At 44.8% G+C, this 115,343-nt stretch carries 102 protein-coding genes, 2 tRNA genes and 1 riboswitch (1 of these 105 running past the window's edge); of the genes, 45 read left to right on the top strand and 59 right to left on the bottom strand.

The annotated features are described in order from the left end of the window. The 12 genes from F0231_RS08060 to F0231_RS08005 all read left to right on the top strand — a co-directional run. On the top strand, window positions 1-874 hold the 3' portion of the coding sequence (locus tag F0231_RS08060; RefSeq protein ID WP_171759212.1) for a lipopolysaccharide biosynthesis protein. The gene continues 554 nt to the left of window position 1, outside the view; 874 of the gene's 1,428 nt are visible here — the last part of the coding sequence; the start codon falls outside the window, past its left edge; the stop codon is at window positions 872-874. After that, a complete protein-coding gene (locus tag F0231_RS08055) occupies window positions 871-2,235 on the top strand; it encodes an O-antigen ligase (RefSeq protein WP_171759211.1) in 1,365 nt (454 codons plus the stop codon). Before F0231_RS08060 ends, F0231_RS08055 begins: the two co-directional genes overlap by 4 nt. Before the next feature lie 108 nt (window positions 2,236-2,343). After that, on the top strand, window positions 2,344-3,057 hold the full coding sequence (locus F0231_RS08050; protein WP_171759210.1) for an acyltransferase: 714 nt from the start codon (window positions 2,344-2,346) through the stop codon (window positions 3,055-3,057). Window positions 3,058-3,066: 9 nt separating this feature from the next. Beyond that, window positions 3,067-4,179 (top strand): glycosyltransferase, encoded by a 1,113-nt coding sequence (locus F0231_RS08045; RefSeq protein WP_171759209.1) that lies wholly within the window; start codon window positions 3,067-3,069, stop codon window positions 4,177-4,179. Beyond that, the gene (locus F0231_RS08040; protein ID WP_171759208.1) at window positions 4,176-5,612 is read left to right on the top strand and encodes a chain-length determining protein; all 1,437 of its coding nucleotides are present in this window, start codon (window positions 4,176-4,178) and stop codon (window positions 5,610-5,612) included. Before F0231_RS08045 ends, F0231_RS08040 begins: the two co-directional genes overlap by 4 nt. Window positions 5,613-5,906: 294 nt before the next feature. Then, window positions 5,907-6,995 carry a glycosyltransferase gene (locus F0231_RS08035; RefSeq protein ID WP_171759207.1) on the top strand — a complete coding sequence of 363 codons (1,089 nt, stop codon included), beginning with the start codon at window positions 5,907-5,909 and terminating at the stop codon, window positions 6,993-6,995. After that, complete coding sequence (locus tag F0231_RS08030) at window positions 6,992-8,179, top strand: glycosyltransferase family 2 protein (protein ID WP_171759206.1); 1,188 nt, start codon at window positions 6,992-6,994, stop codon at window positions 8,177-8,179. Before F0231_RS08035 ends, F0231_RS08030 begins: the two co-directional genes overlap by 4 nt. A gap of 9 nt (window positions 8,180-8,188) precedes the next feature. After that, the gene (locus F0231_RS08025) at window positions 8,189-8,827 is read left to right on the top strand and encodes a sugar transferase (RefSeq protein ID WP_171759205.1); all 639 of its coding nucleotides are present in this window, start codon (window positions 8,189-8,191) and stop codon (window positions 8,825-8,827) included. A 164-nt stretch (window positions 8,828-8,991) separates the two neighbouring features. Further along, window positions 8,992-9,068, top strand: a tRNA-Val gene (locus F0231_RS08020). Window positions 9,069-9,113: 45 nt separating this feature from the next. Then, window positions 9,114-9,190, top strand: a tRNA-Val gene (locus tag F0231_RS08015). 262 nt (window positions 9,191-9,452) lie between these two features. Beyond that, entirely contained in the window at window positions 9,453-11,027 is a 1,575-nt protein-coding gene (locus F0231_RS08010) for a response regulator (protein WP_171759204.1), read from the top strand. A 12-nt stretch (window positions 11,028-11,039) separates the two neighbouring features. Then, window positions 11,040-11,375, top strand: coding sequence for an Hpt domain-containing protein (locus tag F0231_RS08005; protein ID WP_171759203.1), 336 nt, complete (start codon window positions 11,040-11,042; stop codon window positions 11,373-11,375). Between the two features lie 48 nt (window positions 11,376-11,423). Here the strand turns inward: F0231_RS08005 and F0231_RS08000 are convergent, their stop codons facing one another. From F0231_RS08000 to F0231_RS07950, 11 genes are all read right to left on the bottom strand, one after another. Beyond that, window positions 11,424-12,707, bottom strand: a complete 1,284-nt coding sequence (locus tag F0231_RS08000; RefSeq protein ID WP_171759202.1) for a glycosyltransferase — start codon at window positions 12,705-12,707, stop codon at window positions 11,424-11,426. Window positions 12,708-12,793: 86 nt separating this feature from the next. Continuing rightward, complete coding sequence (locus F0231_RS07995; protein WP_253825756.1) at window positions 12,794-13,585, bottom strand: family 16 glycosylhydrolase; 792 nt, start codon at window positions 13,583-13,585, stop codon at window positions 12,794-12,796. A 75-nt stretch (window positions 13,586-13,660) separates the two neighbouring features. Beyond that, the gene (locus F0231_RS07990) at window positions 13,661-14,563 is read right to left on the bottom strand and encodes a hypothetical protein (protein ID WP_171759201.1); all 903 of its coding nucleotides are present in this window, start codon (window positions 14,561-14,563) and stop codon (window positions 13,661-13,663) included. Beyond that, window positions 14,560-15,942, bottom strand: coding sequence for a DUF3131 domain-containing protein (locus F0231_RS07985; protein ID WP_171759200.1), 1,383 nt, complete (start codon window positions 15,940-15,942; stop codon window positions 14,560-14,562). Before F0231_RS07985 ends, F0231_RS07990 begins: the two co-directional genes overlap by 4 nt. Before the next feature lie 8 nt (window positions 15,943-15,950). Then, on the bottom strand, window positions 15,951-17,351 hold the full coding sequence (locus F0231_RS07980; protein ID WP_171759199.1) for a DUF3131 domain-containing protein: 1,401 nt from the start codon (window positions 17,349-17,351) through the stop codon (window positions 15,951-15,953). A gap of 18 nt (window positions 17,352-17,369) precedes the next feature. Continuing rightward, window positions 17,370-18,695: a DUF3131 domain-containing protein gene (locus F0231_RS07975; RefSeq protein WP_171759198.1), complete on the bottom strand. Its 1,326-nt coding sequence runs from the start codon at window positions 18,693-18,695 to the stop codon at window positions 17,370-17,372. Further along, window positions 18,685-20,544 carry a glycosyltransferase gene (locus F0231_RS07970; protein ID WP_171759197.1) on the bottom strand — a complete coding sequence of 620 codons (1,860 nt, stop codon included), beginning with the start codon at window positions 20,542-20,544 and terminating at the stop codon, window positions 18,685-18,687. The genes F0231_RS07975 and F0231_RS07970 overlap by 11 nt, the downstream gene beginning before the upstream one ends. Window positions 20,545-20,594: 50 nt before the next feature. Beyond that, complete coding sequence (locus F0231_RS07965) at window positions 20,595-21,089, bottom strand: ATP-binding protein (protein WP_171759196.1); 495 nt, start codon at window positions 21,087-21,089, stop codon at window positions 20,595-20,597. 19 nt (window positions 21,090-21,108) lie between these two features. Continuing rightward, window positions 21,109-22,233, bottom strand: a complete 1,125-nt coding sequence (locus tag F0231_RS07960) for a sugar phosphate nucleotidyltransferase (protein ID WP_171759195.1) — start codon at window positions 22,231-22,233, stop codon at window positions 21,109-21,111. A gap of 9 nt (window positions 22,234-22,242) precedes the next feature. Further along, window positions 22,243-22,575, bottom strand: a complete 333-nt coding sequence (locus F0231_RS07955) for an STAS domain-containing protein (RefSeq protein ID WP_171759194.1) — start codon at window positions 22,573-22,575, stop codon at window positions 22,243-22,245. Then, window positions 22,527-23,780: a SpoIIE family protein phosphatase gene (locus F0231_RS07950; protein WP_171759193.1), complete on the bottom strand. Its 1,254-nt coding sequence runs from the start codon at window positions 23,778-23,780 to the stop codon at window positions 22,527-22,529. Before F0231_RS07950 ends, F0231_RS07955 begins: the two co-directional genes overlap by 49 nt. Before the next feature lie 238 nt (window positions 23,781-24,018). On the opposite strand from F0231_RS07950, the gene F0231_RS07945 reads away from it, so the two are divergent. Beyond that, window positions 24,019-24,975 carry a hypothetical protein gene (locus tag F0231_RS07945; RefSeq protein ID WP_253825755.1) on the top strand — a complete coding sequence of 319 codons (957 nt, stop codon included), beginning with the start codon at window positions 24,019-24,021 and terminating at the stop codon, window positions 24,973-24,975. Between the two features lie 151 nt (window positions 24,976-25,126). Then, window positions 25,127-29,989 carry a calcium-binding protein gene (locus F0231_RS07940; protein WP_171759191.1) on the top strand — a complete coding sequence of 1,621 codons (4,863 nt, stop codon included), beginning with the start codon at window positions 25,127-25,129 and terminating at the stop codon, window positions 29,987-29,989. A gap of 96 nt (window positions 29,990-30,085) precedes the next feature. On the opposite strand, the gene F0231_RS07935 is transcribed toward F0231_RS07940, so the two are convergent. The 4 genes from F0231_RS07935 to F0231_RS07920 all read right to left on the bottom strand — a co-directional run bounded on the left by F0231_RS07935 (window position 30,086) and on the right by F0231_RS07920 (window position 34,126). Further along, window positions 30,086-30,340, bottom strand: coding sequence for a hypothetical protein (locus tag F0231_RS07935; RefSeq protein WP_171759190.1), 255 nt, complete (start codon window positions 30,338-30,340; stop codon window positions 30,086-30,088). Next, window positions 30,340-31,653, bottom strand: a complete 1,314-nt coding sequence (locus tag F0231_RS07930; protein WP_171759189.1) for an HlyD family type I secretion periplasmic adaptor subunit — start codon at window positions 31,651-31,653, stop codon at window positions 30,340-30,342. The genes F0231_RS07935 and F0231_RS07930 overlap by 1 nt, the downstream gene beginning before the upstream one ends. A gap of 11 nt (window positions 31,654-31,664) precedes the next feature. Beyond that, window positions 31,665-33,371 carry a type I secretion system permease/ATPase gene (locus tag F0231_RS07925; protein ID WP_253825754.1) on the bottom strand — a complete coding sequence of 569 codons (1,707 nt, stop codon included), beginning with the start codon at window positions 33,369-33,371 and terminating at the stop codon, window positions 31,665-31,667. A gap of 119 nt (window positions 33,372-33,490) precedes the next feature. Next, window positions 33,491-34,126, bottom strand: a complete 636-nt coding sequence (locus F0231_RS07920; protein WP_253825753.1) for a hypothetical protein — start codon at window positions 34,124-34,126, stop codon at window positions 33,491-33,493. 260 nt (window positions 34,127-34,386) lie between these two features. On the opposite strand from F0231_RS07920, the gene F0231_RS07915 reads away from it, so the two are divergent. Further along, entirely contained in the window at window positions 34,387-35,697 is a 1,311-nt protein-coding gene (locus tag F0231_RS07915) for a DUF3131 domain-containing protein (RefSeq protein WP_253825752.1), read from the top strand. Window positions 35,698-35,749: 52 nt separating this feature from the next. On the opposite strand, the gene F0231_RS07910 is transcribed toward F0231_RS07915, so the two are convergent. Then, window positions 35,750-36,043 (bottom strand): hypothetical protein, encoded by a 294-nt coding sequence (locus F0231_RS07910; protein ID WP_171759187.1) that lies wholly within the window; start codon window positions 36,041-36,043, stop codon window positions 35,750-35,752. Between the two features lie 172 nt (window positions 36,044-36,215). Between F0231_RS07910 and F0231_RS07905 the strand changes: the two genes are divergently transcribed. Further along, complete coding sequence (locus F0231_RS07905; protein WP_171759186.1) at window positions 36,216-36,422, top strand: DUF2986 domain-containing protein; 207 nt, start codon at window positions 36,216-36,218, stop codon at window positions 36,420-36,422. A gap of 101 nt (window positions 36,423-36,523) precedes the next feature. Here F0231_RS07905 and F0231_RS07900 read toward each other — a convergent pair whose 3' ends face one another. The 7 genes from F0231_RS07900 to F0231_RS07870 form a co-directional block, all read right to left on the bottom strand. Beyond that, window positions 36,524-37,003, bottom strand: a complete 480-nt coding sequence (locus F0231_RS07900) for an NYN domain-containing protein (protein ID WP_171759185.1) — start codon at window positions 37,001-37,003, stop codon at window positions 36,524-36,526. A gap of 197 nt (window positions 37,004-37,200) precedes the next feature. Continuing rightward, the gene (gene cobA / locus F0231_RS07895; RefSeq protein WP_171759184.1) at window positions 37,201-37,965 is read right to left on the bottom strand and encodes a uroporphyrinogen-III C-methyltransferase; all 765 of its coding nucleotides are present in this window, start codon (window positions 37,963-37,965) and stop codon (window positions 37,201-37,203) included. A 196-nt stretch (window positions 37,966-38,161) separates the two neighbouring features. Next, on the bottom strand, window positions 38,162-39,013 hold the full coding sequence (locus tag F0231_RS07890) for a formate/nitrite transporter family protein (RefSeq protein ID WP_171759183.1): 852 nt from the start codon (window positions 39,011-39,013) through the stop codon (window positions 38,162-38,164). Window positions 39,014-39,171: 158 nt separating this feature from the next. Then, complete coding sequence (gene nirD / locus F0231_RS07885; protein WP_171759182.1) at window positions 39,172-39,495, bottom strand: nitrite reductase small subunit NirD; 324 nt, start codon at window positions 39,493-39,495, stop codon at window positions 39,172-39,174. A 15-nt stretch (window positions 39,496-39,510) separates the two neighbouring features. Then, on the bottom strand, window positions 39,511-42,069 hold the full coding sequence (gene nirB / locus F0231_RS07880) for a nitrite reductase large subunit NirB (RefSeq protein ID WP_171759181.1): 2,559 nt from the start codon (window positions 42,067-42,069) through the stop codon (window positions 39,511-39,513). 208 nt (window positions 42,070-42,277) lie between these two features. Then, entirely contained in the window at window positions 42,278-42,490 is a 213-nt protein-coding gene (locus F0231_RS07875) for a TIGR02450 family Trp-rich protein (RefSeq protein ID WP_171759180.1), read from the bottom strand. Window positions 42,491-42,574: 84 nt separating this feature from the next. Next, window positions 42,575-42,907, bottom strand: a complete 333-nt coding sequence (locus tag F0231_RS07870) for a nuclear transport factor 2 family protein (protein ID WP_171759316.1) — start codon at window positions 42,905-42,907, stop codon at window positions 42,575-42,577. A 263-nt stretch (window positions 42,908-43,170) separates the two neighbouring features. Between F0231_RS07870 and F0231_RS07865 the strand changes: the two genes are divergently transcribed. Beyond that, complete coding sequence (locus tag F0231_RS07865; protein WP_171759179.1) at window positions 43,171-44,211, top strand: GGDEF domain-containing protein; 1,041 nt, start codon at window positions 43,171-43,173, stop codon at window positions 44,209-44,211. A gap of 65 nt (window positions 44,212-44,276) precedes the next feature. Here the strand turns inward: F0231_RS07865 and F0231_RS07860 are convergent, their stop codons facing one another. The 5 genes from F0231_RS07860 to F0231_RS07840 all read right to left on the bottom strand — a co-directional run bounded on the left by F0231_RS07860 (window position 44,277) and on the right by F0231_RS07840 (window position 48,975). Beyond that, complete coding sequence (locus F0231_RS07860) at window positions 44,277-44,930, bottom strand: DUF2726 domain-containing protein (RefSeq protein ID WP_171759178.1); 654 nt, start codon at window positions 44,928-44,930, stop codon at window positions 44,277-44,279. A 72-nt stretch (window positions 44,931-45,002) separates the two neighbouring features. After that, window positions 45,003-45,809: a hypothetical protein gene (locus F0231_RS07855; protein ID WP_171759177.1), complete on the bottom strand. Its 807-nt coding sequence runs from the start codon at window positions 45,807-45,809 to the stop codon at window positions 45,003-45,005. 9 nt (window positions 45,810-45,818) lie between these two features. Then, window positions 45,819-46,580, bottom strand: coding sequence for an ABC transporter substrate-binding protein (locus F0231_RS07850; protein WP_171759176.1), 762 nt, complete (start codon window positions 46,578-46,580; stop codon window positions 45,819-45,821). 92 nt (window positions 46,581-46,672) lie between these two features. Beyond that, entirely contained in the window at window positions 46,673-47,359 is a 687-nt protein-coding gene (locus F0231_RS07845) for a response regulator (protein WP_171759175.1), read from the bottom strand. Continuing rightward, the gene (locus tag F0231_RS07840; protein ID WP_171759174.1) at window positions 47,356-48,975 is read right to left on the bottom strand and encodes a sensor histidine kinase; all 1,620 of its coding nucleotides are present in this window, start codon (window positions 48,973-48,975) and stop codon (window positions 47,356-47,358) included. Before F0231_RS07840 ends, F0231_RS07845 begins: the two co-directional genes overlap by 4 nt. A 348-nt stretch (window positions 48,976-49,323) precedes the next feature. On the opposite strand from F0231_RS07840, the gene F0231_RS07835 reads away from it, so the two are divergent. Then, the gene (locus tag F0231_RS07835) at window positions 49,324-49,548 is read left to right on the top strand and encodes a hypothetical protein (protein ID WP_171759173.1); all 225 of its coding nucleotides are present in this window, start codon (window positions 49,324-49,326) and stop codon (window positions 49,546-49,548) included. Window positions 49,549-49,592: 44 nt separating this feature from the next. On the opposite strand, the gene F0231_RS07830 is transcribed toward F0231_RS07835, so the two are convergent. From F0231_RS07830 to F0231_RS07785, 10 genes are all read right to left on the bottom strand, one after another. Beyond that, window positions 49,593-50,762: a hypothetical protein gene (locus F0231_RS07830; protein WP_171759172.1), complete on the bottom strand. Its 1,170-nt coding sequence runs from the start codon at window positions 50,760-50,762 to the stop codon at window positions 49,593-49,595. Beyond that, window positions 50,759-51,376, bottom strand: a complete 618-nt coding sequence (locus F0231_RS07825) for a TonB family protein (protein ID WP_171759171.1) — start codon at window positions 51,374-51,376, stop codon at window positions 50,759-50,761. The genes F0231_RS07830 and F0231_RS07825 overlap by 4 nt, the downstream gene beginning before the upstream one ends. After that, window positions 51,376-51,780, bottom strand: a complete 405-nt coding sequence (locus tag F0231_RS07820) for a biopolymer transporter ExbD (RefSeq protein ID WP_171759170.1) — start codon at window positions 51,778-51,780, stop codon at window positions 51,376-51,378. The genes F0231_RS07825 and F0231_RS07820 overlap by 1 nt, the downstream gene beginning before the upstream one ends. Next, the gene (locus tag F0231_RS07815; RefSeq protein ID WP_171759169.1) at window positions 51,777-52,334 is read right to left on the bottom strand and encodes a MotA/TolQ/ExbB proton channel family protein; all 558 of its coding nucleotides are present in this window, start codon (window positions 52,332-52,334) and stop codon (window positions 51,777-51,779) included. The genes F0231_RS07820 and F0231_RS07815 overlap by 4 nt, the downstream gene beginning before the upstream one ends. Then, window positions 52,334-53,689: a MotA/TolQ/ExbB proton channel family protein gene (locus F0231_RS07810; RefSeq protein WP_171759168.1), complete on the bottom strand. Its 1,356-nt coding sequence runs from the start codon at window positions 53,687-53,689 to the stop codon at window positions 52,334-52,336. The genes F0231_RS07815 and F0231_RS07810 overlap by 1 nt, the downstream gene beginning before the upstream one ends. Then, a complete protein-coding gene (locus F0231_RS07805) occupies window positions 53,689-54,453 on the bottom strand; it encodes a DUF3450 domain-containing protein (RefSeq protein WP_171759167.1) in 765 nt (254 codons plus the stop codon). Before F0231_RS07805 ends, F0231_RS07810 begins: the two co-directional genes overlap by 1 nt. A gap of 174 nt (window positions 54,454-54,627) precedes the next feature. Further along, window positions 54,628-56,733 carry a TonB-dependent siderophore receptor gene (locus F0231_RS07800; protein WP_171759166.1) on the bottom strand — a complete coding sequence of 702 codons (2,106 nt, stop codon included), beginning with the start codon at window positions 56,731-56,733 and terminating at the stop codon, window positions 54,628-54,630. A 307-nt stretch (window positions 56,734-57,040) separates the two neighbouring features. Continuing rightward, complete coding sequence (locus F0231_RS07795; RefSeq protein WP_171759165.1) at window positions 57,041-58,444, bottom strand: histidine kinase sensor domain-containing protein; 1,404 nt, start codon at window positions 58,442-58,444, stop codon at window positions 57,041-57,043. A 3-nt stretch (window positions 58,445-58,447) separates the two neighbouring features. Then, window positions 58,448-59,113, bottom strand: coding sequence for a response regulator transcription factor (locus F0231_RS07790; protein ID WP_171759164.1), 666 nt, complete (start codon window positions 59,111-59,113; stop codon window positions 58,448-58,450). Between the two features lie 138 nt (window positions 59,114-59,251). Continuing rightward, window positions 59,252-60,124: a DMT family transporter gene (locus tag F0231_RS07785; RefSeq protein WP_171759163.1), complete on the bottom strand. Its 873-nt coding sequence runs from the start codon at window positions 60,122-60,124 to the stop codon at window positions 59,252-59,254. Between the two features lie 140 nt (window positions 60,125-60,264). Here F0231_RS07785 and F0231_RS07780 point away from each other — a divergent pair, with 140 nt between their 5' ends. The 4 genes from F0231_RS07780 to F0231_RS07765 all read left to right on the top strand — a co-directional run bounded on the left by F0231_RS07780 (window position 60,265) and on the right by F0231_RS07765 (window position 63,712). Continuing rightward, window positions 60,265-60,966: a glycerophosphodiester phosphodiesterase family protein gene (locus tag F0231_RS07780; RefSeq protein WP_171759162.1), complete on the top strand. Its 702-nt coding sequence runs from the start codon at window positions 60,265-60,267 to the stop codon at window positions 60,964-60,966. A gap of 113 nt (window positions 60,967-61,079) precedes the next feature. Continuing rightward, window positions 61,080-61,655: a hypothetical protein gene (locus tag F0231_RS07775; protein WP_171759161.1), complete on the top strand. Its 576-nt coding sequence runs from the start codon at window positions 61,080-61,082 to the stop codon at window positions 61,653-61,655. Window positions 61,656-61,999: 344 nt separating this feature from the next. Continuing rightward, entirely contained in the window at window positions 62,000-62,395 is a 396-nt protein-coding gene (locus tag F0231_RS07770) for a SulA-like leucine-rich domain-containing protein (protein WP_171759160.1), read from the top strand. A gap of 213 nt (window positions 62,396-62,608) precedes the next feature. Next, window positions 62,609-63,712 carry a phosphoribosylaminoimidazolesuccinocarboxamide synthase gene (locus tag F0231_RS07765; protein ID WP_171759159.1) on the top strand — a complete coding sequence of 368 codons (1,104 nt, stop codon included), beginning with the start codon at window positions 62,609-62,611 and terminating at the stop codon, window positions 63,710-63,712. Between the two features lie 79 nt (window positions 63,713-63,791). On the opposite strand, the gene F0231_RS07760 is transcribed toward F0231_RS07765, so the two are convergent. The 3 genes from F0231_RS07760 to F0231_RS07750 are packed head-to-tail and all read right to left on the bottom strand — an operon-like array spanning window position 63,792 to window position 66,085. After that, window positions 63,792-64,217: a TadE/TadG family type IV pilus assembly protein gene (locus F0231_RS07760; protein ID WP_171759158.1), complete on the bottom strand. Its 426-nt coding sequence runs from the start codon at window positions 64,215-64,217 to the stop codon at window positions 63,792-63,794. Then, entirely contained in the window at window positions 64,214-64,690 is a 477-nt protein-coding gene (locus F0231_RS07755) for a TadE family protein (protein ID WP_171759157.1), read from the bottom strand. Before F0231_RS07755 ends, F0231_RS07760 begins: the two co-directional genes overlap by 4 nt. Before the next feature lie 12 nt (window positions 64,691-64,702). Then, the gene (locus F0231_RS07750; protein WP_171759156.1) at window positions 64,703-66,085 is read right to left on the bottom strand and encodes a pilus assembly protein TadG-related protein; all 1,383 of its coding nucleotides are present in this window, start codon (window positions 66,083-66,085) and stop codon (window positions 64,703-64,705) included. A gap of 167 nt (window positions 66,086-66,252) precedes the next feature. On the opposite strand from F0231_RS07750, the gene F0231_RS07745 reads away from it, so the two are divergent. Then, on the top strand, window positions 66,253-67,164 hold the full coding sequence (locus tag F0231_RS07745; RefSeq protein ID WP_171759155.1) for a LysR family transcriptional regulator: 912 nt from the start codon (window positions 66,253-66,255) through the stop codon (window positions 67,162-67,164). A 10-nt stretch (window positions 67,165-67,174) separates the two neighbouring features. Here the strand turns inward: F0231_RS07745 and F0231_RS07740 are convergent, their stop codons facing one another. The 4 genes from F0231_RS07740 to gyrA all read right to left on the bottom strand — a co-directional run bounded on the left by F0231_RS07740 (window position 67,175) and on the right by gyrA (window position 74,602). Then, the gene (locus tag F0231_RS07740; protein WP_171759154.1) at window positions 67,175-68,050 is read right to left on the bottom strand and encodes a YjjW family glycine radical enzyme activase; all 876 of its coding nucleotides are present in this window, start codon (window positions 68,048-68,050) and stop codon (window positions 67,175-67,177) included. 6 nt (window positions 68,051-68,056) lie between these two features. After that, window positions 68,057-69,595 carry a YjjI family glycine radical enzyme gene (locus F0231_RS07735; RefSeq protein WP_171759153.1) on the bottom strand — a complete coding sequence of 513 codons (1,539 nt, stop codon included), beginning with the start codon at window positions 69,593-69,595 and terminating at the stop codon, window positions 68,057-68,059. Window positions 69,596-69,758: 163 nt separating this feature from the next. Further along, on the bottom strand, window positions 69,759-71,642 hold the full coding sequence (locus F0231_RS07730) for a methyl-accepting chemotaxis protein (RefSeq protein ID WP_171759152.1): 1,884 nt from the start codon (window positions 71,640-71,642) through the stop codon (window positions 69,759-69,761). A 332-nt stretch (window positions 71,643-71,974) separates the two neighbouring features. Then, window positions 71,975-74,602, bottom strand: coding sequence for a DNA topoisomerase (ATP-hydrolyzing) subunit A (gene gyrA, locus F0231_RS07725; protein ID WP_171759151.1), 2,628 nt, complete (start codon window positions 74,600-74,602; stop codon window positions 71,975-71,977). Between the two features lie 285 nt (window positions 74,603-74,887). Here gyrA and ubiG point away from each other — a divergent pair, with 285 nt between their 5' ends. The 4 genes from ubiG to yfaE all read left to right on the top strand — a co-directional run bounded on the left by ubiG (window position 74,888) and on the right by yfaE (window position 79,844). After that, the gene (ubiG, locus tag F0231_RS07720; protein WP_171759150.1) at window positions 74,888-75,595 is read left to right on the top strand and encodes a bifunctional 2-polyprenyl-6-hydroxyphenol methylase/3-demethylubiquinol 3-O-methyltransferase UbiG; all 708 of its coding nucleotides are present in this window, start codon (window positions 74,888-74,890) and stop codon (window positions 75,593-75,595) included. Window positions 75,596-76,063: 468 nt separating this feature from the next. Then, window positions 76,064-78,346, top strand: coding sequence for a class 1a ribonucleoside-diphosphate reductase subunit alpha (gene nrdA / locus F0231_RS07715; protein ID WP_171759149.1), 2,283 nt, complete (start codon window positions 76,064-76,066; stop codon window positions 78,344-78,346). Between the two features lie 83 nt (window positions 78,347-78,429). After that, window positions 78,430-79,563: a class Ia ribonucleoside-diphosphate reductase subunit beta gene (nrdB, locus tag F0231_RS07710; protein ID WP_171759148.1), complete on the top strand. Its 1,134-nt coding sequence runs from the start codon at window positions 78,430-78,432 to the stop codon at window positions 79,561-79,563. Window positions 79,564-79,565: 2 nt separating this feature from the next. Continuing rightward, entirely contained in the window at window positions 79,566-79,844 is a 279-nt protein-coding gene (gene yfaE, locus F0231_RS07705) for a class I ribonucleotide reductase maintenance protein YfaE (RefSeq protein WP_171759147.1), read from the top strand. 76 nt (window positions 79,845-79,920) lie between these two features. Here yfaE and F0231_RS07700 read toward each other — a convergent pair whose 3' ends face one another. Then, complete coding sequence (locus tag F0231_RS07700) at window positions 79,921-81,129, bottom strand: HD-GYP domain-containing protein (protein WP_171759146.1); 1,209 nt, start codon at window positions 81,127-81,129, stop codon at window positions 79,921-79,923. Between the two features lie 295 nt (window positions 81,130-81,424). Between F0231_RS07700 and purT the strand changes: the two genes are divergently transcribed. Continuing rightward, the gene (gene purT, locus F0231_RS07695; protein WP_171759145.1) at window positions 81,425-82,600 is read left to right on the top strand and encodes a formate-dependent phosphoribosylglycinamide formyltransferase; all 1,176 of its coding nucleotides are present in this window, start codon (window positions 81,425-81,427) and stop codon (window positions 82,598-82,600) included. Between the two features lie 73 nt (window positions 82,601-82,673). Here purT and F0231_RS07690 read toward each other — a convergent pair whose 3' ends face one another. Then, window positions 82,674-83,324 carry a thiopurine S-methyltransferase gene (locus F0231_RS07690; protein WP_171759144.1) on the bottom strand — a complete coding sequence of 217 codons (651 nt, stop codon included), beginning with the start codon at window positions 83,322-83,324 and terminating at the stop codon, window positions 82,674-82,676. A gap of 336 nt (window positions 83,325-83,660) precedes the next feature. Between F0231_RS07690 and F0231_RS07685 the strand changes: the two genes are divergently transcribed. Both F0231_RS07685 and F0231_RS07680 read left to right on the top strand, forming a co-directional pair. Further along, complete coding sequence (locus tag F0231_RS07685; RefSeq protein ID WP_171759143.1) at window positions 83,661-84,434, top strand: RelA/SpoT domain-containing protein; 774 nt, start codon at window positions 83,661-83,663, stop codon at window positions 84,432-84,434. Between the two features lie 108 nt (window positions 84,435-84,542). Further along, window positions 84,543-85,532, top strand: a complete 990-nt coding sequence (locus tag F0231_RS07680; RefSeq protein WP_171759142.1) for a DUF3187 family protein — start codon at window positions 84,543-84,545, stop codon at window positions 85,530-85,532. Here the strand turns inward: F0231_RS07680 and F0231_RS07675 are convergent. Then, window positions 85,498-86,241 (bottom strand): sporulation protein, encoded by a 744-nt coding sequence (locus F0231_RS07675; RefSeq protein WP_171759141.1) that lies wholly within the window; start codon window positions 86,239-86,241, stop codon window positions 85,498-85,500. The two genes, F0231_RS07680 and F0231_RS07675, sit on opposite strands and share 35 nt — an antisense overlap. Before the next feature lie 190 nt (window positions 86,242-86,431). Between F0231_RS07675 and hutC the strand changes: the two genes are divergently transcribed. The 5 genes from hutC (at window position 86,432) to hutH (ending at window position 92,786) form a co-directional block, all read left to right on the top strand. Continuing rightward, a complete protein-coding gene (hutC, locus tag F0231_RS07670) occupies window positions 86,432-87,145 on the top strand; it encodes a histidine utilization repressor (RefSeq protein WP_171759140.1) in 714 nt (237 codons plus the stop codon). Between the two features lie 104 nt (window positions 87,146-87,249). Then, a complete protein-coding gene (hutI, locus tag F0231_RS07665) occupies window positions 87,250-88,461 on the top strand; it encodes an imidazolonepropionase (RefSeq protein WP_171759139.1) in 1,212 nt (403 codons plus the stop codon). Then, the gene (gene hutG, locus F0231_RS07660; protein ID WP_171759138.1) at window positions 88,454-89,452 is read left to right on the top strand and encodes a formimidoylglutamase; all 999 of its coding nucleotides are present in this window, start codon (window positions 88,454-88,456) and stop codon (window positions 89,450-89,452) included. The genes hutI and hutG overlap by 8 nt, the downstream gene beginning before the upstream one ends. Before the next feature lie 83 nt (window positions 89,453-89,535). After that, window positions 89,536-91,233 (top strand): urocanate hydratase, encoded by a 1,698-nt coding sequence (hutU, locus tag F0231_RS07655; RefSeq protein ID WP_171759137.1) that lies wholly within the window; start codon window positions 89,536-89,538, stop codon window positions 91,231-91,233. Window positions 91,234-91,244: 11 nt separating this feature from the next. Then, window positions 91,245-92,786 (top strand): histidine ammonia-lyase, encoded by a 1,542-nt coding sequence (gene hutH, locus F0231_RS07650; RefSeq protein WP_171759136.1) that lies wholly within the window; start codon window positions 91,245-91,247, stop codon window positions 92,784-92,786. Between the two features lie 56 nt (window positions 92,787-92,842). Here hutH and F0231_RS07645 read toward each other — a convergent pair whose 3' ends face one another. The 3 genes from F0231_RS07645 to F0231_RS07635 all read right to left on the bottom strand — a co-directional run bounded on the left by F0231_RS07645 (window position 92,843) and on the right by F0231_RS07635 (window position 98,163). Continuing rightward, window positions 92,843-94,456: a trypsin-like serine protease gene (locus F0231_RS07645; protein ID WP_171759135.1), complete on the bottom strand. Its 1,614-nt coding sequence runs from the start codon at window positions 94,454-94,456 to the stop codon at window positions 92,843-92,845. Window positions 94,457-94,598: 142 nt separating this feature from the next. After that, window positions 94,599-95,060: an isoprenylcysteine carboxylmethyltransferase family protein gene (locus tag F0231_RS07640; RefSeq protein ID WP_171759134.1), complete on the bottom strand. Its 462-nt coding sequence runs from the start codon at window positions 95,058-95,060 to the stop codon at window positions 94,599-94,601. A 70-nt stretch (window positions 95,061-95,130) separates the two neighbouring features. Continuing rightward, window positions 95,131-98,163, bottom strand: coding sequence for an FAD-binding and (Fe-S)-binding domain-containing protein (locus F0231_RS07635; protein ID WP_171759133.1), 3,033 nt, complete (start codon window positions 98,161-98,163; stop codon window positions 95,131-95,133). Between the two features lie 204 nt (window positions 98,164-98,367). Here F0231_RS07635 and F0231_RS07630 point away from each other — a divergent pair, with 204 nt between their 5' ends. The 6 genes from F0231_RS07630 to F0231_RS07605 all read left to right on the top strand — a co-directional run bounded on the left by F0231_RS07630 (window position 98,368) and on the right by F0231_RS07605 (window position 103,599). Continuing rightward, the gene (locus F0231_RS07630) at window positions 98,368-99,045 is read left to right on the top strand and encodes a DUF3334 family protein (RefSeq protein ID WP_171759132.1); all 678 of its coding nucleotides are present in this window, start codon (window positions 98,368-98,370) and stop codon (window positions 99,043-99,045) included. Between the two features lie 154 nt (window positions 99,046-99,199). Beyond that, window positions 99,200-99,883 (top strand): DUF2786 domain-containing protein, encoded by a 684-nt coding sequence (locus F0231_RS07625; protein WP_171759131.1) that lies wholly within the window; start codon window positions 99,200-99,202, stop codon window positions 99,881-99,883. Window positions 99,884-100,026: 143 nt separating this feature from the next. Continuing rightward, a complete protein-coding gene (locus tag F0231_RS07620) occupies window positions 100,027-100,695 on the top strand; it encodes an OmpA family protein (RefSeq protein WP_171759130.1) in 669 nt (222 codons plus the stop codon). Window positions 100,696-100,851: 156 nt separating this feature from the next. Continuing rightward, window positions 100,852-101,892, top strand: coding sequence for a J domain-containing protein (locus tag F0231_RS07615; protein WP_171759129.1), 1,041 nt, complete (start codon window positions 100,852-100,854; stop codon window positions 101,890-101,892). Window positions 101,893-102,061: 169 nt separating this feature from the next. Beyond that, complete coding sequence (locus F0231_RS07610; protein WP_171759128.1) at window positions 102,062-102,247, top strand: hypothetical protein; 186 nt, start codon at window positions 102,062-102,064, stop codon at window positions 102,245-102,247. A 197-nt stretch (window positions 102,248-102,444) separates the two neighbouring features. Continuing rightward, a complete protein-coding gene (locus F0231_RS07605) occupies window positions 102,445-103,599 on the top strand; it encodes a GGDEF domain-containing protein (RefSeq protein WP_253825751.1) in 1,155 nt (384 codons plus the stop codon). Here the strand turns inward: F0231_RS07605 and maiA are convergent. From maiA to hppD, 4 genes are read right to left on the bottom strand one after another with little or no spacing between them, the layout of a single operon-like run. Further along, on the bottom strand, window positions 103,529-104,188 hold the full coding sequence (gene maiA / locus F0231_RS07600) for a maleylacetoacetate isomerase (RefSeq protein WP_171759126.1): 660 nt from the start codon (window positions 104,186-104,188) through the stop codon (window positions 103,529-103,531). The genes F0231_RS07605 and maiA overlap by 71 nt on opposite strands. Next, the gene (locus F0231_RS07595; protein WP_171759125.1) at window positions 104,181-105,194 is read right to left on the bottom strand and encodes a fumarylacetoacetate hydrolase family protein; all 1,014 of its coding nucleotides are present in this window, start codon (window positions 105,192-105,194) and stop codon (window positions 104,181-104,183) included. The genes maiA and F0231_RS07595 overlap by 8 nt, the downstream gene beginning before the upstream one ends. Window positions 105,195-105,204: 10 nt before the next feature. Then, window positions 105,205-106,338 carry a homogentisate 1,2-dioxygenase gene (locus F0231_RS07590; protein WP_171759124.1) on the bottom strand — a complete coding sequence of 378 codons (1,134 nt, stop codon included), beginning with the start codon at window positions 106,336-106,338 and terminating at the stop codon, window positions 105,205-105,207. After that, the gene (gene hppD, locus F0231_RS07585; RefSeq protein ID WP_171759123.1) at window positions 106,331-107,404 is read right to left on the bottom strand and encodes a 4-hydroxyphenylpyruvate dioxygenase; all 1,074 of its coding nucleotides are present in this window, start codon (window positions 107,402-107,404) and stop codon (window positions 106,331-106,333) included. Before hppD ends, F0231_RS07590 begins: the two co-directional genes overlap by 8 nt. Window positions 107,405-107,739: 335 nt before the next feature. On the opposite strand from hppD, the gene F0231_RS07580 reads away from it, so the two are divergent. Together F0231_RS07580 and F0231_RS07575 are read left to right on the top strand one after the other, a co-directional pair. Further along, window positions 107,740-108,198: a TetR family transcriptional regulator gene (locus tag F0231_RS07580; RefSeq protein ID WP_171759122.1), complete on the top strand. Its 459-nt coding sequence runs from the start codon at window positions 107,740-107,742 to the stop codon at window positions 108,196-108,198. A gap of 133 nt (window positions 108,199-108,331) precedes the next feature. Beyond that, entirely contained in the window at window positions 108,332-109,438 is a 1,107-nt protein-coding gene (locus tag F0231_RS07575) for a M20/M25/M40 family metallo-hydrolase (protein WP_171759121.1), read from the top strand. 85 nt (window positions 109,439-109,523) lie between these two features. Here the strand turns inward: F0231_RS07575 and F0231_RS07570 are convergent, their stop codons facing one another. The 3 genes from F0231_RS07570 to F0231_RS07560 form a co-directional block, all read right to left on the bottom strand. Next, complete coding sequence (locus F0231_RS07570) at window positions 109,524-111,305, bottom strand: bifunctional diguanylate cyclase/phosphodiesterase (RefSeq protein WP_171759315.1); 1,782 nt, start codon at window positions 111,303-111,305, stop codon at window positions 109,524-109,526. Between the two features lie 152 nt (window positions 111,306-111,457). Then, the gene (locus F0231_RS07565; protein WP_171759120.1) at window positions 111,458-112,192 is read right to left on the bottom strand and encodes a chromosome partitioning protein ParA; all 735 of its coding nucleotides are present in this window, start codon (window positions 112,190-112,192) and stop codon (window positions 111,458-111,460) included. A 17-nt stretch (window positions 112,193-112,209) separates the two neighbouring features. Further along, entirely contained in the window at window positions 112,210-112,368 is a 159-nt protein-coding gene (locus F0231_RS07560; RefSeq protein WP_171759119.1) for a hypothetical protein, read from the bottom strand. A 221-nt stretch (window positions 112,369-112,589) separates the two neighbouring features. Between F0231_RS07560 and F0231_RS07555 the strand changes: the two genes are divergently transcribed. After that, entirely contained in the window at window positions 112,590-112,928 is a 339-nt protein-coding gene (locus F0231_RS07555; RefSeq protein WP_171759118.1) for a 50S ribosome-binding protein YggL, read from the top strand. A 50-nt stretch (window positions 112,929-112,978) separates the two neighbouring features. On the opposite strand, the gene F0231_RS20945 is transcribed toward F0231_RS07555, so the two are convergent. Beyond that, entirely contained in the window at window positions 112,979-113,221 is a 243-nt protein-coding gene (locus F0231_RS20945; RefSeq protein ID WP_253825750.1) for a hypothetical protein, read from the bottom strand. A 416-nt stretch (window positions 113,222-113,637) separates the two neighbouring features. Beyond that, window positions 113,638-113,734, top strand: a riboswitch (glycine riboswitch). Between the two features lie 106 nt (window positions 113,735-113,840). On the opposite strand from F0231_RS20945, the gene F0231_RS07550 reads away from it, so the two are divergent. Next, window positions 113,841-115,208, top strand: coding sequence for a sodium:alanine symporter family protein (locus tag F0231_RS07550; protein WP_171759117.1), 1,368 nt, complete (start codon window positions 113,841-113,843; stop codon window positions 115,206-115,208). The last annotated feature ends 135 nt before the right edge of the window (window positions 115,209-115,343 follow it).

The raw sequence follows: 115,343 nt of genomic DNA, 5'->3' as shown, positions 1-115,343 counted from the left end.
CCAATTTATCTATTTGCATTTCAAGATTGGTTTTACACTTTCTTTACCACCTTTTGTGTCGTACAAGCGCTATATCAAATACTCCACACCAATCATGCTTTCCGGTATGGTCGCGTTTGGTTTGAGTGGCGCAGAGCGCTGGCTAATTGCCGGAACCACCGATTTATCGACCTTAGGTATTTACGCGATCGCAGCAAAATTTGCCCTTGCTGTCGGCATCATGCTTCAACCCTTTCATATGTGGTGGATGCCGAAACGCTTCCATGCTTACGAATCACAAGGCCGTCACTACACCACCAAAATTGTGCAATATGGGGTTTTATTACTGTGTGTCATTGCAGTAACAGCCTCCTGGATGAGCCAAATTTTTATTCTGACCGTTCTACCCGACGAGTATGCACTTGCAGCCCAATACGTCGGCTTGGCCATCGCGATGATGCTGTTTAAAGAGCTGGTTGAGTTAACTAACTTCGGGATCCTCTATTCTCAAAAAACGTCCCGCCTTCTTATCATTAACATCGTTTCTACGCTCATCGCACTATGCGTGTTTTATCTCACTATCGGCAGCGGACTTGTTGCCATTCTACTGGCGCTTATTGTTGGGCAAGTTTGTCGATTTATCGCAACGCTTATACAGAGTCAGAGCTTAACTCCGCTCGCCTATCAACATACAGGGTTGCTAGCCCTAATCGTGCTCACAACTTTGTTCTTGATCACCAGTCGTTTTCAATCGCAATTGGAAGTCTCGCTGCTCATGCTTGTTATGCAGCCGTTATTACTTGCTGCCCTCGCCGTTCGCTTTGAATTACTCGAACGTAAACAGATCAAAGCGACCTGGTTGAGCCTGCAAAACCTTGTGAGTAAAACGTCATGAACACTGCCTCTCGCAATCGAACCATCGCATTCATGATGCTAGCATGCACCTCTTTAGCTTTTGTCTGGAGCGCAGTTCCGCACCCTGCGATCGTTGTCGTGCTTTGTTTTGCACCACTTGGAGTCTTGTTTGTTCTCAATCAAACGTTCTGGTTAGTCTCACTCTTTGTGTTGTTCTCATTCTTTCGAATCCACGAAGCGTTCGCACCGCTTTATTCTCTCAAAATTCCACTACTGCTTTCTTTAGGCGCATTAGCAGGCTTACTTTGGCACAGTATCATCAGCCGTAAAATTCAGATGTATTGGCACCCAACTTTTACGTGGTTAACGGTGTTTTGGGTACTGGTTATCATTGGAGCAGTCTTGTCTTCCAACCCTGGATTGGCCATTACCTACTTTAAGAATATTTACTGGAAAATCATTCTGATGACGTTCGCCATCGCTTGGCTTGTCACTTCAGAGAAATCGGTTAAGCAAATTTCATCGTTGATCATTTGGACAGGTATGCTGATTTCATTGGTCGCACTTTATAACTCCGTCAACGGTATTGGGATTGTAGAAGGTTCACGTGTAACGATAGGACGTCAACTTGGCTCCGTCTTAGGCGATCCGAACGACCTTTCATTGGTGCTCATGTTTCCCCTTGCCTTCGCAATCAGCTTTGCAACAACGAAAGGAATCGGTGCCAATCGAGTGTTGGGGATTTTATGCCTTATCTTTGCCATGTCAGCCGTTATCGCCACACAAAGCCGTGGTGGCCTGCTTGGTTCCGTCGCGGTGTTTGGTATTTTTGGCTTGCGCCTAATCCGATCAAAAATGTTACTGATTACGATTGGTGTCATCGCCCTTTTGGTGCTTTTCGCAGTCGCCGGCATCTCAGATCGTCAATCAGGTGGAGCTGCAGAGGCAGGAATTGATGCCTCTGCAATGGGTCGACTCTACGCGTGGGAGGCAGCGTTTAAAATGGCGTTAGATAACCCGCTAACAGGTGTCGGCCTGAACAACTTTTACGCCAACTACTTTTTCTACAGTCCCCATTGGGATGGTCTCAATCACGCCGTTCACAGCACTTGGTTTGGGGTTCTGGCAGAAACAGGGTTCTTAGGTCTAATTGTATTTATTGGCATCATTGTTTCCTTGATGAAAACCAGTCGCCAAAGCTTAAAAAGACTCGAGTCTTCGGTCACCTCTCCGTCGCCTTATCTTCTTGCAACTTCAGTCGCTGTTTATGCCGGGATCGTTGGCACGATTGTATCTGGTACCTTCCTTACACAAGGCTTTACCTGGCCTCTTTATATTCTCGCAGCACTGTGTATAGCTCTATCAAAGCTTACGCAAAAGTATTCTCAAAATGAGAAATAGGTAAGCGCCTCTCCATTGATCAAGCTAACGTGCTGATATATATCTATTTTTATTTTGGCACGCAACATGAAATGACTACTGCATAGCGAGAAGAATAAGGAGCTCGATATGTTGGCTAGTCAGATGAATGAATTCAAAACTTGGTTGAAGGAACACGACAACCCCACTTACCGCCGCATGTTTGCCATCTTGAAATCGATAAGAGCGTGCGATATTCCAACCCCTAAGTTCTTCAATAAGGTTGTCGCTTGCGCTTATCAGCTGGTTACAACGCTACTTAGTGCATTGATTCGTGTCTTCATCCATACCCCCGCCTTTAAAGGGAAGCTTGATGCGTATGGCCGCGGCCTCTATCTATTCGGTGGAGTGCCCTTTATTTCAGGGCCTCTCTCTTTTTCACTCGGGAATGACTGTCGCATTTCAGGCCAAACCACGTTCAGTGCAAGGCCACAATCACAAAATCCGAAACTGATTGTTGGCAGTAACGTTGATATCGGCTGGCAAAGCACGTTTGCAGTCGGTCAGCGCATCATCATCGGTGACAACGTGCGTATCGCTGGGCGCGCTTTTCTATTCGGTTATTCAGGCCACTCGCTCGATGCAGAGTTGCGAGCTCAGGGCCACGGCGACTTAGATGAAAATGTCGGCGACATTGTGCTCGAAAAAGACGTTTGGCTTGGGACAAACGTAACCGTGTGTCCAAACGTCACGATTGGAGAAGGAACCATTGTAGGGACAGGCAGCGTTGTGACTAAAAGCTTACCGCCGTTTGTTGTTGCGGCAGGGAATCCTGCTCGTGTTGTGAAGCAGTTGAACAACTAGGAGGCGGTCATGAGAGATTTAATTGTATTTGGTGAAGATTTTGGCGGCCTGCCTTCTAGCACTCAACATATTGTCACTCGACTCGCCAAAACGCGAAAAGTGCTTTGGGTTAACTCTATCGGGCTGCGTCAACCCAAGTTCACTAAGCATGACATCCAACGTGCGCTGAACAAGTTGCTAGGCCAATCAAAGAGCGGCTTCAGTAGTGAGAATTATCACGACAATATCACCATCGTAAACTTGCGCACCATTCCCGCGCCTAAATCTACTTTCGCTCGCTATGTTGCGAAGAGTTTAATCTGCGCTCAGTTAAAGCCTGTTATCAAAAATCTCAAGCTGAATAATCCTATTTTGTGGAGTTCGCTGCCTACAACCGCCGACCTTTGCGGGCATCTTGGTGAATCGAGCGTGGTCTATTACTGTGGTGATGATTTCTCTTCGCTGGCTGGGGTTGATCATCACACGGTTGCTGAGCACGAATCACATCTGGTCGACAGAGCGGATTTAATACTCGCGGCCAGCTCTAAATTGGTGACTAAATTTCCCCAATCCAAGACTCACTATTTGCCTCACGGCGTAGATACCACATTGTTTGAACAACCAGCACCAAGAGCGCTTGATTTACCCAGTTCTAAACGACGTGTTGCCGGTTTTTATGGCAGTCTGTCACAGTGGCTTGACTATGCATTAATCGAACAAGTATGCCGTGAAAATCCGGATTGGGAATTTGTGTTTATTGGCCCTATTGAACTATCAGCCAACCCTTTACCCGAGTTATCAAATGTCCATTATTTGGGTCCAAGACCTCATAATGAACTACCAAGATACAGTCAACATTGGGATGTCAGTCTTCTACCGTTTGTATCCAATGATCAAATTAAGTCATGCAGCCCTTTGAAACTTCTTGAGTACCTTGCCGCTGGTAGTCACATCATTAGCACCCCTTTCCCTGCTTTGGCTCAGTACCAAGACTACGTTGACGTTGTCCGTGATGCAGAGCAATTCTCTCTCGCTCTTGGTCGCGTTGCGATTAACCCGAACCAAATCCATAACGCCGATGTCTCTCAAAATAGCTGGGATATTCGCTCAGAACACGTAAATAGAATGCTGGAGTCATTATGAGTGAATTAAAACTGAGGATCATCGTGATCCTAAATGCCGCATGGAGGCAGCGATACGTCATCGTGGTACCAATTTTAATCATGCCGTTCATTGGGCTTTTCGTCGGTAAATTAGCACCAACCAATTATGTCTCGCACACATCAATGCTGATTCAAGAGACGGCCAAAATGAACCCATTTTTGGAAGATATCGCGGTTTCAACCATGCTCAAAGAGCGTTTGAATGCATTGAGTACTTTGCTGAAAAGCCGTCATGTTCTTACCGCAGTGGCGAAAGAACACAGCTTAATCAACGATGATATGACGGCTGCTGAACGAGACTCTGTGATCAATCGCCTATCAAGCAGTTTGAACGTCACTCAACTGGGTAAAGACTTTCTAAAAATCACCCTAACTGCTCCATCACCTACCGGTATGGAAGATATGCTTGCCTCAATCAGCGAGCATTTTATTGAACAGCTGCTCGCTCCTGAGCGTTCATCGATCAAAGACTCATCTGAATTTTTAGCGATTCATATTGAGAAGCGCCGTTCCGATCTAGAACAAGCGGAAAATGCACTGGCTGACTTTAAAAACCGCTATGCGTCTGTCACGCCTGAAATGCAAAGCCAAGCCTTGGGCCGACTCGCTTCCCTAAAGCAAAGCTACGCGGAGAAAAAAGCTGAGCTAGCTGGGGTAGAAAGAAGCCTTGGTTCTCTAGACCAACAACTGTCCAAAACCAACCCTGTCGTCGGTAAAATAGAAGACCAAATCATTGAGATTCGGAGTGAACTGACGCTTTTAAAAGCAAAATACACAGATAGCCACAGTGCCGTTCAAGGCAAACAACGTGAGTTACGCCGCTTAGAGAACGAACGTAAACTTTTGCTAAAAACTGAACAGCCCAATATCAGTAGTGACCAACTTTGGGACATTGCAAGTAGTAGCAACTTACGGGAAGTTGGAGACATACAGCCTCTGCTTGTTACCCAACTTCACAGCTTGCAATTGGTTCGTGGCCGATACGAATCGCTAACTGAAGAGACTAAAAGCTTAGAAGAGATGATTGGAAAGCTTGAAAGTGAGGCCAACCAATTTGGTGATAATGCCAAAACGATGGGGCGACTCGCTCGCAATGTTCAAGTCAAACGACAGCTGTATGACGAGTTAATTCAACGTTATGAAATGGCTCAACTGACGGGCTCTTTGGGCGTGTTCGAGGAGAATAAACGCGTCAAGATTATCGACCTTCCCTATACGCCAAGTGGTCCTTCTAACTTACCTATTATTGTGTTTATTCTCGCCGGTCTAATTGCAGGGGTTGGATTAGGTGTTGGTGTCGCAACTCTGATTGAACTTTTCGATTCATCAATCAGACGTAAAGAAGAGATTGAAACGATCACCAATGCTCCGCTTCTGACTCAAATTCCGAAGATAAAACCCAATTGGTCATAACGAGATTCAAATTGAAAACACCAACGCATAATTTCGCAAAATAACACTAAACATCTGTATTTAAACAACTAAAATCATGGCACACATCATGCAATCCTAACTTTAATACTTTGTTTAATACCAATCGGGATAAATAGTTGACCAGAAATTGCGCAGGTAAAATCGCTTAGAGCAAGGCATAGATTGCAGCTAGCTAGTAGACCTACCTACAAAATCTATAACGAAGCTATCAGCGATTTTAACCAGCAAGAATGACCAAATATTTATTCTGATTGGTATCAGTTAGGAGCATGCATGGAAGCCTCAATCACTACAATTCATGTCGTTCAGCATTTAGCACCTGGCGGCCTTGAAGCCTTGGCCATCAATATGCTCACATTCTCTAAACCGTCCAACAGCGTTCTCATTGTGAGTTTGGAAGGAACCAAAGAGAAAGCCTTAGCGAAGTGGCCACGACTCAAAGAGATAAAATCTCAAATAATGTTTCTTGATAAACCCGATGGCTACAGCATCACAACGCTATATTCGTTGTACAAGTTGTTTCGCTGCATAAAGCCCGACGTCGTACACACCCACCATATTGGGCCCATGTTGTATGGGGCGACCGCCGCACGTATGGCTGGCGTTAAGTCTAGGATCCACACGGAACATGATGCTTGGCACCTATCAAATAACAAGCATCGCTCTTTGCAGGGCTTGGCACTAAAAATTGCACAGCCAACACTTGTCGCCGATGCAAACCTAGTGCGTGAACAACTCCACAATCACTTTAGTGAACAGCATATTAGGGTGATTAAGAACGGCATTGATTGTGAAACATTCAAGCCTGGCTCCAAGCATTTAGCAAGACAGGCGCTGTCGATCCCTTTAGACAAAACGATTATCGGTAGCGCTGGCCGCTTAGAACATGTCAAAGGCCACGACCTTCTCATCCAAGCCATAGCATTACTTCCAGACACTTATCATTTAGTTATTGCAGGTGACGGTAGCCAGCGCCAGATGCTGACGGAATTAGTCATTCAATTGGGCTTAGAAAACCGCGTTACGTTTTTAGGTTTGGTCGATGACATGCCTCGTTTCTACCAGAGCCTAGATCTGTTCTGCTTACCATCTCGTAGTGAGGGCTTTCCTCTATCGACTCTCGAAGCTCAATCTTGTGACATTGTCACGCTTTGTACCAATGTTGGAGCGAGCAAAGAGACCTTATGCCCTCATACAGGTTGGTTGGTCTCTCGTGATTGCGTAGAGACCATGGCCAAAGGTATTTGGACAGCGCTCCATGAAACAACAAGTCATTCACCTAGGGAGTTTGTCACCAAACACAATGACATTCGCCAGATGGTTCAGGCTTACCACAACCTTGCTCAGGAGAAGCTAGCATGACTGATATTTTACTGATTGTGATGTTCACAGTAAGCAGTGCTTTAGTGATCTATCACCACGTTGGCTACCCTGTATTCCTATCTTGGTACTCTCGCAATCACCCAATGGCGATGATCAAGCACAAAGTCAGAGGATATCGCCAAGCAAAAAGTGATAGAAACTGCACGTCTGTCACCATATTAGTGCCCGCATACAACGAGGCGCGTTATATCGCAGACAAGATCCGAAACCTTGCATCTTTGGATTACCCAAAAAACAAATATCGCGTCATCATCGCTTGTGATGGCTGTACAGATAAGACCGTTGAAATCGCAGAACAAACCATTCAAGAAGCCATTTGTTGTGATACCTACTTTGAAATCAGAGCCTTCAGTCAAAACCGAGGCAAGATAGCGGTCATCAATGAGCAGATGAAGACAATCTCGTCAGATATTACTGCGTTAAGCGACGTGTCTGCTCTGATTTCTATTGATGCATTGTGGATTGCTAATCGACATTTCAAGAACGCTAAGGTTGGCGTCGTTAACGGATTTTATCAGCTGTTTCATCGAGAAAATGAAGGGGAAAACAGATACTGGCAATATCAATGCAAAGTGAAGATGAATGAATCGAGTCTTGGTTCAACTCTTGGTGCGCATGGTGCGTTGTACCTGTTTCGAACTCACCTGTTTGAACAACTGGAAGAGAACACCATCAATGACGATTTTATCTTACCGATGAACATCGTTCGAAAAGGTTATCTAGCGGAGTACGAACCTCAAATGGTCGCGCTTGAGCTGGAGCCTACATCGCAAGAAAACGACTTTAGGCGCAGACTTCGTATCTCTGCGGGCAATATGCAGCAAGCCATCCGTTTATCAGACATGTTTTTGCCAAGATATCGCGGCGTTGCCTTTGCTTTTATTTCAGGTAAAGGTTTAAGGCTTCTTACTCCTTACCTTCTTATCGCGTGTTTTGTCTCATCAATTTTGTTAATGGATAACCCGCTGTTTCTAACTGCTTTGATTGCTCAGATCGCTCTCTATTCAATAGCGTTATTGAGCCATACTTTACCCGCAATTTTTAGCCACAAAATCTGCAAAGTTGTGCTTTATATCGTCGCTGGCCACTTTGCTAACTTTATTGGCGGTATGCGCTATTTACTAGGATTTGAATCAGGAAAGTGGTCACGTATCGACCAGTAAGGAGTTCACATGAGTAACGTATCAAATCACATCTCTATTTGGCTTGCGAAACGCTTGTTCGATCTTTTCGGTGCATTAATGGGACTCCTACTATTGCTACCTGTCATTCCATTTATTGCACTGGCTATTAAACTCAGCTCACCTGGCCCCGTGTTTTACAAGCAGCTTCGCGTAGGGAAATCGACGCCTGAAAAAATGGTCTTTTTTGAAATCATCAAGTTTAGAACCATGTATCAAGATGCAGAACAAAGAACCGGCGCAGTGTGGGCCACAGAAAACGATCCTCGCATCACCCCAGTTGGTCGCTTTCTGCGTAAAACGCGATTAGATGAAATACCGCAGCTGTTCAATGTCGTTATGGGTGATATGTCTCTGATTGGGCCTCGCCCAGAACGCCCTAGCTTCTACAGTAAGCTCGAAAATGCCATTCCCTACTTTGCTGACAGAACGTACGGAGTCATGCCTGGCATCACTGGACTCGCTCAAGTAAACCAAGGTTACGACACTTGCATCGATGATGTTCGACGTAAAGTCGGTTACGACCACAGCTATGCTTTATCGCTATGTTCGGTGAAATCATGGCTGTCAATGGATTTAGCGATCATCACCAAGACCATCGTGGTGATGTTTGATGGGCGTGGAAGATAGAATTTATCTTGATATAGGTACGTGATTTAACGCACGTTTTTGTAATCTTAGCGAATAAAAGAACGACAATTCGCTTAGTTATAAACCAAACGGAATCAAATCACGAAAAATGCTCTTGCACGAATGAATAAGTCTCGGTAACATCCATCTCGTTCTTAAGGAATGGGTCCGTAGCTCAGTTGGTTAGAGTACTACCTTGACATGGTAGGGGTCGGCGATTCGAGTTCGCCCGGACCCACCACTCCTTAAAGCCATACTAAAACCAAAGTATGCAGAACATAAATTTGGGTCCGTAGCTCAGTTGGTTAGAGTACTACCTTGACATGGTAGGGGTCGGCGATTCGAGTTCGCCCGGACCCACCAAATTTAGTTCCTTGTGAACAAACGCAAAGCCCAGCAGAAATGCTGGGCTTTGTTGTATTTAGCACTCCGAATCCAGAGTTCCCTACAGCTCATTCCATCCCCTTCTGCTTGTTTAACAAACGAAAAACAAGTAACAAATTTATTGCTTGTTTTAAGCCAATCATTGAAGCGCTCAACAAGTTTTAACTCTTATACTCTACCATCCTTGACGATATGCAACGCGATTACTACTTTTATGGTATCACTACAAGGGGCATATAGTTTGAATAAGTCTTTGTCTGAGCAACAGGTTTTAATTGTTGACGATTCAAGAACATCTTCGATCTTGGTCAAGCAGCAACTATCGAGTATTGGTGTACCCCATCAAAATATTATGACGGTATGCAACTGTCAGGATGCCATCAGAGAGATAGAGACTCATTGTTTCAATATCATCATCATTGATTATCACCTAGAGCAAAGTCTTACCGGCTTTGAGTTAGCGAGTATTCTTTATAGAAATAAGTTGATTGATGACACTATCGGAATTTTAATTATTTCGGGTGACGCCCGCCAAGAGACAGTTCTTACCTCACTATCAGGAAAGGTTAGGCACTTCATCTCTAAGCCTATTCAAACCAAAGCGCTTGGGCACCGAATTCAGCTCATTGGTAAAGAAACTCAAAAAATTGCCCAACTACGAACTCAATTCCCTATTGATAATGAAGAAAAGCTCCATCAAGCGTTACTTATTGTAAATGGAGAGCAAGCTTGTCTCTCTTCAGAAACGGCTTTAATGGAGCATCTGATTGAAGGTCAATATTGGAATCTCTTAGACATCGCAATAAGCGAATCACAAACACCTGAACACCCAACCAAAATCATCGGCCAAGCTCATGTTTTTAGACAGAATAACCTAATTGAGCAAGGCATTGATGCATTGCACACTTATCTAATAAAAAACCCGCTCTCTCTTAAAATCATCGATGCACTTAGCGTCTTCTATGAGGAGCAAGGTGAATTGGCCAAAGCTCTCTATTATGCCAACAAGTCTTTTGATCTCACTCCCAGTATTAGTCAGCGAGCCACCCGAGCGAGTGAGTTAGCAGAGCGACTGGGTAAACGCGATACGATTATTCGGATTGGCTATACCTATGCAAGCCACATTTCATTGGCAGACCATAACTGGATTCAATCGGTGTCCAGCTATCTACTTGCGCTGGAAAGCTGTTATAAGAACGCGCAAGATCAGAAAGTTAAGCAAGTCGTTCTTAAACACCTTGGTAATTTTGTTGCTTTGATTGGCAGGCGGTTTACACCTAAGCGAAATGTACAAATGCGCTCTATGACCGCTCTTTTTCAATGTCATATATTGATTCATGAGCACAAATTAGAAGCCGCACATCAAAAGCTTCTAAAGGGGCTTTCGCTTTTCTACGATAATCTTAGCGATTGCCCTTCTTCGCTTCTTGCTCAGTATCTTCCTGCTCTCATGTATTTTGGTGAGTCTAATCTGTGCCATTCTCTCAATGAGATCATCCAGGCTCGAGGAAAGTTTGATTCGTCACTTGAGCAAATGCACAGACTATTTTCATTTACTACCGTGAGTAAGCCACACAACACACTCGACCGCGCCGAGCAGCATCTTGGTCAATACCCGCTTTCAGTGAGCGCGAAATTAGACTATTTGTATACTATATCGATCACTTCAGACTCACATACTCCAATGTGCAGCCACCCATATTTAAACGAGTTATCAAAGCTCGATTTACCGCCTAATTGGAGTCGTTGGATTGGTGAGTCGATTAAGAATGGATTCTCTACTCGCCCACCTAACCCTTTTACTCTTTCTAACTAAAAGGACTGTTTAATGTTAGATATGGATTTACTCAACACATACTTGGATAACGACCAAGACGTTATCCAAGCAGTTTTAATGGCTTATCAGGAAGACCATTCAAACGCCCTTGAAGAGATTAAAGATTTAGTCCGCAGTAACAATACCGAAGAGTTGCATCGTTTAGTGCATACGTTGAAAGGCATATTAAGTAGCTTTGGCGAAGAAATTGCGTCAGCTTCCCTAAACAATGTCGAGGTTCAACTTTTGAATGAGCAACCTATCGACCCTGCCGATATGGATATCATTTTCAAAGAAGTGGCGCTGATAAATGACCAAGTCGAACAGATCCTAATGGGTTATCAATAAATAATAGAAGTACAAAGAAGAATGCCAGACTCTCGTCTGGCATTTTTATTAGGCTGGAAGTTTATTGTTTAACGCTTTCGCACTAACAATCCAATGTCTAACCGATTGTGGCGACATAACCGACGGATTGCCAAGCTCCCCTTCGCCAACAGACGCAAGTTCAGGAGGAAGCACATCAATCAGTAGCTCTAGATCTTTATGCGAGTTGATTTCACTATCAAAGACTTCTGCCATTTCGGTACTGTAATTCACATTACGCGCCTTGGCAGCTTTTACTAACCCATCCAACAACACATACCATGTGCTCATAGGACCTTGAACAATTGACGCTGACTCTGCGGCTGAATCAATAAATGCAAATGGCACAGTTGTAATTGGTTGATTCATTTCCATTGCTGCGAAAATCCAATCCGTATCAAATGAGAAATCAAACACCGTTGGGTTTTGCAGTATCTTTTCAAGAACAGGTTTGCCATAAAGCTTGAAAGCCGCTTGGGTATCTTTGATACCACCATCGAAGATCTGTGCGCCTATCATGCGCTGCATATGTCGCAACGTCTTTATCCCTACACCCCAACGTTCTTCTTGCTTAACTAATATAGAGTCTTCATGTTTTCTGTTGCCAAGCACGACTTGTTTGCCCTGTTCAAGGAAGGGTTCCATCAGTAAACCCAATTGACCAAGGTGAACAGAGTTGTCTGCATCGGTGTAGACCACCGCTTCTGCCCCCATATCGATAGCATGTTGACAGCCCAATATGATTGCCCCACCTTTACGAGAGTCATCTGCATGAGAGAGCTCACGCAAAGGTCCGACAGTCGTTGGCAGCGCATCAGACAATGATAATACGGTGACTTTGTTACTTACTGCCCAGTCATGGCTGTCTACGATTGATTGCGAGATAACAGCACTGCCGTGAGGGCAACCATCATCAACCGCATATAAGTGCCAATCAACCAAAGTGTTTGAGGTAATCCATTGAAGCTGTTCTATTTTTGTTCGAAGCGAGTCTTCACCATTGGGGTTGGCTTCCGATTTTGGTAACAGCCTGTTATGTTCACCCCACATAGCAAACACCACCCCAACCTTAACAGGCTTGGTGATATTGGACATCGCCCTTCTAGATTGAACCAACTTAACCGCAAGTTGAAATTCAAGTGGCCCATTAAATTGCTTTGCCACTTCTTTGAGGTGTCGCGTTGAGAGATCATCCAATCGCTCGAGTTTTTCGGCGAGTTTTGTCAGCCGAGTTTGGTGTTCAGGGTTGGTGAGATCAAAATGCGTGCTTGAATCGTTTAGCAACGATAACGCTGTAGAAAGGGACGTGTCCATACTGTATTCCTAGCCGTGATTATAATAGTCACCTTAAGAATAGTATGAACATTGTTTCATACAAGTTTTTGGCAGTATTTATCTAGTTACTTTGAACTGCAATGTTGATTTGGGGTAAAACTAAAGTTTCTATACATTGCTTTGTAACTCTGCTTCTTTTTGGTCTTAAACCGACCAGCCCAGTTTGCTATCTCAGGATCCGTCGCCCACATATTAGCCATCACTCGTAATCGAGAACTGGTCACCGTCGGAATTGGGTCATATTTGTTATCTAACACTTTCAAGACAGATTCACCATCGATAAACCATTCAATGAAATCTTCCCCCCAATAAATACCGTAACGATGGAAGTCTTCCGATGCATCAAAACCTAAAAATATCAACGTTTCATGGCTATTGGCGTAGGCGTCGTCATCAGTCCAAAAGTTAAGTTGAACCATGTTGGTATTCGAACCCAAGAATTCAATGTCGATTTCGTTATGGATTCCATTGCCATCTTCTGGTTTATCGAAAGGACCAGAGAAAAGGAAAAACGAACTCACGACTCCAGGTGCCCTAACAGGCTTCATATCGATTTCAAAACACCCGTAAGAGAAAAATTTCTGACTTCTCAGCTCTCCCGATGAAAACTTCAAACTTCTGTTTTCATCTCGTTTCCTATCAGGACTAAGCGTAATCGCCATCCCATCATCTGAAAAACTTACCGCCTCCGATTCCCAACGGTTCAAGAATGGAAAGCCATTCTCCCAACCATCCGATAGCCACCAGCGGTTTTGATCCAAGTGAGTGAGCGGATCATCAATAACCATTGCATCTACTGCAAATGTAACGAGTGCAAGCGAATAAGATGTTGCACAAAATGTTTTACGCATTGACATAAGAAAATCATTATTAAATTGATTGTATAATAAGCGTAAGCCATTAGTTCAATTATTGCGCACTAAACTTTTGTTCTAATTCTCCGTTACGGGTGCGAAGCTGCGTCTTTGGGTTGCTTGCACCGGCTTGGTGATATCAGCGTCAGCATTGCCCCTTGAGATCTGTTGCTGTGGAGCGTTTAACGTCTCTTTAGCCTTTTCTTCTTTTTCAACTTCCTCAATCAATATGGGCGCATCAATGGGTGTCGCTACCGTCGTTTCAATGCGTTGTTCAACATCACTCTCTGATACTGATTGCGCTTCATCACCTTGCTGAGTCATTTCTACTTCTGAAGGAGCCACAACAAAAGACTGTTTCTCACTAAAGTTATTGCCAATCATAAGCTTTGAGTTCGGCGAATATTGCTTAAGCTGCTGACCAGTCGTTGAGTTACTTTCTGTCGAAGGGGCTGCTAGATTGGTTTGGGCTTGGTTAATTAAGCCTGATTTAGGCGCGTTATATAGGAAAAACTGAAGCTTGGTATCCCAGATTTCAACAAACGAATAAAACTGCAATGTCGCGTCATCGACTGTAAAACCACTATCCCCTGGAACAATATTCACGCCTATGATTGAGCTAACTTGTTCATAATCTTGTCGAATTGAACGCTTAAGCTCTTCCCAAGTTGTTCCCCCCATTAGAAAATATCGGACGCTGTTAGCCCAATATTCGTAGGCTGCCGGATCGCTTTGCTTTTCCGCAGACATTGCCGCGATCGCTTCCAATAAACCGGCCGCGCGCCACATCTCCTCACGCCCAATACTTTTCTCCAAAACGAGCGCCTTATTTGCCTGAGTGTGGAATGCGCTCGAAGCTTGAGCATACCTGCCTTGGCTGAGTAACAGCGTGGGGGTTGTCATTAAGTCAACCGCTGGCTGCTCAAACGACCAAGCGAATGAACTGCTAAAGAGAATTAAGAGAAGTAGGTACTGTTTCATCGAAATGTCTCCACTAAGCATCGTCCAGGGTGATCAAATCTCGCGTTGAATTTGACATCACGATACTCTTTGCTGTTCCCTGCTTTGTATAGCTTGCCATTTTTCTTGTATAGAAGCGCTTCCAAAACGCCAGCGTTCGTTTTAAGGCTAATGGTCTTTTCATACGCACTCGTCAACTCATAACGTCCTTCATACCAGCCTCTTTGCGGATCGTAGAGCTCTTTCACCAACACCATTAAACGGTCGGTATAATCGGTCTTCCACAGAGCCCACATTTGAAACGCAATTCGAGTTGAGACCAGTGCCAATTGATCATGCGAAGATCCATCTTCAGCTAACGTTATCCACGGTGTGCCCAAACCGTAAATCGCATCGTAAACAAAATAGGGGTCACCCGATACAACGTGTTCACCTCTTGCGGTATAAATCCGTTCGTTGTCCCAACGCTTTTCTTGAACCTGATAGACAGCATCAGCCATGGCAGCGAGTGTGTCGTTGGTATGAGTCGCGTCGGAACTTGCAGTATCTCCGACTTTATCCCAGTTGAATTCTAGTCCCATCCAAAGGTATGGGGTCGAATAAATCGGTCTAAGAACATTGAAAACACGTGGGTCACGGCCATCAAAAAGCAGATCGACATCATAAACAGTCGCGACGTCATAAGGCTCAATATTCATCGCCTTTTCTGGAATGATTTGCCAATCGAGGTACCCGTAAGAGGTGTACTCCTCTATCCCTAAACGCCCCTCTTTGTACCTTACAAGCTTACCGTCATTAAGAAGCGACCCATAGAGATCACCATCTTCACTGATCAGCTCACAGAAGTTCCACCTTAAAACCGCTTTGTCTATGTATTCCGTGAATTCGGGAGAGTGACGTTTCACAATCGCGAGTACAATTAACAGTCTGCCAATATCTAACGATGACCAGCCAATATCTAAAGGTTGATTGGCATAATTCACCATTTGGCCTGATTGGGTGCTGTAGACCTTATTCGGCGCTTGGCCGTAACTCAAATCCATCTTGTTCAGGAATGAAAGTACCAGTGTTAGTCTCTCGTCATATTGCTTGTTGGAGATGAATTCAAACTCCTTCGCCGCAATCAGAGCAACAAGGTAGTCCGCTAAACCCGACATGTTGGTGGTTGGATAGTTATCTAGACTATTCACCAACCCAGTTGTCAGCTGGGTATTGTTCTCTACGTACTTCCAGGCCGTCGACGCCCAAGCGATCTCCTCTTCTGTCAGATCGCCATAACGCCCTTGCCTTACTAACTGGGATTGATTAATCGAATCTACACCATCGGTTACACTACGATAAACGACTCCACATGCAGAAATGGACATCGACAAAACAATCACGATCCATCTTTTCAGCATGCGTAGCCTTACTCAACGTTTTCAATTTTTTTTCTTGGCAGGCACTGCCCTTCATAACCAAATGGCGTTTCTAGTGCCTTTTCCCATATACTTGGTGCGACGTCATCTTTATAGGTCAGTAACTTACCTTGTTGTTTGTACAATAAGATCTCTAACGTGATGCCGTTATTGTTGGAAGTAAACGTATTGATTAAACCTGTACCATTTTCAAAGATTCCTTCATAGAAACCTTTTTCTCGGTCATAAGCCGTTGATACATAGTCGAAGAGTAAGTCTGTGTAAGGCGTATCCCATAACACCCACATTCCCATCGCACCTTTAATGGCGACAGCAGAATATTGAGGAAGAAACTCGCCCACCTCAGAAATGGTGTTCCATGCAAACCCATCGGTATAGATGGTGTCATAGACGAAATATGGAGCGCCTGCGAGCTGGTGCTCGGTTCTAGCGGTAATAATACCCGTTTGCTTGTAGCGCTCTTCTTGCACTCGATATATTTGCAGGGCGAATTCTGCTATCCAATCGTGAGAGTAGTTATAATCGTGAGGAGAACGGTCCGATACTACGTCCCACCCCATCTCGATACCATCAAGAACGTAACTTTCAGTCACAACGTAACTGTGCGCTTTGAGCTTTCGCGGGTCACGAGTATCATAAGGGACATCATAGCCAAACAGGTTGATGGTGGCGTAAGGTTCTGGCATAGCTGCTTGAGTGGTATCGAATCCCCACAGCTCAAACCCTTTGGCTGCATACTCTTCGTAACCTAAACGCCCCTCTTGAAGATATTGAACCTCTTTACCCGGCTCTAACAGCGCGCCAAACATCGTCCCGTTTTCATCGATAACGTTACAGAAATTCCAACGAAGTACAGCTGAATCAACACTATTGGCAAATTCTGGGTAGCGATGTTTAACGATGTAGAGCCATATCATCAAACGACCTAAATCCAGTGCAGAATAACCGATCTCACCAGGTTGGTTACCATAGTCCACTTTCGCCGCGGTTTGGGTATTGTACGCTTTGTTAGGTAGCTCACCTTTGAAGAGGTCGAGCTTATTTAACGTCGTTAAGAACTTAACAAGGCGTTGATCAAACTCCTCTTTCTCGATAATCCCAAGCTCATAAGCACTGACCATCCCTGCCATATACGAGGCTGCATCCCACCAGGTGACGGACGGGTAGTTATTTACTGCATTCACAAGACCCGTTGATTCTTGGTAGTTATTTTCGAAATACTTCCAAGCAATTCTCGCCATATCCATCTCTTTCTCTGTCAACTGACCATGGCGAGCTTTGGGAGCAGTCCAATGCGTTTTTCGGTCGACTATATCTTCGGAGAATTGATTATATTTATTGCCACACCCTAAAATTGAAAGCGTGATTAAACCTAAGCAAACTGAGCGCATACATCTTCCTTCTAATTATTATTTTTGTTCGCCAACCGTTAACAGCGGTCCATTTTCAATATACGCAAGCGATTCAAGCACTATCCCATTGGTATTCGCCGTAATCGCTTTATTCACCCGCCCATCGGATTCATAGCGGCCTGAATACCATCCTTTGTTATCTGATTTAAGCGTCGAAGCTTCTTCGATCAATAATTCGGTGTAGTCGGTGTCATAGAGCGCATACCAACCGAATGCAGCTTTTGTTGATAACGTTTTTAAATGAGATTGATCTTTGCCGTCATCAGAAATTGCGTTCCATTTTTTGCCATCTGAAAAGACTGTGTTGTAGACAAAATACGGCGCTTCATCGACGTTGTCTTCACTTACCGCGGTCAATGTACCAGTGTCCTGATAGCGCTCCTCTTGCGCCTGATATACTCGATGTGCAAACACTTTAGAGACACTGTCTGCGCCGAACTCAATACCATCTAAGATATAGGATTCACTGACCACGTAGTTATGCGCATGGAATTCAGCCGGATCACGCTTATCTGTTGGGATTTGAATACCATAGATATCGATCATTTCGAGATAATCGATGTATTTCATGGAGTTGAAAACATCACGCCCCATCAAAGCCAGCGATTTAGACGCGTATTCTTCATAGCCAATTCGCCCTTCTTGCACCAACTCCATGATGGCTTCATTACCTGAGGTTGGTCGAGCACCAAAGAGGTAGCCATCTTTCAACATGCTGCTGACTTTCCAGTGGTTAAGCACGTCATTCACTTGATCGTTAAACTGAGGGTATTGCCAGACCAAAATGTTCATTGGTACTAGCACTCTACCAATATCAATCGCAGACCAACCGATGCCGTTCTCTTTCGGGTTGTTGGAGTAGTCCACCATCTCTAACGTTTGAGTGTTGTACGCTTTGTTAGGTAACTTGCCATCGACTAAAGGAATTCGAGCCAATGTCGTTAGCGCTTTATCCATACGTTGATTGAACTCGTTATCAGTGATGATATTGATCTTTTCAGCGGCGAGTAAGCCCATTAGATAAGACGCCGTATCCCACATCGTGGTTGATGGGTAGCCGTCTACCGAGTTTACTAACCCTGTGTTTTCCTGATAATTGTTTTCAAAATATTGCCAAGCGGTATTTGCCCATTCAAACTCTTGCTCTGACAAAACACGCTGGGATTTATAAGGGATATCTTCAGGAACCTCGAAAGTGATGTTTCCCAAGACCCTACCTGGCTCTCTGCTTTCAATACTAAAAGCGATGATAAGCGCGGTCGCTAATCCAAGTATGAATACCACATGGTGACGTGCGTTTACTAAAGACTGCTTAAACCCCATATTTCAACTCCTCTGAATTAGTCACTTCTTCTTCCCCTTCGGCTGAGGTCGGTGGCGTCCAAAATGCGGCAGCGATCATTCCCCACATCGCCATCATGTTGTTAATTATCCAAAACGTATTTAAAACCAGTCCGCCAAAAGAGTAGCTTCCCCAACTTCCTGTAGAGTGTCCCACCCAAGCGTAGATAAGGCTGAAAAGGCTCAGTCCGAAGACCGTTGCTTGTGGAATGACTAACTTAAAGAAATTACCGGTTTGGCGCTCTTTTGGGGTGGTTGGGAAACTGATTTTTTGACCTCTGAGTACCGTCCACAACGCACGTAAGTTAACAGGGAAGAACGAGAGAAAGTTTGTTTTGCCCTTATAACCAGCCACTCCCCAAGTGCCTATCATCATGGCGAGTTCAGCAGTAATGACATAAGGCAAAAAGTGCAGGTAAAAAGTCACGTCATACGCACTAACTGGTGCGATGGAAGTCAAGAAGTAGACGATAGGACATGCTAAGAAAATAATATTCCAGATGGCTGAGAGGTTTGACCAAAAGCTCGCTCCGTACATCAGCTTTTGTTTAAGGTTCAACCCTTTACGAAAGATAGGGTTATCGTTCATGAAAATATCAATTGAACCACCCGAGTACTTAAATCTCTGAACGGTCCATGTTTGTAAATCTTGTGGTGACAGCATCTTACTTTCGACTCTCGGGTGCATCACAGAGCGCCAATTACGCTCTCGATCAGAGTGAAGTACAATCGACGTGTAGAGATCTTCCGAAACATGGAACTTGTACGGTGTGAACTCAGTATCAAATAGAATTTCATCTCTCAAATTCGCCGAGACAGCGGCATCAACCTGCTTCTCTTTCGTTAATCTGCGAATCTGTTTTTCGACTTCATCTTGCTCTTTCGTTATCTGCTCGGCATAGGCTCTTAGCGCTGCCTCCATCACGGCTTCACGACGGTGAATCGAACCAGCCCCACAACAGAACGAGGCATTCACCCAATTACGTCGACGCTGGATAACGTCATAGAACATCTGCGGGTCATTAACAAACGGATCGTCGCCAAATGTCACAGGTCCGTACACTCGTTCGACGCCTTTACCAATAAATCGCGACCAAGCGCCAAGTTTTCGTTCCATTAAATCAGGTAGTCGCTCCCCTTCAGGCACATCGAAGAACCATTGCGGAGTCTGAACCCATGCGACGGTTGGATCTCTAAAGTAACCTAAGGTGTTTTCTAGAATCGTCGGGAAAGGTCGCGTATCCGCATCACAAATAACAACAAAGTCGCCGCTCGTTCTCTCCATGGCGTTACGCAGGTTGCCCGCTTTAAATCCGATGTTACCTTCTCGGGTGATGTAACCGACGCCCATTTCATTCGCCATTGCTTCCATCTCTGGGCGTTTTCCATCATCGAGAATATAGATCTTGATATCAATTGCGTGGGGATAACGGATTTTCTGTGCGTCTTCAATGCTCAATTTGACGAGTTCTGGCTCTTCATCATAGCTAGGGAAAAAGACGTCAACGCTGATTGGCCTGTCTTCTTCGGTGTCTGACACACATTCGGAAATTTTAAACGGAGGGGCTTTCTTAGGCTCATCTTCCACTTTCCACAAGTTATAAGTAAATAGCAATGAGCCAATAAACGCACAAGACTCAGCAAAGGCCAAAGGAAGCGAGAACCAAAGCGCATCATAGTTAAGAGCGTACATCCATCGCCACCCAAGATACCAAATCCCGAGTGTAAGATTACATGTCGCAAGGTACTGGTAGAGTAATTCACGCGGTATGCTATGAGGCACCGGTTCTGGTGGGACTCGGTGCTCGAATTGTCGAAAATAGTTGTCCATCCGTAGATTTCCTAATTATTGTTATATTCCTAGCCGAAATAAGCCTTCAATTACGTTGATAGTGCTCCATCTAAAAGTTCATTGGCTTCGAGTGCTTTCGTCATCACAAAGCGATTTCGCCCTTGTTCCTGAGTCAGTACGACCTTATCCATTAGACTTGAAACGATAAGAAATCCCCGTCCTGACGTTGACCAAGTACTCTCATCGGTCGGATCCGCTTCAACAAACTCATTCGACAAAGCCGTCTCAAGCTCCGTATCGGTCATCGCCTCACCATGGTCTAACACTTCTAAAGATAAGTTAGGTTGACCACTAACACGGTCAATCTGACAACGAACGACAACTTCTTGCCCTTCTTTCTCTTTATAAGCATGGATGTATGCGTTATTCACCATTTCAACAATGCAGAGCTCAAGTTGCGTGGCTAACCCAGGAGAGACGCCTATCTTTACCCAATATTCATTCAACGCTTCTGCGGCCAACCTTGATGCATCAAGTGAGCTTTCATAGACCTGTTCGAATCTTTGCTTTTCATTTCCTGACATGCACCACGCCCTTTGAAAATTAGATTGTTTTAAGGATATCGCTCACTCTGGAGTGATTTCCGTGAGATCGTAAGTTTCGCCACTGAAGATCATTGTTTTCGATGCCATCGTGACCAATACAGTAGTTGCCAAAGATCGTCTGGTATTTAACATGACTCTCGTCGAAGACATGGATGTAGTCGAAAATAAGCGACTCTTCTACAATGCAGCCTTCATCAAGCTGGCAATTTGCTCCAATGAGCGCGGGACCTAACAGTTTCGCTCCACTCTCTACTTTGCATCCGCTGCCAATCACGACTGGAGGTCGAATGTCACAGCTTTCAAGGTCGACAACAGAGTTAATGCCAACCCAAACTCCCGCTTTTACTTGGGTGCCAGGAATTCGGTAACCAGGCACCTTTCCGTCAAGAATGTCTTTTGTCACACTCCAGATATCGGTGATATTTCCGACGTCTAACCATTGAAATTTCATCTCTACGGCGTAAAAAGGCACTTTGTGTTCAACGAGTTTTGGGAACAGCTCGCCACCAATGTCGTATTCACCTTCTGTTGGTATGTAATCAAAGATTGCAGGCTCGAAGATATAGATACCGGTGTTTATGTTGGTCGACAGTGCGTCTTCTTTCGAAGGTTTCTCTTGGAAACTGGTTACTTGTCCTTTGTTATCCGTAACCACGACACCGTATTTTTCAACTTCATCGATATGAACGTTTTTGGTAATGATGGTCGCAATACCGCCATTCTTTTTGTGTTGGCGAACTGCCTCTGATAGATCTAAATCGATCCACGCATCACCGCACACCACGACAAAAGTCTCGTCAAAGAACCCAGAAAACTGCTGTATTTTCTTCATTCCGCCCGCCGAACCCAATGCTTGGCTTCGGTACTCGCCATCAACGAGCTCCCCTTCATAAGAGTATGAGAGCTGAACATCAAAATGGTGGCCGTCTCCAAAGTAACCTTCTATTACTTCGGCTAAATGGCTGGTGTTGATAACGATCTTGTTAATATTGTGCTGCGCAAAGAGTTCTATCATCGATTCCATTACTGGTTTGCCCAATATCGGAATCATGGGTTTGGGAATAGATTGAGTAATCGGTCTTACACGTGTTCCCTTACCGGCAGCAAGTATCATCCCTTTCATAACGCCCCCTTAAACAGCAGTCGCTAAGGCTTCATCAACGCTTTCGTAAGTTTTAATCAGACGATCCATGCGCGTGAGTTTAAATAGGTCCAGTACAGGTCTTTGCGCATTGGCGACACTGATATTTTTGTCTCTCAGCAATTTATAGACGCCCATGACCGCCCCAAGGCCACTGCTATCCATGAATCTCACGTTCTGAATATCTAAAACCAGATTTGCCGACATATCAGGGATCAACGTTTCAATCTCAGAACGAAACTCTGGGGCAAGTTTTGCGTCGAATCTTTCTTCTATTATTTGAAGAACTGTGCTGTTGCCTTGTTCACTAATTTCATATCGCATTCTGCGTCTCCTTTTAGAGGGCCTTTCCATTCGGTTACCAATACACTCACGTCATCTTGAAATGACTCCGACTTTTGCCAGTTGCGAACTTGGTTCACCAGCATTTCAGTCTGTTGATTGGTTGGGTATTGGTGAAGTTGTTCGATGGCACTGCGTAGACCATCTTCTGTAAACTGCTGACCACTTTGTTCAGCTTCCGTAATCCCATCAGAGTAAAACCAAATCTTGTCATTAGGCTCTAACTGTATGATGGAAGATTGGTATTCAATGTCGTCGAACGCGCCAACGACGAAGTTGTCATGGCCGATAAGTTCAGCTTGATTATTCGCACCGTGATACCAGACCAAAGGGGGATGACCGGCGCAGCAATAAGACATAAGGCCGGTGTTAATATTGAGTACCGCGTAGATCATGGTGAAGTAAAGTATGTTTCGATCTCCACTCATATACATTTGATTGAGTTTGCTCACCACCTCTTCAGGCGCGGCGATTGTCGATCGCCCCTCCTCTTCTTTGAGGACGATTGAGGCATTCCCCTCCGTTACAGCCAAACTGGTTTGAACCGAAAACGACATCAACGCTGACGAGACTCCGTGACCTGCTACATCGAACAAGTAAAAAGCGACATGGTCTTTATCTAATTGCATGTAGCCGAGCATATCGCCCCCAATTTGGGCACTCGGAATAGAGATGTAACTCAGGTCAACACACGTAAACGAATGAGTTTTAGGAAGGATATGGCGAATCAAATCACCCGCAGAGTCTAAGTCGCGTTTTATGGTTTCGTAGGCGCGATCAAGCTGCTCATTTTTGTCGACTAATGCATTATGCAGTTGGAGCGTTCGAAATCCTGCACGAATCCTTGCTTCTAACTCGTCAACAGATGTTTTTTTATCGACGAAGTCGTCAGCACCCGCATCAATGCCGTTGATAATAGAAGCTTCATCACCTTTGGAAGAGAGTAATACGAAGAAAATATAGCGCTGATAATCTCGAGACTTGAGTGCTTGGCACAGCTCTAAACCGCTCATTCCGGGCATGATCCAATCGCTCAGAACAAACTGGATGTCCTGAGATTCCGCTAAGATTTCTAGCGCTTTTTCACCACAATCAGCGGTATGAACCTTATAGCCCCTCTTTTTGAGCACAGAGCTCATGTAGATAAGCATGGTTCTATTGTCGTCAACAAGCAGAATGTCGTTCATCCCTAACCTTAACGTTTGTCCTGACGCTGTCTCACAAATCAATCACTTGCCGATTATATTTTCGGCTTTTTGTTCGCGAGGTATATAAGTTTAGGTTAGACTCAATCAGTGGCAATGCAAACAATTTCGCATTAATTTCTACACCTTATGGTTGAGTTGTGGCTTCAATAACATTATGACGTTTGGTTAATTGTTAGATATGACAAAAAAATCACTACCCTTTTTTATAGTATGTACTTTGTTATTAAAGCCATCGCTCGGGCACACTGACAATTTCCTTGCTAACACTGCCCCCTACGCATCTAAAAGTGAAAGTAAAACTGCACTCTCTACTTCTGCTGCGGCTACCAGTAATGAACAAGTTGATGATGAACTAGAGAAAATATGGAAAGGTGTAAGCAGCTCATTTGAATTCCCGTTTCAAGATTGGCAAGACCGCGAACTGTTTGATGGTTTGAGTGGCAACATTGCTTACCATCACCCCATTTCACAAACGGAATCAGCCAATATTCCTTCGGGCAGCGCGCAAGGCCCGGCTAACCACAACACCACATCCACGCTTTCATTAAAGTACACCATCGCAGGAAGCTGGTTTGTGTCAGGCACCTTCTATTACTACTGGGACAAAGACCAAAAGCAAGATTGGAACCCCGACTTCACCTATGTCTTTGGTTACAGCGACTGGCGACCGTACACATTTAGTTTGGTTTATTCCAATTACGGTGGGAATCGTTTCAACCCTGAACCGGGTCAGCGCGTTACCGAATTTGATCAAGGAACCTGGGCGTTAGGGTGGAAGTTTCCAGTGACCCCACCTTTATTGGACTGGTTGAGTTTCACCGAGGATGGCGCTATTGGTTGCCAAGTGGATTATAACTTGACCCCTGAGTTCTTTGATCTTGCGACGACGAGTTACCAACGAAATCACCAAACGTTGAGTTTAGGGTGCAAATATTCGATTTTTGGCAACTGGTACGTCAACGGAACTGCGTTTTACTATTTTGATAAATCCCAGCAACAACCCTGGAACCCCGACTATACCTACGGTTTTGGCTATTTTGATTGGCGACCAGGTACAATCTCTTTGCAATATAACAATTATTCTGGGAATCGCTGGAACCGCTCAGAACGAGGTGAGAACACAGGAAGGTTCAAAGATGGAGCCATCACACTCGCCTACAGTTTCTCCTTCTAGCCCTTATTAAATAAAGGCTTCTAAACTTTCGTGGCATTCCTATTTAATCCGTCTACTCTTTATCTATAACCATAAATATGAAACTGGCATCATAAATGCTATTTAAACGTTAAGTTCATAGATCCATTGTTATTTGGCTAGGAGAAGGCTCATGGAAGGTACAAAACACGATGATGTAATTGTAGGTACATCTCAAGATGACAATATTAACAGCCGTGCTGGTAACGACACCATTGAAACACGAGGCGGAGACGACTTTGTCGCTGCAGGTGAAGGTAGCGATGTTATAAGCTCGGGTGAAGGTGCAGATACCGTTCTAGGCGACGTAGAATACGAAACCCATCAAGAAAACACTGAATCATCAACTGATGATTCTTGGGGTAACGCGCACACCGTTTACGAATTTGAACAATCATCTGAAGGCGAGAAAAGCGCTCACTCTATCAGACTCGATAATTTCGCGGTCAATCAATCCGTAAACACAACAACGTCTGCTAGCGGATTTGTCGCAGGCACCAATGTTACGGTTCAAATCACCGACGAGGAAGGCACCATTATAGCCACTCAGCTGGTTCAAGTATCGCCTGATGGTTCAATCAATGTCGATATCGATCTACCTGAATCATCCATTGGTGAGAGTGGTAACGTGACGTTCCAATTCCTTGATGACGCAGACCAACCCATTGCTCAAATTGCTGAAATGGATATTCAAGTACGCAACATCTACGACGATACCATCGACGGCGGTGCGGGTGATGACATTTTGAAAGGTCAGCAAGGCAACGACACCATTTACGGTGGCTCAGGTAATGACTTCCTAGATGGCGATATTAATGACGACACACTACACGGTGGCATCGGTGATGACGTTTTGGTCGGCGGTAGTGGTGATGATGTGTTGTCTGGAGACACAGGAAACGACACCCTACTCGGCTCAGACGGCAACGACCAAATAGAAGGTGGCGAAGGTGATGATCTACTTATGGGTGAGATCGGTGACGATCAACTTTCAGGCGGAATTGGCAACGATACTCTAATTGGTGATGACGGCACTGACTCTCTTTACGGTGGTGATGGCCAAGACAAGCTGTTCGGTGGTAAAGGTGATGATCACATCGAAGGTGGTGCTGGTCATGATGAAATTCATGGTGAAGAAGGTGCTGACACGATCTTAGCCGGCGAAGGCGACGACTTCGTTCTTGGTGGCTCTGGTGACGACACTATTTCAGGGGCTCAAGGTAACGATCTACTTCTCGGCGGTGATGGTGACGACACCGTTTCAGGCGGTGAAGGACACGATACGTTAGTCGGTGAACTTGGTGACGATACTCTATCAGGCGGTGAAGGCCACGATACCCTTTATGGTGATGCTGGCGATGACCATCTAACGGGCGGCACCGGTAACGACCAACTCTTCGGTGGCGAAGGTAATGATACTATTGATGGTGGCGAAGGTGATGACATTGTCCATGCCAATGAAGGTGAAGATACCATCACTACAGGCCTAGGGGATGATCAAGTCTTTGCAGGTGCGGGTGACGACAACATTGACACAGGTGAAGGCGCTGACACAGTTTACGGTGAAACAGGTCATAACACGGTCAGCACTGGCTCTGGTGATGACACCATTTACGTGGATTCGGGTAACGACAATATAGATTCTGGCACTGGACACGACACCGTCTACGCTGGCGACGGTGCCAATAATATCGTAACCGGTGCTGGGGATGATTTGGTCTACGCGGGCAGTAGTGCCGATACTATAGAGTCATCTGAAGGTCACGATACCATTTATGCTGGAGATGGAGACAATACCATTTCCTCAGGCATTGACCATGACGTTGTTTTCTCTGGCTCAGGTGCCGACAACGTTGATTTAGGTGAAGGTCACGATAAAGCATTTACAGGCGCCGGCAACGATACCATTGCTTCAGGTGCAGGTAATGACCAAGTTTTCGCAGGCGCTGGTGATGATGTTATCTCTGGCAACTCAGGCAACAACCAACTCTTCGGAGAAGCGGGTAACGATTCACTTACCGCCGGTTTGAACTCAAGTGAACTCTACGGAGGGGCTGGTCAAGACACCTTGGTGGGTTCTACCGAAAGCGACAAATTGTTTGGCGGAGCCGATGACGACAGCATCACCGCGAATGCCGGCGATGATATCGTTGAAGGTAACGACGGACACGACACTATTTCTCTAGGTCTTGGACACGATATCGCATTTGGTGGCGAAGGTAACGACCAAATAGAAGGTGGCGAAGGCAACGACACATTGGTCGGTGATGCCGGTGACGATGTGTTAATGGGCGATGCGGGTGACGACATACTAGTGGGTGGTAAAGGTAATGACATTCTTGATGGCGGTACCGGCAGAAGTGAAATCTACGGCGAAGATGGTAACGACCGCTTAATCAGCTCGATCCAAGATGACCTACTTTCCGGCGGCGCTGGCGATGACACGATTAGCTCAGGCCAAGGCGACGATACGGTTTTCGCAGGTTCTGGCGATGACATCGTGAATACAGGTGAAGGCTCAGACACCGTCTATGGAGAATCAGGTAACAATACGATTGAAACAGGTCTCGGCGATGATGTCGTCTATGGCGGCACTGGCGCAGATACTGTGTCGTTAGGTGATGGTAACGACCAAGCCTTTACCGGTGACGGCAACGATGTTGTTGATGCTGGGGTTGGTGATGACCATATTGATGCTGGCGCTGGTGACGATGTCGTGAAAGGCGGCGTGGGTAATGACGCCCTATTCGGCGGTGCGGGCAATGATGAGCTGATCGGTGGCGAAGGCTACGACTTTATCGCTGGTGGTGATGGCGATGACATCATTACCGACGACGGACAAGACACCATTCTTGGCGAACAAGGTAACGATACCTTAACTGCTGCAGCGACCGGTAGTCACAACATTTATGGTGGTGAAGGCAACGACACACTTATAGGCAGTAACTCAGCAGATACTCTCTATGGCGGTGCTGACGATGACACAATCACCGGCGCCGGTGGTAATGACACGCTCTTTGCTGGCGAAGGTAAAGACACGGTTGATGCGGGTACTGGTGATGATGTTGTTTATGGAGAAGCTGGAGCCAATCAAATTTCTCTTGGTCAAGGTGAAGACACCCTCTTCGGTGGTTCAGGGGCTGACACTGCCACCGGTGGAGAAGGCAATGACACCTTGTATGGAGCTGGTGGGAATGACCACCTATCCGGTAATCAAGGGGAAGATTTAATTGATGCTGGTGAGGGTAATGACATCGTCTCAGGCGGTGACGAGAATGACCTAATCTTTGGTGGCGCTGGTAACGACCAACTCTACGGGGATAAAGGCGATGACCAACTCTACTCCGGAGAAGGCAATGATTCGCTATCAGGTGGTGAAGGTAATGACAAACTACTTGCAGAGGGCGGCACTAATACCCTATCAGGTGATGTTGGCGACGACATTCTGCTAGGGGGTTCTGGCTCTGATACCCTGCTTGGCGGCGCAGGTGCTGACTACATTGAAGATGCGTCAGACAATAATATTGTTGATGGTGGTGAAGGCACTGATACCGTTAAGCTCACTGGGTCAAACAATAGTGTCCAAGGTGGATCTGGTAGCGACACCATTGAAGTGTTAGGTGCGGGCTCGAGTACCATTGATGGTGGCGATGACAATGACACTATCACAGTCTCTGGTGACAACAATACCGTACTCGGTGGTACAGGTAACGATTCAATCTCTTTGACCGGCACCGGTAACAACACCATCGACGGTGGAGATGGAAACGACACCATTACTGCACAAGGTGGATCTAACCAAATCCAAGGTGGCCTTGGTGATGACAACATCACAGTAAATGCGGGCACGAACACGGTTCAAGGTAACGAAGGTAACGACAAAATCACGACAGGCTCTGGCGAGGACACACTCTATGGTGGCGATGGTAGCGATACACTGAGTGCAGGTTCAGGTGCTGACCGCTTATACGGCGGTACAGAGAGCGACAAACTCTACGGTGGTTCCGGTGACGACGCCTTAGAGGGCGGCGAAGGAAACGACTCACTTTGGGGTCAAAATGATACCGATACACTGCGTGGTGGTGAAGGTAACGACTACCTTTCTGGCGGTTCAGGTAATGACACTCTATATGGTGACGCTGGTAACGATACGCTAAAAGGTGACTCTGGTTCTGACGCTCTTTGGGGCGGTGCTGGTGATGATAATCTCCAAGGTGGAGGTGGCAGCGATGAGCTGTATGGTGAAGACGGAAATGACGCTCTCTCAGGTAATGGAGGTGATGACATGTTATTTGGTGCAGAAGGCGATGATACCCTATCGGGCGGTACAGGCGATGACTACGTGTCAGGCGGAGAAGGCAACGATGTACTAAGCGGTAACGACAACGCCGATACGTTAGACGGCGGTATCGGCAATGATACTCTGTCTGGCGACTCAGGTGACGACACACTTTATGGTCAAGTAGGCGATGATGTTCTTGATGGTGGTGCAGGTATCGACCGATTGTTTGGTGGTGCGGGTAACGACCAACTCGTCTTTGATTCTAATGAGCTGAATACTGGTGAAAACAACGTTGTGCATTTCAGTGGCGGTTCCGACTTTGATGTACTCTTAGTCGACAATAACAATCAATCTAACATGATTGACATGAGCCACAACGCATTCCAAGAGCTTGAAGGTGTTAAAATTAATTCCTCAGACACTGAGCTCTCTTTAGCGCTTGATAAGATCGCTGCTAATAACACCGCTGGTGAAACTTCAGGACAATTCGTTTGTACCGGTGCTAGCAGTATCGACGTATCAGGTTGGGGCTGGCAGTTAACTGAAAGCCACGTAGAAATGAGCAGTGATATAGAGAGTATTTACCAAGGCAGTAATATTGATACAGGTTCACTCTATGGTTATCGATTCGAGAACGATGCAGGCCAAGAAGTTGTCGTTTGGAGCGATTTAGATAGCGCTGATATCCAATTCCCTGACTCTACCGAGGTATAACTGCCCTGTTATCCTCTCCAAAAAAACAAAGCCCACACTCAGGAGTGTGGGCTTTTTAATTATCACTTCTTATTAATCACTTAAATACTGAATCACCTACACTAACTGCTTGTAGCATTTTTGCTCACAACAATGGCAGTGATAAGCGTGCTTGTGAACCTTTGCGTTGCAATGAGGGCAACGTCCGTACTTTCGGTTGCTACTCATTAAAAGTATGACAAACCCAATTGGACCAAGAACGTAACCTAAAAGAACACCAGCGACGAGATTGTCGGTTCGATAACCAACGTATGTGCTTAGCGCAAAGAACAGACCATAAAAACCCAACCAAAACACCATAGACTCATTCATTATGACTCCCTCATTGCTCGGCCAATACCGTTTGAGATTGGGCCAATGAGATAATCCCAAAGAGTCCGTTCCTCAACCAAAATGAGCACTTCAGTCAGCATACCTGGGTACAATTCAACGCCCTGTTTGCTTTGAAGTTGGAGAAGATCCGCTTTATCAAAGCGAATCTTCACTAAGTAGCCCTGATCGGATTCAGAGTTGTCTCCACCATCGACCACTCTATCTGCCGACACGTTGATCACTTGACCAGTAACAGGCGGCACCTCACGTGCACTATAGGCGGTCAAACGAACCCTTGCATCTTGTCCTGTTCTTACAATATCGATGTCTTTCGGTGACACTATGGCTTCTACTATCAATTCATCGCTATCAGGCACAATCTCCATCAACACCTGACCTGGCTTAACCACACCACCCACGCTCGAAATATTCAAGCCAACAACACGTCCATCAAACTCACTCCGAATCTGAATTCGATCTCTGACGTCTTCAATTTGACCAAGCACTTGCGCGATATCTCTGATCTCACCATTTATTGCTGTTAGCTGGTTTGAATAGTCACGTTTGAGCTCAAGCATTTGGCTTTCAAATGTCTTATGTAATCCTTCAAGCTCTCGCTTTGACACATCAATCGAAACGTTTATCTCTGCCAATTCGGCATCAATTCTTGAGTAGTGACGCTGTAACTCAAGCATGCGAGTTTTAGAGACATACCCTTTCGCCACCAGCCCTTTGGTCATTTGTATTTCTTGCTGGATCAGGTCACGTTGAGTGGCAATCGCTTTTCTTTGAAACGAGTTCCCCTTAATTTTCTCTTGATAGAGCGTCGTTTTTTGCTCATAAAGTGACACCAATAACTCTTTCCTAAGTTGGCCTTGCTGAAACTGGAGTAACTCACTACTCAATATAGGCGCTAATGCAAACGACTCATCCGTTAACTGAGTCATATCCTCAGGCCATACAAGTTCTTCCTTTCCATTTAACAAAGCAGATAAGCGCGTTTTTTGAGCTTCGAGAGAATATTTACGATATTGATAGCGACGATAGTCAGATTCAGATTTGGCATCAGACAACTCAACAAGTAACTGCCCTACACTGACTTTTTCTCCATCCTTGACGAGGATTTCTTTCACCCATCCACCTTGAAGGTGCTGAATCTGTTTCCTTTTGCTTTCGACAACTAAATTCCCTTTCGCCACAGATGCAGAACTCAACGGAACCATCATAGACCAAGCAATAAACCCACCTATTACCGTAGCCATAAGTAGAGAACCAACGAGGATTAATTTAGAGGTACTAAACGTATTATCCATTTTGCGACTCCTTACGCTGGTTGACGGGAAGATTGTCTTTGAGGGCTTTTAACAGCGGCTTGGGAGCCTGTCTGAAACCCTAAAAACTGTTCACAAGTGCCTGCTTTCTCAACTCGACCGTCTTTTAGACTGATAACCCAGTCCATCTGGCGCAAGAAACCCGGTCGATGAGAAATCATTACAACGGTAATTTGATGCTCTTTACAGTGTTGAAGAACAATTGCTAGAGCCGTTTCGCCTTCAGGGTCTAAGTTTGAATTTGGCTCATCCAATACAAGCACTTTAGGGTTAGAGAAGATCGCCCTCGCTAAGCCTATTCGCTGCTTTTGCCCCCCAGAGAGCAATGCACCACCTTCGCCAATGTATGTTTCATACCCTTCTGGCAATGCCATTATCAGTTCATGGATACAAGCAAGCTTAGCTGCTGCGACGACTTCTTCATCTGTCCCGTCACCGAATCGGGCAATGTTTTGTTTGACGGTCCCTGCGAGTAACCCAACATGTTGAGGCAAGTAACCGATATACTGACCAAATTGGATTTGATCCCATTTTTCGACACTCGCACCATCGATTTGAATGTCGCCCATCGTAGGTTTATGGATCCCCATTAAAAGCGAAGCAAGGCTAGACTTTCCTGAGCCAGAGTTACCCATGATCGCCAGTGCATTCCCCGCCCCCAGCTTGAAGTTAATACCTTGAAGCGTCGATGTCTTCGCTCCAGGAAACTTAAGCGCAACATTGTTAAACACAACATCCCCTTTTGGCGTCGGCAACATGGTTCGTTGTGACTGGTTCGCAACCTCAACATGCTCTTGTAGCCTTTGCCATGATTGGTATGCGCTCAACCATGTTTTCCAGCCACTCACCGCTGATTCAAACGGGCTTAGAACTCTACCAATCAAAATAGAGCTTGCTATGACCGCCCCTAAACCTATTTGCTGGTGCAAAGCTAAATAGACACCAAAAGTAAGCACAACAATTTGCAATAAGGTTCGAAAATATCGACTCACCGCCAGAAGCATCCCAACTCGTGAGTTAACTAGCCATTGAAGACTCAATACGCTGCCGTTTTTATCTTCCCAAACCGTACCAATCGCTTTGCTCATTCCCATCGCCTTTAACGTCGGGGCATTTCTTAAGTAGTCATTAAGCTCCATGGCAACTTTGTTGGTTTCTTGCTGAGCTGCAACACTGACCTTGCGACCACCAATCATCATCAGTACCGTCAACACGGTAAATATTCCAACTCCGGCGAGTGCGACTAAGCCGATGTATGGATGTAAAAAAAACAGAAGAAGCAGAAAAAGAGGTGTAAAAGGTAAATCCAAGATTGACGAGGTCGATGGGGAAACTAAAAAGTTTCTTAGCGTATTCAAGTCATGCAAAGGCTGTTTATCGATGCGGTTTAACTGCGAAGAAGAAGCGATACTGATCGACAAAAGATCGCCACTTAACTTGGTATCTAACTTGAGCGCTGACCGTTGTAGAAGGAGTGTGCGAATGTATTCGAGAACAGCTTGAGACGTGACGAGAAACAGTGTGATGCCTAACAGCGCAATCATAGTATCGACACTTGCGCTGCTCATGACTCGATCAAACAGCTGCAAACTGTAGATTGGCACCGCCAATACGAGTAAGTTGATCCCAGCACTAAAACCGAGTGCCGCCCAGCCTTCCCTTTTCACAGCCACAAAAGGACTGATTTTTTGATTTTCCATACCTAGCCAACTCATACTGTTGCATATTGTTATCCATTCAGTATAGACAAGTTTTTAGGTGGCTTTCGGTTATTAACGGTTGTTAACTCAAGCTTTATTCAGGAGATAATGAGAAATTACTACATTAAGTTAAAGCGTTCGCTCGTCTCATAGCCTGTCGCGACTTCTCGATAACTCTCCTTGATTATCCAGTTGATAGGGTTACGAACCCAAGGCTGTGGGTCTTCTGCAGGAAAACTATCCACGACACGCAGCGCCACGACATCGAGGCCTAGCTCTTTACAAGTATCGATGCAGCGCTGTGCGTGCCATGACTGAGCAACCACAACAACCTTCGCTCCACTATGCGCATTAGAAGCTCGCTTAGCTACGTCAGAGGTCGTCTGATATTCCGTGTTGGCTATTGATACAAAGGGAACATCTTTAACATGCTCAGCAACTTCTTGTTGAAGGTAGTAATCGACGTGGGGGATGGCCTGATAGACACGCTCTACCTGCGTACCCAGCTCCAAGTTGACCTCTTCACTATCACCAAATGAGAATGCAATAACAATATCGACGTCACTCAAATTGCCAAAACTTGCTCTTGTCCAAGTTGCCGTTTGTAAGTACTGATTGATACGCTGCTTTGCTTCTTGATGCAGCTCGTAGTCATTATGGGCGTAACAGAATTGTTCTTGAGAAGAGGTAAGAAAAGACAGGTGATGAGGCAACTCAAAACCAAGGTCATTTACAAAATCGAGGAATTTCAACATAACACGCTCTACCTAAACTAAATTAAGTCCGTTTAGCCAGCTCTGTCCGTTGTTATGCAATAAGTTTAAATGTTTTTTGAACCCCCCTCAAGAATATTGTTCATTTTATCATCAAATATTCATCTCACACTTAAGTACTTCCGTTCTTTCCTAACTGAAAACTTGTATTATCATTAAGTTACGCATATATGCTCAACGTTGCACTTAGGGTTAATTTGAACAAAATCATACTCCCAATAATTACATTGCTTTCAGGCTCAATGTTCATCAGTTGCGAAGTCGTCGCCGAAGATGAACCGAGTTTCTATGGGCAACGAAGTGTCATCGCGCCCACAGCAACCAGCAAGCAACCGACGACGTTTCATCGTCGCGTTATCGCCCCCCCAATCAAGAGTGATAATGACGATGAATTAGAGCTCATAATCTCCCCTGTTCCTGCTCAAAAAGAATTAATCCCCCTTTCCCGCAACGAGCAGCTTTTAGCCAAAAAAGCACAATACTATTTTCAACGAAATGTAAGGGAAGAAACTGGCTTGTGGGATTCTGTACAAGGCTACCCTCATTCAACCATGTGGGATATAGCCAGTGGTATTGCTGCAACACTCGCGATGGAAAAGCTTGGATTAAAGACCCAACGTGAAGCTCGGTATGATTTGAAAAAAACGCTGAATACGTTGCTCGCGCTCCCCCTATACAAAGACCAACTTCCTAACCGGGAGTACAGCACGAAATCGGGAAAGCCATCGGGACGCCTTAGTGATACCGAAAGCAATGGAAGTGGTTGGTCTGCCCTCGATATCGGTCGATTGTTGATTTGGTTGAAAATAGTCTGCCAAGAACATCCACACCTAATTGAGGAAGTCTCTTCAATCATTTCTCGCTGGAATTTAGACAAAGCGGTCAAGAAAGGCACACTCTATGGTACTAACCTGAGTCGGGGGAAAGAGCATTATCGACAGGAAGGGAGAAATGGCTATCTACAGTACGCCGCGAGAGGCTTTGAACTGTTTAACCACTCTGTAGAATTACCAGACTTAAATCGCTATCTTGAAACCGTGAGTATCGACGGTGTTGAAATAGAAATTGATAACCGAAATGTCCCTTTCTTAACCAGTGACCCTTATGTTCTCGCCAGTATAGAGTATGGGAACGACTCTGCTTGGAGCCAAATTGACGCTATCTATCAACTCCACAAATACAACTGGAGTATCAACGGAAAACTGTCAGCCTACGCAGAAGACGCGATGAACAAAAATCCATGGTTCGCCTACAACAACATTTATTACTACGGCAAGGCTTGGACCAGTGTAAGTCCTTCGGGCAAAGTCATCGAGAATCCGCAGATTTTCAGTCATAAAGTGGCTTTTGGTTTTAGTACGCTCTTCGATGATGATTACAGTGAGGCTCTCTATCAACAGGTACTGAGTAGCAGTCGGCAATACCGAAGTATTCCAACAGGACTTTATATGGATGGAGGCAGTAACGCAGCCTTCAATATCAACACCAACTCGATGATACTGGTTGCGCTCTGGTTTAAATCGAAAGGAAGCACGCCGATATTAAACCAATAAAAAACTCCGGCATTGAGCCGGAGTTTAAGAAACTTAATCGTTTTGCGCGATCTTAGTTGAAACGAACCGCATCTTTATCAACGTAGACTGTGTCGCCGATGTTCGTTTTAACCGATAAGTAACCTTTATGACGTTGCTTAACTTCACCGCGACGTTTGCGGTCGAGCTTACGACATTCGCCTGGTAGCTTAGCCACTTTATTGCTTGCTTTCTTACGAGCTAAGAACGTCTTCATTGCTGCTTCTGTTTGACAAATTACACGCTCTTTAGGAATCACAACATCTGCACCAGCAGAAGCACCAAAAGACACAGAACAAATAACAGCAACTAGAGCTAACTTCTTCATACAAATCTCTCTTTAAAAAGCTTCGGAACGACGTACATCATACCAAATAACTTTATATTGTACAGTGTTTTCTATATTTTTGATGAATGATTAAACTAATGACCTGCCCAAATCGTGCTAATGCACACTAACTTTGATAGTATCTGCGACCAAATCAGAACTGGGTGAAAGCATGAACCGTAAAAAGAGAATCAACAGTATCTTGAAAGCGAAGGTGAAAAAGAAAAACGCTAAGCTGCACAAGAGCAATAAGCCTCGCTATATTTCTAAAGCTGAACGCGAAAAGATGGAAGCAGAAGAGAATGCACAAAACGGTGCAGAGGCTTCCAACGACGTTGAACTAAAAGAACAAGACGCTGCTGAAAGCACCGAAAACTAGAGAACAACTCAGATTCTCACACAGAATAAAACGAAAGCCCGCTTCTATTAGGATGCGGGCTTTTGTTCATATGCGAGATACGAACTCGACATTCTGTGGGCTTAACGTCTGAGTAGAAGATTGTTGTCGATTTCAATAAAACGGTCACTGGCATCAACCAAAGATTGTGCGGTAAGGCCAGGCACACCATACACATCCACTTTAGCGCCAAATCGCTCTTGAACGCGATTGACCAAAATATCGAAATCACCATCACCTGACAGTAAAATAATCTTATCGACATTCGCGGCAACTTCGAAAACATCGAGCGCAATTCCAACGTCCCAATCCCCTTTCGCACTGCCATCCATTCTTTGAATAAAGGGCTTAAGCTTAACGTTAAAGCCTATCCCTCGAAGGATATGATGGAACTGACGCTGTTTTGGGTCATGAGACGCAATGGCATAGGCATTAGCTTCTACTACTTCGGTGCCTTCTGTCGCAACATACCAAAATTGGTTGTAATCAAAATTACTGCGGTATTTATCTCGAGTGGTGTAGTAGATGTTTTGTACATCGACAAAGATAGCGACTTTTTCCATGGTTTAACCGGCTTAAAAAGAGGAAGCCATACTCTATCAGAACAGATTTACAATCACATCCCCATTAAGCCAAAGCAGCGCCGCAGAAAACAATTTATGGAGGACGAGGACTTTAATAGAGGTTCACTGATTGAAATACTGGTTAAAGCAAAAAGGCCTCGAAAATATTCGAGGCCTCTCAATTCTTTGGGTTGTTTCTATCGCTCGTTAAACCACTTCAGCTTGTCATGCAATGACGTCACGCTACCGACAACGATAAGTGCTGGGCTAACGGCCTCTTTTGCCATATCCGCTAGTTCAGTCAATTTACCCGTAAATACGCGCTGCTCTCGTCGTGTGCCATTTTCAATGATCGCACAAGACATTTCGCCATCGATACCATTCTCTAATAGCTTTTCAGTGATGTAACCGCTCTGCTTTAATCCCATGTAAAAGACTAGCGTGTTGTTCGATTGCGCCAAAGACTGCCACTCTATTTCGCGCCCATCTTTTTGCACGTGGCCCGTAATAAACTGAACGCTTTGAGCATGATCGCGATGCGTTAGCGGGATACCTGCGTAAGCTGTCGCACCTGCCGCTGCAGTAATACCTGGAACCACTTCGAAACTCACATCGTGCTCAGCAAGCTCTTCGAGTTCTTCACCACCACGGCCAAAGATAAATGAGTCTCCGCCTTTTAGGCGAACCACTTTTTTGCCCTCTTTCGCTTTCTCGACCAAGATTTGATTGATTTGATCTTGCGGCACGCAGTGATAATCCAACTTCTTACCCACGTAGATCATTTCCGCACTGTCATTGGCAATCGCAAGAATATCAGGCGACACCAGACGGTCATACACAACGACCTCGGCCTGTTGGATTACACGATACCCTTTAACGGTGAGTAGATCAGGGTCGCCAGGCCCTGCACCGACTAGGGAAACAAAACCATTGAGAGAAGACTGGGATAGATTCGCTGCCATATTTTCAACGCCTATAAATCAAAATTTTGTGGTTCTTGGTGCTATACACTCTTGTATATCACAGTTTTGAACATAAAAAGTCTAACTCGGAGTATTCACCCCTTAGGAATTATTACTTTTTATATTCAAATCAATAGACTATCGCCTGAAAGTTGAGAGTAAAAAATTGGCCCCAACATGTGGGGCCAAGATTGAATTATTTAGTGTTAAGTGCCGCTTGAGCGTTAACAGACTCTTCTGAATCTAAAGAAGGTGCTGTTTTAGCGTGAGTTAAGTAAAGCGGGATACAAGTCATAATCAGACCACCAACAATGTTACCAAGAATTGTTGGGATTAGGTTGAAGTTCAACCAAGTCGCGATACCGAAGTCAGCGCCAAGAATCATACCTAGTGGGAATAGGAACATGTTTACCACTGTGTGCTCGAATACTAGCGCGAAGAAGATAAAGATTGGGAACCACATCATCGCTACACGACCAGCAACGGTACGTGCCGTCATGTTACCAATCACGCCTAGACATACCATTAGGTTACAGAAGATACCGCGTACAAAACACGTGATCCATCCGTCCATACCCATTGCTTCAAAACCTGCACTACGTGCTGTAGAAACTGCGATGAATTTCTTCGCTACTGCGTTCAATTCTAGAGAGAAGTTGCCCGTTAGAGAGATAGCGACTAAGTAAGCAACGATTAGAGAGCCGATTAGGTTACCAAGACCGACAAGGCCCCAACAACGGAAGATACGGTTCCAAGTAATACCAGGGCGACCTTCAAATTTTGCAAGCGGCGCTAGACCAAATACACCTGTTACTAGGTCGTAACCCATAACAGAAAGGATAACGAAACCCACAGGGAACACGAGTGCGCCAACCACACCAACACCTGTTTGAACGATAGTTGTGATAGCTACCACAACCGCTAGAGAGAGGATGATACCTGCCATGGTGCCACGAAGAACGAGATCACGAGCGCTAGTCTTAGTTTTCGCTTCGCCCACGTTGATCATAGTTTGAACGAATTCTGCAGGTTTAAAATCAGTAGACATGAAAGTGTCCTTATCCAAAAAAATGAAAGTTAAAAAGTTAAGATTGAATAGTGAAAGACTCGCTGTTTCCCTGTTCCCCAACTGAGAAACAGCAAGCCTTTAAGCTATTAAATCTCTTTAGTCTTCATATTTGCTGCCGCAGCTATGTTGACTAAAAATTATGCTGCGATTTCTACTGCACCTTTCACTACACGCGCTTTGTAAGATTTCACATTGAATTGCTCATCTTCCATGCACACGCCAGTTGCTAGGTTAAAACGCTGCTTTTTAAGGGGGCTTGCTACCCAAAGCTCGTCTTTGTGTTCAACAATCAAACCACGAGACAATACGTTTGCCTGAAAAAACGGGTCCATGTTGTTGATAGCGAACACTTCTTCCGTTGCACGTGGGCGGAAGATAGCTACTTGCTCGCCGTTTAGCAGTGCAACAACACCAGTACCTGGGATGATGTCTTCGATTTTACAAACTTTTGTAAATGCCATGATGTCGTCTCCCAATTAAACTACTTCTACGTGAAGGATATCGCCCTTCGCGTCTGGGTGTTTTTCAGTGAATGTCGCTGGACGGTGCTGCTGGCGACCATCTGTTACGAACACTACGTTGTCATCACGCTCGTCAGAGTTAACGAAGTGCGAGAAACGCTTAAGTTGTGATTCGTCGTTGATAGTGTCAGTCCACTCACAGCTAAACTCTTCAATCAGTTTCGCTACGTCAGCTTCAAGTTGGTCATTGATGCCAAGCTTGTCTTCGATAACAACTTCACGTAGGTAATCAATGCCGCCTTCTAGGTTTTCAAACCATACAGAAGTACGCTGTAGTGGCGCTGCTGTGCGTACGTAGAACATCATGTAACGGTCGATGTACTTGATTAGCGTCTCAGTATCTAGGTCGCCTGCAAGCAGTGTTGCGTGACGAGGAGTCATACCGCCGTTACCAGCAACGTACATGTTCCAACCTGCGTCAGTTGCGATGATACCAAGGTCTTTACCTTGCGCTTCAGCACACTCACGAGTACAGCCAGAAACACCGAACTTCATCTTATGAGGCGCACGGATGCCTTTGTAACGGTTCTCTAGCATTACACCAAGACCAACAGAGTCTTGAACGCCGTAACGACACCAAGTAGAACCCACACAAGTCTTAACCATACGTAGAGACTTACCGTAAGCTTGACCTGTTTCGTAGCCTGCTGCGATTAGCTTTTTCCAGATTGCTGGTAGGTCATCTTTTTGTGCACCGAATAGACCGATACGTTGAGCACCAGTGATCTTAGTGTACAGGTCGTATTCAGCAGCTACATCAGCAAGAACTGCTAGCGCTTGAGGTGTTACTTCACCACCTGCCATACGAGGGATAACAGAGTAAGTACCATCTTTTTGCATGTTACCTAGGAAGTTGTCGTTGGTATCGTGCAGTTTAACGAGAGATGGCTTAAGAATATGTTCACCCCAGTTTGAAGCAAGGATAGAACCTGCTAGAGGCTTACATACTTCACAACCGTAACCCGTACCGTGCTTCTCAAGTAGCTCTTCGAACGACTTGATTTCACCGATGCGTACAAGGTGGAATAGCTCTTGACGAGAGTAAGCAAAGTGCTCACATACATCGTTCTTCACTTCAACACCCGCTTTTTCAAGTTCAGCGTTAAGAACTGAAGTAACTAGAGGGATACAACCGCCACAGCCAGTACCTGCGCCAGTGACTGCTTTGATATCACCGATAGTGTGGTGACCTTGAGCAACTGCTTCAGCAATCTTGCCTTTTGTTACATCAAAACAAGAACAGATAACGGCTGTTTCAGGTAGTGCATCAGCGCCTAGCGTTGGCTTTTCTGCGCCTGCGTGTGCAGGAAGGATAAGCGCATCTGGGTGCTCTGGTAGGTCGATTTCGTTCAGCATAAGCTGTAGAAGATCGCCGTAGTCAGAAGTATCACCAACCATTACTGCACCAAGAAGCTTCTTGTTGTCTGCAGAAACGATTAGACGCTTGTAAACTTCTTGCTCTTCGTTTTGGTAAACGTAGCTCTTACAACCAGGAGTACGACCGTTAGCGTCACCGATTGAACCTACTTTCACGCCAAGAAGCTTAAGCTTCGCAGACATGTCAGCACCTTCAAATTTGCTGTCGTTACCCACAACGTGGTCAACCGCTACTGTCGCCATTTTGTAACCAGGAGCCACAAGACCGAAGAATGTCTCGTTCCAAGACGCACACTCACCGATTGCGTAGATGTCTTCATCAGACGTCTGACAGTGGTTGTTGATTGCGATACCGCCACGAGGAGCGATATCTAGCTTCATTTCACGAGCCAGTTTGTCTTGAGGACGGATACCTGCAGAGAATACGATGAAGTCAGTCTCAAGTTCCGTACCGTCAGCAAAGCGCATAACGTTACGTGACTCTTTACCTTCTGGAGCGATTTCTAGTGTGTTCTTGCTTGTGTGAACACGAACGCCCATGCTTTCAATTTTTTGACGAAGCTGATTACCACCCGCTTGGTCTAGCTGTTCGGCCATAAGCTTTGGCGCGAACTCAACCACGTGAGTTTCTACCCCTAGAGCTTTAAGAGCACCCGCTGCCTCAAGGCCGAGTAAACCGCCACCGATAACAACACCGACTTTGCTCTTCTTCGCACAAGCTTCAATCGCTTTAAGATCTTCGATAGTACGGTAAACAAAACAATCTTTGCTTTCACGACCTTTGATCGGTGGCACAAATGGGAATGAACCCGTTGCCATGATCAGTTTGTCGTATTGAATTTCACGGCCAGTGCTTGAGTAAACGATGTTCTTTTCACGATTAACGTTAATTGCACGTTCACCGATTAGCATGTTGATGCCATGCTTCTCGTAAAAACCTTCTTTTACAAGAGACAGTTCGTCAGCAGTGTGGTGAGAAAAATAAGAAGAGAGGTGAACTCGGTCGTATGCCACGCGAGGTTCTTCACAGAATACTGTGATCTCGTATTGAGATGCATCTGTCTTTTCAACTAGGTCTTCGATGTAACGGTGGCCTACCATACCGTTACCGATTACAACCAGTTTCAACTTGCTCATAATACTTCCTAAGGGTTAGCTTTTTTCTGAGCTCATTGTTAATTATGAAAGATAATTAATAAATGATGTAAATCAATTACGAGAAAAAACTACCCTAAAGGGGTAGAGGGGTCAAACAACCGTTTGCAAACTGTAATTATTTTACAGCTATGATGCCAGAACCCCATTCCTTATGAATCATTTGAAATATTTCTTTAAATACTCCTATTTATTTCCAACCGGGCAGCCAAATCGCACTGTTTTTTAACACCGTCCAGTCGATTTCTTTCGCCCTTTTTGTCATCACGGGCTCTAAAATGCAGCGTACGCAGATATCTTCTTCAAATTCGAGTTCTGTCACCATGAAATGCTTTTCTTTGCGTGTTGGAGTCACAGCGGTCCACTTACTATGAAGTAATTTCTTGGGGTTGATTCGATTCATACTTAAAGTCCTAATAATGATTAGCTAAACACTATAGGCATGTTTTAAAGAAATCGATCAACCCAGCGTCGTAATCGCCTATCGTTAGTACATTGTGTGACCGTTCTTCGTCTCTTTGGGGATCTCTTGCAGCGCATCCCAATGCTCAACAATCTTTCCATCGGTATCAAAACGGAAGAAATCCATCGTCACATACTCAATACCATCGGGCCACGTTTGATGTGTATGTAGGGCAACTAAGTTTCCTTCGGCAATCGCTCTAACAAACTCAATGTCTTTATCAGGGTACTCACGCTGCATTCGCTCAAAATAATCAATAAAAGGTTGAGGCCCATTTCCGACAAGCGGATTATGTTGGATATATTCGTCGCCCACATAGAGCTCTACGGCTTTACTTGGATTACCGCGATAGGCCATTTCATAGAATGCGATCGCATTTTGCTTATTGGCTTGTAGGTCTTGATTCACAACTCAACTCCTTTCAAAGATTCACCCTGTCAGTGTAGACCGCTTTTTAAAATACTGTTTTTACTAAACTTCATACCATTTATGATTAGAGCTCAATCAAGAACAACAGCTTAATAATGTGATCTTGATGCAGTATGAGCCTTGATTCCACCTTTAAAAAGCATACTATAGCCATATTCACATTTAGGCATATCGCTATAAAAGGCAAGCTAATGGAGCTAGATATATTTAATCCGTCAAGACAACTGCGCCGCGCAGTTCTGTTTTGGCTGAGCATACTCCTAGCTTTCCTATCCCTCATAGTGGCAGCACTGAATATGTTATGGGGGGGATATTTCGCACTCGCCTATATCGAAGTCTTATTCTGCTTCTTCTCACTCTATGTTGCCTATAAAAGCTACCAGACTGAAGCCTCTCTATATCTAGTCAATGCTTATGTCTATACCAGTATCGGCGTTGTCTACTATGCTACCCATACACACCCTATTGAAAATGGCACCTTCTTTTGGGGTTTCCTCTACCCTGTCCTCTTCTACCTTATTTTAGGGAGACGCTATGGGTTTCTCGCAACCGCTATCGGCTTTACCAGCCAGTTAGGCTTAATCATCCACAAAACTTACGGTGGCGGTACCCTTAGCTTTTTTGAACTCACGGTTAACTTTTCACTTGCCTATTTAAGCGTTTGGTTTGCTTCTCATATCCTTGAGGTCAAACGTAAGACATCCGAAACATCTCTGGGGCAGTTAGCTTCTCGTGATGCGCTAACTGGCGTATACAATCGTCATGCCTTAGTCCATAACTTTGACCGCTACCGCAATGAAAGTACAAAAGCGCCTCTTTCTCTTGTGATTCTTGATCTCGATTTCTTTAAACAAGTCAACGATCAATATGGTCATGACGTCGGCGATAAGGTCTTAATTCAAACAGCAGCCTTGATCGACAGTCAGTGTGATGAGCACCTAGTCTATCGCATTGGTGGTGAGGAGTTTTGTGTGGCTCTGCACAACACTGATGGTAAACAAGCCATGTATAAAGCTGAGCAGATACGAGCGGCCATCGAGTTATATACTTTCAACGACAAGGCCGACCCAATTAAATTAACGGCAAGCCTTGGCATCTATCAATGTGATCATTTCAATAACCTTGAAGATGTACTCAGAGAAGCCGATAAAGAGCTCTACAAGGCCAAGATGAACGGCCGAAACCAAGTCATGGTCTGTTGCCAAACTGAGTACACCAACTGCTGTCAGTAACAGGGTCACAATAAAAAAGGGAACGCAATGTTCCCTTTTTTGATCGTCCTGATTGTCACACCCTACTACTCTTCTTCAAACACGACATTGTAGTTTTCTGTGTAGGTACAGTGTGGCTGTCGGCTACAAGTAAAGAAACGTCGGCCTTTATGTTCGCCTTGGTTTGCAATTTTAATCGTCATTGGGCTACCACAACGTTTACAAAAACGTATTTCTTTATCAGATTCGATCAAATCAATATGTGCGGCAAGCAGACGGCGCAAGCGGCTGACCTGATAACTGTGCTTAATATTCGCACCAATGAGAGGAATGCCCGCAGATTTACACACATGAATAAGAAGCTTCTGACGTTCAACCTTGCCTTTATCTAACTCTTTCCCATTATCAAGCTCTATGGCAACACGAACCTCTAAGGTGCGAGGGTCACAAACGACATAATCGAAATAGCTTTTCGCAATACGATTATTAGCAATAAACCACTGTTTTTTGTCAGTCGCAAACGGAGTCAGTACTGTGGTTAAGTTGACCTTTGACATCACAACACCGTGCTGTCCCACCGCGGTGATAAGTGCATTATAAAACGCCGATTCCTGTTGATTGAGCAACGGGCCTTTCTTCTTATAACTGCTGTCTTTCAACTCATCTTGTTTTAGGTAGCGCTTTTGTACAAACACAAAAAACAGCACAAGTATCGCTACAACAATAAAAACACTTTCCATCTGAGTAAAACTAACCTTTTATCAAGCTCATACCGTGATTATTAGAGTTTATACGTATACCGCAATAAACCGTTAGTTTTTTTGAGAGCCGAGTGTCGGCAAATCCAATTTTATAACGACCCTTTTGTCTGGGTTAAGCTTCTCAAAGCTTTCGCCCCAATGTTTATCCACCAGCTGATCAATAAGCCCGTTTTGTTGCGCTGTTTTTAGCGCCGTCTCTAATTGGTTGATGTGAGGCAACATTTCGGGAGACAAATAGAATTTAAAATCCCGGTCATAGACCAACATCAAGCGTTGCTCAATCGCCAAATGTTGGTTCAATAGTGCTTCGTCAGCGACTTCATTTATCCCACGAGGAAAATAGTTCACTTCACCATCCACACTCAGTTTTTCATATAACGAACGCCACTCTCCATCTTCTAAGTAAACATTAAGCTGATTGGTATTCCAGACCTCCACATCAAACCAACTCATCCCTAGACCAGCGACCAATTTTGATGAGCGCAGATCCTCAATGGAGTCAATATCATCAAACCTAACCTGAAGCTCTGGCGGAATAAGTAACACACGCTTACCTATCAAGCCATTCGTCAAAGGGACATCAATGGATAGGTAACGTTCGTCTCGATATGGGGTACTAAGCATCCACGTCAAACTAAGCTGATTGCTTTCCACCATTTTTAGCACGCGTTTCTGAGGAATGTGTTCCCTTGGAATTTCAATCCGAACCTCGTGCCCGGCTTGCGTAAGTGCCTCATACAAGAGTTCATGATAAAAACGGTGCCCATCATCTAGCTGAGATGGGAGCGTTAAGGTTATAGGCTGTTTCGCCATCAACGTGGTTGAGAACAGCGTAAGCAGCAGTACCCATAGCCTCATAGATATCCCCTATTGATATTGATTCAAAATCTTTTGGTATTGAGTCTGACCGTCTTGACCGTGCGTGTTTTTTAGCATGTCTAACTGCTGTTGGATCCACTCAACCGTCGCTGGGTCTACCCCTAAGTTAAACGCAAAATAGAGCTCGCCTTCACTAAGCACGTAAACCGCTTCATAGTCATCTGGATCATGGCCCGCTTGTTTCAGCCACCATTTCGCGACATTTTCTTCATACGCCCATAAATCAATACGATCTTTTAAAAACTGTTTAGCAAGGGTATCTGGAATGGAGCTCTCGACCATCGAATCTCGCGGGACCCCAGCCTCAAGTAAAAGCTGCTCTCCAACGTCATCCCTGATTACACCAATTCGATATTGAGCCAATTCCAGGGCATGGGAGATTGAGATGTTTTTGGATTTCTTAGCGAGCACAACGATTCGCGTTTTACTGATTGGCCCCGCCCATTGAAAAATCTCTTCACGCAAAGGAGTACGAGTTGTTGAAAATAAGACAGTGTCGGGTTTGATTAACGCGGTACGATAGGCTCTTGGCCATGGCTGTACCTGAATGGAAACAGGGGTATCAGGCGTTGAAGAGTATAGTTGAATGGTTTGCAGAAGCTCTACGGCAATACCTTTGATCTCACCTTCTTGCTCATAATTGTAAGGTGGATATTGCTCAGTCAGAAAATTAAGGCCCTTTAGTTGCTCACTGTGAGCTGAGTAAGCAACGAAGTTTATACCAAGCAATGCTAGTGTGATTAGTCGCATAAACGACCTCTCGCGAATAAGTTATGAGCCTATTAGTTAATGTAGAGGTCGATTGCTCAATCGTCTAGAAACTCACTCGAAAGTCGTAGTTTCTATTGATTGGAACGCTTGTATGTACGCTCGGGTCGGCCTACTGAACCGTAGTTCAAGTCCGCTTCTAGCTCCCCTGTACTGATCAAATATTCAAGGTAACGTCTAGCTGTTGTCCTACTCGCTCCAATTTGTTCACCAGCTTCATCTGCAGTGAGTAAAGTAGCATGTTCAAATAGGCCTTTTATCTTATCCAAAGTAACGCCATCAATGCCCTTTGGTAGTCGGTTTTTAGGGCTGTTGGCAGCAACAGAGGATTGAAGCATACGATCAACTATGCCTTGGTCTAAGTCGTTGGTATGGATCAGTTCTCTTGTCTGTTCGACGTATTTTTTAAGGGACGCTTCCAGACGAGAAAAAACAACGGGTTTGAGTAGGTAGTCTACAACGCCACCGCGCATTGCTTGCTGAAGGGTTTCAACATCCCTCGCGGCAGTGATCAAAATAACATCACAACTCAAGTTATTGCTTCTGAGATCATGTAAGATTTCTAGCCCAGTGCCGTCAGGAAGATAAACATCAAGTAAAACTAAATCCGGATTGAGCACATCAAGCTGCATACTCGCCTCAAGCTTAGTTGTGGCGATACCTATCACCTCATAGCCACCAATCTGTTCAAGATAACGTTGGTGCAGTTGAGCAATCGCCAAGTCATCTTCGATGATCATTACTCGAGTATCACTACTCATCGCAACTCTTCCTTAGGTAAGTAAACCGTCATCCTTGCTCCATACTCCTTGTTGTTTACCATTTCTAACTCGCCATGATAGCGGATCGCCAACTCATTAATTAAGTGCAGACCGACACCGCGCGTCGATGTGTCTTTGCTCGATACTCCACGCTTTACGAGAGACTCGGCGCTGATATGTTCAGGCAAGCCACAGCCTTGATCATCCACTTCGAGAATGATTTCGTTGCCAAAGTCACTGATCGAGACTTCAACCTTTCGCCTGTGCGGTGAGAGTAACGGATCGTTCGTGATCGCCTCTCGAGTCGAGTCAAACGCATTGTCAATCAAGTTACCCAGAATAGTGACCAAATCTTCAGGATTGACTCGCTCAGGAAGCGGTTCAAGGCGTGAACCTTCTTCAACCACTAATTGAAGCCCTAACTCTCGAGCTCGCTCCGTTTTTCCAAGCAGCATTCCAGCAATGAGCGGCTCTTTAATCGTCTCTCGTAAGAATTCTATCAAAGCTTGATAGTGCGCTGTCTCCTGCCCTATAAGGTATTGTACCGCTTCAAGTTCACCCATTTGCACCATACCACTGATGGTATTGAGCTTATTTCTATGCTCATGCGTTTGGGAGCGAAGCATCTCTGCGTACTCTTTCGTTTTTGCCAGTTGTTCAGTAAGTTCAGTGAGATCATCTCTTAAACGGAAGCTTGATACCGCCCCCACCACTTTACCTTCAACAATGATAGGGCTACGGTTAGCAATCAAACGCTTACCATTGAGGTACAAGTTAATATCATGGTCGGTTCTAGCCGTTGTCAGTACAGACTGTAAATCGCTATCAGGGAGTACCTCACTTAGCAGGCGACCAACTGATTCACTTTTAACAAGCCCAAGAATCTGACAAGCACTTTTATTGATAGAGCGAAGTTTACCCGTATCATCAATTGAAATTATCCCTTCTTTTAAGGTCTCTAACGTCACATCTAGCTCGACATAAAGACGACCTATTTCTTCTGGCTCAAAGCCTAATAATGCACGTTGGAACTTACGAGAGGCATAACTTGAAACCACAGCATTAGCCGCAACCACGAGTAACGCCATAATAATCAGATAGATTAGAAACGGTTCGATACGATCTTGTAAGCGATCAATGAGATACCCGACCGACACCACACCGATGATTTCACCTTTTTGGTTGAATACCGCCGCTTTACCGCGTACTGAATAGCCGAGAGAACCTTTCGCGACTGAGATATACGCTTCACCATCCACTAAGGCTCGTTGGTTGTCCCCGCCTTTCATCGGTTTACCGATACGTTCATCTAGGGGGTGAACTAGCCTTATGCCTTGTTCGTCTCCAATCACAATAAAGGCGGCACCAATCAAGGTGGTGAGGTTTCGATAACGCTGCTGACTTTGCTGATCTACGCCACTCTCGATCATCTCGATCACATAAGGAGATTTAGCTAGGAAGGAAGCCACACCGAGTGCTTTGCGGCCCATCTCATCTTCTTGGGCGTATTTCACATAGACAAAGCCCGCTGCGACGAGTAGCAACAGCTCGATCAGACCCGACAATGTCATGATAATCAGCATTCGTTTGCGAAAGCTGATACTGCTCCACTTCATAACCTCTCCTTGAACTGATTCAAGATAACATCTGAGCAACAATTCTCCGAAGTGAGAACCTTCGAACTGTGAAGTTTACAAAATTAAAATATTTCGATTGGTTATTAGGTCACCGTTTTTTATCACTAAGGTCGTTGGTTTTATAGTTTTGTAGGATTTTAGATATAAAAGCAGTGGAATAGTTGATTTAGATCACATCAAATTTAGGTTAATTTTTGAACTAGATTGCCGTTTATTTTGTATAATTATTGAGCGCATTGAGAATGCAGTGACGTTTAAAACAGGCACCAAGTATTAACAAAATAATTACATGCGAACATACTGGCCTATGTTTAAAAAGGAAAGGCTATGAAACGGGACGTTTTTGGAATTTGTTTATCTAAGGCTTTGCTGAACAACAACTTATCAAGTACTTTCACTCATGTACGAGCGTATCAAACATCGAGTGAAAGCGAAGATGTAACTGTGCTACACGCGTTCCCACAAATGTCGGGACAAGAGCTGTTGAGCAGCATGACTTCATCGAAAACACTACTTTGGCGCGCTGAATTTGTATGCTCTAACGTTAAGTAGTTGAATAATAACAAGAGGGAGGCGTAATGCCTCCCTCTTGTTATTTATCCTTCAGACTGCTGTTTCGCTTGTCGAAGTTGTGTCAGGTATTTTATCCAGCTCTTGGCTTGCCTTGATGGCTCGGTATTGTCTGCTTTTTTTGCTTCAATTAGCGCCGATTCAAGGCGATCTAACTTATACAATGCCCGAGTTTTAGCTAACGCGACGTCTGCAGAGCGTCCGTTCACTTTATCTAAAACAGGGAGCGCTTCTTTGTAGTGACCCTGCTGCACCATCAACTGGGCGACATTCCATTGATATTTGGAGTCACGCTTTGCCGCTATCTTCCATACTTCAAGCGCTTTATCCCACTCTTTCGCGACTTGCCAGTAGGTCGCTTGCTCTGACAATAACTGAAGGTCACTATCAGCACCTTCCAGTTGGCTTATCTCTGCGGCAGCTCGCTCAGGAATACCTCGCTTGGCATAAAGCTGAGCCAACATTCGTAAATCACTTTGTTCAAGCGGTAAACCATTCAGCTTTGCAAGAGATAAAGTATCCAATGCTGCTCGCTCATCTTTTACTCTCAACTGAAGCCCAACAAGCTGCCTCCACCAGTTGACTTTATCTGGCTGAAGTACAATTAGCTGCTCTAAGGTCGGAATAGCACTCTTCCATTGTTCTAACTGAAGTTGAGCGCCAAGCTTTAAAGATAGTGGTTGAAGGCGGTCATCGGAGACAAGCTTTAGATACATATCCGCAGCAGGAATCACTTTCTTCCACTGTGCCATTTGGTAATGGGATTGAGCAATACGAAGCCATAAGTCATCTGTTTTTTGCGACTCTGGTGGTGACTCTAATAGCTGATAGTAGTGTTGTAGCGCATTATTAAACTCTTGTTCATTGAGATAAAGATCCGCAAGCATACGCTCAGTAATCCAAGCTTGCTCATCTTGCAACAAGCCACTTTCAACCGCTTTACTCAAGTGTTTAATCGCTGGTTTTGTCTTACCATCTTGCCAGTAAAAGACACCTAGCATGCGCGCAACAAAAGCTTGGTCATACGCTCGCGAGGTATCAATCTCGCTCAACATTGTAATAGCTTGCTTCACCTGCTCTTCTTGCGCTAATTGATGCGCTTTTTGAACTCGTGTCGCTGTGTATTGGCTCAGCTCCTGTCCAATAGAAGTAGCTGAAGCAAGCAACAGCACTGTAGCTACGATGCGTTTCATCATTTTGCTAATTTAAACTCCAATCTGACCGTCTGCCCAATTTGAGAGATAGAACCACCATCAACCACTTTCGGTTGGTACTTCCACTTTTTAAGCGCTCTGACCGCTTCACGCTCAAACATGCGTCTCGGGTTGGCTTCAAGAACTTCAATGTCGACAGGTTTACCGGTTGGATCAATCGTAAAGCTCATCACAACATACCCTTCTGCGCCCCGTTTCAGTGCTTTTGCTGGGTATTTTGGTTCAACACGATAAAGCGGCATCGCTTGCTGATTAACACCAAAGTCACCAAATGTAGGTGCGCTGATTGCCAAGCCATCGATGGCCGTATTCAAGCCCAACGAAGGCTGAGTCACTGGCGAAATTTGCGTAAGTTTAGTATTCGCTTGAGACGTTGGCATCTGCTCGGGTACTTCTGGCGCTTTCGGTTGCTCAGGTACACTGCGCTGGCGCCTTTGAACATCTTGTTCGTTTTCCACCATAACCATATTGAAGCTTAGAGATTCACTTTGCTCTGGTGCTCGGCGATGGCCACTATCGACCATCCACGCCATAAAGCTAAATATTGCGAAAGCGCAACACAGTGCAATAGGCGCTGCGATAAATAGCCGCCCCACTATATCTTCTCCGCCGCCAATGCGATGTTTTGAACACCCGCCCCTTTCGCGGCATCCATCACCTTAACAACGGTTCCACTGTATGCGTGTTCATCCGCTTGAATCACCAAGGATGCATCTGGCTTATCTAATAATAGGTGCTCCAATGTCGCTTGAACACGTTCGACATCAACAACGCGTTTGTCGATATAGATATCGTTCGCAGAGGTGATAGCAACAAAGATGCCCGCTTCTTTTTGACTCACTACATTCGATGCTGTTGGACGATTCACTTCGACACCCGACTCTCGAACAAATGAGCTCGTTACGATGAAAAAGATCAACATGATAAAAACGATATCGAGCATCGAGGTAAGATCGACCTGTGCCTCATCTTGCTTTGATTGACGTCTGCCGAGTCTCATCGCTGACTCCTTAAAGATTTTTCTAATTTGATTTCTTGTCTATGACAGACTTTAACTAAGCGCGCATGGAAGAACATGCCAGTCAGTGCTGCAACCATTCCAGCCATCGTAGGTAACGTCGCCAGAGAGATCCCCGATGCCATGAGCTTCGGATTACTACTACCTTGGTTCGCCATGACATCAAACACTGAGATCATACCCGTAACCGTACCGAGTAAACCGAGCATTGGGCATATCGCGACCAATACTTTGATAATATTGAGGTTCTGGTTGAGTGATTGATGGGCCTGCGCCAACCAACCTTCTCTGATTGAACGAGCGTACCAAGAGTGCTGTTCTGAACGTTGATGCCAAGCTGCAATCCATTCTTTTCTCTGCTTTGGATATTGCACCCAAAGAAATACAACACGCTCAATAATGAGCAACCAACAGAGAATCACAACGGCTAATAGCCACCAGAGTACCTGGCCACCCTGCTGCATAAAGTCTCGAAGTGCTAGCATCCAATTACTGGATACTAGAACTTCAGGAAGCAGTGTGAATAGTGCATCCATTACGCTGCATTCCCTAGCGTCTGACCTTCAACCTGCATTGATTGTTCAGCCTGCTCAGCTACCAATGCAATTCCCTGCTTCTCAAGAATATTGCGAATCGCTTCTGCCTGAGAACTTAAAATGTTGTGAGCCAGTAGTAATGGCATCGCTGCGATCAAACCGAGTACAGTGGTCACAAGCGCCATAGAAATACCTCCTGCCATCACTTTAGGGTCGCCGTTACCAAACTGCGTGATCACTTGGAACGTTTCGATCATGCCCGTTACTGTACCGAGTAAGCCCAGCATAGGCGCCAATGCTGCAAGCAGTTTGAGCATCGACAAACCTTTTTCTAGACTCGCTTGCTCATCGACAACAGCTTCTAACAGACGAAGCTCAAGTGCTTCAACGGTCTGTTTTTTCTCTGCGTCGTACACCGCTAGAACGCGACCTAATGGGTTGTTTGTTGGTTGCTCTGGTGTTTTCAATTGAGCACGAATCTTCTGACGCGCGATAAACAGACTTGCACCACGCACAAGCGCAATGATCAAACCAATGGCGAGTAAACCAAGAATAACTTTGCCAACGACTCCACCAGCTTGTAAGCGATCCATTAGGCTTGGAGTTAACGCCAATTGCTCAAGCATGATTCCACGAGATGGGTCAACAACAAGATTAGCGGGTTGTCCGTTTTCTAATGTCGAAGCGGTATTCAAGGTTGGCCCTTGTTCCGGCTGCTTAACGTAAGCTTTGGCTTCTTGTTTCGCGCCATTCCAAGCGTAATAGCCTTGCTCACCAATAAGGCCGAAAGAGCCTAATCTAAGAGCGTCTACCTCTTGCTTTTTACCTTCACCATTGACGAAGCTGACAGTAGAGCGTTCAACACTTCCAGACGCCTGGATTTGCTCTTCTAACGCTTTCCAAAGGCCAGTAAGTTGTGGCATAGAAGGAAGTTCTGTGGCTGCAACAATATCTTCAACAATTTGAGTGTGTGACTGCGCGTTAGCTCCCGTCACTGAAGTATTCAGCTCAGATTGTAATTCTTTTGCATTTTGGCGAACAACACCAAACACTTCACCTAAACTGCCTGTTTCTAGGCGTAGTTTTTCTTCTAACTGAGCAAGTTCATTTTCGTTTTGAGAGAACTGCGCGGCAAGTTGATCGTTTTGCGTCTGAAGTGTTTCACGTTGCTGGGTTAGCTTCGCTTTTAGAGCATTGAGTTCCTGCTCGGTCTGTTTGAAACCAGACTCACGCTGAATATTGTGCTGCTGTTGGGTCTTGGCTTCACTTTTTGCATTAGAAACCATATCAGAAGCAGTCACATTGAATGAGACAGCCAACACACCAATAAGCGAAGTAATAATAGTTTGTTTCATTATTTCGCCTCCGCTAGAGTTAACGAGACAGGAAGAGTAATTAAGCTTGGTGCTGTCTGTTTAGCCGCAATGCTAAACGCTTTATCAAGTTCTGACTTCAATGAAGAGTCCACGCCTACCCATTGATCGTCTGCTTTGTTCCAAGTCCAAAACTTAGTGCCATTTAAGCTGCGCGCAACTAAAGAAAGCCTGCCCAAATAGAGGATGTCTGTTTCTAATGTTTCACCAGCAACATCGATTTGGCCTTGGTATAAGCCCAGCTTAGTGCCGTAGTCGAGTTCAATTTGGTAAGCCTCTAGGATTCGACGATATTTCTCAGCATCACTGACATCAGCACGCGTCATCATTCGTTCCAACTTGGCGATGCGCTCTACGCGCTGTTCACGTTTGATTGGTGCATCTTCAGCGACTAATACCGACAAGCCGTCAATCATTTGATACATCAAAGGTACAATACCTTGACGAGTCGACTTGATGGTGTCGATTTGATTATTAAGGCTATCCACTTCCTGCTGCTGACTTGCCACAAGCGCTGTGAGGTGATTTTGATACACGGTCAAGTTTTTCACTTCTTCTTGAAGCTGTTCGATTTCCGCTTTCAATGTCAGTGATTTTTCAGCACTACTATCAATACGCTTTTGGCTAGAGGCAGACGCCGCGTTGGTTTTGCTTTGTATGTTCTGCGCAGAATCCAAATCTGAGGCCACAGCATTGACGCTTGCGGTGGCTAATACCAGTGCCAAACTGGACTTAACTATATTCATAACGTTTAAAGTTCTTCGTGATAAAGATGCAATTGAGAAACAATCTCGTTTTCAGTGCCGTAATATTATCCGCAATCCACAAAATTGCAATCGGACTTACAATTTATACAAAATAGGGAAAGGCTAAGCCTTTCCCTATTCTATTTCTAGTACCAATTCGAATATTAAAATCGATTAGTACTTAATTTGTAGCGTTGCCATGTAGTTACGGCCTTCACCAATGACTACGTCTTCAGCGTACTGGTGCTTGCTTGATGTTGAACCACCACCTGCTAGGTAATCAGTATCAAACAGGTTTTCAACTGTCAGGCGTGCAACCATATCTAGATCTGCATCGTACTTGTAAGTGTAAGCAAGGCCTGCATCCACTCGTGTGTATGCATCTTTCTTGAAAGTGTTCGCTTCGTCACCGTAACGAGAACCTTCGTAAATGACACCTAGATTCACATCTACTTCGTTGGTCGCTGCATAAGTAGACCAAACGCTTGCCGCAAACTCTGGTACATCAACAGGGCGATTACCTGCATATGTTTCGTGGTTTGTGATCTCTGCGTCTAGGTACATTGCACTACCAGAAAGCGATAGCTTTTCAGTAATGAAGCCCTGTGCTGCAAGCTCTGCACCGCGGTGTTCTTGTTGACCACCTTGAGTCACTACATAATCACCTGTCGCGCTATCTTCTACATCAAGTTCGATATTCTCTTGAGTAATGTCGAATACAGCACCAGACACAAATAGACGATTGTCTAACAGTTCCCATTTCGTGCCCAGTTCGTAAGATTTACCTACCGCTGCGTCTAGCAGCTCGCCTTCGTTTAGGTAAGTACGGCTTCTGCTGCTCGCGACTTCACCTAGAGGTTCGAAGCTTTCAGAGTAAGACGCATAGATGCTGCCGTTTTCTGTTGGGTGGAAGATAACACCAAGCTTCGGCGCTACATTCTCTTCTGCCACACCATCTTGTACCTTACGGTCGAAACGTAGACCTGCTAGAACTTGCCACTGCTCAGTCAGCGTTACAAGGTCTTGCGCATAGAAGCCCCAAGTGTTGTACGAACTGTGTGAAATACGTGGGTCTGAAGTGGTATCGTAAACTGGAACCCCTACCGTATCGCCCGCGGCAACGTTTTGGTCAGTAAAGCTGTTTTCGAAACGATCGTAGCTGTAGCCTAACCAGTTCGCACCAATTAGGAAACGGTGTTCCATGCCAGCCAGTTCAGTGTTTGCACCTAAATCAACATAAGCCGTTCTGAAACGCCATTTGTCGTTACGGTTGCTGCCACCATGTTCAACAAGCCCTGAACCGTCAGGATTTACATTAGCAAAACCTGGGAAGCTTTCTACGTCATTACGTTCGAAATCTTGGTAGTTGAAGCCGGTAGTTAGTGACCATACGTCTGTTAGGTTTGCATTTACATTAATGCCTACGTTTTCTACGTCGTTCTCAATTTGCGACCACTGTGCATCCCAAATGTGCTCTTTATTGCCAACTAACTGGCCATCCAAGGTGTATAGCGCACCTGAATCTACGCTACCTTTATCGTTAGTTTTGTCGTAGTGAACAGAAACGGTAACGTCTTCATTGATGTCGTAGTCAACAAACAGGCCAGCAACAAGGCGCTCTGTTTGTGGCTTAGAACCATCACCGTATGAACGCCAATCACTGTAGCTTTCTTTAGAGATGATCGTTCTTGCGCGCAGTGTTTCGTCATCGTTCAGAGCACCACTCACGTCTACCATAGTGCGTGAATGATCATCAGAGCCGATATCTTGGCTTACATTAACTTGCGTATCGTAAGTTGGCTTTTTCGTTACCATGTTGATAAGGCCGCCTGGCGCAGACACACCGTATAGCAGGCCCGAAGGACCTTTTACGACTTCAACACGTTCCAACAGTTCAACAGGCTGACGGTAGTGTGACCAATGCTGGTGACCGTCACGTAGGAACCCTGAAGAGCTTTGAACTTCAAAGCCACGTAGCGAGAAACGCTCACGGTTACGGCTAGTGCCACCCGCGCTCACGCTCGCATCGTTCTTTAATACATCACCAAGAGTGCTAGCACGTTGTTCATCGATAATTTGCTCATCGATGATAGCAACCTGTCCAGGGGTTTCTAGCTGAGTTGCTTCCATACGCATTGCTGTCGAGTTCGTGTCGGCTTTGTAGCCATAGTCACGCCCTTCAACAACCATGTGTTCGTCTGTTTGTAATGTCTCAGCAACCACTGCTGGAGTCGTTAATACAGCACCAATAACTAGTGCTAGCTGACTCTTAGTGAACATAAATGTCTCCGTTTCTTTATATGCAGGCTGATACGCTCTGCGTAGTTATTTAGAACGAAACGGAATATAATTGATAATCAGTATCATTTGCATTGAAATTTACATTCTTTGCATTCGTAAATTTTTGTAAAGCTTTCTCTGAAACAAAAAAATGCGGCATATACCAAACGTAATAAAAATCTGATCAGATAATTGCGCAGAAAAAATCGCTTAGAGCAAGGCATAGATTGCAGCTAGCTAGTTGATCTACCTACAAAATCTATAACGAAGCTATCAGCGATTTTAGCAAGTAAGAATGTCCAGATGTTTATTCTGATTGGTATGAGAGCTGCGTCTTAGTAGGAAGGTTTATATGGACTCTTAGCCCACCTGATATTTGGTTACTTGCACGTACTTGGCCTTTCAGCAATCCGATAGCTTCTTTAACGATAGCCAGTCCCAAGCCATATCCACCAGATTGTTTATCCCGAGCAGACTCTAATCGAGTAAAAGGTCGGAATATTTCATTGAGCATATCTTCAGGGATTCCAGGGCCATTATCGCTCACATCAATCCCTACCCACTCCTTACCGTTGTCAAACAATGTATAGAGTGAGACATCAATCTTGGCGTTTTCACCCGCATACTTTATCGCATTTAGGATTAAGTTATTTAGACAGCGTAATACCAACTTTTCATCGGTATGTATCATTGGTACATCATTGCTAACATTAATCGAAATAGTTTGGTTTACGCCCAGCTGAAACTTACTTTGCTCAACCTGATTAGAGACCACACTCTCTAAGCAAATTGGCTTATATTTCGATTCATACCTTGAGTTTTCTAAGCGGCTGAACTCTAAGATCTCACCCACTAGTTCATCCATCTTGTCCACCTCTCGGTCTAGCCTATCGACTAATGGAAGTGTCACGTCACTGGCTTTTGAGCGCAGTAAATGCAGCGCAAGGTTTTGCCTCGCTAACGGAGTACGAAGTTCGTGTGAAACATCTCGTATCAAACGACGTTGTCTTTCTGCTAGCGCGTGGATCTCTCTCGTCATCTCATCAAAGTCATGGGCAAGATCATTAAACTCTTTGGTTTTAGAGTTGAGTGCGGCCACAACGTTGACATTAAAATCACCAGAAGCCAGGCGATGACTTGCTTCCCGAAGACGGTCGAGAGGGTTTTGCAGTTTACGGGCGAAAATCAATGAGAAGAGCACCAACGTCACAACCACAATCACGACTTTGATGATCGCAAAGTAAATAATGAATTGGTGAGCTGGGTGTTTTTCATGAGGAAGTTGAACCACTAGGGTATTCCCCTCAGATAGGTGTACACCAATCAGCGGGCGGCTGACTTTATCTCCAAGGGGTCCATACAACTCTCTGAGAAATCGTAGTTTAAACTCAAAGTGTGGATGCATCTTGCGGTGTGTAATGGGTTTGTTCTCAGCATTGAGGACAAACAGATAATACGGCTGCGCGTTTGCCCAATCCGCAAGTTCGTCCATATCGCCATCTTCAATCAATACGTCAGCTTGCTGAGCGAAGCTTTCGATGTCTCTTTTGATTTCGTCTGGTACTGTTAATACAGTTCGCACCAAGGCCTGCTCAGCCAACGCTTGCAATACTACGATACTGATAATGACCGCTGACATATAGCTGAGCAGTTGAAAAAACAGGGTGTCTTTTCGTTTGGCAATACTTTGAGGACAACGCAGTGAGATCATCGCTTATCGACTCACACTGCCGACAAAGCTGTACCCTTGCCCACGTACCGTTTTAATGTGCTGTTTCGACATGCCCGCTTCAATAAACTTACGGCGCAAGTTACTGATATGCATGTCCAAGTTGCGGTCGAATGGGCTGAGCTCTTTCTTCAGCACTTCTATTTGCAATTCCGCTTTCGAAATAACCAAACTCTCATGGCTTACCAAGTAGTTAAGTAGGTCAGATTCCGTCCCCGTTAATGGTAGTGTTGGAATCTGCGCCTCAATACCTTGGTCTTCATAACTGAATGATTGACGCTGTTTCTCTAGCCCTACTCGGCGAAAAATTGCTTTAATCCGAGTAAGAAGCTCGGGCACCTTAAAAGGCTTACCAATATATTGATCAGCGCCCGATTGATAACCATCTAGCATCGACGCTTCATCATTTAAAGCCGTCAGCATGAGTATCGGCGTGGCAAATCGTTGACAGATCTTACGTGCAACCTGCATACCATTTAGCTTTGGTAACATCACATCAAGCAGTACCAAATCTACCGGCTTCTTCTCAATAAACTTGAGGGCAGATTCACCGCAGTGGACACTTTCTACTTCATAACCTTCGGCAACTAATACATCAGTAAGCAGTTCACAAAGCTCGATATCATCATCGACAACTAAAATTCGCGACATGAGAATAACAGTACAATTGAAAAAGGTTCGCATTCTAATCTTAAGAATCTAGTTAGGCAACGCAATCTTCACTCTTCCTTCAATTAACTAACGTGAACTTGCGTTACATCAAACTGGTCTATTGAACTCAAATTGCGGCTATCTCTTCAATCTCAAGAATCGACCATCGGTACGATACAAAATCAGTGCAATTAATATCAGAGAGCACCCCATGAGCTTGTTTCGTGAAAGCTGTTCGCCATACCAAGCCATGCTGAGGATCACTGTCCAAATTGGCTCCAACAACATGATCAATGCCGCGTTGCCTGGGTTACTTCCCTTTTGCCCTAATGTTTGCATGACGTAACGTAAACTGGTCGCCAGTAGCGCGCTGGCCGCAAACCAGCCCCATATAGAGCTTTCGATTTGCTCAGGGAAAGTTTCAAACATTAGGGATGCGCCTAAAGAGACAACACCCGTAACGAAAAGTTGAATCGCGGTAAGCAGTAATACCGGAATTTTCTGAGCTAACTTGCTATTGACGTTAAAGTGCAAAGCCAATAAACAGGCATTCGCTAAGAACCAAATCTGCCCAGTTGAGCTATTCCACCCATCGGTTAATGAGAGCATCGCTAAACCTGAGACAGCGATAGGCATGGATAACCAGAACGCTCGTTTAGGACGCTCCTTAAACAGCAACCAAGCAATAATAGGCACGATGATCATCGAAAGGCTGACGATAAAAGCTCCCTCACCTAACGTTTCACTTATCGAAATCGCATAGACCCAACTCAAAAGAGCGAAAGTTAGAATTAAGCCACCACCTAAAGCTTGGTAGAAAAGCGGTAATGTCAGTTGACGAATTTGTTTAAAGCACAATGGCAGTAGGCACATTGAGGCCACAAGAAACCTCAGGCCAACAAATCCGAACGGCGGTAGACCTTGAATCGCTTCTTTCGAAAAGATCCAACCTAAACCGGCCAGCCCCGTGGTTGCGACTAATATCCAAGCCGCTCTATTTTCAGCGTTCAAAATGTTTTCTCTTTGGAATTGTTATCGTGTTTTTTATTCATGGATAGTGTCAGAATCAAAGTTCAATAGCCATCTATTCTCTACTCATTGAGACAGATAAAGAGTACTCTACTCAAGAGTTAAAATAGAGTGAGTTAGTAATGTTAGTTGTAGGACATAGAGGTGTCGCGGGACGCTTCCCAGAAAATACGCTCGTAAGTATCGCTGAAGCGGCCAAGCTAGGTTTAGAGTGGGTAGAAGTTGACGTGCAACCGACACTCGATGAAGAGCTTGTTATCTGCCATGACCATACTGTGAACCGTTGCAGTAACGGCAAAGGTCGAGTGGACGAACAGACCTTAGAGACACTTAAACATCTCGATTTTGGTTCTTGGTTTTCTGAAGATTTTGCCCACCAATCAATATTGACGCTTGATGAGTTACTTGCTTTCGCCGAAAAAGCAAAACTAAAGGTTAATCTAGAGGTAAAGATTGACCGACATGACGCCGAGCGCGTTTGTCAGATACTCAAACGCTATTTAGATAAGTCGAGCTTTCCATCAGACCATATTTTGCTATCAAGCTTTAATCACCAAATTATTAGACACCTTCATCAACAGCTCCCTCACCATCGATTAGCGGTGCTTTCTGAACGGCTCAAACCATCAGATAAAAGACTATTAAAGGAGGTCTCGGCTTTTGGATGTAACTTGAACTATCGTTGGGTCACAAAAAGTCACATACGCTATCTAAAAGAGCATGATTACCAAGTCTGGTGTTATACCGTGAACAATCCAAATGCGCTGAAGCACCTAAGCGGTCTTGATGGCATTTTTAGCGACTTTCCAGAACGTTTTCTCTGATTTACACCTTTAGAGCACGCCTTTCATTTGGAATAAAGCGCTATATACGACTTCAAGCCACATATTCAGTATGTTATTCTAAATATAATATGTACTGCACTAAAGAAATGATTATGAAACATCTAAAAATTGCATTCGCTGCCACTCTTCTTACTTTTTCAAACGGTCTATTCGCGGCTCCAGTTGAATTTCAAAAGATCCCTGAAATTATGGATAAGTTTGAAAACGCGCAAATATTCGTTAAAAAGGCCAAAACACTTGGGCGTTTACCAACGGAAAAAGAAATTGGTTCAGAGTTCCCTACCTATGTTTCTGACGGTAAAGGTGGCTACAGCGTGGAAACACGTAACCTTGTCAGCAAGGATGTTGTCATTGCAAGTAAAGAGACACCTATTGTTGATGATGTTTACAATCAATGGCTAGTACCTAAGACAAAATGGGTGGATACCTATGGTCAGCTACCTGATTCAACTGAGTTTCAATCTTTCAAACGCATTAAAACCATTAAAGCGATCAAAATCGACTCAGATATGCTCAAGCTGATGGGAAGCGAAGATGGTCAAACAGCAACAATTAAAGTGAGCTGGAGCGATGATGGGATGAAGGTGTACAAAGACGGTTACCTAGCTAACTATGAATATGGCATTGCTCCTGAAGAGATGGAAGCGACTTATGAGTTGGTTGAATAATCTTCTCTTTCTGACGCTCTAGATTTATTGCCCAAAGCACCATGCTTTGGGCTTTTTAGTTTAAGCTGACTAATCCTTCAACATATGGACACCTTACTCAGCCATATACAGCCCTACTGTATGACACTGTATGTCCACCTCTGCTCCATCTCACATTTCTCATCACGCCTCACAAACAAATACAAAATTCATAAAACCAATTAAACCTTTAATATCAATACTTTAATGAAAATTTCATTATCAAAACCCAGATTCATGCCGAAATTTTACACAAATAACGCTTGCCTAATCTCACGAAAATAACTACTGTATAGACATACAGCATGTACAAAGGGACAGTTATTATGATTCAGGCAAACAACTCAGCTCGCACATATTCTAAGTTTAATGTTCTTGCTCAACAGACTCAGCCAATGAACATTGATTCGTCTACATTAAACCGACTAGCGGGTCTTTCGGGACAAAGCCAATGGATCTTATTTACTGCAAACTGCCCTCGCCCTGACTACGATCAGTTTGCTGCCTCTCACATTAGCTGTAAAAAAATCATTCAGATGAAACCTTCTCATACTCAGTCAGAATTTGAGATTGTAAAAAAAGCCATTCAATCAGGTAACGCAAGTGCTGTTGTTGCTTCGAACCATATTCCTGCTGTTGAGCAAAGTTTGCTACAGAGTCTTGCGCAACAACTGCAATGCGAAGTCTTCTTTGTTGAAGGGAAAGTGACTCAATTCCACTAATACCGACAACAACATACACTGCCTTTTTGCCCCTATCGACAGGGGCATTTTTGTTTTAAACCTCCTTTAACTAAGCCCTTTACACTTTACTTAATGAAAAATTAAGCAAACGTTTGCTTTTTCTCTGGCGACCTAAAATAGTTCTGGTATCATGCCTTTCAAATCAATTATCCAATGATAATTTTCCACCTTGTTAAAGATAGGAATGTCTAGATGAGTCTCGCTGACCAAGTTCTTGCCGTAAATGATGATCTTCCAATTCGTACTGATAAGCCCGTACACAGTGGTAAAGTACGCTCTGTATATTGGTTAACAGAAGAAGACAGCAAACGTCTAATCAAAGAGAAAGGCTATGACGTCGCTCCAGACGCTCCGCTAGCCATTATGGTTATCAGTGACCGTATTTCAGCATTTGACTGTATCTGGCACGCTGAAGGTGGTTTAAAAGGTGTACCGGGCAAAGGTGCTGCACTTAACGCTATCTCAAACCACTGGTTTAAGTTATTCAAAGATAACGGCTTAGCAGACAGCCACATTCTTGATATCCCCCACCCATTCGTTTGGATCGTGCAGAAAGCGAAGCCAATCATGATCGAAGCGATTTGCCGTCAATACATCACAGGCTCAATGTGGCGCGCATACGACAAAGGCGAACGCGAATTCTGTGGTATTCAATTGCCAGAAGGGTTAGAGAAAGACAAAGCGCTACCTGAACTGCTCATGACGCCTTCGACTAAAGGTATCTTGAAAGGTATTCCTGGCGTTCCTGAAGCGGATGATGTGAATATCACTCGCCAAAACATTGAAGAAAACTTTGCAGCATTTAACTTCTCAAAAGCTGAAGATATCGCTCAATACGAAAAACTGCTACGTGAAGGCTTTGTTGTAATCAGTAATGCTCTTGCAGAGATCGATCAAATCTTCGTCGACACTAAATTTGAGTTTGGTTACGTTCACGACGCAGCAGGTAACGAGAAGCTAATCTATATGGATGAAGTCGGTACGCCAGACTCATCTCGTATTTGGGATGAAGAAGAGTACAACGCGGGCAATATCGTCGAGAATTCAAAAGAAGGTTTCCGCCAGTTCCTACTTAACCACTTCCCTGACCCAGATATTCTTCTTAATAAAGAACGTATGGAAGAACGTGAAGCACTGGCTCGCGATAACGCATTGCCATTAGAAGCACTTCAGAATATCTCTCGTACTTATATTGGTATTGCAGAAAAAATCACTGGCCAGCCAATCAACTTAAGCTCGAACCCGAAACAAGAGATCATCGACGTTCTAAGCAAAGAGTACGGCCTTATTGACTAACATTGCTTCATTTAGAAAGTGATGTGATATATCAATAACTAGAAAGCGCGAATTCACTGATTGAATCGCGCTTTTTTTATTAAAAGTAGATGATGCTAGTCGCTGTACTCGTTAGGGTTACACTATTGAATAGCGTAATGAACGAGTTAAATGTATAGCTGACCGTCACTGTGACTTGGCTTCCCGGCGTGTTATTTGGCGTCCAGACTACAGATGTTGTCACACCATTCAAAGGAGAACGACTCGCCACATAGTTAGCGACAGACGTTGATGTTGCGGGCGCATCGCTTGCTCGCGCGGTATCAATGGTGGCCTGACTACCTCGAACAGCAGCGTATCTCGCCCCTTCTCTAGCAACATGTGACAGCGCCCCATTTGAATAGACGTACCGAGAACCCTCGATAATTGCGAAGATCATAAACATAAAAAACACGGCGACTATCGTGAATTCAACAATAGTGAGACCTTTCTGCCTACTGACAGTTAACAACGTCTGTTTCATCATTCCACTCGATACCTCGCTGAACTGTTTAATGTCATCAAGTTCGGCATAGCCTCATGGCCACTCAGCGTATTAAAGTTTCGGGTCACCGTCGTCTGGATATATACCTCTTTCTGGTCACTACAATTTGTCGCACACGCACTGGTTGTTGGTTCGACTAAGGCTCCGCCATTTGGGTCATAACATCGGCAAACTCTCTCGGTCGTGACACTCACCGCCCCTACTTCATTTTCATTTATGGAAAGGCCTTCCGCATCTTTCTGCGCTATCGCTAACATTCCCGCGCTATCGATTGGGCTGTCGAACTCTCCACTGTGGATCGAGCCATGACCAGCGGCACTACTCGCTGAACTGCTGGTCACGATAATCTCTGACATTACTCGACCGAAATCGACAGCGATATAAAGCATCAACATGATTAGGGGCGTTAAAATGGTTAGCTCTACAGAAATGAGCCCAGTGTTAAACTTTTTCATTTCATCCCCCCTTTATTCCACTAGTGTGATTCGAACATACGGAGCAGAGCTCCCCAAACCGGCTGGCGCAGCACTGTCATGAGTGACATTAAGCGACGAGTCACTAGCCACTTGAATGTATTTCGTGATGAACACACCATTGGTCGCGTTGACATCACTGTTACTCGATATTTCTAGGTATTGGTTGCCCACATAGAGGATGCCTGCCAAATCAGCAGTCGCACTACTGTTTATCTTATTCACAGGATCTTGTTGCGGGCCGGATGTGTCTGGAGCTTCTCTGTCGGTGTACCAAAAGATATCTTCATAGGCATCGTCTATTTCACTTTCACAGCTACTGCTACTCGCTTGGCTACAAGCCGATAGATTCAACGTACCTGCTGACTTAACATCAAGAGGATGAAATTCTTCTTCGTCATAACTGCTGCCGTAGCTGCTACATGCTTTCTTAGCACAGGTGTTATAGATAAACACCCCATCTCCCGTTAACTCTGCGTCGCTGCCATCAACGACTAATCCACCGCCTTGTAAGATGTAGGTTCCAGGGTTCATCGTTACTTCAGCGTCTCCTTTAATAAAGAGGCCGCCGCAATAGACACCTGGATTGATGGTTCTTTTCTGAGAGTCAATTTCGTAGCGTTCATAAATTCCACCACCTTTACTGTTGCCTTGATAATCACAAGAGCCATACGAAAAAGTGGGGGCTGGAAGCGTACCTAATGGGTCTGAAATTGGACTCGCATTTTCATTAGCCGATGGGTCAATGGTACTGCCGCTTTTATATGCCCCGCCAACAACGTCAACACTAGTCGCTTCTAGAGTGGAACCACTATCGACATAAAGCCCAGAACTGTCTTCTGAGTTTGCATGGACTCCGCAATTTGCATCTAAAGTCGACCCACTAGACACATGAAACGCTTTTTCATGCTCATCACCCAAGGCATAAACACAAGCACTGGAAGAAATAATGCCATTCGCTACCGCTCTCACAGAGTAGTCAAAATCATTGAAACCAATAAACCGTAAAAAGAAAGTTGGGACTTCTTTAGTAATAACCACTTCAACAAAGTCGCTATCACCAGCATAAGAGCCAGATGTGGGAGGATTATTGACTGTAACCGTGACACCATCGACGCCATTTTCAAAGTTGTGCGCTTTTACCTCTGACAGAGCATAATTTTGGATATTGGCGCTAGAGTGGCCATAGTATTTTTCAAACGCAGCGGATAACGCAGCCGCATCGGCTGCTGTTTGGGCTTGCCTAAAATTACCGTAGGCAAAACCTGTGTCCACAGCGAGCCCGACAAATCCAATTAATACGGCAGAGGCCAAAGTAAAGAATACGGTGACGAGTCCTTTTTGCTTAGATACGCTTGCAATGTGTTTTACCGACATAAAGTATGCTCTAGTCACTGATGACACATACTAAAGTTTAGACATCAACCTGCACTTTAGCTAATTTGGCACTGTGCTGTTTTCTCTGATTCGACCTACATAATCCCTCTACCAATTCCAACCTATAAGGGTTATAAAGAGAGCGCTGGAATAACTATTTGATTACTATGGACTACATCACCCTTTCGCGCATTAGCTTAAAGCATCTGACTGCTCTCCATGTTTTGCTTAGTACCCACAGCGTAACCTCAGCAGCTCGTGTTCTTTGTGTGACACCTTCTAGTGTGAGTAAAACCTTGGGGCAGCTTCGAGAGTTAATGAAAGATGACCTCTTTTATCGCGATGGTGGGCAGCTCGTTCCGACACCTTATGCAGAGAGTATTGGTCCAGATATTCATAAGATACTAACTGGCATGAATGGTATTTTGCACCAAGGAAAATTTGAGCCAAGCGAGTTTACCGGTGAGATATCTCTGTCGATGCGCGAAAGTACGTTTGAGCTTTTTGCACCAAAGATAGCAAAGCTCTCGCAAACCTTAACGGCTTCAAGAGGCATTAACGTGTATGCCAAAGAACAACTGAGTTTTGACGCACTCAATCGTGGGCAGGTCGATTTTATGCTGTTACCTCACGATATCAGTCAGCCCCCAACACGAAGCCGTGAACTTATGTGGCAACAGATTTTGGCCGACGAAATGGTGTGTTTGATGAATCCAGACCATCCCTTAGCTAACGAAAGCCTAAGCATTGACTCTTATCTGTGTTATCAACATATCGGGATATTAGATAAAGACCTATCAGAACCCTATTTCGAGCAAAACTTAACCCAACAACATGGCGCTAGAAAAGTCGTGATCTCTGTCGCTGACTTTGGTGCAGCAGCCGTGCTCTGTCACCATAGTGAATACCTTCTTACCTGTTCAAAAGCGTGGGCAAGGCATTCACTGCAAGCAAAAGGGCTGATTGAAAAGCCGTTACCATTTGACTATGGCCAAGTTGCATATAGCTTAGTTTGGAATCAAGCCAGCTTGAACGACCCTGCGCTTAACTGGCTTTATAATCAGTGGATAGATGATTAGGTATAAATCGCTAGGTATAGACCGTTGGCAAAGCTATGTTTTGCGAGATATGAGGCGCAATTAACTCGTAGAATCTCTTCATCTCTTGCTCTGAACACTTTTCCCATTCCAATGCGTCTCCTATCACACCATGGTGTTGAAAAGCATTGAGCCGAATATTAACGCTACTTGGAAGCGTACAAATCAATCTGATGATCTCTGTCACCTCGACATCTAAATCGCTTTTGGTTGGGATGTGGAGTAAACGCAACTCGTGTAACTTGCCACGCTCAGCAAGATAGTGGATAGATTGAATGACTCTGTGGTTATCTCTCCCAACGAGCCATTGATGGGTCTCTTTCTGCCATGACTTCAGGTCAATCATCACGCCATCGAGAACATGCTCTATCTTTTGCCAACCAGACTCTGGCAAGTAACCGTTGCTGTCAATAAAGCAGGTTAACTCGTTAAGTTCAGGATCTCGTTTTATCGCTTCAAACAATTGAACGATGAAAGGCAATTGGAGCGTCGCCTCTCCTCCTGAAATGGTGATTCCCGACAAGAAAAATCTCTGCTTTCGAATTATCTCCAGCAGATCTGTTACCGAGTAGTACGCAATTTTAGGGCTAGATTTATAACTACATATGTCAATGCACTTATCACAATTAGTACACAAAGATGACGACCAAACCACCTTCTCCCCTTGGCGTGATAATGCTCCTGATGGACAACTATCGACGCAATCACCGCACCCATTACAGTGATTAATCGTGTGAGGATTGTGGCAGTTCAAACAGTTGAAGTTACACCCCTGTAGGAAGATGACCATGCGGTTTCCAGGCCCATCCACACAAGAGAAATTGAGAATACGGCTGACTGCGGCCAGCCGTTGTTGCTTCTCTACCATCTGGGGTTATTTATACACTGGTGAAGATTCAAGGCTCACAACTCGTGGTGCTCGGTCTAAAATACCGGTGTTTTTGGCCGCTTCTGCACCTAAGAAAGTGGTGTTCTTTCTTGAGCCTTCTTCAGCAAATTTATTGATGTCTGACAGTTTGATCATGTAACCCGTTACGCGAACAAGATCATTAGATGCAACGTTCGCGGTAAATTCACGATAGCCTAAATTTATCGCGCCCTTACACAAGTTAAACATCGCTTCTGGGTTCGACTTGACCGTCTCATCAATAGTCAAAATATCACTGATGCCTGATGTATAGAATTGATGTTGTTTGGCAGTGGCTTGCACATACGTCACCGGGTCAGGTTCGGTTCCGTAAGGGACCCGAACGCCAGGTGTGACGTCTTCATCTAGGCTGATACCACCTTGAGCATGGAGTAGCGCTTTACCTTCAAGTCCGTATTTTACTGGTAGTGACTCGACCAACTCAGCCAACTTCTCTGAAATGCTAAGTGCCAGTTCATTCGCTTGTTCAGAATGCCCGTACTTTGCTTCAATGCCCTCTTTATCTAATAGAGTGTTGACCGCTTCTGCCATTCCATAAATACCAAACATCGGGGCAAAACGGCTCTCTTCTATCAGCCCTTCTATGGTCAAGAAACCTTTAAAGAAGTTCGACTTCTCATGCAAGTGGCTGCTGCGAGCGTCCATCAGTTCAACCATTAGCTGGCTGTAATGCGGCAGAATCTGATTAATAAAGTCATCGCGGTCTTTCGCTTTTTTAGCGACTTCTTTTAAGTTCATTCGAACCAAAGTGTTTGACCCACCCGCTAATGGCAATGAGTTATAACAGCTCACGATACCAAAACGTTTGTCGCCGTAGGCACCTGCATGCATTGGATAATTCGCGATATGAGGTTTGCTGCATTCACAGATATTACTCGTTGCCTGTTTTAGCAAATCATCAGGCGTGACTGCTGGGTCGTACATAAAGGTGAGGTTTGGCGCAATCTGCTTGAGCTCTGCATCAACACGTAGGATGGTGCGACAAATGATGTTGTCCGACGGACCAATATTCACGTGCATAAATGCATCAGGCAAAGTTCGATCAAGCATTATCCAAAAACGTTTCATCTTCTGATAAATCGCTTCATCACTAAGCTCGCCAACATAAGGCATCAGCACATCATCGAGCTGTCCTAAATAAACAGGAATATTCGTCACTGAGGGAACATGGTGATAAAAAATAGTAAGAAGATTCAACGCATCATCAAAATCCGTCGCTGGCTCTAACTCTAAGTACTCTGAGCCTTGAGTTAGGAATTTCGCGTAGTCTGGTAGTACATAACGAGGTTTAAACGGTGCATGTCCTTCAAACATGTCACATAAAACCCCCTGTTCCATTGCAGCTTGAACTGGTTCAGAAACGTCCATATAAGGTAAGCTAGCTTCGGCCTCAAGAGCGAGGAATTGGTTCTTTTGTTTTGGAGAGAGCGTCGCATCCGTGACGATTTTTTCGATGCGCTGTTGAAATGCTTGGTACTGAGACATGGTTTATTCCTTATAATTTTTAAGGATTTTAACCTAGACTCATAATGTCCACTATTGAAATATGGTTTATCATACTTTTCCATTTTGGAAATGCGCAAGTATAAAAAAGCCCTGACATGCAGGGCTTAATAACATTGATTAGCATGGAGCTTAAACGATTAACTTAGAGCTTAAAGCGTTGAATCTCTTGCTCTAGTTCATGCGACAGTTCAGAAAGCTGAGCAGCTTGACCTGCAGCATCATGTGCTTCATTAGCCAGTTCGTTTGATACGTCACGAATACCGACAGTATTGCGAGTAATCTCAGACGTCACCGACGCTTGTTCTTCCGCAGCCGACGCGATTTGTGTCGCCATGTCACTAATACGTTCTACCGCTGACTGAATCTGAGTCAGGCTTACCGCCGCAGAATCTGCATCTGCAACACTGGTATCCGCTAGCTGACGACTATCGCCCATAATGCTAACCGCTTTACCCGTGGTGCTCTGCAGCGTTTCAATCATCTGCTGGATTTCTTGTGTAGAAGCGTGAGTACGTTGGCTAAGTACACGAACCTCATCGGCTACTACTGCAAAACCACGACCTTGCTCACCTGCACGTGCGGCTTCAATTGCTGCGTTCAGTGCCAACAAATTGGTTTGTTCAGCAATATCTTGGATAGTCGATAGAATCGTGTTGATGCTGTTACCGTGAACTTCAAGCTCTTGAATCACTTCCGTTGCGACTTGAACTTCTGTCGCTAGGTTTTGAATTGAACCTTGAGTTTGAACCACTTGCTCACCACCGTGAACACAAGCTGTCACCGCTTCAGACGAATTCTGAGCCGTATTGTCTGCGTTACCTGCAATCTCTTGCGTTGCGGCAGCCATCTCGTTGATTGCCGTTGCAACCATGTTGATCTCATCTTGCTGCAGGCGAATACGAGCACTACGCTCTTCTGCTTGTTGAGCGGTTTGCTTAGACTGCTCAGACAGAGACGCAGACACTAGACTCAACTTAGATACCATTTCATGCATGTTGCCAACGAAGATATTAAAGTTGGTCGCTAGTTGGCCTACTTCATCATCACTACGAGGTTCTAAGCGTTGAGTAAGATCACCTTCACCCGATGCGATCTCTTCCAGTGCATCGGATACACGAACTAAATCACGGAACAAGAAGTTTACTAACCATGAAACAACAGCAATAACGATTAAAGTAATTACAATCGCCATAGTCACTAGGCTTTTCAGCAGATCGCTGTGAGCCGCTTCTTCTGTTGCGCGATCCATTTCAATAGCAAAAATCCACTGTGTACCTGGAATCTTGCTGAAGAAGTACAGTTTCTCTTGGCCCTTGCGTTCAATAATCTCGATAGTGCCCGAGTTCGCGTACTCTTCGATAGAACGAAGGTTAAACTTGTTTGACAGCGCAGTAACAGGTTTGAGAGAAAGTGCTTTATCTGGGTGTGCTAAGAACGTGCCGTCTTGAGCATCGATCAGCATTGCGTAGGCGTTTTCACCTGCGTCAAGGCTGATGACATCATCGATCAATTGGTCGATAAGAACGTCTGCACCTACCACACCAATAAACTGACCGTTACGACGAACTGGCTCAGCAATTGTCACTAGTAGCGCATTTGTGATCGCGTCTTTGTAAGCTGTCGTTACGATCTGTTTACCCGCGGCATTTGCATCAATGTACCAAGGGCGAACTCGAGGATCATAGTCTGCACGGTTACGCTCAGGATGAGAACGATACATCCCACCTTCTGGCGTACCTAAGAAGATATCATCAAAGCCGCCGGCTTTACGTGCTTGCTGTAGGTGCGGTACAACTTCTAGCTCTTGGCTGTAGTCGTTGAATGCTGAAGCTATATCTTTACGAATGGTAATCCAGTCAGAGATACCTTCTGAAGCTGCAGTTGCTAGACTCTCTGCACGAGCATAGACACCATTGCGTGTTTGTTTGAAAAGTTGGTCGGCTGATAGCCAAGTTAGCGCGCTTGCCATTAGCACAACAGCTAATAGGCTTGCACCAATAAGTTTTTGTTTGAGTGACAGTTTCATGATTTCGCTACTAGTTTAAGGAACAGGCGGTCGCGGCGAATTCTATAGTCAAAATGGGTTATATGCACGCAATATTGAGAGGTAAATAAATATTAGTAATTCTCGATAATTACGGCAGTTTTATGACGCCATGGGTTCGTCATTTTGGCCATTACCTGTACATAAATAAAGCAAATCAGACTACTCTTCGAACAGTTCCATAAACTCGTGTGCGGCGATTGGCTCGAAAACAAATACCCTTGTATTTCGTGGCATTTCTTTTGGCACAATAACGTTAAGGCAAAAAAAATGCCGAACATAAAGTTCGGCATTTATAAGCATTAAGTTAAAGATTACTCTTGCGAGTCTTCATCGCTTTGCGTTGGCGCTTCAGAGCCTTCAGTAGTATTTACTTCAGCTTCTTCAGTCTCCTCACCTTCAACAATTTCAGCTTCTTCGACTTCGTCGATACGTTGTAGACCTACAACGTTTTCATCTTCAGCTGTGCGAATTAGAGTAACACCTTGAGTATTACGGCCTACTTGGCTAACTTCAGAAACTCGAGTACGTACAAGAGTACCAGCGTCGGTGATCATCATCATCTCGTCGCCTTCTTCTACCTGTACAGCACCAACAACTGGGCCATTACGCTCAGAAACTTTGATCGATACTACACCCTGAGTTGCACGACCTTTCGTTGGGTACTCTGCAAGTTCAGTACGCTTACCGTAACCGTTTTGAGTGACTGTTAGGATGTCGCCTTCATTTGCAGGAACAATCAGTGATACCACTTGATCGTCTTCTGCTAGCTTCATACCACGTACACCTGCTGCAGTACGACCCATCGCACGCACCTTGTCTTCGTTGAAGCGAACGACTTTACCCGCTTTCGAGAACAACATGATGTCGCTGTTACCGTTTGTAATGTCAACACCGATTAGAGAGTCATCATCACGTAGGTTCACTGCGATTAGACCGTTAGCACGAACGTTTGCAAACTGATCTAGAGAAGTCTTCTTAACAGTGCCGTCACCCGTCGCCATGAAGATAAATTTCTCTGGAGAGAACTCATCAACTGGTAGGATTGCCGTAATACGCTCACCCTCTTCCAATGGAAGAATGTTCACGATTGGCTTACCACGAGCAGTGCGGCTTGCTAATGGTAGTTGGTAAACTTTCAGACGGTACGTCTTACCGCGAGTAGAGAAACACAGAATGTTATCGTGAGTATTAGCAACAAGTAGACGCTCGATGTAATCTTCATCTTTCATCTTCGTTGCACTCTTACCTTTACCACCACGACGCTGTGCTTCGTAATCGCTTAGGATCTGGTACTTAACGTAACCTGCATTCGATAGAGTAACAACAACATCTTCACGTGCAATCAGCTCTTCCATGTCGATGTCGTGGCTAGCCGCTGTAATTTCTGTACGACGTGCATCACCAAAGCCTTCGCGAACCGCTTCTAGCTCCTCACGAATCACTTCCATTAGTCGCTCAGTGCTTGCAAGAATGTGCATTAGCTCAGCGATTTCATCTAGAAGTGCTTTGTATTCATCAAGAATCTTCTCGTGCTCTAGACCTGTTAGACGGTGTAGGCGAAGTTCAAGAATTGCTTGTGCTTGTGTTTCGGTCAGGAAGTACTGGCCATCACGAATACCATATTGGTCTTCAAGCCACTCAGGACGAGCTGCATCAGTACCCGCGCGCTCAAGCATTGACGCTACGTTGCCAAGATCCCAACCGCGTGCCACTAGGCCAACTTTCGCTTCAGCTGGTGTTGGTGCGTTTTTGATCAGTTCGATAACTTCATCAATGTTTGCTAGTGCAAGAGAAAGTGCTTCAAGGATATGAGCACGCTCGCGAGCTTTACGCAGTTCGAAGATAGTACGACGAGTAACAACTTCACGACGGTGGTCAACGAAGCACTTCAGCATGTCTTTCAGATTGAATAGCTGTGGCTGACCATTGTTCAGCGCAACCATGTTGATGCCGAAAGTCGTTTGAAGCTGAGTTTGTGCGTAAAGGTTGTTTAGAACCACTTCGCCCACTGCATCACGCTTACATTCGATAACAATACGCATACCGTCTTTGTCAGACTCATCGCGTAGTGCACTGATACCTTCAACTTTCTTATCTTTAACTAGCTCTGCGATCTTTTCGATCAAGCGTGCTTTGTTAACTTGATAAGGAATTTCGGTAACAATAATGGTTTCTTTACCATTCTTATCCGCTTCTACTTCCGCTTTCGAGCGCATGTAGATTTTACCACGGCCCGTCTTATAAGCATCTACGATACCTTTACGGCCGCTAATCAATGCTGCTGTTGGGAAGTCAGGACCAGGAATGTAGTCCATTAGCTCATCAATAGTGATTGCTTCATTATTGATGTATGCAAGACAGCCATCAATCACCTCAGTTAGGTTATGAGGTGGAATGTTGGTTGCCATACCTACTGCGATACCAGAAGCACCGTTTACCAATAGGTTAGGAATTTTAGTTGGAAGAACTGCAGGGATCTGTTCTGTACCATCATAGTTAGGTACGTAGTCTACAGTTTCTTTGTCTAGGTCAGCCAGAAGTTCATGGGCGATTTTTGCCATGCGAACTTCGGTATAACGCATTGCCGCCGCTGAGTCACCATCGATCGAACCGAAGTTACCTTGACCGTCGACCAGCATGTAGCGTAACGAGAAAGGTTGAGCCATACGTACGATGGTATCGTACACAGCGCTATCACCATGTGGGTGATATTTACCGATTACGTCGCCAACAACACGGGCAGATTTTTTATATGGTTTATTCCAATCATTGCCAAGTACATTCATCGCGAATAAAACGCGGCGGTGTACAGGCTTTAGGCCATCACGCACATCTGGAAGAGCACGACCAACGATTACTGACATCGCATAGTCTAGGTATGAACCTCGAAGCTCATCTTCAATGTTTACGGGCGTGATCTCTTTCGCTAGATCGCTCATAGAGCCATTATCCCTCTATTTATAGATCGTATGTACAATACGCTTAAGGTGCAAAAATATAACATACAATTCCTCACTTCGGCATCACTTTCCCTATCCTTTTATTAGGTTGTGAGCTTGGTTGTGAATCAAGTGCTGAGAATTTGCACACTCGAATTTTATCTTGCTGATAAGTGACTATATTTTGCCCAGCAATTGAGAAAAGTGATCGCTTCTATGGAGTGTTTGCAGTGAACGAGTATAATGCGTTCAATTCAAGGAAGCTGGTTATTAGATAGAGTAGTTATGACCCAATCACAAAATGTCGATCCTAAAGAGATTAAAAAGTTCGAAGATATGGCCTCTCGCTGGTGGGATTTAGAAGGTGAATTTAAGCCCCTTCACCAAATTAACCCATTGCGTTTGAACTACGTCTTGGACAACGCTGGTGGTCTGTTTGAGAAGACTGTTCTCGATGTGGGTTGCGGTGGTGGTATTCTCGCTGAAAGCATGGCCAAAGAAGGCGCTATCGTAACGGGCCTTGATATGGGTAAAGAGCCACTTGAAGTTGCTCGACTCCATGCCTTAGAGACAGGCACTAAACTGACTTACATTCAAAGCACAATTGAAGACCACGCTGCTGAAAATGCAGGAAAATATGACGTAGTGACCTGCATGGAGATGCTGGAGCACGTGCCAGATCCGCTTTCTGTCATCCAATCATGCGCAGCTCTAGTAAAACCAGGCGGTCATGTGTTCTTTTCTACACTTAACCGCAACATTAAATCTTATCTCTTCGCAATTGTCGGTGCAGAGAAGCTGTTGAAGATAGTGCCAGAAGGTACTCACGACCACGATAAGTTTATTCGCCCAGCGGAGCTTATCAAAATGGTCGACCACACCGATCTAACAGAGACAGGGATCACTGGCTTGCACTACAACCCTCTAACGGATTCCTATAAATTGGGCAGCAATGTCGACGTAAACTACATCGTACATACTCAGAAATTTTAACATTTCCGACCCACTATATATTGTGGTTATTTAAAAGGCGGTAGCACAAGCTCACCGCCTTTTTTAGTACTTTTTTGAACGATAAATGTGCGTTTGATTCCAATTTAAACAGGTCAGTTATCTCCCTTAGATTTACTCAAAGATCAAGATATTTTTTTTTGTTTGTGGTTACTTATAAACCAGACATGAGCCTGTATTTTTGCGCAATATTGTCAGGTCTATTCTTATCAGTTAGTGGGTACTAACTGTTTTTTTTATTTTTGTTAGTTATCCACAAGTCATCCAAGATCTGTAACTTGAAAACTCAGTTCGATAGCACTATCTTGTAACCCGAAAACAGATACACCCCTATATGTTGTGTTTGCACTACAATATATAGATAGATTTTGATCACAAAGCTGGAACGATTTTTACAAGAATTACACAAAAATACGGCTTTTATCAGTTTTGTTAGGGAAATAAAGCAGAATGAACCAACAACTTACCGTTACCAAGCGTGACGGACGCAAAGAAAGTATTGATCTCGAAAAGATCCATCGCGTTATTACTTGGGCCGCTGAGGGCCTAGATAACGTTTCTGTATCTCAAGTAGAACTCCGCGCTCACATCCAATTCTACGAAGGTATCACGACAACTGACATTCATGAGACTATCATCAAGTCAGCCGCTGACCTTATTTCTGAAGAGACGCCGGACTACCAATACCTAGCAGCTCGCCTAGCAGTATTCCACTTGCGTAAGAAAGCATACGGCCAATATGAGCCGCCAGCGCTTTATGATCACGTATCACACCTAATTGAAATGGGTAAATACGATCAACACATCCTAGAAGACTACACAAAGGCTGAACTGGATGAGTTAGACGACTACCTAGATCACAAGCGTGACCTTGATTTCTCATACGCAGCCGTAAAACAGCTTGAAGGTAAGTACTTCGTTCAAAACCGTGTATCTGGTGAAATCTACGAGAGTGCTCAGTTCCTTTACATTCTTGTTGCTGCTTGCTTATTCGCGAACTACCCGAAAGCGACACGTCTTGATTACATCAAGCGCTTCTATGATGCGACGTCTACATTTAAGATTTCTCTACCTACACCGATCATGTCTGGTGTACGTACCCCTACTCGTCAGTTCAGCTCATGTGTTCTGATTGAGTGTGGTGATAGCCTGGATTCAATCAACGCAACCGCAAGCTCTATTGTTCGCTACGTTTCTCAACGTGCTGGTATCGGTATCAATGCGGGTCGCATCCGTGCGTTAGGTTCTGAAATCCGCAATGGTGAAGCATTCCACACGGGTTGTATCCCATTCTACAAATACTTCCAAACAGCAGTGAAATGTTGTTCTCAAGGTGGTGTTCGTGGTGGTGCAGCGACTGTGTTCTACCCATTGTGGCACGGTGAGTCTCAAGCACTGATGGTTCTTAAGAATAACCGTGGTGTAGAAGAGAACCGTGTTCGTCACATGGATTACGGTGTTCAGCTAAACCGTTTGATGTATCAGCGTTTGGTTGAAGGCGGTAACATTACTCTGTTCTCTCCTTACGACGTACCTGGACTTTACGATGCGTTCTTCGAAGATCAAGAAGAGTTCGAGCGTCTATACGTTAAGTACGAAAACGATCCTTCGATCAAGAAAGAGACTGTGAAAGCGGTTGAGATGTTCTCAATCCTAATGCAAGAGCGTGCTTCAACAGGCCGTATTTACATTCAAAACGTTGACCACTGTAACACTCACAGCCCGTTTGACGCTAAGGTTGCACCTGTTCGTCAATCAAACCTATGTCTAGAGATTGCACTTCCAACGAAACCACTGGTAAACGTTGAAGATGACTCTGGTGAGATTGCACTGTGTACTCTTTCTGCATTCAACCTTGGTGCTATTAAGTCCCTTGATGATTTTGAAGAATTATCTGAACTTGTAGTTCGTGCACTTGATGCACTGCTTGATTACCAAGACTACCCGCTTCCAGCAGCGTACAAGTCAACGATGAACCGTCGTACTCTTGGTGTTGGTGTAATCAACTTCGCTTACTATCTAGCGAAGAATGGCGTTAAGTACTCAGATGGAAGTGCGAACGGTCTTACGCACCGTACTTTCGAAGCGATACAGTACTACTTGCTTAAAGCTTCTGTTGCTCTAGCGAAGGAGCAAGGTAAGTGTCCATCTTTCGACGAGACAAACTACGCGAAAGGCCTTCTGCCAATCGACACGTACAAGAAAGATGTAGACCTAATCTGTGATGAAGAACTTCACTACGACTGGGATGGCTTACGCGAAGAAATCGTAACTCACGGCCTGCGTAACTCAACGCTAACTGCACTTATGCCATCTGAGACCTCTTCTCAGATTTCAAATGCAACCAATGGTATTGAGCCACCACGCGGCTATGTATCCGTTAAAGCATCTAAAGATGGCATCTTGAAGCAGGTTGTGCCTGAGTTTACAAAGTACAAAGACAACTACGAGCTACTTTGGAATATTGGTTCGAACAACGGCTACCTACATCTAGTGGGCATCATGCAGAAGTTTGTTGACCAAGCTATCTCTGCAAACACGAACTATGATCCATCGCGTTTCGAAAGCGGTAAAGTACCGATGAAGAAACTGCTACAAGACCTGCTAACTGCGTATAAGTTTGGTGTAAAGACACTTTACTATCACAACACTCGTGACGGCGCGAGCGATGACCAGAAAGACGCAGTACAACCACAAGACGACGATTGTGCAGGCGGCGGTTGTAAGATTTAACCCATAATCCCCTATCGGATTATTACGGCTTAACAAATTATTCGCCCCTCTCTTAAGAGGGGCATAAAAGGAATTGAGGCATCATGGCTTACAGTACTTTTAACCGAAATAAGAATGACCAACTAAAAGAACCAATGTTCCTAGGTCAATCGGTAAACGTTGCTCGTTACGACCAACAAAAATTTGAAATTTTCGAAAAGCTTATCGAAAAACAACTGTCTTTCTTCTGGCGTCCAGAAGAAGTAGACGTATCTAGCGACCGTATCGACTACAACAAGCTACCAGATCATGAAAAGCACATTTTCATCTCTAACCTAAAATACCAAACACTGCTTGATTCTATCCAAGGTCGTAGCCCGAACGTTGCTCTACTGCCTCTTGTTTCTCTTCCTGAAGTAGAAACTTGGATTGAGACTTGGTCTTTCTCTGAAACAATTCACTCACGTTCTTACACGCACATTATTCGTAACATCGTGAACGATCCAGGCCTAGTGTTTGATGACATCGTAGAAAATGAGCACATCTTAAAACGTGCTAAAGATATTTCTGGTTACTACGATGACCTTATTGAGTTAACGAACGATTACCATCGTTACGGCGAAGGCACACACGTCATCAACGGTGAAGAGAAGATCATTAAACTTCACGATCTGAAGAAGAAACTTTACGTGTGTCTAATGTCTGTTAACGCACTAGAGGCAATCCGCTTCTACGTAAGTTTCGCATGTTCATTTGCTTTTGCTGAACGTGAACTGATGGAAGGTAACGCGAAGATTATTAAGCTGATCGCTCGTGATGAAGCTCTGCACCTGACTGGTACACAGCACATGATTAACCTGCTTCGTAACGGCCAAGACGACTTCTCATTCATGCAGATTGCTGAAGAATGTAAGCAAGAGTGTTTCGACCTATTCAAAGAAGCAGCAGAGCAAGAAAAAGAGTGGGCAGAGTACCTATTCAAAGATGGCTCGATGATCGGTCTAAACAAAGACATTCTTTGCCAATACGTTGAATACATCACCAACATCCGTATGCAGGCTGTTGGCCTAAGCGCAGCTTACCCAGAAGCGACGTCAAACCCAATTCCTTGGATCAATGCTTGGTTATCATCAGATAACGTTCAGGTTGCCCCACAGGAAGCGGAAATTTCATCGTACCTTGTTGGTCAAATCGACAGCGACGTACGTGCAGACGACTTCAAGGACTTTGAACTTTAATTATGCCTAGCATTAAAATCAGTGGACTAACGCCAATCGAATCGCATCCATCCAATACTATTTTGGAGACATTGGAGAACGCTGGATTGGAGCCTGAATACCATTGCCGAGATGGTCACTGTGGTGCATGTCGCTGCAAACTCGTATCAGGAGAAGTTGAGTACGTTGGTTTTGCAATGGCCTATACACAAGATCAAGAGATCCTGCCCTGCATTAGTAAGGCAAAAACTGATATCGAGATTGAAGGGGTGAATTACTCTCTCAAAGAGAAGCGCGCTTAAAACTTCAGTCTCAACCAGAAACCAAAAAGCCCCTGATATCAATCAGGGGCTTTTTTAATATCTGTTATGTATTGGCTCAAGCCTCAAAAAATGGAGCAACATCTATTTTAAGTTGGCTTGGCGCTAATGCTTTTTTGATAGTGACTCGAGACGATTTCAAATTCACGAAACTCACATCAATAAAGCGTTGATGTTTCTGCGAATAAAAACATTTAACCTCAGGTTTCAATGGATCGCTCTGATTTGATGTCCAGACGATGCCCACTCTTCCATCACTTAATTCAACAAGCGCACCAACCGGAAAAACACCAATACAGTTAATAAACTTGTAAACCAATTCTTTGTCGAGATGATTTGGTGTCAAACTCAGCAGTATCTTAAACGCTTCGGCTGGACTCATCCCCTGTTTGTAACAACGATCCGCCGTCAACGCATCGTAAATATCAACGATACAACTCATTCGGCCATGAATCGGAATCTCATCAGCAGCAAGGCCTTTTGGATAACCTGTTCCATCAAGCTTTTCATGATGCATCAAGCAAACATCTCGACTCACATCGCTTAAGCCGGCTACCTTCATGATGATTTCATCGGCATACACTTGGTGCATCTTCATGTGCTCAAACTCTTCAGCAGTTAAACGAGCAGGCTTATGAAGAACCTTGTCATCGACTTTGATCTTTCCGACATCGTGGATAATGCCACCAATCGCCATCTGTTTTAGCGATTCTTTAGGCATTTCTAAATGCTTACCAAATGTCACCAATAAAGTGGCTACATTGACAGAGTGCTCAAGTAAATATTCGTCTTTACTGCGCAGCGCAGACACACAGTGAAGTGCATCAGAATCGAGTAAAACCGACTCAATTAAATCGTCCGCAAAATCATCAAGCTGATCGACTTCAATTGGTTTGCCATCAAAGGTTTGAGAAAGGATTTTTTGCGCTAATCCCTTTGCGTCTCGAATGATCTTCTGGGCTTTCTTCTGTTGAGAGAAACGACTGACCTTCTTTCGTTTTAGAGGCGATAGAGACTCATGCTTTTTTTCCGGCTCTGGCTCTTTGTCTTCAACGGGCTTAAACACACTGCCTTTTGCAGAGAGATCTTTATCAACCCAAGCGAACTTCACTCCACTTTTGGTCAGCTGATTGATCGCATTGTTTGAGCTTACTCGCCCAGCATGAGCAAGATTGACACGTTTGCTGTCCTCGATGGCAGTAACAAACATGCCGATCGTCAACGTATTTATAGGAATTTTTATAGAGTTCTTTGGATCGTACTGCATGAAAGAGAGCCAATGCGAATATATAGAGTGACTAGATTGATACAAATTATAGCGAGAAACGAACAGATTTACTTGATTGAATACGCAATAAGGTCATCATCAAGTAACAATTAATCCTAAAGTTGAGAGATACATCGCTTCAGTCCATAGATCTTCGACAAGTTTTGCTGATTCCTTCGAGCAACGTCTCAATGATTAAAAGTCCCTAACCAAGGTGCGCAAACGTTTGCTTTTTGCGTTGTAATCAGTATCATGCCCTTCAAATGACTTATCCTCTTTATCGTTAAGGTTAATTATGTTCGGTACAGCAACGGCTAAAAATGCAACTCGTGTTCTTCTACTTGGTTCGGGAGAACTCGGTAAAGAAGTCGCGATTGAGTGTCAACGTTTAGGGTTAGAAGTGATCGCTTGTGACCGCTATGAAAATGCCCCTGCAATGCAAGTTGCTCATCGTAGTTATACCCTAGATATGCTGGATGGCGACGCGCTAAAAGCCATCATCGACAAAGAGCAACCTGATTACGTTGTGCCTGAAATTGAAGCCATTGCAACGGATACACTGGTTGAACTTGAAGCTAACGGCTTAAACGTTGTACCAACAGCAAAGGCAACGAAACTGACGATGAACCGCGAAGGTATCCGTCGTCTTGCAGCTGAAGAGCTAAACCTCACAACCTCACCTTACCGTTTTGCGGACACATACGAAGACTTCACTGCAGCGATCGAAGCAGTTGGTATTCCTTGCGTGTGTAAACCCGTAATGAGTTCTTCTGGTAAAGGTCAGAGTGTTATTAAGACCGCAGAAGACGTTGAAAAAGCATGGAACTACGCTCAAGAAGGTGGCCGTACTGGCGCGGGGCGAGTCATCGTAGAAGGCTTCATCGACTTTGATTACGAAATTACACTGCTGACGGTACGCGCTGTTGATGGCACCCACTTCTGCGCACCAATTGGTCACCGTCAAGAAGATGGTGATTACCGCGAGTCTTGGCAGCCGCAAGCAATGTCAGACAAAGCGTTAGAAGCCGCGCAAAATGCGGCAGGTAAAGTTGTTAACGCACTGGGCGGCTACGGTATCTTCGGCGTGGAGTTGTTTATTAAAGGCGATACGGTTATCTTCAATGAGGTTTCTCCTCGCCCACACGACACTGGCTTAGTCACATTAATGTCTCAAGATAGCTCAGAGTTCGCACTTCATGTTCGAGCATTTACTGGCATGCCGATTTCTAGCATTACACAATACGGCCCTGCAGCTTCGGCAGTCGTGCTTGGACAAGGGACTTCGCAAAACATTCGATTCGATGGATTAACAGAAGCACTGGCTGCTCCTCAGACTCAAGTCCGTCTATTTGGTAAACCTGATATTGACGGTCGCCGCCGCCTAGGTGTTGCAATTACGCGCCGTGAGACGATTGAACAATCGATTGAAGATGCGGTGGCAAGCGCAAGTAAAGTAAAAGTGATTTACTAATTTATCTTGTTTTCAAAACTCGAAAGGCTTGGTTAATGACCAAGCCTTTCGTTTTTAAGCAAGAATGTAATCTCTATTCAATCTCAATCAAATAGACTTCTTCAGCAAACCGAGACAAACCTTTCTTCGCAATTTTGGGGTGATCGTCACCTGCTTCGTCACGATACAGCTTCGTCACCTTGAACTCTTCAAACAATGAACGAATCTCTAGCTCTGCGACAGAGAACGGAGGGCCTGCCATCTCTTCTTGAATGTAATCCAGACTAACCAACAAAATTCGCGCACCTGGCTTGAGCAGTGATTTGATCTTTTGCACATACTCCACACGCATCTCTTGAGGAAGCGCAACCAAAGAAGCACGGTCATAAACGATGTCTACAGGTTGAACAGGAGCCGTAAAGAAGTCCCCAGTATAGATGGAGAGCTCATCAAACTGAAACAGCTCATGCTGACCATTAACTGGCATTACCATTGGCGTGTAAAAATGTTCAGCAAAGAAAGCACGAACAGCAATATTGCTCAGCTCCACCCCTTGTACATCAGCATGTTTAGTCGCAAGCCAAACCAAGTCTTCAGATTTACCACACAGAGGGACAAACACTTTGTCTTCATGATTTGGTTTAGTGTGCTTCCAATATTCAATAAGTAGTGGATTCACATCCTCTAGGTGAAAACCAATCTGATTTGCGGCCCATTTGCCATGCCAAAATTCAGGATCTCTCATTATTATTCTCAATAGCTGACTTATATTACGCATAGCCTATAGCAAACACTTTGGAGTTGGTATCCCCAATTTTGGCCTCTTAACATTCTATTCAGATTAGGTTCATTTTAGATGGTTATACTTGGTTACATATTAAGAATGAACCTTGGTGATGGGCAAGGCTCTAACAGGTATAGAGGGATTTGAGAGGCACTTCTCAATTTTATGAAGAGCCAGAAATTGGCAATTGGAATTGCAAAAAACACCCCCATTTAGTTATTAGAGATGAGTAGCGTTAGTGATTGAATCTTTTTTCGACACCTTTTTAGCTAAGCCCTACACATCTAAGGAGAGTGAATGAGCCTATTTTTGCGAACTACGGCCCTGATGCTTTTAATGCTCAGCCGTGCCCCTGCATTTGCCGCTATTCCACCAGCACCAGGTAACGACGAGAGCCGTTCTACTAATCAGAACGAAGTGTGCTCCAAAGCATTCAAACACAACCTGAGTGGCCTTTACGGCATTAAATCAATGTCGACTTTCCCAACTCAACCGTATTCTGACTTCGATGTTCTTTACAGCAAAGCTCACCAAGCACAAGCTGAATTGGAAACCATCTGTAAAAGTACTGCGCTATTGACCTCAACTGACGCTTACTTCGCTGGCGTTAAATCCTCTGAACGTGCCAAAGAGAAAATTGCCTACGAACTTGATGGAAAAACCGATCGCATTACCGACCTAGCTCGCGCGACAATCGTTGCTGATGATATTGAAGGCTTGATGTCAGCGTATGAAGTGCTAAACCGCGAAACGACAGTCGTTAAAGTGAAGAACCGCTTTAAGAAACCGGGCGAATCTGGTTACCGCGATCTTAATCTGTTAGTTCAATTACCAAAAACAAACCTAGTGGCGGAAGTACAGCTCCACTTGAAAGCAATCGCTGACGTAAAAAGTGGCCCTGAGCACGCGCTGTATGAAAAAATTCAGAAGATTGAACGCACAGCAGCAATGGAATCTCGGGAGTTCAATGATTTAGAAGTCGCTCAGATTCGCACCATGCGCAGAGAGTCAAAAGAGCTCTATCAAAACGCATGGCAACCATACATCACCACGCACTTAAGTGCGGCTTAAAACACATTAACGGCTAACCGCTTTTCGGTTGGCCGTTTTTTTCGGTAAGCCTCTAACTTTTAAACTATATTTTTATCAAGAGACTAGTTTAAACGTTGGAGGTCAATCATGAGGGCTCATTACGGTTTACTTCTAGCTTCACTCGCTTTCAATTCATCTTTGGCTAGCGATGGCTTTGGCCCAGTGCAAAGCTATACGCAGTCTCCGTTTCACACTAACAACCTATCTCCTCTTCTTCGCTCAGGCTTTTCATTACCTGCTGATGAATACGAGCTTTTCATCTCCGGTACTGTATCAAGTATTTGGGCTGTAACCGATGAGTACGAACTCGACTACTATCAAAATCAAATCGCTCTAGGCGGAAAGTGGCAGCTCAATGATAAATGGCAAATCGATCTCCACTATCGATGGAACTATGCTGGAAACAACCACCTGGATGGGCTCACCATTGGTTTTCATGATCTTTTTTCTTTGGAGCAAAATGGTCGAAAAGATGTCTCTAACAATCGCTTTGTCATCAACATGCCGAACTATGGCATTGAGATAGAAAATTTTCGCGGCGAAACACTCAGCCACGCAATAACAAGCTACGCTCAGTATCAGTGGATTAACCATCAAAAACACGGTGTTTCACTAGGAGCCTCGCTCTATTACAACGACACAGAGCATGGCATTTTTAGTTCTTCGGATTTCGAACAAGCGTTGCAAATTAACTATGGCTATCGCCAACAAAAACACGCTCTAGACGTCACTTCTGCGATCACTTTCCGTAATACGCCAACGGTTTTTGAAAAAATGCCGTATCGAAGTAGCACTTGGTCTTTGGCGACCAGTTATCGTTATGAATGGTTCGTCAATCACACCTTTATTGGTCAGTTGGCGGTTTATCAGGGTGTTACTAACGACGGAGGCGAGTTCTCGGATCCTTCGACAGAGTTTACATTGGGCTATCGCTATCGTTTGAAAAACAGTGCGGTCGAGATAACAGCAGTAGAGAATATGTTTAATGCAGATAACAGTACCGACATCGCCTTCGGTGTGGCGTTTCGGTACCGTTTTGGAGCTACACAGAAAGAATCTGATTCACTGCGGCAGTGATGTCTGCATCACTTGCATTACGACTTAGTGAGAAAGAGATGTATTGGTCACCGCGCATACTCAACGAGCGGTCAACTTCCGCTAAACAGTGGACAAAACCGCCGTCTAGGATGAAAGATAATTCAATCTCTTTTTTGTTGATGAAACCATTGTTGCGGAATTCGATCTCTTGATAGCAACCCGATTTCGAAGAGAAATTGCCCCCGCGTAGGAAGCCTTTCTCAACGTCTGCTTTTACCATTCCAAAACCCGCTTGCTCAACGGCATTCAGTACCTTAGCGACAACAGGGAGCGGTTTAACTTCGACAAAATCGCGATCTTTAGGATCGATGGCAAAATCGATATCCAACGTCGTTTCAACCCAAACATGACACTGATTTTTGAGCGCATTCAACGCTGTTACTGGGGTTTCATCATCCAATTTGAATTCAAATGGCACTTGCTTCGTTTCATTTGGTTGAATAACAAAAGGCTGGACTGCTTGAAGTTTTCCGATAATAAAGTCTTGGTAACTGGTGCTTTCATCACTCTCAACTTTCACTTCAGTGCATAACTTTAGGTTAATAGCGTCAATCTGCTGTTCAACCTCTCCGCCTTTAATGTGAACCGTTCCTTTCAGAACTTCACCTTGAAACAGGGACATACTTTCTAGAATCGTATCGACTTTCGCAGCGCCAATACCTAAAGAAGCCTTCAACTTTCCAAACATAACTTATCCTTATAATTGTTTACATCCAATGATTTAACGTAATAGGTTTGAATCAGCAAGCTCTTTTTAGGGTTTAGTGTGGAAACGTGCGACTATTCCCCGATTCATGCCTCGAAAGTCCCTATAAACTTGCAAATCTTCACCAAATGTATAACCATTTGTATAGTCATAAATGCAAACAAAGAAAGTCATGAGTAACTCACCGCTATATCTTCAGATAAAACAGTTTATCTCTAGTCAGATTGATAAAGGCTATTGGCCAGTTGGACACCGCATTACGACCGAACTCGAACTCACTGAGCAATTCGGCGTATCGCGCATGACGGTTAATAAAGCGATCAGAGATCTTGTCTCTGAAGGTAGGCTTGTCAGACGCCCTCGCCTTGGCACATTTGTTTGCGCTCCAGACGATAAAGCGGAGTCACCACTGCTTGATATTCGTAACATCGCAAAAGAGGTAGAACAAAGGGGCAAAGACTACAGCAACAAAGTGCTAAAGCAGGTCGCTTTGGTTGCGGACGATGCCGTTGCCACCAAGCTAGGTGTCATGTTAGGCAGTCGCGTATTTTACAGTGAAATCATCCATTTCGAAGACAGTTCCCCAATTCAACTAGAACTTCGCTGGGTCAATGCTTCTTATGCTCCTAACTATCTAGAGCAAGACTTTTCCGTTATGACGCCCAATCAGTACCTTTCAGAAAATTGCCCACTAAGTGCGATTGAACATACCGTTGAAGCGATCGTCGCCGATGAGTCTGTACGCTCGGCACTGCGCCTTGGAATAAACGAACCTTGCTTGTTACTTAACCGAAGAACTTGGAGCAAGGACAAGCTTGTAAGCACTGCATTACTCTATCATCCTGGCACTCGATACAAATTAAGCTCTAAAGTATTACTAAATTAAAGAATTTCGTACTTTTTACTGATCACATTTTTGCAACATCACACTTGAACTCTCGATGAATATGACCCAATAATTGTATATACATTTACTACAGAGTCATACTGATGAGTTCAACGAGTGATTTAGTTTTAACCAATGTGCGCTTAGTTACTATGGAAAGTGGCGAAGCTGGCTACACACCCACGGCGCCATGTAACCTTGTGATTAAACAGGGTCGTATTGCATCAATCACTCAACACCCTGTCGAATCTACCAACTCGTTTGATTGCCAAGGTAAGCTTCTCACTCCGGGCTTCATCGATTGCCATACTCACCTAGTGTTTGCTGGCAGCCGAGCCGATGAGTTCGAAAAGCGCTTAAAAGGCGTGCCTTACCAAGAGATTGCAAAGCAAGGTGGCGGGATTCTTTCAACGGTACGTGCAACAAGACAAGCGAGCGTTGAGCAGTTAACGGAGCTTGCACTACCTCGATTAGACGGTTTGATTCGTTCGGGTGTCACCTCGATTGAAGTTAAATCGGGTTACGGCCTGACACTGGATGATGAAGTCAAGATGTTGCGCGCGGCAAAGGCGTTGGAAGCTCACCGAAAAATTAAAGTATCCACTACCCTACTCGCAGCTCACGCAGTACCACCTGAATATTCCGGTCAGGCTGATAAGTATATTGACCTTGTGTGTAATGAGATTATTCCCCTTGTTGCCGAAGATAAGCTCGCGACCAGCGTGGATGTATTCTGTGAGTCGATCGGGTTCAACCTAAAACAGACCGAACGTGTATTTAAATCCGCCATCGAGCATGGCCTAAAAATCAAAGGGCACACCGAGCAACTCTCTAATCTCGGCGGCACAGCGCTAGCAGCACAATACGGCGGGCTTTCAGCGGATCATATTGAATTCTTGGACGAAAATGGCGTTAAGGCGTTAGCACAGTCAAACACCGTCGCCACTCTCCTACCGGGCGCATTCTACTTCTTAAAAGAGACGCAACTTCCTCCTATCGAACTATTGCGTAAACTCAATGTGCCAATGGCGATTGCAACGGATTTAAACCCTGGGACATCTCCTTTCGCAGATTTGACTATGATGATGAATATGGGTTGCACTTTGTTTGGTCTAACTCCCGAAGAGTGCTTGCGTGGTGTTACGACAAATGCCGCTCAAGCCTTAGGGCATGGTCATGAGCGAGGTAAGATTTGCGTGGGCTTTGATGCCGACCTTACGCTATGGGATGTCACTCACTCAGCGGAGTTTAGCTACTTCCAAGGCGCACCTCGATTGTCTGCTCGTCTTGTAGCCGGAGAGTTCGAACATGTCTAATTCGCTCATAACCAACCAAGAGTTCCACTGGCAAGGTCGCCATGACGCTGAAGATGGCGATCAGGGTAAACGTGTCCACCATGTGATTAAGCAAATTCAGGTCGAAGAGCTTCAACCATACCGAAATGCGGTAAGCCTACTTGGGTTTTGTAGCGATGCTGGCGTCGCACGCAATAAGGGACGTATTGGGGCCAAACGTGCTCCTGATTTAATTCGACGAGCACTGGCGAACATGGCATGGCACAAATCAAGTTCTATTATCGATTTGGGCAATGTTATCTGTGACGATGACCTACTCGAGTCGAGCCAGTCGAAATGCTCTGACGTTATTGCCCTTGCTCTTAAATCAACCCCAGTTATCACACTCGGCGGTGGGCATGAAGTCGCTTGGGCCTCTTTCAAAGGATTAGCGAATTACTTTGAATTTTTAAACCCGGCAACACCTCCAAAAATTGGCATCATCAATTTCGACGCTCACTTTGACCTTCGAGCCTTTGATAGCGAGCACACCGACGTAAAACCGAGCTCGGGCACGCCGTTTAATCAGATCCAACACTACTGTGCTGAGCATAACTGGCCGTTTCACTATGCGTGCTTAGGTGTGAGCAGAGCAAGTAACACCCAAGCGCTTTTTAACCGTGCTGATGAACTCGGTGTTTGGTATATCGAAGATAAAGATCTCAATCATCTGAACCAGATCTATCACTTAACTCAGTTACAGCACTTTATCGACAATTGTGATTACCTCTATCTGACCATAGACCTTGATGTATTTCCGGCTGCAACCGCACCCGGCGTAAGTGCCCCCGCAGCAAGAGGAGTGAGCATCGATACGCTTTCTCCTTTCCTCGACAGAATTTTGCATTACAAACAGAAACTGGTGATCGCTGATATCGCCGAATATAACCCAACCTACGACGTGGATAGCCAGACCGCTCGGCTTGCAGCCCGTCTGTGTTGGGATATCGCGAACGCTTTCTCAGAAAAATAAAACATAAGGGCAGTGCTTGGGGATACGACATGTGTCCCAAGGACTAAATCGCCTCTATAACGTGAACAACAAGGAGTTTTACCATGACACAACGCCAAGCGGATGACTTGCGTCTCGATACTACAAGAACAATTCGTGCTCCCCACGGCACAACATTGAGAGCGAAATCTTGGTTAACAGAAGCCCCTCTACGTATGTTGATGAATAACCTCGACCCAGATGTAGCCGAACACCCACACTCGCTAGTGGTATACGGCGGCATCGGTCGCGCAGCAAGAAACTGGGCGTGTTATGACAAGATTGTTGAAGTGTTAGAGCGTCTGGAAGATGACCAAACGTTACTGGTTCAGTCTGGCAAGCCTGTAGGTGTATTCCCTACCCATAAGAATGCCCCTCGCGTATTGATTGCGAACTCTAACCTAGTGCCACATTGGGCAAACTGGGAGCACTTCAATGAGCTAGATAAAGAAGGTCTAATGATGTACGGCCAAATGACGGCGGGCAGCTGGATCTACATCGGGTCACAGGGTATTGTTCAAGGCACTTACGAGACTTTTGTCTCTGTGGCGAAGAAGCACTTTGATGGTGAAGCGAAAGGCCGTTGGGTACTCACTGGTGGTCTTGGTGGAATGGGTGGCGCTCAGCCCCTTGCTGCAACTATGGCCGGTTTCTCTATGATTGCCGTAGAATGTGACGAATCACGTATCGATTACCGCCTGAGAACAGGTTATGTTGATAAGAAGGCCACAAGCTTAGACGAAGCGTTAGCGATTATCTATGAATCAGAGACCCCAGTTTCCGTTGGTCTTCTTGGCAATGCTGCTGACATTTTCCCTGAACTGGTTGAACGCAACATCACGCCGGATGTGACCACAGACCAAACCTCGGCACATGACCCGCTCAACGGCTACCTACCGATTGGTTGGTCTATGGAGCATGCCGCAGATATGCGTCAAAAGAACGAGAGCATGGTTGTTGAGGCTGCAAAGGAGTCAATGGCAATCCAAGTTAAAGCGATGCTGACGCTTCAAGAGCGCGGCTCTGCGACTCTCGATTACGGAAACAACATTCGCCAGATGGCTCTTGAGAAAGGTGTCGAGAATGCCTTCGATTTCCCTGGGTTTGTACCTGCTTATATCCGCCCACTTTTCTGTGAAGGCATTGGGCCTTTCCGTTGGGCTGCACTATCTGGCGATCCAGAAGATATCTACAAAACAGATCAGAAAGTGAAAGAGCTGATTCCAGATAACCCACATCTACACAACTGGTTAGATATGGCGCGTGAACGTATTCAGTTCCAAGGCCTACCTGCTCGAATTTGTTGGGTTGGACTTAAAGATCGTGAGCGCCTAGGCCAAGCGTTCAACGAAATGGTTAAAAACGGCGAGCTAAAAGCGCCGGTTGTGATTGGACGTGACCATTTAGACTCTGGCTCGGTAGCGAGTCCTAACCGAGAGACTGAAGGTATGATGGACGGCTCTGATGCAGTATCAGACTGGCCACTACTTAATGCTCTGCTTAATACCGCTGGCGGTGCAACTTGGGTTTCTTTGCATCACGGTGGTGGCGTTGGAATGGGCTTTTCACAACACTCTGGTATGGTTATCTGCTGTGACGGTAGTGAAGATGCATCACAACGTATCGCTCGTGTTCTGCACAACGACCCAGCAACGGGTGTTATGCGTCATGCAGATGCGGGTTATGACATTGCTAAGCAGTGTGCGGCAACACAAGAGCTCGATCTACCTATGCTAAACGAAGAACTGCGCAAGCTTAAATAAGGATTATGATGATGTTAAACCTCGTTCTCAAACCGGGACAATTGAACTTGCCGTTGCTACGTCAAATTAGCCGTTCGCCTATCAACCTCTCTCTCGACCCAGAAGCTTTTCCTGCAATCGAGGAAAGCATGCAAGTGGTCGAGCAAGTCATCGCTGAAGATAGAACGGTCTATGGGATCAATACCGGTTTTGGTTTGCTTGCAAACACTCGTATTGCTCCAGAGGATCTAGAGACACTGCAAAAGAGTATTGTCCTCTCCCATGCAGCTGGTATTGGTGAGTTCATGTCCGATGAGACAGTTAGACTTATGATGGTACTTAAAATCAACAGTCTTTCACGTGGCTATTCAGGTATTCGCCTTAAAGTCATTCAAGCCTTAATCGATTTGGTGAACTCTCAAGTCTACCCTTGCGTACCTCAAAAAGGTTCTGTGGGTGCTTCTGGCGACCTAGCCCCTCTTGCTCACATGAGTACTGTACTACTGGGTGAAGGCCAAGCTCGCCATAACGGGAAAGTAATTTCGGGTATTGAGGCACTAAAGATCGCAGGTCTAGAGCCAATAACACTAGCCCCTAAAGAAGGCTTAGCACTACTTAACGGCACGCAAGCGTCTACCGCTTTTGCTTTAGAGGGGCTTTTTGCTGCCGAAGATTTGTTTGCTTCAGCGACTGTGTGTGGTGCAATGTCTGTCGAAGCTGCCCTAGGTAGTCGTCGTCCGTTCGATCCACGTATCCACCGAGTGCGCGGTCACCGTGGTCAAATGGACGCAGCTCTAGCTTACAGACATTTACTTGATATCAGCAGTGAAATTGGCGATTCGCATACTGGTTGTGAAAAGGTACAAGACCCTTACTCTTTGCGTTGTCAGCCTCAAGTCATGGGGGCGTGCTTACAGCAAATCCGAAATGCCGCAGACATCCTGCAAGTGGAAGCGAACTCCGTATCTGATAACCCGTTAGTGTTTGCTGAAGATGGCGACATTATCTCGGGTGGTAACTTCCACGCAGAACCTGTTGCTATGGCAGCAGATAACCTAGCATTGGCGATTGCGGAAGTCGGTAGCTTGTCTGAACGCCGCATGGCGCTGTTGATTGACAGTGCGCTCTCTAAACTTCCACCATTCCTTGTTGATAATGGCGGCGTAAACTCGGGCTTTATGATTGCTCAAGTGACGTCTGCTGCTCTTGCAAGTGAGAATAAGACCCTTGCTCACCCTGCATCAGTCGATAGCTTACCAACCTCAGCAAACCAAGAAGATCACGTGTCGATGGCAACGTTTGCAGGTCGAAGATTACGTGACATGGCTGAAAACACACGCGGTATTCTAGCCGTGGAATATCTATCGGCAGCTCAAGGGTTGGATTTTAGAGCGCCTAACAAGTCCTCAACTCGCATTGAAGAAGCAAAGCATATTCTGCGTGAAAAAGTGTCGTTCTACGATAAAGACCGCTACTTTGCACCTGATATCGAAGCGGCGAATGCGCTGCTAAAACTTGCGGTTCATAATCATTTGATGCCTGAATCACTCCTGCCAAGTATCCTCAACAGCTAACCGAAGATCTTTCAATCAATATGAAAAAGCCCTGCATCAATCGCAGGGCTTTGTTGTTATCGTCTTCTTTTACATAGCAATAGCAGTAACAAACTAAACCAGCCAAGGCTGCCACCACCCCCAGACCCACCGGTCGATGCGCTATTGGTTGTCACTGTTCCTGATTGTCTAAAGTTACTCACAAAAGCAGCATCTTCACCCGTGTCTATCGAATGGTCTTTCTGATAAACAAATTTAATCGTGTTCGATTCAAACGGTAATGTGGCTTCGTGAGTAAAACTTCTCTCACCACTGACTCCGCTTCCTTGAGATTCACCATTGATGTACAAATAAAGGACGTCCGCATAGGCCTCTGTCGCAAGTCGAACATCAAACTCGTACACACCGGCTGAAATGCCATCGAGAATCAGCGTAGATTGTTCAGAATGATTGATTGCTGCAGACCTGACACCATCTGAACCATTTATTGTCCATGGATTGTCGTCGGTGTAGACATTAACGCCACTCAAGTTCAAGTTAGAGGCCAACGACACATCACCTGGAACCGCAGCCTCAACGCCAATCGTGATATTTTCTGATATATATCCATTTTGATAGTAACTCAAGGTCATAGTAAATGACGTCGCACCATAACGTGTAAGCTCATACGAAATGGTGATTGCACACGACTGATCGACCGCCAACCAAATATTATCGAGGCAAGAGTTGCTAGTTACGCTCACGTTCTCAGCAGTCGAGGAGTTTAGAGAAGGTGGAATGCCAAATGAGAATGAATCGTTACTGTAGTTGGTAAACTCAAAGGTGTGACTATAGGTGCCAAGATCTAAATAACCTTTGTCTTCATACTGTACAAAGCTCAAGCCTGCGGTCTTTTCATCGACCCAAGAACGGTATTTACTCAGGTTAGTGTAGACACCATAACTGCCTTGCTCACCACAGCGAGTGTTACCCCAACTAACTAACCCTAACTGAACTCCTGTATTTTCTACAACAATTGGGCCGCCACTATCACCACGACAAGAGTCATAACCTTCGTTTGGTGTACCTGCGCAAAAGCTAGGACTATCGGTGTTACTGGCAACACCGCTCATCGCTTGGCTACACGTTTGTTGGTTTACCAACGGGACGGTTACTTCCTGTAAGATTGTTGGCGAAGTGGGATTGCCATACTCAGGAGTTGTAGAGCCCCACCCTGCAACTTTGAGTGATGTGTCATCGGCAGTCGCCTCTCGCGTGGCTGAGGTCGCAATCGAAACAGGTGACGCTTCATTGGTGGTAATCGCTCGTGAAAGCTCAAGTACAGCGATATCATTGTTTAAAGACACCGAATCATAATCTGGGTGGACGAATATCGATTTCACTGACACTCGAGTACCTTCAGATGCTGCGTTGTTAAGATCATTAATTCCAACAATCACATCAAGGCCAGCTTTTTTTAGATCATCGACACAGTGCGCAGCAGTTAGTACATAACGATCCTTAATTAAGCTACCACCACAAAACTGCCCTTGGTAAGCATCTTGATTTTTATAGACAAGTGCAGCGATGTAGTTCCAATCAGAGGGGCTTGCATCTGAACCATCAATGATTCGAGGAGAGACTTCTACTGCAGACACTTGAGTTGCAAACAACGCACAACCCAAAGCAGTAGGAATAGACCAACGTGACATATCAATTTCCTATTGATTTTATAAAACCAATAAATGATATAAATTCTCACCATAGAAGAATAGTAGTTATAACTGATTTTTGTACGAAATCACATAATTTTGAGTGTTAAATCAATATTGAGACCTAAACCGAATCAAACACTTAAATCCAACGCCTAACTCGCTGTTTATAATCTAGATATTCCGCACCAAACAAGGATTCTAAGGCTTGTTCTTCAGGTTTGATTTGAAAGCGATTCATGTAGAGCACAAAGGAGAAAGAGAAACCCACCGATAACAGGTTTTGCTGCCAGTATGCGAAACCGAAAAGTAGTAAAAAAAGGCCAAGATACATTGGATTTCGAGTGCAGGAGAAAATACCCGAATCTACAACGCTTGAAGCATTATCGACTTTAACCGGATTAACCGTCGTTTGCGCTCTGCGAAACTCATACACGCCAGATAGGCCAACCACTCCGGCCAAAAGAAAGCAGATAGTAAACACAACGCCATTCAGTGGTAAGTCCGTTGTGAAGAATTGGAACTCATGACTGATGTGATTGATCATCACGACAAACAACACAAATAAAGCGACAGGTGGAACCTTTCTTTCTAATGCGTCCATCAACCTTCCTCTTTAGGAACATGTAAACAACATAAAAATAGCCCAACGACTGGCGTTGGGCTATGCGACTTTAGATGATACTCAATAGCGCTTGTAGAGGATGCTTTACCTTAGTCTCTTCAAAACGCTTAACCTGACTACGGCACGAATAGCCCGTGACCAAGCAACGTTCTTGAGGTAAGTCTTGTAACCTCGGTTTCCAGCTCAAAGCATAAATGTCTTTCGACATCTGCAACTTATCGACTTCGTGACCAAAGGTACCCGCCATACCACAACAGCCTACAGGGATGGTATCCAGCCTTGCGCCAAAGTGAGCAAAAATAGCGCCCCACTCTTTCTCAGCGTTTGGCATTTTGGTCTTTTCGGTACAATGGGCGAACAAATACCAAGGTTCGTCACCATTTGACGCCTGTTGTTCAAACTCAGCAAGCTTCGGCTCTAACCACTCATGAACCGTTAAAACCTCGAAGTCACCGCGCTTCTCTTGTAATACCTCTTGGTACTCATCGCGATAACACAATACCAAAGCAGGATCGACACCAACCAGCGGAACACCAACATCAGCAACTTGTTGAAGGAAGGCTGCGGTATTTTTTGCGCTATCCGCGAACTTTTTCAAGAAGCCTTTCACGTGTTGCGCCTTTCCGTTCGGCTTGAAAGGCAGCAGCATTGGCGTTTTACCCAACTTGGTAACTAAGGTCGCAAAGTCTTCAACCACTTGTGCGTCGTAGTAACTCGTAAATGGGTCTTGGACGATAACAACGTGATTCTGCTTATCTTGTCCCGATAGTGCAGCCAACTCCTGTAGGTTGAACTCCTTTAGGCCTGACAAACGTTGCTTCAATGTTGGAACCGACAAAATTGGGGAATCCACATAACCCACCGACTTAGCGGTAAGATCCTGAACCCATTTCTGTTTCAACGCGCCGTTGACCAGCTTAGGCGCTTTAGCAAGTAGGGGCAGCATAGTCTCGATATTCGCCACCAAGTAGTCTTTTGCAGGGCGTTGATAACGTGAGTAGTAAATATTTAAGAATCGAGAGCGGAAGCTTGGTACATCGACCTTAATCGGACACTGGCTCGCACACGCTTTACATGCAAGACAACCATTCATTGCTTCGTAAACTTCGTGTGAAAAGTCGTACTCATGGCGTCTGTTTAGACTATTTCGAGCTCGGTCAACCATGCTCTTGATGGTGCTATCACCTTTTAGGGTTTGTTGCTCCAAATCGAGAATATCAATCCCTTGGTCGGTCAACTGACGAAGCCATTCGCGCACCAAGCCAGCTCGGCCTTTCGGAGAGTGTCGACGATCCGCAGTCACTTTCATTGAAGGGCACATCGGTGATGCCGTGTCATAGTTAAAGCATAAGCCGTTGCCGTTACACTCCATTGCTTGTTTGAAGCTGTCTCTTACTTCGACATCAATTTGTCGATCGTAGAAACCACGCTTGGTATCGGTCACTTTGACTAACTCTTGATTACTCTCAAGCGGCGTACAGATCTTACCTGGGTTCATCTTATTGTGCGGGTCAAATGCTGACTTCACTCGGCGCAGTTCCGTAAATAGCTCTTGACCAAAGAAATCAGGGCCATATTCCGAACGGAAACCTTTACCGTGCTCACCCCACATTAGACCGCCATATTTCGCCACCAGCTTGACCACCTCATCAGAGATCTCATGCATTAGGGCTTCTTGTTTCGGATCACACAAGTCCAAAGCAGGACGCACGTGCAATACGCCAGCATCGACGTGGCCGAACATGCCATAGTTAAGCGATTTAGCATCTAGAAGTTGACGAAACTCGGCAATAAAGTCCGCTAGGTTTTCTGGTGGAACACAGGTGTCTTCAGCAAAGGCAACGGGCTTAGCGCGTCCTTTGGCGGCACCAAGTAGACCTACTGCCTTTTTGCGCATGTTATAGATTCGACCAATACTCGCTAAGTCACTACACACTTGGTAACCAATAATGCCCGCTTCGTTGTTTTCGAGCATCGACTCAAGACGCTGGCTTAACGCCTCGACTTGCTGCTGAACTTCTTGTTCGTTCTGGCCCGCAAACTCAACCATGTTGATGCCCTGCATGTCTTTGCCAGGAACGTCGGTCAACAAGTCACTCACGGTGTGCCAAACAATGTCTTGCTTGGCTAGGTTAAGCACTCGCGAGTCTACCGTTTCTACCGATAAAGCATGAGCTTCAACCATAAATGGGGCGTTACGAAGTGCAGAATCAAAGCTATTGTATTTAACATTCACCAAAGTACGCGCCTTTGGTATTGGTGTCAGGTTAAGTTTTGCTTCAGTAATAAATGCGAGTGAACCTTCAGCACCACACAACACTCGCGTTAAATCGAACTTGTCGTTCTCAACATCCAGAGCATTTTTTAAGTCATAACCGGTCAAAAATCGGTTGAGTGGCGGGAACTTAGCTTCAATTTGAGTGCGTTTATCACGACACACCTGCTCAGTCGTTTGATAAGCCGTATGCGCGTACTCCCCTTCGGTTGGGAGACCGTTCGACAAGTCGGACTCTAAGCACGAACCGTCAGCAAAAACCGCTTGCAGAGAGAGCACATGGTCGGAAGTTTTACCATACTTTAATGAGCCTTGCCCGGACGCATCGGTATTGATCATACCGCCAAGCGTCGCTCGGTTACTGGTAGACAAATCCGGCGAGAAGAAATAACCGTATGGGCGAACCGCATCATTAAGCTGATCTTTGACCACGCCGGTTTGGACACGAACCCAACCTTCCTCTTCGTTTATCTCTAACACTTTGTTCATGTGTCGAGAGAGATCCACCACAATCCCTTTGGTCAGCGATTGGCCGTTAGTGCCTGTACCACCGCCACGTGGAGAGAAAGTAATACGCTCGTACTTCGAATCGCTACTCAGCTTACCAATAAGAATGACATCGTCCGTACTTTTAGGGTGGACAACCGCTTGTGGAAGTTGTTGATAGACGCTGTTATCGGTAGAAACCGCGAGGCGGCTTGAATACTGGCTTTCGATATCGCCACTAAAGCCTGATTCTTCCAGTGATTTAAGAAATTTGAGAACAATCGGATCGACATCCGACTGGGAATGTAATCTTGGTAACATTTGCTTCCTGCCCCCTACGACGCTGATCCAATCAGCACTGGGTTCGCTAAATTTATGACTATTATTTGAATTAGGTCACTTTACAACATTTAAAAGGGTGATCAAAACAGAAATGCAGTGTCAGAATGGAACATATCGCATTTTTTTCCCACACTTATAAAAGAGTCTATCAATTTAGTAAGTGTCTCTATGAGCGAATCATCAATGAAGAAAAATAAAGTCATCACAACGGAAGATATCCTTTTGAAGCTATGCCAGTCCGTTTCTAGCGTACTGAGCTCAGCAACTAGTTCACAAGTTTCTTACTCTGCTATGGTACAAAAAATTACCAAGACGAGTTTAAAGCCTGATTTTGGTTGTTTTGTTCTCTTTGACGGCGGATTCTCTGGCTTGGTTGTTATCAATTTCACCTCTAAAGCTGCACTAGAGGTTTACACCAATTACATGCGTAATATGGGCATGCCTGAAGAAGAGTTGGCCGTTTTGCATACCTCAGACGAAGTGGCAGACGTGCTTGGCGAGCTAATGAACCAGCTGGTTGGCAACTTCACCAACCAAGTGCGTAAAGATCTTCAAACGCATATCACGCAAAACCAGCCTAAGATGTTAGCGCTTAACAAACAGGTAAACCTCTCTGTCGATACGAACCTCGACCGCCCACAAGCGCGCCGTGTGACGTTCTCGACTGAACAAGGCAACATCTTCTACCTAGAGCTAGCAATGGATAAAACCGAGTTCATCCAATTGGAAGAGTTTGAAGCGATTGAAGATGAATGCCCAGATACGATTCTGGAGCAGACTCAACAGAAGATGAAAGCGAAAAGTAAAGCTGCAGAAGCAGATATGAACCCTAACGATTTACTTGATGAGTTAGGTATATAAATCGAGCTTCAAAACAACACTGTAGGCCGCCAAAATAAGGCGGCCTTTTTATACCCATTGACCTAGTTCCTCATAACAATAAGTCATTTCCGTTTTCTGTCATAAAACGTTAAAATATCCGACTTTGTTAAATTAGTGAGTTTTAACGCGGTAGATGGATAAAAAGAAAGCCCTTAAGAAAATTGCAAAATGTTTAGAGCTTGGTAACTCTGCCAACGTAAACGAAGCAGCCAATGCGATTAAAATGGCTCATCGTCTGATGCTGAAATACGGCCTCGATAAAGACGATATTGAGTTCATTAAAATGGGCAAGACCCAATCTACCCACCTGCTGCCAGCGAATGTGGGTTCGAACCTACTGCGCATCATTCGTGGCATTAATACCAAATTTGGTGTTGAAGCGGTTCTACTCAACCATAAAGGCCTTAAACGTGTCGAATTTATCGGTGAAGCGGATCGCGCTATTTTTGCTGCGTTTGCCTTTGACATCGTCTACCGAGAAATGAATGAACAGACCGGTAAATTCCGTAATAGCTTTTCTGGTAGCGGTACCTCAACTGTTGAAGTGACACGCCGTGTTAACTCATTCCTATCTGGCTGGGTGGAAGGAGCATTAGAAAAGCTACCGATCATCACCCCTGATGACGAATCTGCAAAAAAGATCGACGATTATATCGACAAAGAGTTCAAAAACATTGACCGTGAAACCTTTAAGCAGCAGCTTAGAGAGGCAATGAAGAATCTCACTGAAGATTACGAAGTTGGACTCAAAAAAGGACGCACCGTTTCGGTCAATCGCCCTATCAATGGCGCACAAGCTCCCAAGATGCTCAGATAGAGCAAACAATAATCAGGTGCTGTATCAAATGCTCTATTTATGACTTTTTCATTGACATAGGGAATGTCATTAGGTTAATTCTCTTATCCACGATATGCCAGTAAACAGACTGGCGATAACCAGTATTACACGGAGATGTTAACGTGAAAAAAGTAACACTAGCACTAGCAGTTGCAATCGCTCTAACCGGTTGTCAGGCGACACAACGTCAATCAGCAACAACAGGTGAAACTGAAACAAACTCAGCAGCTAAAGGCGCTCTTATCGGTGCACTTGCTGGCGCGGCTGTTGGCTTAGCAACTGGTGATGATGCCACAGAGCGTCGTCAACACGCACTGATTGGTGCTGCTGGTGGCGCCGCTGTCGGTGGTGGCGTGGGCTACTATTTCGACCAGCAGGAAGCGGCTCTGCGCCAAGAACTACTTGATTCTGGCGTTCAAGTTGAGCGCGTTGGTGAAAATCAGCTTCTTCTTCGCCTAGAAAACGGAATTGGCTTCCAGTCTAGCTCATACGCACTTGACCCGAGCATTCATAATACGCTTCGCGGTGTTGCGCGTATTCTTGTCGAATACCCTGACACCAGCTTAGTGATTGATGGTCACACTGATAGCACAGGCAGCGATAAAACAAACCAAGTGCTGTCTGAAAATCGCGCCGAGTCTGTACGCTCTTACCTAGTATCGCAAGGCGTTGCAGCAGGCCGTGCTATTGCACGCGGTAACGGCGAACGTTACCCACTCTGCAGCAACGACACTACACAAGGCCGTGCATGTAACCGCCGTGTAGAAATTCAAATCCTGCCTCTAAAATAAGTTCAGGCTCGACGAATACACTCTTATTCATGGCTTCTTCGGAAGCCATTTTTGTTGCTCAACAGCTTAATCCTATCCCTAAATTAGCTATTTTTTATGAGTCATTGATATACTCATCAAACAGTTGGCTCGTTTTGCATCAGTACTGAGGCTCATTTGCGCATTTTATTCCTTTTCTTTCTGTTCAGTTCCACCATTGCATCCGCTCAATCTATTGAAGAGCTTACTCAAAGTGCCCAGAACAACAATACCCATGCACAAGTCGAACTTGCCAATCGATACTTTGAAGGCAATCAAATCGAACAATCCTACCCCGAGGCACTGTATTGGTTTGAACAAGCAGCCACGTCAGGAAGCGAAAGTGCCGCCGTCCAACTCGGTAAGATGTATATAAAAGGTCTCGGAACGAAAACGGACAATGAACACGCCATCTTCTGGTTGAGTAAGGCTGCGCACGCAGGAAACACTCAAGCATCTCTGTTACTTGGTCAACTCTATGAGAGCCTGTCTGAGAAACCGGACAACCTAGAATTTGCTGAGCTTTGGTATCAAGCTGCCTCGCAAAAAGACCCTGAAGCTGAAGAAGCGTACGCTCGTATTTTAGAACAACAATTCAATGCGCAGCGTGCAAAGCAAGTCGCCACCATAGACCAGCTAGAAGTCGCGTTTAATTCCAATGAGATAGAGCTCAGCCCAAAGGCGCGCTCTATTGAGCAAAGTCAGCGTGCAACGCACTACCCTCTTTATGGCGCTCTCGCTGTTTTAGTTCTTTCAATGGTGATCATTGCCTGGCAACTCAAGGCAAATCGAGCCCTTAGAAGTTCTCAAAACAGCGCGGACTCCGACTCGAAGCGACAGCTCGTAAAGCTAGAACGAGAGTTAAAACGCAGAGAGCAAACCCTAAAGCAGCAAAAACGACAACTTGAGACGATGTACAAACACATCAAGAAGCTTCAAGCTGCGCCTAAACCGACGACAAAAAGTTCAATGCCAAACAAGTCAGAAAAGGAAAAACCTTTAACGGTCGCTTGTGCAATTTTTGGTTATACGCCAACGACCATTCCAAACGAAAAACAGATCAAGGTGAGATACAAGCAGTTATGCAAGATCTACCATCCTGACTTGAAAGGCAGCCATGATGAGATGAAGCGCTTAAACCAAGCCTTAAAGATCATAATCAAAGAAGTTAACAAATAGTTACAAAGTGATATTCAGTTTCTTTTGAAAATACTAGAGCCTTCTAAACTCAAGGTTCCGCAATCGATCTCGCTCCCATTAACAGTAACAAATGCTTAACCACCATCTGCTCAATATGTCATAATCCGCCGCGAAAATAACACCTGATAAACAAGGTGGGGAGAAATCTATGTTTACTATCGAAGGTATCTGCGACTGGTGTAAAAAGCCAAGTATGCTAACAAAACATGAGTATATTGATGGAATGTGCCATCACTCATGTAAAGAATGCAATGACCTAGCGACACTGGATGTGCGCCAATTCAACATTGCCGAGCTACAACAAAGAGAGCGCCAGCCAAACGAAATGCGCTAACTGCTTGTTTCTCCAAGGAAGAATAGAGGCTGCCATTAGGCAGCCTTTTTAATTCCAACATTTGTGAAACAATTACTTCTACCACCTATTTACAAACTAGAGCAATTACGTTAATTTCCCTAATAATTTATGGAACGACGATCTATAAAATGGATTTTAACTTATCAAATGAGGTATTTCGCCGGAAGCACCTCGAGATGATTGAAGCCTTCCCATTGGTTGCCCTCATTCATTGCGCACTTGCCGCACTTGTTATTACTATCTCTTTCTCTCTATACGGTACAACAACGCAGCTCATTGCTTGGTGTGTTTTGTTCCCTAGTGTTATCGCAATTCGATTCGTACTCGATAAGGCTCTCAAGCCCAACATTATCAGTCGTTGCATGACAAAATTTAACTGGTTTTGCCTTCTGTCTACGCGTTCATTATTAGGCTTTGTTTGGTCTTTAGGCTCGATTTGGTTTATTCAAATCGATGCTCAAGCTAACCTGCTCTCCACCACAATTTGGGTGACGGCACTTGCTTATGCGGGCACTATTTTCCATATCAATTCGATCGCTTCACTACAGACCTATTTCTGGTCGTTAATGGCACCACTGTCTCTCTATTTTTTCTTCGTGTTAAACCTGCACTTCGAAGTTTTTGTCATTACCACTGCGGGGATCATCTACGTCAGCCTATATTCAAAAATTCTCCACAAACGTTCAATTGATAGAATCTCAGACGCGATTGAAAAAGAGCAGCTTATCGCCGAGCTTAGTAAAGCCAATAAAGAAATCACCCTCCTTGCAGAGCAAGATGCTTTGACAGGATTGAAGAACCGCACTTACTTTAATCAGTACATTGAGCAGATATGGTCCCAAGCCATAGAACTCAACCAAAACGTTTGTATCATTTTATTCGACATTGACCATTTCAAGGCATACAACGATAACTATGGGCACGTCTCAGGCGATCGAGCGATACAAACAGTCGCCAACACTTTAAGCCTCATTGAACTGCCTAGCCCTACGTGTTTTTTTGCTCGAGTGGGTGGAGAAGAATTCGCGGCAGTCCTACCTAACACAGACCTTATCAGCGCCATTGATATAGCAGAAGATATTCGCTTCGAAGTTGAGAATAGTCGACTGGCTCATCGATACTCTTCTTGTTCTGATGTTGTCACGGTTAGCGTAGGTGTCGCGATGACTGAGCCTGTGAAGGGAGATAATATAAAGGACCTGATCGAGCAGTCCGATCAGGCACTTTATCGAGCCAAAGAAGGCGGTAGAAACATTGTCGCTACTGCGAAATTACATCCGCATCGGGTTGAGCCTCAGGCAAAGCTTGCTGAAACGCCTTCAACTCATTAAGTGACACCGTCACACAATTAATATTCGGGAAAAGAGACATATCGATGTTAAATCGATGCGCATTGTAAACCTGTGGTACCAAGCAAACATCCACCAGCGAGACTTCATCCCCAACACAGTAACGGCCTTTGGTAAGACTCAAGCGTTTCTCTAAAGCGCCAAATCCTTTTTCTATCCAATGTTTATACCAACGAAGCTTGTCTGATTCATCAATACCAATGTCATTGCTCAGAAACTGCAGCACTCGCAAATTGTTCAATGGGTGGATATCAATTGCAATATCTTGAGCCATCGCTTTGACTAGATAACGCCTCTCCAACTCTTTCGGAGTGAGCAATATGTCTGGGTACTGTTCGTCTAAATAGTCCATAATGGCCAACGACTGATTCAAAACAAACTCACCATCCACCAGAACTGGTATCAGCTCATTGGGGTTAAGATTTGCAAAGTCTTCTTTATGTTGCTCACCACCGTTTTTTAGCAAATGAACTGAACGTTGTTGGTAATCTAGCCCTTTTAAATTGAGGGCAATTCTGACTCGATAGGCGGCGGATGAACGCCAGTAACCATAGAGAATCCGATCACTCATATTTCACCACTTGCTGGTCGATGGCACCAAAAATTGAACTGCCCTGATTATCAAGCATTTCAATCTTTATTCGATCACCAAACTTCATAAAACTGGTCGTGGGCGCACCATCTCTAATCGTTTCAATCATGCGTACTTCTGCAATGCACGAATAACCGACACCGCCTTCTGAAATTGCCGTGCCAAAATCAGTACCCTGCTTATTAGAAACGGTACCTGAGCCAATGATCGCCCCTGCAGATAAAGGCCTACTTTTCGCCGCATGTGCAATAAGCTCTGTGAAATCGAAAGTCATGTCTACCCCAGCATTAGGACAGCCGAATGGTTCTTCGTTATAGTGACTTAGCAGTGGTAGACTCACTTTGCCGCCATCCCATGCGTCTTCAAGTTCATCTGGTGTCACCGCGACAGGCGAGAAAACTGAAGAAGGCTTAGATTGGAAAAAGCCAAAGCCTTTCGCGAGCTCATTGGGTATTAGGCCACGAAGTGATACATCATTGACTAACATCACTAACTTGATTGCCGACTGTGCTTGCTCTGGTGCGACGCCCATTGACACATCCCCAGTAATCACCGCCACTTCTCCTTCAAAATCGATCCCCCACTCTTCACTGCCAACAGGTATGTCATCGTAGGGGCCAATAAACGCATCAGATCCACCTTGGTACATCAAAGGATCGGTCCAAAAACTCGGCGGCATTTCGGCTCCACGCGCTTTTCTCACCAGTTCTACATGGTTAACATAGGCTGAACCATCTGCCCACTGAAATGCACGAGGTAGTGGAGATTCACACTGGCTCTGCTCAAATGGCAGCTCTTGAGCCAACTCACCATTGTTTAACGCGACATACATCTCTTTCAGCTGAGGTTCGACCCTCTCCCAATGATCCAAGGCGTACTGTAGTGTTTCCGCAATATCAGGAACAGCAACGCACTTTTGTAAATCTTTGCTTACTACAACCAACAGTCCGTCTCGGCTGCTGTTTTTTAGGGTGGCTAACTTCATACTAAATCCCTTAGATATTCTCTTTCCAACTGTATACGTACTGTTTATTTTCGACGCTTTGTGCCACATCACTAAATTGCAGTGCGTGCCTTGTATCAATCATTACGGCAACTTCATCGGTGAACTTTTTCTTGTGTGCTTGACCCGCTTTGAACGCTTTAGGATGAGGGCCATGAGTAAATCCCGCCGGATGAAAAGTCACCATACCCGCTTCAATATTGTCACGGCTAAAAAAGTCACCAGCGTGGTAAAACAGCACTTCGTCATAGTCATCATTGTTATGATAAAAAGGCACTTTGAGCGCACCTGGGTCACTTTCGATAGGTCTTGGAACAAAAGTACATATCACAAACCCTTGGCCAACAAAGGTAGTATGAGCCGATGGCGGAAGATGATAACGGTGAGACATCAAAGGCCGAATGTCACGCCAGTTCACTCTAACGACCGACAAGTCGCCATGCCAACCAATCGCATCAAGTGGATTAAACGGGTATGTCACAACACTCACTTGATCGTGACGTTTGATATGGACTTGTGTCGTTTGCTCAGAATATTGCGCTTTAAATGCGTCATCAATTGCCGGTACATCTAGCACAGCAGGATCAAACACAGCATGATTACCCACCATTCCTTTTTCTGGAAGAGTGTAAGCAGCATCTGTATTTTCAACCATGAGAACAAACATCGGTTCGTTGGGCTCTAGCCGCCAGTTAGTCGAGCGAGGGATCATCACATAGTCACCTTCTGACACTTCTAGGTGACCATAATCACAATAGAGACCTGCGCTACCTTGGTGGATAAATAAAAGCTCGTCACCATCAGAGTTTCTAACTAGGTGACTCATAGCATCGCTGAGTTTCCATACACGGATCTTACAATTCGCATTGTGCAAGAGAGGCGGAACGTTCCAAGGTGAATGCTGGCTAGACTCTTCAACCAAGTTGAAATTAAAGGCGCGAGGTTTTAAGTCCCCTTCCCATTCACTCCAGCCTGTAGGTGCGTGTTGATGATGAAAATGCGATGCGGGGCCAAAAAATCCGCTGCGCCCAGCTTCTCGCTCATAAATCGCCTCTTCGGGAAAATCGGCGTGTGCTTGCTTGGAGCACACTCCCTCCCGGTGAGGGAATGTGATCCATTTATGCATCGTCTAGCACCCCGCGGCGAATCTGATCTTCTTCTATCGACTCAAATAGCGCTTTAAAATTACCCTCGCCGAAACCTTCATTACCTTTGCGCTGAATAATTTCAAAGAAAACAGGGCCAATCACGGTTTGGGTAAAGATCTGCAGTAAGATGCCATCTTTCGTTGGTGCGCCATCAATCAAGATTCTCAAATCACGCAGTCTTGAAATATCCTCTTTGTGGCCTTCAACGCGATCATTCACTTTTTCGTAATACGTATCAGGCGTTGGCATGAAGTCCATACCGCGAGATCTGAGCGTCTCTACAGTTTGGTAGATGTCATCGGTCGTCAATGCGATATGTTGAATCCCTTCCCCATTGTATTCACGAATAAACTCTTCGATTTGAGACTTGTCGTCTGAGGACTCATTGATAGGAATTCGGATTTTTCCACATGGTGCCGTCATAGCTCGACTCACCAGACCGGTCAGTTTGCCTTCGATGTCGAAATAGCGGATCTCTCTGAAGTTACCGATACGCTCATAGAAGCCAGACCAAAGATCCATGTTGCCCTGCTTAACATTATGAGTAAGGTGATCGATTTCGTACAAGCCAACGTCCATCTTTTTCAAACGCTCTTCTGCGTCCTCGTAAAAACGAAAATCCACTTCGTAGATGCTGCCATCCTGATAGCGATCGACGAAATAAAGTAAACTTTCCCCAATGCCGTAAATCGCTGGAATGCTTAACTCCATTGGGCCAATTTCGGTGATGTATTCCTTTCCACCATTGCTTAACGCTTGTTTCATCGCCATAGCAGAGTCAGCAACACGAAAAGCCATACCACAGACTGAAGGGCCATGAATCTTCGCAAAAGCGTGTGCTTGACTGTGTGGTTGAGCATTGACAATAAAATTCACCTCGCCTTGGCGGTAAAGCCAAGCTTCCTTCGAACGATGTTTTGCTACTTCAGCAAACCCTAGAGAACGAAACAATGTTTTCAGTTCTTCTATACCTTTTTCATTCGCTGCGGTGTATTCAACAAACTCGAAGCCGTCTGTACCTAATGGGTTGTGCGATTGGTTCATTATTATCCCTCTGTTCAATATTACTGCCATGTCGTTCCTATAAGTTTGCGCATACAGAGGGATAAGTGAATGGGAGCGCTTGAGATTCAATGTGATCGAATTGTTATTAAAAAGTGTAAATATGAAAAAACAAAACAATTTAAATAAACCAAATCAATAACTTAAACAAAATGCAAAGTAACATTTATTTTACACCCAGAGATAAATACTAGCTAACCTTTGATTTCTACACGTTTATTCTAAGTAGAACTAGATTACGCCACATTTTTATGGTCATTCGTATTGCAATGCATTACAATACGACCTTCTTATAATAACGATACCTGCTCATCAACATGCCAAAGCGTAGTAAAGAAGATACTTTAATGACCATTAATCTTATTTTAGATACGGTCACAAGACAGTTGCTAGAGAATGGTTATGACGCCATGTCATACACCACGTTAAGTAAAGAAACCGGTGTATCTCGCACAGGGATCAGCCACCACTTCCCGAAGAAAACCGACTTCCTCGACGCACTTCAGGGACGTTTACTAAAACAATTCTCAGACCATATCGACTTTAAAAACGACTTAGAAAAGTTTGAGAGCAGTTGGGATCTAGCGCTTGAGAAAAAGAATTTTCGCGCGATCTTGTGCTTAATCCTGTCACAGATTAGCAAAGGGGAACGTGAACAGATGTTTGCACGTACATTCATCGTTCATCTTCATCAAACGGCCACTGCAATTTTCGGTGATGATGCCAAACACATTGTTGACGGCCTCATCGGTCGAAGCTTCATAAAACTACTTTAAGCCCCTCCCCGCCTGATCCGATCGGTCTTACAGAAAATTGACTCTCTGATCGGTAAATAGTTTGATTTAACGCAGGCTTTCTCGTGTTGGACAGCGATATGGTTATCGTTCTGTTCCTACACGAGATATAAAAATGACACTAATTAACCGTGAACGTCTGGTTGAACACTTTATCCAACTCATTAAAATTGACAGCGAGTCGCGCAATGAAAAAGCGATTGCTGAGGCCTTATCTGAGCAGTTAGGTGGACTTGGCTTTACCGTCCATAAACTGCCTGTTCCTGAAGATATCTCCAATGGTTTTAACGTCTACGCTCGTCTCGAGGGTCAACTAGAAGGCAGCATTGTTTTAAGCTGTCACATGGACACAGTGTCCCCAGGGGTTGGCATCGAACCAATCATTGAAGATGGTATCATCCGCTCAAAAGGCAATACGATTCTTGGTGGTGACGATAAGTCTGGCATTGCTGCAATTATGGAAGCGGTTCGCTCGATCCAAGCTCAAAATATTGCACACAAGACCATCGAACTCGCCTTCACTGTGCATGAAGAAGGTGGATTGTTTGGCTCTGAACATTTCGACATGTCTTATATTCAATCAGACAAAGCCATCGTACTTGATACTGGCGGTCCAATTGGCACTATCGTCAATGCGGCGCCTGGCCAACAAAAGATCATTGCCAACTACATCGGCCGCCCGGCTCATGCCGGATTAGCGCCTGAAGAAGGCATTAGTGCAATTCAAGTAGCAGCAGACGCTATCACTCAAATGAAACTGCTTCGTATCGACGCAGAAACGACGGCTAATATTGGTATCGTTCAAGGTGGCGGCGCAACAAACATTGTTATGCCAGAGCTTAAGGTTGTTGCTGAAGCGCGTTCGCTTAATGATGACAAGCTTACAGCCCAAGTCGAACACATGATTGAAACTTTCCAAGCTGCCGCAGAAAAACACGGCGCTAAAGTCGACATTGAGTCTACTCGTGCATACAATGCTTTTGTGATTGCTGATGACCATCCGCACATCGAAGCGGTTAAAGCCTCGTTTGAGGCAATTGGCGCTGCACCATTTACTAAAGGGACAGGTGGTGGTAGCGATGCGAACAACTTCAATGCCAAAGGATTAACAACGGTTAATGTGTCAACGGGTATGTCTAAGGTTCACACTACCGAAGAGTTCATCGCCATTGACGATATGGTCAAGGTAACGGAGTTTGTTGAGCATTATCTGACGCACTAACTCTACATCCAATCTAAGCCGCTTAACCGCGGCTTAGATCCCAACTTGTATAAACGTATTACGCAGATATTTGTTCAGGCTGGTATCACATATTGACTGCCGTGGAGCTTAATTGGGTCTGTCTCATCATCGAAGCAAACTCATCGCGCGTTAATGGTTGAGAAAACAGATACCCTTGATAATAATCGCACCCCTCCTCTTCTAGGACAGTAAGCTGCTCTTGGTATTCCACTCCTTCAGCCACCAGCTTAAAGCCTAGGTTTTGGCCCATCTGGATAATCATCCTTATCAAGATTCTATCCGAGTGTTGGATTGCACATTCATCAACAAAACATTTATCAATTTTGATGATATCGATAGGCAGCTGTTTAAGATATTTCAAGCACGAATACTCAACACCAAAGTCATCAATAGCGATGGTCACGCCTATCGCCCTAAGTTGACGACAAATATCAGTGATGTTTTCTGGATCACTCATAAGTGACGATTCGGTGATCTCTAGCTGAAGCAGATAAGAAGGTAACTGGGTTTCTTTGAGTGCTTTACAAACCACTTCGAACAGGTCAGCGTGTGCGAACTGCACTGTGGATACGTTAACTGCAATGCATATTGGCGTTCCTTCATCGTGGTATCGCTTAGCTTGACGACATGCCTCGTAGAGTATCCAATGACCGACTGGAACGATCTGCGTTGTTTTTTCAGCTACCGGAATAAACTCACTCGGAGGAATCGTTCCAAGTTGAGGGTGGTTCCAACGAAGTAATGCTTCTGCTCCCGAAATCTTTCCTGTTTGAATAGAGACTTTTGGTTGAAATTTGAGTTCAAACTGATCGTTTTCGAGCGCCGATTTAATTTCTGTCTCGATTTGGTGAAGTCTGATGGTTTCCCCTAGCAATTCATCATTAAACCAACAAACTGTGGAAGTGCCGTCTGTCCTCGCTTTAAACAGCGCAAAGTCTGCGTTCTTCTCCCACACTTCCTTACTTGCGAGCGCATCTTCTGCAAGCGCAACCCCCATACTAAAAGTTAAGCGATGAGACGTGTTATCGACACTGAACATCATTCTTTGGTGTTTGTTGAGTTCGATAACCAAATCTTCGAGCTTCACGAGCAAGCTTTCACTCTCAACCAAGACCACAAACTCATCACCACCAAACCGGTACACTTTGCCATCTTTATGAACCACTTCTCTAATATGGTGGGCAAACGCGACCAGCAAATCATCACCGTGGCGGTAACCCAAACGATCATTCACATTTTTAAACCCATCTAAACCGATATGAATAAGGCCAAAGTGAGTCGAATTATTTTCATTGACCCGTGCTACATCTTCTTTGTAAGCGCTGATATTTGGCAGCTGAGTTAAGTAGTCAGTCTGACTCTCGCTTTTGAAATCCTCGGCTTGCTGCTTAGTCTTTACATACAAGTACGTCATTAACGTCATCAATACTGTCACGCCTGTGACTAAGACGGATAGATCTATATAGGCCTGAAAGTCTTCAATAGACAGTTGATATAGGTAACCGTTAATCAGCGCAGCACAAACAGCCACTGGCCATAATGACCCCGGAAATAAGACGACGTAACATAGAGGAAGTAAGATTAAAGACCACTCAACGGCCGAAAGCGGAAATGGATGAATTAGACCACCAAATAGGAACAAAGCCGTCGCTGCAAACGCAAAAAGATGCTTAAACGAGAAGGATTTTACAATCAAGGCAACAATCAGAAATAACGGAAACAGATAGTAAGCGAAACCCCAGGGGTGGGATTGTAGGAGTAAATCATGGGACATCAGGGCAACTGCTGCTACATAGGCAACATAAACGAGAACTTGAACTCCCTCAGTAAGCTTAAAAAGTGGCATCATGGTTCCTGCTAACACTTCTGTTAATATAAACAGTAGCGCAATTTGAGCAGTTCGTAGCGCCCTCTATCGATTTATTTCAATTACTTTCACACACAAATAAAAAACGCCTCCTAAGAGACGTTCCATATTGAGTAAACCCTAACACTAGACTATAGACCAAGCTGTTCTGAAAGTGCTTTCATCTGTTTAAGGTCCATTTGATGTACTCGAATCATTTGTTGAACCTGACTTAAACGGGCACTCGCCTCATCTTGCTTATCACAAGAGTCTGACTTCGCATCCCAAGAAGTACCTTCTAAGTACACATCACAAGCCTTTTTCAACGTGACGAGTTTAGGCTCTAACTCTTCACGCTCTTTCTCTAACGCTTCTAATTCGAGTTTCACTTTGAGCTCTTGCTGGAAGAGCTCTCGAGAACGTTCGAACATAGTTGCCTGAATGTCAGCTTGGCGGTTCAGCTTGGTATTTTGACTGCTTACAGTGTCGATTTGCTGCTTCTGATCGGTCAGCTGCTCTTCCAGTGAGAGGTTCACTTTCTCTAGCTCTTTAATTTGATTCTCCAATTGACCTATCGATGATTGATAAGATGCCTCTTGATCTGCCATTGCTTGCTTGAGTTTTTCTTCGACTTCGACATCAACCTTTGCGACTTTTTCTTCTACGCGGACAACCATTTGTTGTTTGTCTGCCGCTAGCGTTTCATAGCGCTGTTCCAAAGTATGGTAAGTCGATTCCCACTGTTTGGCTGTTAGTGATGAACCAATCAAGCCACCGAGTGCTAAGCCTAAAACTCCAGCAATGATAATGTAGAGGTGAGTCCGCTTGTCACGCTCCTCTATGACGACAACATCATCATTTTCTTGGTTTTCGGTTTGTTCGTTCAATTTTCCGCTCCTAACAATTAGCGTATCAGCTCTGTGACCATCAATGTCGCTGTGTAGATTAAAAAGCCAGAAAGCAAAGTAGCCACAACATATTTTTGTAGCTTTTCACTCGTGCGATAACGAATCAACACGAACGCAAGAGCGATACAAAAAACAATAGCAAGTAACCTTGTCATAACCTCTCCTTAGGTAGGCTCTATCTCCATTACTTTATACCATTTTTGCTACGAAATAGTCAGAGAAGCGTTCATTTAGTGTGTAATAAAATCAAAGCCATAGTTTGCCCTACTATTCAATGAACAAGGATTAGACACTTCTCTCTTTAGGCTAGCATTTTGTTTGGTTAGCTCAAGTAATTAAGGTATAAAGAGCTATCAACTACCAAAGAGATACAAGCATGAAACCATATAAATTAGACAACAAAAAACGTCGTATTCAGAAAAAACTCTTCTTGGGCGAATTTGCAATGCTTGGCTTTGACCTAAGCTGCGAAACGACCATTAACGACTTTGATCGTTATGATGTATTTGTGGACGAGTTTATCGATTTTGTTGACTCATTAGGCTTATGTTTTGGCGGCGGCGGCCTAGAACTATTTGAAGGCTTTGTTTGTTGTTCAGAGCGTTACCAAGACGTAACCGAAGAGCAAAAATCGCAAGTTTTGGCTTGGCTTGAAGCTCGTGAAGAAGTGAAATCGGCACAAGCGAGTGAACTCGTTGACGCGAACTACTTCTAAAAGCTTTACCGGATTTTAAAAAGCGCCGTTTGGCGCTTTTTTATTATCATCTACCTAACTTCCAACCCCAAATTGTACTGTGCCAAGCAGCGGAGTACGTAACTAACTTTCAAGAAAGCCGCGATCAGTATGGTGCTGATATGTGCCGCCACTTGTTGATTAAGAGTAAATTGATCGGCAAACGGGTAAGAAACTAGGACACTTACAACAAATGCAATCGCAGTTATCACAAGCGCCGAATTTGAAAATGTAAGTAGCTGGATGAAGTTCTTTTCAGTTGGTTGAGCAATCATATCGACCTCACTAGGTTCGTTCTTATATTTACCACTCTCATTGCATTAACCTTGCCAAAAATTAAATCCTCACAAATACAACAACTTAACCATGCCACCTCATTTATCGAGTCATAAAGACACAGAAATCAAATGCGTCATTATGACATCATAGATACGACAAGACCCAGCAAATCATCAAACCATATAACAGTGAATTCCATGAGAATTTCATATTGCATTGCATCCAGAACATGATAGAGTTCACACGTTAACTATAGCCAGTATTGTTAACTAACTTTTATCCTAAAAATGGATAATCGTTCCGATGAAGACTGCAGGAGAGCGGTTATTAACCAAGTATTAACACTTGGACACAATAACCTACCGAAGAAGTAAATCTTTCAGGTGCTACCTAGGTAGCGTGGACTGTAGTTGGAGGAACCTCTGGAGAGAACCGTTAAATCGGTCGCCGAAGGAGCAAGCTTTGCCAAGCAAAGTGAAACTCTCAGGCAAAAGGACAGAGGAGTGGAAAGCTATAATACAACTGCATTGTCCTTTGGCCTGCCGTTTTAAGAGATCGTCGATCTTTTCCTTTCCCTCTTCTCCTTAATTAAGCATTATCACTTAAGGGGAAACCATGAATAACCTTCAATCTTTACTTATCACCATCGACAATTTTGTCTGGGGTCCACCACTTTTACTGTTGCTCGTTGGCACCGGTGTCTACTTTACTTTTCGTTTAGGTTTAATCCAGTTTCGACACCTTCCGACCGCGCTTAAAATGGTTTTCAGTAAAGATGACTCTAACCAGCAAGGCGATGTCTCTAGCTTTGCTGCACTTTGCACTGCCCTCTCTGCCACTATCGGTACCGGTAATATCGTTGGGGTTGCGACAGCAATCAAACTCGGTGGGCCTGGCGCACTGTTTTGGATGTGGCTTGCGGCTTTATTTGGCATGGCGACCAAATACGCGGAGTGTCTTCTTGCGGTAAAGTATCGTAAGCAGGATGCAAACGGCGAGATGATTGGCGGCCCGATGTACTACTTGCAATATGGTGTTGGTTCAAAAGCACTGGCTACCCTATTCGCGATCTTTGCCCTAGGCGTCGCTTGCTTTGGTATCGGTACTTTCCCACAGGTCAATGCGATTTTAGATGCTAGCGAGATTTCGTTTGGGATCTCGAGAGAAATCTCAGCGGTCGTGCTGACACTATTAGTTGCATTCGTGACATTAGGCGGTATCCAATCGATCGCGAAAGTCGCGGGTAAGGTAGTTCCGACTATGGCTTTACTTTATGTCGCGGCGTGTATAAGCGTCATCGTCATGAACGCAGACCAACTAATTGGGGCTGTCGAACTTGTACTGGTTTCAGCCTTTAGCCAGACGGCTGCAACAGGTGGTTTCTTGGGCGCAAGTATCATGCTCGCAATTCAATCGGGTATCGCTCGTGGTGTATTTTCAAATGAATCTGGGCTAGGTAGTGCGCCTATGGCTGCCGCCGCTGCGAAAACAGATTCATGTGTGAAACAAGGTCTAATCTCAATGACTGGTACTTTCTTTGATACCATCATTATCTGCACCATGACAGGTTTAGCCCTGATTCTGACAGGAGCATGGCAGAGTGACTTTGCAGGTGCTGCTATGACGACACATGCGTTTTCCGTTGGCCTCGACTCGCAGACGGTTGGACCAATGCTGGTATCGGTTGGTCTCATGTTCTTTGCTTTTACCACAATACTTGGCTGGAACTATTATGGTGAACGCTGCGTGGTATTCTTAATGAGCACGAAAGCGGTCCTTCCTTACAAAATCATCTTCATTGCCTTAGTTGGTTCAGGCGCTTTCTTACATCTCGATATGATCTGGGTAATCGCTGACATTGTTAACGGTCTAATGGCCATTCCAAACCTGATTGGTTTAATCGCACTTCGTCATGTTGTCGTAGAAGAAACAAGACGCTACTTCGACACCGGGCTGGCAGGATTGAAAACAGCAAAGGCTTAGCCGATAAAAGACGTAAAAAACAGCGCTTAATGCGTAATGCTTGTAAGTTAAGAAGCATTTAATACCTTTTTGAAGGCCTAGTCGCGTAGCGACTGGGCCTTCTTTTTACCGCTCGTGGATAACTTCTATCCCGCC

The sequence above is a fragment of the Vibrio sp. RE86 genome, from assembly GCF_013114545.1.
Taxonomy (GTDB): domain Bacteria; phylum Pseudomonadota; class Gammaproteobacteria; order Enterobacterales; family Vibrionaceae; genus Vibrio.
This window is presented reverse-complemented; position numbering and strand designations above follow the sequence as displayed.

What these genes read in the sequence shown, in the direction of transcription:
- gyrA (WP_171759151.1), bottom strand. Translation starts at nt 74,602, where the DNA reads ATGAGCGATCTAGCGAAAGAGATCACGCCCGTAAACATTGAAGATGAG.
- F0231_RS07795 (WP_171759165.1), bottom strand. Translation starts at nt 58,444, where the DNA reads ATGATCTCACTGCGTTGTCCTCAAAGTATTGCCAAACGAAAAGACACC.
- F0231_RS07580 (WP_171759122.1), top strand. Translation starts at nt 107,740, where the DNA reads ATGCCAAAGCGTAGTAAAGAAGATACTTTAATGACCATTAATCTTATT.
- nrdB (WP_171759148.1), top strand. Translation starts at nt 78,430, where the DNA reads ATGGCTTACAGTACTTTTAACCGAAATAAGAATGACCAACTAAAAGAA.
- nrdA (WP_171759149.1), top strand. Translation starts at nt 76,064, where the DNA reads ATGAACCAACAACTTACCGTTACCAAGCGTGACGGACGCAAAGAAAGT.
- F0231_RS07610 (WP_171759128.1), top strand. Translation starts at nt 102,062, where the DNA reads ATGTTTACTATCGAAGGTATCTGCGACTGGTGTAAAAAGCCAAGTATG.
- F0231_RS07965 (WP_171759196.1), bottom strand. Translation starts at nt 21,089, where the DNA reads ATGTCAGGAAATGAAAAGCAAAGATTCGAACAGGTCTATGAAAGCTCA.
- F0231_RS07805 (WP_171759167.1), bottom strand. Translation starts at nt 54,453, where the DNA reads ATGAATATAGTTAAGTCCAGTTTGGCACTGGTATTAGCCACCGCAAGC.
- F0231_RS07575 (WP_171759121.1), top strand. Translation starts at nt 108,332, where the DNA reads ATGACACTAATTAACCGTGAACGTCTGGTTGAACACTTTATCCAACTC.
- F0231_RS07775 (WP_171759161.1), top strand. Translation starts at nt 61,080, where the DNA reads ATGAAACATCTAAAAATTGCATTCGCTGCCACTCTTCTTACTTTTTCA.
- F0231_RS07910 (WP_171759187.1), bottom strand. Translation starts at nt 36,043, where the DNA reads ATGAAGAAGTTAGCTCTAGTTGCTGTTATTTGTTCTGTGTCTTTTGGT.
- F0231_RS07900 (WP_171759185.1), bottom strand. Translation starts at nt 37,003, where the DNA reads ATGGAAAAAGTCGCTATCTTTGTCGATGTACAAAACATCTACTACACC.
- F0231_RS07740 (WP_171759154.1), bottom strand. Translation starts at nt 68,050, where the DNA reads ATGGTAGAGAAGCAACAACGGCTGGCCGCAGTCAGCCGTATTCTCAAT.
- F0231_RS07680 (WP_171759142.1), top strand. Translation starts at nt 84,543, where the DNA reads ATGAGGGCTCATTACGGTTTACTTCTAGCTTCACTCGCTTTCAATTCA.
- F0231_RS07975 (WP_171759198.1), bottom strand. Translation starts at nt 18,695, where the DNA reads ATGGGGTTTAAGCAGTCTTTAGTAAACGCACGTCACCATGTGGTATTC.
- F0231_RS07700 (WP_171759146.1), bottom strand. Translation starts at nt 81,129, where the DNA reads ATGCAGTACGATCCAAAGAACTCTATAAAAATTCCTATAAATACGTTG.
- F0231_RS08005 (WP_171759203.1), top strand. Translation starts at nt 11,040, where the DNA reads ATGTTAGATATGGATTTACTCAACACATACTTGGATAACGACCAAGAC.
- F0231_RS07630 (WP_171759132.1), top strand. Translation starts at nt 98,368, where the DNA reads ATGAAGAAAAATAAAGTCATCACAACGGAAGATATCCTTTTGAAGCTA.
- F0231_RS07635 (WP_171759133.1), bottom strand. Translation starts at nt 98,163, where the DNA reads ATGTTACCAAGATTACATTCCCAGTCGGATGTCGATCCGATTGTTCTC.
- F0231_RS07595 (WP_171759125.1), bottom strand. Translation starts at nt 105,194, where the DNA reads ATGAAGTTAGCCACCCTAAAAAACAGCAGCCGAGACGGACTGTTGGTT.
- F0231_RS07985 (WP_171759200.1), bottom strand. Translation starts at nt 15,942, where the DNA reads ATGCTGAAAAGATGGATCGTGATTGTTTTGTCGATGTCCATTTCTGCA.
- F0231_RS07820 (WP_171759170.1), bottom strand. Translation starts at nt 51,780, where the DNA reads ATGAGACTCGGCAGACGTCAATCAAAGCAAGATGAGGCACAGGTCGAT.
- F0231_RS07855 (WP_171759177.1), bottom strand. Translation starts at nt 45,809, where the DNA reads ATGAGGCTATGGGTACTGCTGCTTACGCTGTTCTCAACCACGTTGATG.
- ubiG (WP_171759150.1), top strand. Translation starts at nt 74,888, where the DNA reads ATGACCCAATCACAAAATGTCGATCCTAAAGAGATTAAAAAGTTCGAA.
- F0231_RS07980 (WP_171759199.1), bottom strand. Translation starts at nt 17,351, where the DNA reads ATGCGCTCAGTTTGCTTAGGTTTAATCACGCTTTCAATTTTAGGGTGT.
- nirB (WP_171759181.1), bottom strand. Translation starts at nt 42,069, where the DNA reads ATGAGCAAGTTGAAACTGGTTGTAATCGGTAACGGTATGGTAGGCCAC.
- F0231_RS07605 (WP_253825751.1), top strand. Translation starts at nt 102,445, where the DNA reads ATGATTGAAGCCTTCCCATTGGTTGCCCTCATTCATTGCGCACTTGCC.
- F0231_RS07815 (WP_171759169.1), bottom strand. Translation starts at nt 52,334, where the DNA reads ATGGATGCACTATTCACACTGCTTCCTGAAGTTCTAGTATCCAGTAAT.
- F0231_RS07890 (WP_171759183.1), bottom strand. Translation starts at nt 39,013, where the DNA reads ATGTCTACTGATTTTAAACCTGCAGAATTCGTTCAAACTATGATCAAC.
- maiA (WP_171759126.1), bottom strand. Translation starts at nt 104,188, where the DNA reads ATGAGTGATCGGATTCTCTATGGTTACTGGCGTTCATCCGCCGCCTAT.
- F0231_RS07920 (WP_253825753.1), bottom strand. Translation starts at nt 34,126, where the DNA reads ATGTTGAAATTCCTCGATTTTGTAAATGACCTTGGTTTTGAGTTGCCT.
- F0231_RS08025 (WP_171759205.1), top strand. Translation starts at nt 8,189, where the DNA reads ATGAGTAACGTATCAAATCACATCTCTATTTGGCTTGCGAAACGCTTG.
- F0231_RS07735 (WP_171759153.1), bottom strand. Translation starts at nt 69,595, where the DNA reads ATGTCTCAGTACCAAGCATTTCAACAGCGCATCGAAAAAATCGTCACG.
- F0231_RS07780 (WP_171759162.1), top strand. Translation starts at nt 60,265, where the DNA reads ATGTTAGTTGTAGGACATAGAGGTGTCGCGGGACGCTTCCCAGAAAAT.
- F0231_RS07560 (WP_171759119.1), bottom strand. Translation starts at nt 112,368, where the DNA reads ATGACAAGGTTACTTGCTATTGTTTTTTGTATCGCTCTTGCGTTCGTG.
- hutI (WP_171759139.1), top strand. Translation starts at nt 87,250, where the DNA reads ATGAGTTCAACGAGTGATTTAGTTTTAACCAATGTGCGCTTAGTTACT.
- F0231_RS07750 (WP_171759156.1), bottom strand. Translation starts at nt 66,085, where the DNA reads ATGTCGGTAAAACACATTGCAAGCGTATCTAAGCAAAAAGGACTCGTC.
- F0231_RS07835 (WP_171759173.1), top strand. Translation starts at nt 49,324, where the DNA reads ATGAAACGGGACGTTTTTGGAATTTGTTTATCTAAGGCTTTGCTGAAC.
- hutC (WP_171759140.1), top strand. Translation starts at nt 86,432, where the DNA reads ATGAGTAACTCACCGCTATATCTTCAGATAAAACAGTTTATCTCTAGT.
- F0231_RS07940 (WP_171759191.1), top strand. Translation starts at nt 25,127, where the DNA reads ATGGAAGGTACAAAACACGATGATGTAATTGTAGGTACATCTCAAGAT.
- nirD (WP_171759182.1), bottom strand. Translation starts at nt 39,495, where the DNA reads ATGGCATTTACAAAAGTTTGTAAAATCGAAGACATCATCCCAGGTACT.
- F0231_RS07760 (WP_171759158.1), bottom strand. Translation starts at nt 64,217, where the DNA reads ATGATGAAACAGACGTTGTTAACTGTCAGTAGGCAGAAAGGTCTCACT.
- hutH (WP_171759136.1), top strand. Translation starts at nt 91,245, where the DNA reads ATGTTAAACCTCGTTCTCAAACCGGGACAATTGAACTTGCCGTTGCTA.
- F0231_RS08030 (WP_171759206.1), top strand. Translation starts at nt 6,992, where the DNA reads ATGACTGATATTTTACTGATTGTGATGTTCACAGTAAGCAGTGCTTTA.
- F0231_RS07685 (WP_171759143.1), top strand. Translation starts at nt 83,661, where the DNA reads ATGAGCCTATTTTTGCGAACTACGGCCCTGATGCTTTTAATGCTCAGC.
- yfaE (WP_171759147.1), top strand. Translation starts at nt 79,566, where the DNA reads ATGCCTAGCATTAAAATCAGTGGACTAACGCCAATCGAATCGCATCCA.
- F0231_RS07590 (WP_171759124.1), bottom strand. Translation starts at nt 106,338, where the DNA reads ATGCATAAATGGATCACATTCCCTCACCGGGAGGGAGTGTGCTCCAAG.
- hppD (WP_171759123.1), bottom strand. Translation starts at nt 107,404, where the DNA reads ATGAACCAATCGCACAACCCATTAGGTACAGACGGCTTCGAGTTTGTT.
- F0231_RS07675 (WP_171759141.1), bottom strand. Translation starts at nt 86,241, where the DNA reads ATGTTTGGAAAGTTGAAGGCTTCTTTAGGTATTGGCGCTGCGAAAGTC.
- F0231_RS07845 (WP_171759175.1), bottom strand. Translation starts at nt 47,359, where the DNA reads ATGAGTAGTGATACTCGAGTAATGATCATCGAAGATGACTTGGCGATT.
- F0231_RS07840 (WP_171759174.1), bottom strand. Translation starts at nt 48,975, where the DNA reads ATGAAGTGGAGCAGTATCAGCTTTCGCAAACGAATGCTGATTATCATG.
- F0231_RS07800 (WP_171759166.1), bottom strand. Translation starts at nt 56,733, where the DNA reads ATGTTCACTAAGAGTCAGCTAGCACTAGTTATTGGTGCTGTATTAACG.
- F0231_RS07865 (WP_171759179.1), top strand. Translation starts at nt 43,171, where the DNA reads ATGGAGCTAGATATATTTAATCCGTCAAGACAACTGCGCCGCGCAGTT.
- F0231_RS07995 (WP_253825756.1), bottom strand. Translation starts at nt 13,585, where the DNA reads ATGTCAATGCGTAAAACATTTTGTGCAACATCTTATTCGCTTGCACTC.
- F0231_RS07970 (WP_171759197.1), bottom strand. Translation starts at nt 20,544, where the DNA reads ATGGACAACTATTTTCGACAATTCGAGCACCGAGTCCCACCAGAACCG.
- F0231_RS07915 (WP_253825752.1), top strand. Translation starts at nt 34,387, where the DNA reads ATGTTCATCAGTTGCGAAGTCGTCGCCGAAGATGAACCGAGTTTCTAT.
- F0231_RS07790 (WP_171759164.1), bottom strand. Translation starts at nt 59,113, where the DNA reads ATGTCGCGAATTTTAGTTGTCGATGATGATATCGAGCTTTGTGAACTG.
- F0231_RS07875 (WP_171759180.1), bottom strand. Translation starts at nt 42,490, where the DNA reads ATGAATCGAATCAACCCCAAGAAATTACTTCATAGTAAGTGGACCGCT.
- F0231_RS07950 (WP_171759193.1), bottom strand. Translation starts at nt 23,780, where the DNA reads ATGAACGACATTCTGCTTGTTGACGACAATAGAACCATGCTTATCTAC.
- F0231_RS07955 (WP_171759194.1), bottom strand. Translation starts at nt 22,575, where the DNA reads ATGCGATATGAAATTAGTGAACAAGGCAACAGCACAGTTCTTCAAATA.
- F0231_RS07905 (WP_171759186.1), top strand. Translation starts at nt 36,216, where the DNA reads ATGAACCGTAAAAAGAGAATCAACAGTATCTTGAAAGCGAAGGTGAAA.
- F0231_RS07570 (WP_171759315.1), bottom strand. Translation starts at nt 111,305, where the DNA reads ATGCCACTTTTTAAGCTTACTGAGGGAGTTCAAGTTCTCGTTTATGTT.
- F0231_RS07555 (WP_171759118.1), top strand. Translation starts at nt 112,590, where the DNA reads ATGAAACCATATAAATTAGACAACAAAAAACGTCGTATTCAGAAAAAA.
- F0231_RS07960 (WP_171759195.1), bottom strand. Translation starts at nt 22,233, where the DNA reads ATGAAAGGGATGATACTTGCTGCCGGTAAGGGAACACGTGTAAGACCG.
- F0231_RS07935 (WP_171759190.1), bottom strand. Translation starts at nt 30,340, where the DNA reads ATGAATGAGTCTATGGTGTTTTGGTTGGGTTTTTATGGTCTGTTCTTT.
- F0231_RS07755 (WP_171759157.1), bottom strand. Translation starts at nt 64,690, where the DNA reads ATGAAAAAGTTTAACACTGGGCTCATTTCTGTAGAGCTAACCATTTTA.
- F0231_RS07690 (WP_171759144.1), bottom strand. Translation starts at nt 83,324, where the DNA reads ATGAGAGATCCTGAATTTTGGCATGGCAAATGGGCCGCAAATCAGATT.
- F0231_RS07990 (WP_171759201.1), bottom strand. Translation starts at nt 14,563, where the DNA reads ATGAAACAGTACCTACTTCTCTTAATTCTCTTTAGCAGTTCATTCGCT.
- F0231_RS07860 (WP_171759178.1), bottom strand. Translation starts at nt 44,930, where the DNA reads ATGGAAAGTGTTTTTATTGTTGTAGCGATACTTGTGCTGTTTTTTGTG.
- F0231_RS07645 (WP_171759135.1), bottom strand. Translation starts at nt 94,456, where the DNA reads ATGTCACGTTGGTCTATTCCTACTGCTTTGGGTTGTGCGTTGTTTGCA.
- F0231_RS08040 (WP_171759208.1), top strand. Translation starts at nt 4,176, where the DNA reads ATGAGTGAATTAAAACTGAGGATCATCGTGATCCTAAATGCCGCATGG.
- F0231_RS07810 (WP_171759168.1), bottom strand. Translation starts at nt 53,689, where the DNA reads ATGAAACAAACTATTATTACTTCGCTTATTGGTGTGTTGGCTGTCTCA.
- hutU (WP_171759137.1), top strand. Translation starts at nt 89,536, where the DNA reads ATGACACAACGCCAAGCGGATGACTTGCGTCTCGATACTACAAGAACA.
- F0231_RS07850 (WP_171759176.1), bottom strand. Translation starts at nt 46,580, where the DNA reads ATGCGACTAATCACACTAGCATTGCTTGGTATAAACTTCGTTGCTTAC.
- F0231_RS07625 (WP_171759131.1), top strand. Translation starts at nt 99,200, where the DNA reads ATGGATAAAAAGAAAGCCCTTAAGAAAATTGCAAAATGTTTAGAGCTT.
- F0231_RS07730 (WP_171759152.1), bottom strand. Translation starts at nt 71,642, where the DNA reads ATGAAACTGTCACTCAAACAAAAACTTATTGGTGCAAGCCTATTAGCT.
- F0231_RS07930 (WP_171759189.1), bottom strand. Translation starts at nt 31,653, where the DNA reads ATGGATAATACGTTTAGTACCTCTAAATTAATCCTCGTTGGTTCTCTA.
- cobA (WP_171759184.1), bottom strand. Translation starts at nt 37,965, where the DNA reads ATGGCAGCGAATCTATCCCAGTCTTCTCTCAATGGTTTTGTTTCCCTA.
- hutG (WP_171759138.1), top strand. Translation starts at nt 88,454, where the DNA reads ATGTCTAATTCGCTCATAACCAACCAAGAGTTCCACTGGCAAGGTCGC.
- F0231_RS08035 (WP_171759207.1), top strand. Translation starts at nt 5,907, where the DNA reads ATGGAAGCCTCAATCACTACAATTCATGTCGTTCAGCATTTAGCACCT.
- F0231_RS08000 (WP_171759202.1), bottom strand. Translation starts at nt 12,707, where the DNA reads ATGGACACGTCCCTTTCTACAGCGTTATCGTTGCTAAACGATTCAAGC.
- F0231_RS07770 (WP_171759160.1), top strand. Translation starts at nt 62,000, where the DNA reads ATGATTCAGGCAAACAACTCAGCTCGCACATATTCTAAGTTTAATGTT.
- F0231_RS08045 (WP_171759209.1), top strand. Translation starts at nt 3,067, where the DNA reads ATGAGAGATTTAATTGTATTTGGTGAAGATTTTGGCGGCCTGCCTTCT.
- F0231_RS20945 (WP_253825750.1), bottom strand. Translation starts at nt 113,221, where the DNA reads ATGATTGCTCAACCAACTGAAAAGAACTTCATCCAGCTACTTACATTT.
- F0231_RS07765 (WP_171759159.1), top strand. Translation starts at nt 62,609, where the DNA reads ATGAGTCTCGCTGACCAAGTTCTTGCCGTAAATGATGATCTTCCAATT.
- F0231_RS07640 (WP_171759134.1), bottom strand. Translation starts at nt 95,060, where the DNA reads ATGGACGCATTAGAAAGAAAGGTTCCACCTGTCGCTTTATTTGTGTTG.
- F0231_RS07830 (WP_171759172.1), bottom strand. Translation starts at nt 50,762, where the DNA reads ATGATGAAACGCATCGTAGCTACAGTGCTGTTGCTTGCTTCAGCTACT.
- F0231_RS08055 (WP_171759211.1), top strand. Translation starts at nt 871, where the DNA reads ATGAACACTGCCTCTCGCAATCGAACCATCGCATTCATGATGCTAGCA.
- F0231_RS07870 (WP_171759316.1), bottom strand. Translation starts at nt 42,907, where the DNA reads ATGGCCTATCGCGGTAATCCAAGTAAAGCCGTAGAGCTCTATGTGGGC.
- F0231_RS08050 (WP_171759210.1), top strand. Translation starts at nt 2,344, where the DNA reads ATGTTGGCTAGTCAGATGAATGAATTCAAAACTTGGTTGAAGGAACAC.
- F0231_RS07745 (WP_171759155.1), top strand. Translation starts at nt 66,253, where the DNA reads ATGGACTACATCACCCTTTCGCGCATTAGCTTAAAGCATCTGACTGCT.
- F0231_RS07925 (WP_253825754.1), bottom strand. Translation starts at nt 33,371, where the DNA reads ATGGAAAATCAAAAAATCAGTCCTTTTGTGGCTGTGAAAAGGGAAGGC.
- purT (WP_171759145.1), top strand. Translation starts at nt 81,425, where the DNA reads ATGTTCGGTACAGCAACGGCTAAAAATGCAACTCGTGTTCTTCTACTT.
- F0231_RS07550 (WP_171759117.1), top strand. Translation starts at nt 113,841, where the DNA reads ATGAATAACCTTCAATCTTTACTTATCACCATCGACAATTTTGTCTGG.